A 115,343-nucleotide genomic window follows, 5' to 3' on the forward strand; every position below is an offset into this window, starting at 1 on the left:
CATTCTATGTCCCGGCCGCATCGGCCCGCTGATAACATCTTTATTGAGACCTTTTGGCAGACGATGAAAGTGGAGATGGGAAAGATATCCGCCTTCACCAAAAACCAAGTGGATATGATGTTCGATTATTACTTTTATTACTACAATCATCTACGTCCCCACTCCTCGATTGGATACAAGACGCCGATGGAAGAATGGAATGAACGTCACTAAAAGTTGGAAAAGTTTGTCCAAAACATTGTACCAATTAAAGGGGCGACAGCCCCGCGTCGAAGGATCTCTTTCGCTAGAAAAGGGTAAGCGACGATGCCGATGCAGAAACGCGCGACGTTTGACTTTTTCTTTACAGGCAACAATACACGCAATAGGCATCGCGCAAACCTTCGACCCGCAATAGCTTACGAAGATCCGTTCGACTCCGCTGCGCTCCGCTCAGGGTGACAAAGTTAGGGTTTCGCAATAGCCCGTGCCGGAACGCATTACCGCCCCCATTGTCATCCTGAGCAAGGGGCGACAGCCCCGCATCGAAGGATCTCTTTCGCTAGAAAAGGGTAAGCGACGATGCCGATGCAGAAACGCGCGACGATCTCTTTTGCTCCGGACACGCCCTTCCCCGCTACTCCACATACGCGCGTATCGCGCTCCACGCTTTCTCCAGGTCATCCAGTCGATACCGCGCATTGGCGGGGCTGGTAGAGGGGAGTTTTACGCCGGGGATGCCGCTTTTGTCGGCATGGTATTTTTTGTAATATTTGTACGATGTTGCGCCGTTACAAAATACCCGGCGGATGTCGGCGGTCTCGAAGATCGGTTTTAGATCGGACGGCACGACGTTTTTGATGCTCGCATCTCCCGAGCCGATGATGTCGCATTGGTATATGGAATCGAAGACGGCGATATGGTGCGCGAGCAAGAATGCGCGCCGCTCGGCGATTTCTGTGCTGAGTCGCTCGTAGAAGAGTGCCTCCATCAGCGGCCAGAACCGGTTTTGAGGATGGCCGTAGAAGAATCCGTATTCCCGCGTTTTTACCGAGGGGAAGGAGCCGAGGATGAGGATTTTTGAATCCTCGCGATACAAGGGTTCCAAAGGATGAACGATGGTTTCGTGTCTGTTTTCTGTGGATTTGGCCATGTTTTACTCCTGTACTTAAAATCTTTCTTCTATTATATATCTATATAAATGTTCATAGTATTATGCCCGCCAAAAGGGCACCGAGGACGATCAGGGGCGCGGGCACTTTTTTGGAAAATAGCAAGGCGGCACTCGCGACGACGGCGAGATAGAGGTCGATTTTTACGGGAAGGGCGGCGATTTGGGTGATGGCGGTCATGGCGATGAGGCTCGCGGCGGTGATGCTTACGCCTTCTAGGAAGTGGCGTACGCGGGTGAGTTCTCGGAGGGCGCGCCACAGGGGGAAGATGAAGAACACGAGTAGGATGCCCGGCAAGAAGATGCCGAAGCCGCCCAAAAGTCCCGCCAAGAAGGCGAAGTCGCTCCCTTCCATGGCGCGGGCGGATACAAAGGCGGCAAAGCTAAACAGCGGCCCGGGCACCGCTTGGTCGATGGCATAGCCCGAAAGGAAGTCCGCCAGCGAGATGGCGGATTGAGAATGCACCAAATCTTGAATCATAAGGGGGATGACGATTTGTCCGCCGCCGATGACGGAATAGCCGTAGCGATAAAAGGAGGTGTAGAGCATAACCCAGGGCGATTGGACCTGCGCCCGCAGCACCTCATTGACGAGGGCGATGGCTACCACCGCCGCCAAAATCCACCACTTGGGCCGGTAGCGAATGCGCTCGCCCGCGCCCTCTTTGCGGTATTCCCACAAGATGGCGAGACCGCCCGCGATCAAAAGAAGGGGCACGACCCACATGGATCGGCCCACCAAAAGGAGACTTAAGGCGAGCATCACGGCAAAGAGCGCGAAGTCGCGCCGGGTTTTGAGCACCTTTCGCGACAGGGTGACGGCGGCATATACGATAAAGGCCACCGCCACCGCGGGCAGATAGGTGAGGAGGGGCTTCAGGTCGCCGCTTCCGTCGATATGGGTAAAGAACACGCCGACGCCGCCCATAATGAGGATCGCCGGCAGCGCCCATACCAAGAAGGTGAGAAGCGCCAAGATCGGCCCGCCCATATAATAGCCCACCGCGGTGATGGTCTGCGTGCTACCGGGACCCGGCACCAGGGCAAACAATCCGATCATTTCGGTGAGTTCTTCCTCGGTGATGTATTTCTTTTGCTCTACCAATCGCGACGAAAATACGCCGTAATGCGCCTCGGGACCGCCGTAGGACCCTAAGGCGCAGATAAACACATCTTTCAAAAACGTGCTCCACTTGACCGCTTTCATTGCTTCTCCTTTGCCGTTGGTTTGTAGAATGGGCCTTCCTGTAAAGCATACCCCTTTTGTGGGAATACACGCCTACAAAGCGCGCATTCAACAAAAACAGCCCCTCAGCGGGGCCGTTTGTACGATGCATTAGGAGCGTTCTCTTTTGCGTTGTAACAATTCTTGAAATTCTCGCTCCAGTTCTTCGCGCTCCCCCTTCGGCGGGTTCGAAGAGAGGGCGGCGTTGATGGCACTCAGCCGAAAATCGATCCGCATCCTTTCTTCGTCCTCCGATGCCTTTCGATCGGATCGATGGCGATAGTCGCTGAAATTTCCTTGAAACGCGCGGATCTTTCGGTCTTCTATAAGAAGCAGCGCATCGGCCACGGCGTCGATAAACGAAACGTCGTGGGTGATCATAAGAAGCGGGCGGTCGTAGGCGATCAACAGCTGTTCCAGCGCCTCTATGGTCGCAATGTCCAAAAAGTTGGTCGGCTCGTCGAGTATCAGAAAATGAAACTCCGAAGTCATGAGCTTTGCGAGTTTTGTCTTTGCCTGCTCGCCGTCGCTCAAACGCTCTACGGTTTTGTGCACATCGGCGCCTTCGAGTCCCAGGCGCGCCAAGACGATCCGCGTCATGCTCTCGTCGTATATCGAGGTGGGCACGACGTTGTCGAGTATGCTTTCCTCTTCCGTAAGAATTTCCCCCATTTGGCTGTAATAGCCGATTTTCAGTTTCGGATGTACCCATGTCCCTTCCCCGCGCAGGATCATGCTTACCAAGGTGGTCTTGCCCGCGCCGTTGTCGCCCAACAAGGCGGCTTTGGTGCCGTTTTCTATGGTAAATTCGGCATCTTGAAAGAGGACGCAGTCTTCGAACTGCTTGTTCAAATGCTCTGCGCGGATCAGAATTTTGCTGTGGATTTTTTCCGATGCGGGCGCCGACAAGCGAATCTCGGCTGCCTCTTTCGGCTTTTCCTTTTTCTCCAAGTGCTCGATTCTGGATTGAACCGATTTTACCTGTCGGTCCAGCTTTTTCTTGTTGCCCTGCCCGCCCATTTTGTGGAGGCGCGCCTCGGAATTTCCCATGCGCTTGGGCGTAGACCGCACCCTACCGGACTGCTTTTTGAGTCGCTCGCCGACGCCCAGTAGCCGCTTCTTTTCTTTTACATAGTTGTTGTATTCCCGCTGTGCAAACTTTTTGCGCCTCTCCCTTTCTTCTACATAAAATCGGTACCCGCCATTGTAGACTTCGACGGTCGTATCGTCGAGTTCGAAGATACAGTCACAGGTGCGTTCAATAAAGTCCCGGTCGTGGGAAACCACCATATAGCCGCCCTCTCGTCGGCACAGACTCTCTTCGAGGGCCTGAATTTGGCGGATGTCCAAATGCGATGTGGGTTCGTCGATAAGCAAAAATGTGTCATTTTGTGCCAAAAATTCCTCGAGCCGCGCCCTTTGTCGCTGGCCGGGGCTCCGGGGATCGCGTGTGTTCGTTCGGGACCCGTCGCCTTTTCCCACGGCGGGCATGTACAACACCGGAAGCGTCGCTTGTATTTCGCCGGCAAAGTCGTCGTCCCGGCCGGCGAGCAGCTTTAAGAAGGTGGTCTTGCCGGCGCCATTGTCTCCGATCAGACCGATGCGCCGGTTTTCGTCGATTGTCAAATGGTCGATTTGTAGGATGGTTTGTGTGCCTATGGTTTTCACAAGATGATCGATTCGTATCATATATCCTCCATTCTGCCAGAGGACTTCGCCTCTTTATGCGCCTGTCGGTATTGGATTTAGAATCATTTCACACCTCCTTCTTCCTATCGACCACTCGAAAAAAAAGGAACTAATATAGTAGTGTGGCCTTATTTATGGGACGTAATGATTATGTCCCATCTTTGTAGCTATATTAATTAAACTGTCATATTTTTGTTAAGGGAAAAATTCTATAGCTGACTTTACCCACTACATTCTTAAAAGGAACTTCTCCAAAAGTCCTACTGTCAACACTTTCTCCAGGATACCTATTATCGCCAACTACAAAAAGTTCACCTTCCAAAATGGTATGCGGCTTAGCTGAATAAATTGGGTCAGTGTATAAACCATTTTCTATGTATGGTTCATTTAAAAGTTCACCATTAATGTATATCTTACCTCCTTCTATACTTATCTTGTCGCCTAGCAAACCTATAACTCTTTTTATATACATTTTTTATTATTTTTTATTGGGGGAGAAAAAATTATAATATCTCCCCTGGTGTATTTTTGGGGGTTGATGATATTCTCATATTTGTTGACTATTAATAAGTCCCCGTCTTCAAAGGTGGGATACATGGAACTTCCTTCAACATAAGAAGTCTGAAAAATAAAAGTTCTTATAAATAGGGCCAACAAGAAAGCTACTCCTATACTCAAAACCCACTCCCTTATATTTCTTGCTTTATTGGTATTTTTAGTGATATGAAACATTTTATTTTTAGCCTCCCTGCTATAGATATTTGATATTTATTATATATCAATCTACATAAAGCATGTTATAAAGTCAAACCCATTTGTAATATAGCTTTCTTTATTTTTAACTGTCAAGAAATGTGTAGACTAACAGAGGTCATTAGAACCTTAGTATATTATCATTTTCAAGTTGTTCAATTATTTTCCTTAACTCAATAAATTCCTTCTCTTAGTTTGTCATATTACCTTTTTTAGCTTACCATCTTATTTTCCTTGACATCAATACTATCGTCTCTCACAGTCGCTTGTTCCATCACATTCACTTCGTTCGCACTCTTGGATAGACTTTACACGAACCCCACTGTTTTCCCCCTATTTCGCCAACAATGCTATCGCTTCGGCGTGTACGGTGCGCGGAAACTGGTCGACGGCCTCCAGGTGTTCGACGGCATAACCCGCCGCGGCGAAGATGTCGATGTCGCGCTTTTGGGTGACGGGGTTGCAGCTGATGTAGAGGATGCGGGGGGCGTCGAGTTGTTTGAGTTTTTCGATGGCTTTGGGGTGTATGCCGTCGCGAGGCGAATCCACGACGAGGAGATCGGGGCGCGTGGTAAGCGTATCGATCAGCTCCAACACATCTCCTGCAAGGAAGCGGGCGTTTTCGATGCCGTTGGCCTTGGCGGCCCGATTGGCGTCTTCCACGGCGGATTCCACGATTTCGATGCCGATGACTTCCTTCGCCTCTTGGGCCAGGATCTGACCGATGGTCCCCGTTCCGAATATAAATCGTAGACCACGCCTTTTTCCCGTCCTGCCAGAGCGCGAGCTTTTTCATAGATCAAGGTCGCCGTATCGGGATTGGGCTGGAAGAAGGAAAAGGGCGCGATTTGAAAATTCAAATCCAACAGACGCTCTTCTAAATACTCGTTCCCCGCCAGGTGGACGATTTTCTCCGGCTTAATGGCGTCAGCCCAATCATCTGATATCGTGTAGTAAATACTCGCCACGGTGCCCTTAAGGTCCAAATTTTGCAGAAGCTCTACAAATGCTTCTTCATCGATGGGATCCGACGAGGTCACTAAGTTCACCAAGTAAGAATCCGTAGCGCGAGCGTGGCGCACCACGAGATAACGCAAAGTGCCTTCGTGGCGCATGCGATGATAAAACGGGGTGTTCAGTTTGCGGAAATAAGCTTCCACTTCGGCGCGGATGGTTTCCATGTCCTCGGGCACCAAGAGGCATCCCGTAGTGGAGACGATGTCGTAAAAACCCCTCTTATGATGCAGACCTAGAGTTAAAGGACCGCCCTTTTCCTCGTCGCCGAAGGTGTATTCCATTTTGTTGCGGTAATGGTAGGTTTGAGGCGCCATGGTATAGGGCACCTCCCGGCCGTAAAGATCCTCGAGCATTTTCTTTTTAAGTGCCGACTCCTGCTCATAGCTTATGGTCTGGTACATACAACCGCCGCAAATGGGAGCGTGAGGGCAGTCGAGAGCGGTCTCCATGGGAGAGGGCGCCAAAGTTTCCAGGATCTTGCCCTTTTTATTATGGGCCCGATTGCGGGTAATGCGCACGCCCACTTTTTTCCCGGGCAAGCCGCCCTTTACATGAATCTCCGTGCCGTCTTCCGTTTTCACCACGGAACGATTCGGAAAATGACGCTCTACAATCTAGCCTTCTCTATATTTCTTAGCCATACTGCCTCCTTTTCTATTGCTCATATTATACCATGACGATTTCCCCCTTTCGAAAGGACACCATGCAAAAAGCTACCGAGTGAACGGTAGCTTTTTTGTTTACAAATCTTTACTTGTCGTAGACAAAGGTCGTGTCGTTGATTTCAAACCATGTTTCCTCATTAACACCAGCTTTGCGCTCGTAGCCGTGACCGTTGGTAGCTTCGACCACGGGATAATAAGACCACATACCCTTCATCATGTCTTTATAGGGTATCGTCTCGTTTTGATGAGTGTCGACATATGCCTCATCGGCGTAGCGATTCAGCATGCGATTCGTGATCGATACCACTTCCGCGCGGGTAATGGGTTGGTCGGGCTTAAAGCTCCCGTCGGGGTAACCTGAAATCCATCCGGCTTCGGCGGCCTTTTGAATCACATCGTATGCCCAGTGGTCCTTGGGTACGTCGGTAAAGGTTTTGCTTCCTTCCGTAATATTGGCAAAGCGCGTAGCCATGGCGGCAAATTCAGCGCGCGTAATATCGGCACGGGGCATAAAGTTTCCGTCGGGATAGCCCTTTACCATGCCCAGCTTGCTCATGTAGCTGATGGCCGTTACGGACCAAAGATCGTCGGGAATGTCTTTGTAATCTCGACTGTAAATCACGCCTTTTTGCGGACGCTCGTTTAAAAGTCGGGAGAACATGACCGTAACCTCCTGACGGGACATGGGATTGTCCGGTTTAAAGGTTTCGTCCTTGTATCCGATCATGTATTGTGCATGATCTCGCCTGTTTAGTAAAGGCGTATCCACCGGCGTCAAATCGATCCAATCTTTCGGTTTTTTAGGAACAATCGGCTTTTCAGGGTTGTCAGGAGTATCCGGTTTTTTAGGATCGGCTTCCCATTGAGCGTAGAGGGTGATGTCGTCTTCTATGACGGTGTCGGCGGTAAAGCCTGTTCCCTTCCCGTCTTTTTGCGTATTCCATCCCTTGAATTTATAGCCTTCTCTAACGGGATCCTTGGGGAAATCTTCCCCTAATTTGCTCTTTTCCAGTACGAGGAACGCGTCGTGAATCGGATTTTCCGTTTCATAATTCTTGTGGAAGATCACATTCTTGAACACGATTAAATTCACATCGTCGTTGTTCAAGGGATGGTCGTATTTCGTGCCCGGGTGAGATGTGGATGTGTACAGCAGTTTCACAAAGTCATCCTTTGTGCTGGGCGGTGTAAAGGTTTGGAAGGCCTTATTGTTTTTAAAGACCGTCGTTTTATCCGTGTTGATGTTGTAGTAATAATACTCTGCCGTGGGCGGTTGTACCAAATCGCCTGTGGAGCCGTCGTCGTATTCCGGCATGTAAGCGTGAAGATTACTATAAATGGCACCGCCGTGACCTGATTTGCCGGTGGCTTGGTTGCCGTCAAAGACCGTGTTGTTGACGACCTTAAGCAGGCCATGAGTTTCGTCCACGGAAATAGCACCGCCGGATTTGTCCGCCTTGTTCTTGGTGAATGTGCAGTTGTCTACGGTGACGACGCCGTCTTTGGCCAATCTGGTATTTACATAAATAGCGCCGCCATGACCTAAGTTTTCAGGATTGCCTTCGGAATCTACAGGTTCATCGGATTTAACGGCCTCATTACCTGTAAAGGTTGTTCCTTTAACGGTCATGGGCATGCTCGTCCAAATGCCGCCGCCATAATAGGCTTTGTTTTCATTAAATTCAGAATTGTTGAAATTCAACGTTCCGCCGCTCGGCAAGCACACCCCGCCTCCGGATCTTGCTTCGTTCTTATACAATTTCGCGCCGTCGATGGTGAGAGCTTCATCAGCAGGTAATTTGGAATAAATCCCGCCGCCAAAGTTTGCGACGTTCTCTTGAATCACGACGTCGCTTATTGTCGCATTCGGCGAGGTAAGATAGATGCCGCCGCCATAATAGGCTGCTTCATTCTCTTGAATAATGACGCCGCCTATATTTGTATTATTTGAGTTGACACGGATGCCTCCTCCGGTTTTAGCTTGGTTTTTTTTAATGGTTCCGGATTTAAGATCACATGCAGGTGTTTTTCCCCAAAGGTATATTCCTCCTCCTGAAGAAGGTGCTACATTTTCTGAGATAGTGCCGCGACCTTCCATGACGAATTTACCGTTTAATGTTACTCCTACACCGCCGCCAAATTTCCCTTGATTCTTAGATATTTTACCGCCGGTAAACTTCACAACCGAGTTACTTGCACAGTAAATTCCACCGCCGACATTCTTCGCGATGTTTCCACTGATTTCGCCGCCGGTGATTTCCAAGTTTGCATTCTTTCCGGTAGTGATCCCGCCGCCATTTTGGGCCGAGTTATCGGATATTTTTCCACCGGTAATTTTACCCTTTCCTTGTAAATAAATTCCACCACCGTTTCCGTCAGGTTGAACTTTATTGCCGGAAATCTCTCCGCCGTTGATGGTCAAGGTTCCCTTGCCGATATAGCCAATGGCGCCGCCGTAATCAAAGGCTTCGTTGTCTTTTATGATGCCGCCGTTGATGGTGACATCACCTACTTTTTGACAGAAAATAGCGCCGCCTGGTTTGGTTTCATCACTTGCTTCCACCTTGCCATTTTGCAAGACGGCGCCGTCATTGATCGTCAGCTCGGCAGGGCGTCCTTCAGTAGATTCCACCCAAAAAAGGCGCTTTTCATGATTGCCGTCGATAATAATATTTTCTACGGTTAAGTGCGCTCCGTTGACTACGCCGAGCATCATATGATGATCCTGAACATTCGCTTTAATGGTGCTCGGATTTTTCGGGTCCTTGCTCGTAAGGGTAACTTCGCCGTAGGGCCGGCCGAACTGACTGTATTCGGTCAGTTCAATATCCTTATTTACTTGGACGACAAAATTAGGTTTTGACCCATCTTTCGTAAGTTCGTACATTTGGTCAGTAACTTGATTTATGGTGTCGTAGTCACCAATTTTTTCTCTCTCTTTAAAAAGGGTAATAGCCTTTTCTTCCTCTCCTAAACTCGCGGCAAAAGTCTGCTTTGAGCTCCCCGAAAAAGCGATGAAAAAGGCGAGAAGCATAGCTGCTAAAACCTTGAACTGTCTTTTTCTACCTGAGTTCATTTTTTTACCTCCTGTTATATTCCTCTCTACAAATCACTGCAACACAAACTGCTGGCGTAAGGCATTACCTTCGCCAATGATCATTTTTCAACTCACGCCAAGTTTTATTTTATATAATTATTATACCATATTTAATTATATTTTTGTTTAATTTGATAATCAATGATTATAGTGCAATCAATTCAATAGACACCAAAAATCTTTTCGTCTGCAGCATGACTCTAAGTGTCGCCTCTATTTATATCTCGATTTATGTCTCGATGGGTAGCAAGCATTCTTTCCGGGTAAGTACTTCATGGTGATATTATGTTTAATTTTGAAAATTCTTACGAAAGGCTGCCTAGTGCTTTTTTCCGCAAGGTGAATCCGACGTCGGTAGCGCAGCCTTCTTTTTTTATAACCAATCCCTCTCTTGCCGAGGAGCTCGGCTTAAATCCCGATGAGATTTTCTCAGAGGAGGGTTTAGATGTTTTGAGCGGTAATAAGGTGCCGGAGGGGGCATCGTCCATCGCCATGGCCTATATGGGCCACCAATTCGGCTACCCGGCGATTTTAGGCGACGGCCGCGCCATTTTAATCGGCGAGCAGATTACGCCCGAGGGCGAGCGGCGAGATATTCAGCTGAAGGGCGCCGGCCGCACGGAGTTTTCCCGTGGCGGCGACGGACGTGCCTCTCTCGGGCCCATGATCCGCGAATATATTATGAGCGAGGCCATGTACGCTTTGGGCGTTCCCACGACCCGTGCCCTCGCCGTGGTGAAGACGGGTCAACCCGTCTATCGGAGCAGCGAGGAGGAGGGCGCCATTTTGACCCGGGTGGCCTCGAGCCATTTGCGGGTGGGCACTTTCGAATGGATTGCGAATATGGAGGGCGGCGATGTGGAAGCCCTTTTGGATTACGCCATCCACAGGCACGATCCCGATCTCGCCGACTCTCCCGACAAAGCCTACGACTTTTTATGTCGGGTCGCCGAGCGCCAGGGCCGCCTCATCGCCCAATGGATGACTTTGGGTTTTGTTCACGGCGTCATGAATACGGACAATATGGCTTGAGTGGTCAGTATGAATAAAATTTAATATTTCTCAAAAGCCTCGTATGTGGGAATATATCCATAAGTATATTTTTTATGTTTTATATTATCCCTATATCTAAATTTACTTATAATATATAGTTATTACTTGTATATCTAAAATACCATAAATATAGTAGACGAGATTTATCGAAATTTATTTATTATTTTTGGTTTTGCTAATACATAGTCTTTTGAGTATTCTTAAAATATAACTTCTTCTTTCTTGTTCAGTCTTTCTATTCGCATAATTTACCTGCCATATCACAGGTAAGAATTTAACATTTACTTTTAACATCCTACACAATTATTGCTTTTCATACCCCTAGGGACAGATATGAGAATTTAATGTAAATAAAAAAGACCTACTAAAGATTTCCCTTAATAGGTCTAAAATATAAAAATAGATTATTAACTTGCAATTAGGGAAATGAGATAATTAATCGTTCCATTTTCAATCAATATATAGAGACCGAGTCCAATAAACACGACTGGTACAATTATTTTTTCGTACTTTTCTACGATCTCTCCGATAGCAGAAATTGAGGCGAGATTGTGAGATAATTTGCATAGTATCAAAATTCCTAACGCAAATATAACTAAAGTTATACCAATCTCAATCAAACTCTTTCCTGTAAAATAGGGAATATAAATTCCTAAATTATCTCCACCCATTGCCACTGTTAAACTTGTAAATGCTAAAATTTTTGATCCATCTCCGGTAATCTTTCCCTCGATGTCTTCCTCATCAATATCTTCATCCACAAAAATTGCTTTTATACCAAGACCTAGTGGAATTAGACCAAGGAGTCCGATAATCCAATCTTGTGGAATAAAATTTAAAAAGTAAGCGGCAATAAGACTAACCAGAACAAGCAGTCCTGTACCTAAATACTGTCCTGCATAAATTGATTTCAAACCTTCCTTGCCTTGACTGGCGAATAAAATAGTCAAAACAACTAAGTAGTCAATTGATGTAGAGACAAAAACTAATAAAGCGGATACTATTGTTTCCATTATTTCTCCTTTCAAAATGTTTAATTTTTATAACCAATCAAAAATTGACTGCAAACACATTGTGCCTTGGCAGTTGCCAAAGGAGACAATTGAAGAAATAACTTCACAATTTTCCCACCTTTTCTTTTAATATTAGCTAAAGTATACTAAAATAGTCGGATTTTGTCAAGTATGCTGATAGATATCCACGCAAACTATAGAGATTGAAATTATATAAAATTAGATATACCAAACATTATTTATCTAATATTTAATCATCTCATTCACTCTTTTCTGAACTGTGTACTAATCATTTCCATCTTGTAGATTAAGTCCATGACCTGCAGATTCTGGATGGGTAATGGGTACAGGAATTTTACCTTGATTCCATTCTTTAAAGTCTTCATTTGTTTTAAGTTCTCTTACATCAAATTTATCTTTTATTCTTCTTAAATATGACTTATACCAATAAGCTATCAGAACAGGTTTTCCATTGGCACCTTCTATTAAATCTTCTAAAGCATCAAGTTTAATATCATGGATACGAATCATATCTTTATCTTCATCTTAAACAAAACTGTATGCCATTTGAAGTAACTTATTAGAAAAGGTTGCAGCATTAACTGCATCTATATACTTATCCTTAATACTAACTACCAAAACTTTTTTAAGGTCTCATAGATATCTCTTTCTTTATCTGATAGACTTACAAAGACTTCAATGTTTACCTTCTCTGGCATTTTTATGTAATCTTCAGCTTTCATAAAAGCTGCGATATCTAATATTTTACTGATTATTTCACTTGTCAAGTCCTGGTTCATCCTGTTCACTCCCCCCTAAAACATCTATAGTGCCAACATACTCTGTTATAATCTACACTCAAACTGTTCCCACAAGGTATTTTTTAAATGGAAAAATGGCTTTTAAGATTTTTTAAATCCTAAAAGCCACTTGTTTCAACAGTCTTATAACCTCTTATCTCATTTTCTTGACATCAATACTACAGTCTCGACATTGTCTTTATTGTCCAAACTAAAGTCAATGTCATAATCTATGAGCGGAAGCTTGAAAACAACCGATTTTATCCAAGTTCCATTTTTAGGTTTTTCATCATAAATCTGAATTTCTTCTATCAATTCATTGAGCAATCTCTTCTTGTCGATATCTGAAAGGACTGTATAAAGGCTATTAAAATTAACAAGGATTTTATAAATATTATCAGAAGTTATTTTTTCTTCAAGGATCGCCTCTTTCCTTTTTCTGCTATCATTTAACTGCATTTCTGCATATTCTAACTGATCATATATTGCATCAAGTCTGAGATTTAAATCAGTATATTTTCTATCATAATGTTTATCTTCAAAATTTAAAGAGTCTATTTGATTAATTAGTGATGCTTTTGTACCTGTTAATTGCCTAATCTTCGCTAAGCGCTTATTAATAACTTCATCAATTTCTTTTGTATCTATTTGAATATTGATTTTTTCTTCAATTTTTTTGGCAAAAGTAGGATTACTAACTATTTGAGTAATTATTGTTTCAACTTCTTTTTCAATTAATTCAGCTCTAATTTGTTTATTAAAAGTACATTTATGTCCATTCATCATTAGTCTATGTTTACAACCGTAATAGTAATAATCTTTGTAATGCTCTCCTTCTTTGTTTTTATTACGCTTACGGCTTTTATTTCCATATAAACCAGCACTACAATATGGACATTTTATTAGATTTGATAAGATATGAACTCTCTCACCTTTTCCTCTATTTATCTTCTCATACTTTTTAGCTTGATATTTTCTTTTTTCCTGAACTGTATTCCATAACTCATCGTCAATTAAAGGTTCATGATTTCCTTGAGCTATAATATAATGATCAGATTTTTCTAATTTAATTTTACCAGTATTTTTATCTTTAATCGTTTTTCTTCTTCCATATGCAATTTTCCCATTATATACAGGATTGTCCAATATTTGTCTTATTAAACTAGCTGAAAAATATGGATTTTTGCCATTTTGTCTTATAGGTTTATTAATACCTAAAGAAACTAAATACTTAGATACTCCATTGGCTCCCATATCTGAATTAGCATATAAATCAAAAATCATCCTTACTGCTTTAGCTTCATCTTCATTAACAACTAATTCTCCATTATCTAAGGAATAGCCAATTGGAGCAAAACCACCATTCCATTTACCTTCTCTAGCCTTTTGTTTTCGACCTTCCATAGTTTGAGAAAGTATATTTTCACGTTCCATTTCTGCTACTGCTGAAAGAATTGTTATAACAAGTTTTCCAGAATCTTTAGAACTATCTAAACTATCATCAACACAAATCAGATTTACATTATGATTTTCCATGACTTGTAATGACTGCAACACATCCGCCGCATTTCTTCCAAATCTAGATAATTTAAAAACCATTACATAATCAACTTTATCTTTTTCAGCTGCTATATCATTAAGCATAGCTATAAATTCATTTCTACCTGAAATAGATGTTCCTGATTTTCCAGCATCTTTATAGGTTTTTATTATTTCTATATCATAAGCTTTTGCATACTGTTTTATTCTTTCTTCCTGAGCATCAAGTGAGTAACCATCAATTTGGATAGATGTTGACACTCTTGTATATACATACGCTTTTTTCTTTTTCATTTTTCCCGCCTTTAGTTTGGACATATTTTCACGTTATAGTTATACCTATATTTTACATAAGTCTTAATATAAAAGTCAATGCAGTAGCCTAATCCGACGAATTAATATTATCCTCATTTTTATTTTTTTCTGAAAGTCTTGGCGGTACTTCCAATTTTTCAAAGTCTATTTGATCTACATACTTTTCTATTAATTCTTGAAGAAGCACAGCCAAAGAATCTAATTGATTATTTTTATTTGACATATTATCCAAGTTAGAATCCTCCGATATTTTAATTTCAACTTGTATATGTCAGAAATTTTTTTAGAACTTACCTAATAATCTAATTTCCAAAAAAATACTATTAATTTATTTTACTCACAAAAAATCTGTTTATACGCTCCATTTATGGACGTATAAACAGATTTATGGTATTTATCAAGGATAAGTTTTTAAACTCTTTTGTTATTATGGACCCTTTCTGACAAATTATAGATAGAAAATTGATGGCATGGAGAAAACAAAAAAGGAAGTGATAAAAAATGAGGAAACAAAGAAAGGAAGTTGCAAAATATGGAGTAAGGAAAAAAATAAAAAAGATTTATAGAGCAAAAATTTTAAGCAGGTAAAAAATGTAAGAGTGCCTCTACACTCTTACAAAATTAATAGCAAACCAAGCTATCAATCTAGAAATATGTACTTTAGAGCAAGCCAAGCTCTTTAAAAAATGTGTTTTGTCTTAGATTAGACAACTTAGAAGCTTCTACGGACTCGGTAGTATAAAAAGCTTAGTCTTAACAATTAGAGTAGCAAACAAGGCTCTAAATTCTTTTTTAAGAGCTTTAATTTTAAAAAGATAGTTAATATTCGAAAGGAGCATTTTATGTCATTTAATATCACAAACGAAGCTTTTAACAAAGCATTTGGAATAATAGATGAAGAAAAGAAAAAAACTAAAAAATGGGATAAAAGAAAGCAGAAATATATTTTAAAAAATCAGATTTATGGTAGATTAACAAGAATGTTAAATGATGGTATGAGTACATCAAGAAATGATGATAAGCACGATTCATCAGCTACTTCAAACAATAAAATTTATAGCGTTACAACTTATAAGACATACAAAAAACAATGTTATAAATTTGCAGAATTTTTAAAAGAAAATTATCCTGAAATAAAGAAAATACAACAAGTTAAAACAGAACATGTAAATGAATATCTGAAAAACTTAACTAATCAAGGCTTATCTGCTTACTCAATTAGCACAGCCAAATCAGCTATAGCAAAGGTTTTAAGAACATCATCTACAAACTTCATAGCGACACCACCAAGGACAAGAAAATCAATCAAAAGAAGTCGATATGAAGCTAATAGAGATAAACACATATCAGAAGAGCTAGAAAGAAAATTTTCTAAAATAACAAGCTCTACAGGATTAAGAAAAAAAGAAATGGAAGTTGTAAGAGGGGTTGATTTAAAAGAAATCAACGGGAAATATTATGTAAAAGTTAGACAAGGAAAGGGTGGGAAAAAACGCTTAGCTTTAATCATGGGCAAAGATAAAGAAGAAACAGATGAGATAATAAATATTTTTAAAGAAGCTGGAGAACTTAAAATAGCACCAAAATTACCTTCTCATTATGACAACCACCACTACCGAGCTGTATACGCCAAGAGAATTTATAATCATTATGCAAGACCAATAGATAAAATACCTGGTGGTTTAATTTCAGAAGGCGGAGAAAGATACATCATGAGAAATGATAGAGCTGGAGAAATATTAGATCGAAAAGCTATGTTAATAACCAGCAAATACTTAGGACATAATCGTATTGATGTAATCGCTCAATCTTATCTGTACTAAAATAAATAGATGTAAATATAAAATATAAGTTTATAAATAGTAGTTTAAAGTAAACTTACTATAACATAAGTATGTTGCTAAGGCATCAGTAAAGTACCCCTGTAATAGGGGATTTTTTTACCACCTATGTTTCATTAAAGATATCTAATAAAAACGAAGTTTTAAAAATTATCTGACATATACCTTTTAAGAAATTAAAAGGAGCGTTTTATGTCAGATAATGAAATTAGAGATAAACTTTTAGATCTTCTTTATCCAAAGAATAATGAGAAAAGAATTGTATACATGAGGATAAAAAGTAGAAAGCATGCAGTTAAATTTATAGAGCTTGAAAAACTTCAATATTATAACAGAAAAAATATTTATATTTCAGTTGCTGAAAGATTCCCTTCATTTAATAACACAACAAACAAAGCAATTATTGATTTAGATACTATAAAGCGTGTTTCTTACATTGTTGTTGACCTAGATTACTGCAGATCTTCTGAATGAAGCCATGAAAAAGCAGAGCAAGTTTATAACGCATTAAAAACATTTAATGTCTTTGATGATGTCCTTTGCCCTCATATAATACTTAATTCAGGTAGAGGGTTACATCTGTTTTATTTAATAGAACCCGTATATTTTTATAAAGACAAAATAAAAAAAGAACAACAGATTAGTTTGTACCAGGATTGTGCAGCATATATAAAAGAAAGCTTGTATGAAAAAATCTCTGAATTAAAAGATGCAGATGTCTATGCATTAAAAAACATTGATTTAGATAAAAACGTTGGATCTAATATATTACAAATTATAAGATTACCCTTATCCTATAATAAATCAGCTAAAGCAAGGGGTACTCTAATAGATATTAACGATTTTCCTAGATATTATCTCGGCTTGTGGATAAATGAATTAAAGCCAGAGAAAGATACAAATAATAACAATTATGTCCATAAAGCAAACATTGAAAAACTAAGCTTAAAAAGAATTGCTGATTATAAAACATTAATTAAGATAAGGAAAGAAAATTATACACTTGTTGGTCGTAGAGATAAAATAATGATTCAAGCAGCTTGGACAATTATTAATGGAGACCTATCTAAAGATATTTTATATGAAATCGGAAGTTTAATTGGAGGAGGATTCGAAAAAGAGAGGTATATAGAGTCAAAATGGAGGAGTGCTAAAAGGAATGTATCTTCTAAATACAAGAAATTATCAAACAAAAAAAATCATGGAATGGTTAGATATTTCAGAAGAAGAAAGTCAGTTTATGTCATGTCTCAAACCTTATACTGAAAAAGAGACTATAGCTAAACAAAAAAGAGAAGAAAAAGAAAAATTAATTTCAGATGTCAAAAAATATTATAGTGAAAGTGGTAATATATCTAAAACTGCTAGGAAATTTAACTTATCAAGGAATACCGTTAGGAAATACATTAATTTCGAATTGAACTAAATTTAAATACTATAAAATCTTCATACTTTACAATAAAAAAGAACACCCTTATGCAAGAGTATTCTTCGAATAAAGAGCTATCTTTTAATCTTGGTGAGCATTGAAAAACTATGAAAATTATTATGGGAAAGAGGTGGAGAGGTAGACTCTAATCAATTTCTAAAGTCTTTAAAATTGTAGCTGCTAAATTTTTTGATAGCTTTGGTGGCACGGCATTTCCAATTTGAATAAAGGCAGATGTCCTAGAAGATTCAAAATAATAATTATCTGGAAAACCTTGTATTCTCGCTGCCTCTCTTACACTTATAGATCTATTTTGGGAGCTATCTGGATGTATATAGTAATGCCCATCTTTTGAAATATGAGCGACAACTGTATGTGAGACTGAATTACTATCAATAGCCTTGTATCTGTCTAAAAAAGATTTAGTATTTGTATGTGTAATTAACTCTTCTGGTAGTTCGTTATATTTTAGATTTAATCCTTCTTTCTTCGCATCCGAAACTAATTTATAAATTTTTAAATCATTCTCGTTATTTGACCTACTAATATGCTGTGTTAATACATCCGTCAAAGCATCTCGATATTCTTGAGAGACTTCAGATTCATCAATAGATTTCGAATATTCATTTTTAAACTCACCTGCTTTTAAGTTCGGCAAATCAGAAAATAATTCTTTTATTGTAGGTGCCTTAGATTGATAGGTTTTTAATATCTCGAAGAAATTTTTCTTTACTTTAATATTTTTTCTAAAACCTACTAAAAACAGTCTCTCTCGTCTTTGACAAACTCCATAATCTTCAGCATTTATAATTTCATATCTAACTTCATAGCCCGCTGAATCAAATGCTTCTATAATCATTGGTAGCAAAGGATTATCTTTATAATCTTTAAACGAAAGCAATCCTTTAACATTTTCAAACACAAAGAACTTTGGTTTATACTTATCTAAAAACTGAACATAATATTCATATAAATAAATTCTTTCATCTGTTTCTTTTTTATGCTTATTATTAAACCTTCCAATTGTAGAATAAGCTTGACATGGAGGCCCTCCAATGATGCCATCCAAAAGTTCTCCATTGAGACTTTTATCTATAAAATCGAAAATATCTAAAATAGTTTCTTCATTAATCTCCAAGTTCAACACATCTTCTAAAATATAGTTAGGGATAACTTCAATGAGTTCTTGAAAATTTATTTCTTTCTTTAAATATTTGTTATATAACTCTAAATTATCAAGTTCCTTTAAATAATAATAGATATTTCTTAACTTAAGAGTGGAGCATGCAGATGCTTCTTTTTCAATATGGCAAATAAACTGGAATTCATCTATTCTAAATCCCTCACTTAATCCTCCACCACCTGAAAAAATATCAATGATTTTCATTGTCAACCTCCTTTCTAAATATATATAATGTTAATTAGTCTTCCAATAGTTTATTTAAGATACTCTCTGTGTTAAATGATGGTTGTCCTTGCCTATGATAATAAGAACTAAATCTTGCAATTATATCTCTTTTAAAAACGTCTGTAATAACTCCTAATTTTTTTAAATTTCTATCCTTAAACTGATTCTTTTCATAATCATACTCTAAAGTTATCAAAGAACGAAAATCAATAAATCCACCCTCAAAAAAACTAACTTTAGGTAAGAAATGATACCTCATAGATCTTTGATCAGAGTTTCTTGACCATTGTGCAATCTTATTTTTGTTCTTATTAGATATTTCATTCCCGTCTTTATTTAAGCATTTTTCTAATATATCACTAAAGTCTTGAACTTCATCATACTTTTTAATTTTAGCAAAAAGAATCTCATTTGTTTTTGAATTTGCCAAGTCACACGCTGGAGTCAATACTAAAAACTTTTGTTTGGTATCACAATCTTCATAAATATCACAACTGCAAACCTGTGTGATAGGGTTTGGGAACATATACATTTCTATAGGTTCGACATCTAAATATTTTTCATTGAACATAAATCTGTTACTTAACCAACTAGAGATATAACGAATCAATACAAATTCTTGCGTTTCTTTATTCAGTTCCATTAATTCTTCTTTTTTATTAGTGAAACACTCTGGTATAATTTCCCAAAAAAATTCTTTTATATTATTATTTACTTTACCTCTAGATCCTAGCAAACGGAAAATAGAGTCTTCATAGTAATTAATTAATTCACTTATTACATCTTCAAATGAGCTTTCATCTTTTGACTGAACTTTTATAATATTTGTATCAACATATTCACTGATTTTTTGGCTAAAACCAGTTCTTACAATAATTGGAATAATTTCTCTATCAATAATATTCTTTAATAAAATATTACCTGATATTTGTTCATCATCTTTTCCTGTATCTTTTTGCGGTACTAGCATTAAATCTACTATAACAGCCTCAAAATTATTCTGAAACAGTGCAATGGCAGCTTCTTCAGGTGTCGTGGCAACTTCAAAAGAAATTTCAATTTTATTTAATATATCAAATTCATCACTTATTTTACCATCTTCTTGTAGTTTTTTATATACCGCATCTTTGTTTTCAAGCATCATCAACTTAGAAATATATTTTTCATCGTCGATAACACTTCTATTTCTAAGCTCTTCTATAAATAACTTTTTATTATAATTGTCAATAGTTTCCTGCAATTGTTCTCTTTGTTCATAATCATCATCTACCAGTAATATCTTAAAATCGTCCATATCTTAGCTCCTATCCAATGTTATTCGAAAGCAAGCTCCGTTGGTTGCATCAATTACTTCCAATTTACCATTATTCCTTTGAACAGCTTCTCCTGCTATAGCTAATCCTAGTCCAGTACCGTTATCTTCAATGACTCTTTTTTTAGCAGAATATCCAGGAGTAAAAATAATATCATCTACTAAATCATCAGTTGAAACTCCTATTCCATTATCTGATATTTCAATAAATACTTTATCATCTTTATCAAAAATTGAAACATCAATATTCATAGTATCTTCATCTGTATACTTAACCCAAAATATTGCGTTTTCAATAATATTTGTTAAAGCCATATATAAATCTTCTTGTATTATATTAATGTAGAATTCATCAGATGATGCAAATTTCATTTTAATTCCTTGCTCGTCTGATACTTCTTGGAAAAGTTCTAATACATTCTTGATTATATTATTCAAGCTTGTTTTTTTACGTCTTCCTCTCTTATTAGATGAAAGCGGATCTAAGCGATTAAAAAACACACTTAGTCTTTTCGCTTCTGCACTTAATTTTTGCATATCTTTCGATAGTTTTTCATAGCTATATTTTCCTAACTCATCACTTTGATATGAATTTTTTAAATACTCCTCTATTGATGGAATTTTATTAGTATACCAAGATAAAGGCTTTCTGCCCTCATGTAAAACTACACTAATGACATTCCCTAGAGTAGTGTGTTTTTGATAAATAGCAATCGATTCTTTTACTTCTAAAAAATCTTCTTCTTTTTCTTTTTCTAAATTTATAATTTCTTGGCTTACTTCTTTATTTAATACTTTAAAAATTTCTTCTTGCTTCTCTGGACTTTTCTTCAATTCTTTTCTTGTTTTTTCAATTGATTTCTCTACATTTAACTTTACATTGCTAAAATCAAACAGTTTTTCCAAGGGTTTATCTTTCTTTTTAGGCTTTTTATCTCGCCTATACTTAAATCTTTCTTTTTCTAAAATGCTTAATGCAAAATTAGCAATTTTTTGTAATGTCCAATAACTATCATTTTCATAAAGTCCATCTCTTGCACTTTTTTCTTTTAACCCAGACTTTTCTTCATCTTCAATGCTGATTCGCCCATTAATCTGTTCTGAACCTATTGACAAAGTAGGATTTTGAACACGCTGAGCGTCTAAGTTTAACCAATCATATCCTTGGTCTCCATATGGTCTGATTCTAAAACCATTCCTATAGATACTTATACCGGATTGTTCCTTTAAAATATTTCTTATGTCTGTTTTTGTGTATCTTGCATCATGTGTATTATTAATGAAGTTAGTAATTATTTCTATTCCTTGTGGATCCTTATCATAAACCCTATAATCAATCATAATTTTACCACATTTTGTTAAATCTTCCTTCGTAAATATATCAATTTGTCCATTAATCATTTTTTCTTTGTCTGAATAGTAATTACAATATTTTAATTCATAAGAAAAGTCTTCATTAATACAACCAAATAGCCTATAATGGCATGTATCATAAAATTCAACTGGCTCTATAAACTTACATATGTTTTTACTTGTGTCACCAAAAAAATTTTCATAGCAAACTTCTATACTGAAATCTGTTTTATCGTATAAAAGTCGTGAAAGTTCTATTTCAATTTTTTTTGTATCTTCATCTGATATCCTTTCAGATAAATCATTCCCAATATCATTTGTAATATACAAAGTTGTTCCTGATACTTCATTAGTTTTTTCAGTTTCAATATCAACAGGAATATCAGACAACTTTTTATTAGTATTAAAGTCACTCCAGTTAAAAAAAGCAAGAGTCTTAAATCCATCATGTATAGTTGATAATTTTAATTTGTTACCTAATAAGGAAACAGCATATCGTCCTATGCCTTTCCTCCCCTGATATATTCTTCCTTTTGGACTTGTTTTGTTTTTTAATTTGTAATCAGTGGATGGTACCATCCATGCTCCTAGAACCGTGTCTTTTGACATCCCATGACCATCATCTTTTACAATTATTTCAACTGAATCTTTATTTTTTTTAAATATCATTTGTACATTTGTTGCATCAGCATCATATGAATTTTTCACTAATTCGACAATAGCCGCCGGTAAATCTTTAATCAAATCTTTGCCAATAGACATAATTAGTCTTCCAGTTGGTTCAAAATAACTCTTCATTTTTATCACCTCAAATAAATAACTAAACTCTATAATCACTTTGATCTTCTGCAGCAAATTTAACATAACTGTAGTCACTAAAATCTCCTACATATATCTCATCATTATCATACATCGTAAATGAATCAACATAAGATAGCCTTCCCGATTTCAATTCTTCTGCAAAATACAATAGATTTTCCACATTTATAGCTCCGCCACTTACACCAGCTCTATTGGCTATATGTTTTAAATTATTTTTAAAGTTTCCCTTAAAAAAAGAGGATACAAATAAATAGTTGAAATCCTTAACTTTTTCATCAAAGCTTTCCCACCATTTATTTGAATTTATTTTTTCATCTCTAGTTTGATTTTCTTCGATATATCTTATCATTTCATCTGCTTGATTAATTGGTAGATTATATCCAGTAGAATAAGCCTTATTATCTATAATTACGCCATTAATATCATAAGATATAATTCCATCTGGTTTCCTGCTTTCTCCAAGACGCACGCCCTTAAATTTGAGTTCATTAATTAAAAGATCGATTGTCTGAATTTCAAAATCTCTATTTGCTGTTCCATCATAAGCTAAATCAATTAGTGCTAAATATCTGTGGTCAACATATCTTAATTTATCTCTTACTCTATCCTTTAATTCTAGTACATTTGTCTTAGATATCTTAGTTCTAGGTATTTCTAATTTTATAATGTTATCATCAATTACATAGCCATTCCTACTATGTTTAAGTGATAGACCCATTGCTTCAATAACTTTTAGTTCGTCTTCTATAGTTATAATGCTTTCATCAATATTATTTTCTAATAAATAAGACTTAATATTTTCTAAATTTCTTTCTCTTTTATTTATAGCTTTAATTATATGTCCACGCCTATTTCTAATATAATCTCTATCTTTACCCTTGGTTGCTAGCATTTGCCAATAAACAATTTTATCAGTCTTTGGATATGATGATAATCCCCTTGCTCTTTTAAGTTCTCTTATACCATTCAAAGTAATCCTAAAGGAATGACCTATATTTACCTTGTATTCAACATTTCCAATTTTTGTTGAAACTTCTTTTTCAACTCTTTGAACTAAACCAACCTTAGATAACCAGCCCGAAATCATTCTTGCATATTTATCAGCTGACCCTTCTGTGTTTGAGCGAATACTTGCTTTATCTGTTTCAGAAGCAAGTTCTATCGCTTGAATATATAAATCTTGAGGAATTGATGTAAAACCAGCTTCTCCAAGTCCTCCTAATTGCTTACCAAGTTCATATTTTGTTAAATGGTCTCCATTTTCCAGTAAAGTTAAAATTCTTACAGCTGGTGGGTATGACAAAAAGGCTGAAATTAATATTTCTTTATCTGAATCTTCAGAATTAGATTTTACAAATTTTTCTCCTAGTTTTGTTATAGAGACTGTATCATTTTCTGTATCATAATCTAGAAGTCCTATGGATATTCCCCATCTTAAAAATCCATCTGCAGTCCAATCGTCTGTATAAGCTCTACCACCTTGTGTTGTAATGGTAGCTTGAACAATACCACTACACTCTGCATCGGCTCTTTTCTGACCTGATTTTATACCATGACCTTTTAATAAAACATAATCCATTTCAAGTGGATCTTTTTTCATTTCTGAAATAAGTTTATTTTGTAAATCTAAATCTTTTACTAATTTAGGAAGTTTAGTATTTAAGATTTCCTTATACATTTCAGTGTTTTTATCAAAAACAGAAACTACATTTTTTAAATTTTCAAAACTTGATGGATTTTGTATCCAACCCAATGTTCTTTCTGCCATATTTCCTCCTAGTAATTTGTAATCAAAACTTCTTTGGTTTCGCCTAGTTTATTACGTTGATAATTACTGTTTGCGTAATTTATCTTTAACAAGTGAACTTTATATTTTCCACTCCACTCTTGTAACTCTTTATTAGCTAATCCATTATTAAAAAACACATTTGATAATGCAAATTTAATTTTTCTATCATTTAATTCATCTAATATCTCAAATAAAGTTAGATCATCATCAAGAGTCCAGCCTTCAAATCCTCTTTTACCATCATTATAAGAACCTACAGAGCTTCTATAAGGCGGATCACAATATACAAAGTCTGAACTTTTAATTTTAGAGAAATCAAATTCTTTGAAATTCTTATTGCTAAATTCTATATTGAAAAGTTTATCTCTAAAAGAAGTAAGTCTATTTTTCATATTTTCATTAAAACTACTCCTATTAGTTCCAGCAGGGTTATTATAGTCATGATTTGAATTAAACCTAAACTGATAATTAAAGGAATAACACATCAAAACATATAGCAAAAGAGGGTCTTTATTTTTATTGTAATATTCTCTAAATTCATAATATGATTCTTTGTCTTCTTTAGATAGATTAAATCTACTTATTACATTATCAATATTCCTTAACAGCTCCTTGCTATCAGTCTTTTTAAACATTTCTAAAATTTCAATTACAAAATAATTTATATCATTAGCTATTTTCCTGTCCGCTTTAACATTAACAGAAACATCTAGTCCACCACAAAACACGTCATAAAAAGTATCTATATTATGAGGAAATAGAGGCAATACCTGAGCTAATAATCTATGCTTATTTCCAATGTAATTAAATGGTGATTTTATATAATTTTCGCTCATAACTACTCCTTTTCTACAAAATATAAGATTTCTTTTAAGTTTTTATTTTTATTTGTCTGTGCGTTCTTATATCTTTTATAATCTATAAATTTATAGTCCACAGTACTTTTCTTTCCATATTTTTCTAAAATACCAATGATTTCATCATGGGATAATAACCCTTCTGTATTATAGCTAAGAATAATATATCTCGAATTAGTTTTTTTGATTAAATCTTCAAAAGTATTGAAAACTGAATCTTTTCTGCAATAATCACTTTTTTGCTCAGAGTAATCTCTTAATCCGGTTACTCCTTTTATTCTAGGATTATCATATTTAGCTATTGTTTCTAATACATGATAATTGGGCAAGTACTGTCTTTGATTATATGGTGGATCAAAGTAAGCTAAATCTGTTTTTATATTCTCTATTAACTTATTAGAATCTTCATTATATGATTGTCCTACTGAATTATTAATTGATAAACCTACATTTTTTAATTTTAAATTATTTAATGCTCTTTTATCCCAGTGCTTTAAATAAGCTCCATATACACCAGTTATATTGCTTACAAATGGAACTGCTTCTATTAGACATGTAAGTAAATAAAAATATTCGTCTTCATTGATAAGAGAATTCTTATACCAGTTTTCAATTTGAGTCCTAACTAAATCAACTTTTAAAGCATTTTCTTCTGTGAAATACATTCTTCCACCTTTGGGACTGTAGTTTTGATAAACAAAGCAATTTTTTAGATTATTATCTATACTTTCTAAATTAATATTGTTTAAATATTCTATTGGATTTGATATATTAAGATTCTGAAATTCTAATTTAGAATTTATCCCAACTGTTCCTCTTAATAGCACATAAGAAAAATACATCAAATCGTTAGATATAACATCATATCCCATATTCTTAAATTCACGAGAAACTACTCCTGAACCAGCAAACACATCTGATATACTTTTAATATTTTTTGTCTTTTTTTCAATCAATTCTAATATATATGGTATAATCAGCGTTTTGCCACCAATAAATCTCATTTGATTTCCTCTTCATTCTTTCTTCTGTATTCAATGATCTCTCCAATATCACATTGAAAATACTCACAGATCTTACCTAATGTTTCTAAACTTACATTTTCATCTCTTCCCATTTTTGCTATTGTCTTGGGTGTAGTTGCGATTGCACATTGTAAGTCTGTTTTTTTCATATTTTTATCTATTAATAACTTCCATAATTTATTATATGAAAATCCCATATCATTCTCCAATTCTATATTTTACCTTTCTAAATGTATAGATTAACTACCTAATTATAGCATATAAAACAGATTCTTTACAATTATACGATTTACTGCTTTAAAACGAGCAAAAAATAACCTCAGAATCTAATCTGAGGCATTATTTTTTTAAATCATTCCAAAATACTCTAAAGCATTTTCTATTGCTTTTTCTTTTTCTTCTGGACAATTTGGTACTCTTTGATTTTCTTTCTTGCTAATATTGTAGTTTTCTCTTTCTATTAGACCGTGTTTCCTTTTTACTTGTGCAATATATAGGCATGATACTTTTAACCCGTATTTATCTAACACATACTTTTTAATTTCTCCATAAGTTGCCTCTTTTGAAAAGTCAATTTCAGATAATTCATCTTCCCCTATTTCTATATCTAAATGATGTTCTGTGTTTAGTTTGGACAATAGAGCTACCGTCTCCACATGTACGGTGCGCGGAAACTGATCGACGGCCTCCAGGTGTTCGACGGCATAACCCGCCGCGGCGAAGATGTCGATGTCGCGCTTTTGGGTGACGGGGTTGCAGCTGATGTAGAGGATGCGGGGGGCGTCGAGTTGTTTGAGTTTTTCGATGGCTTTGGGGTGTATGCCGTCGCGGGGCGGATCGACGACGAGGAGATCGGGCCGATCGGATAGGGTGTCGACGAGGGCGAGGACGTCGCCGGCGAGGAATTGCGCGTTGTCGATGCCGTTTTCTTTAGCCGAACAATTGGCGTCGTCGACGGCTTCGGGTACGAGTTCGATGCCGATGACTTTTTTCGCCTCTTTGGCGAGGATTTGGCCGATGGTGCCGGTGCCGGAATAGAGGTCGTAGACGACGCCCTTTTCCCGGCCTGCCAGTTCGCGCGCCTTTTGGTAAAGGATGGCGGCGGTATCGGGATTGGGTTGAAAGAAGGAAAAGGGGCCGATCTGAAAGTCCAAATCGAGCATGCGCTCGCGAATGCTCGTATCGCCGTAGAGATGGCGCACGACTTCGGGTTTTATGGCATCTGCCCAATCGTCGGATATGGTGTGGTAGATGCTTTTGATTTCGCCCTGCAAGGGCAGATGCAGGAGCATGTCGACAAAGGCGTCTTCGTCGACGGCTTCGGATGTGGTGACGAGGTTTACGAGATAGCTGTCCGTATGTCTTGCGTGGCGCACGACGAGAAAGCGCAGGGTGCCTTCGTGGCGCATGCGGTGGTATTTGTCGACGCCCAGGGCGCGGAAGTGAGCTTCGGTTGCGGCGCGAATTTTTTCCATATCTGCGGGCACCAAAAGACAACCGTCGGTGGAGACGATGTCGTAAAATCCGCGCTTGTGGTGCAGACCCAGGGTGAGGGGGCCGTCTTTTTCTTCGTCGCCGAAGGTGTACTCCATTTTGTTGCGGTAGTGGTAGGTACGGGGCGACGGGGTGTAGGGAACGGCGCGGCCGTAGAGTGTTTCGAGCATGGACTGTTTCATGCGGGATTCCTCTTCGTAGGAGAGGGTCTGGTAGGTGCAACCGCCGCAGACGGGCGCGTGGGGACAATCCGGCGCCTGTTCCACGGGGGCGAGGGCGAGGACGTCTGTGATTTTTCCTTTTTTGTGATCTCTGCGATTTCGGGTGATGCGCACGGCGACTTTCTGCCCGGGGATGCCGCCTTTAACGAGGGCGACGGTGCCGTCTTCGAGCCGCACTTTGCCGCGATTGGGGAATGTTCTTTCTTCTACGATGCCTTGTGTGTTCTTTTTTGCCATGGGTCTCCTCCTCCTTGAAAGGGTATTATACCATTAAAGACAGCCATTTTTTCCGAGAAACGGACGGTGCAATATGAACTTTCATTTCGACAATAGTTACGAACGACTGCCCTCGGATTTTTATAGAACGGTGGCGCCCACCCCCGCTCCGGCGCCCGCGCTTTTGATCGGAAATCGCGATTTGGCGCGGGATCTGGGCCTTTCGGATGCGCTTTTTTCGGACGAGGGGATCCGCTATCTTTCGGGCAATGCCATGCCTGTGGGGGCGTCTTCGATCGCGATGGCGTATATGGGCCACCAGTTCGGCTACCAGACGATGCTCGGCGACGGGCGGGCGCTCCTTTTGGGCGAGCAGATTACGCCGTCCGGGGATCGCTACGATTTGCAGCTCAAGGGCGCGGGCAAGACGCCCTTTTCGCGCGGCGGCGACGGGCGCGCGGCGCTGGGGCCGATGCTACGGGAATATATTTTGGGAGAGGGGATGCACGGGCTCGGCATTCCCACCACCCGGGCGCTGGCGGTGGTGACGACGGGGCAGTATATTCAGCGCACCCGCCGGGAAGACGGGGCGGTGCTTACGCGCGTGGCAAAGAGCCATTTGCGGGTGGGTACCTTTGAATGGGCGGCGTCGCGGGACGCTCAGCACGTAGAAACGCTGTGGCGCTACGCGGCTCTGCGCCACGATCCCGATTTGGCCGATGCTGAGGACGGCCCCGCCCGGTGGCTGGTGCGGGTATGCGAGCGCCAGGCGAGGCTGATCGCGAAGTGGATGGCGGCGGGCTTTGTGCACGGGGTGATGAACACCGACAATATGACGATCTCGGGCGAGACAATCGACTACGGGCCCTGCGCCTTTCTCGACGTGTTCGACCCGGCGGCGAAGTTCAGCTCGATCGACCACTTCGGCCGCTATCGCTACGAAAACCAGGGGCAGATCGGGGTCTATAATCTCGATATTTTGGGCGATGCCGTCGCCCCGCTCTTGGACGACGATCCGGAGGCGGCAAAGGAAAAGAAGACCCGCGCGCTCGAAGCCTATGCCCACGGCTTTCAAGCGGCGTATTACGAGGAGATGGCGAAGAAGCTCGGTTTTCAGGAAGACACCGATACGGCGCGAAAGTATGTGTCGGATTTTCTCGCCCTCTTGCAGCGAGAAACCATGGACTACGGCGAGGCGTTTTTGCGGCTCACCCACAACGACCGCCGAGACCTCTCCTCCGAGGCCTTTCTCGCCTTGGCCGATGCGATCTTTGCCGAAACGGGTGCCGAGGGCGAGGCGATACGCCGGCGCCACAACCCGGCGATTTGGCCGCGCAACTATTTGGTGGAGCGGGCGATTCGCGAGGCGGAGATCGGCGATACGGATTTTCTCTTCGAATTCGTCGAACTCTTACAAGACCCCTATGCCCATAGCGAAGCGCAGTTGGCGTACCGAGACGCGCCGACGATCCCGGGGTATACGACATTTTGCGGCACCTGATGCCGATCCTCCCTGCGGGAGGATTTTTTTGTGCCGATTTTCGAAGGGCGAATCGTTTTCTCATTTTAAGATATTTAATCTTTTCCGCGGCAATAGGGGCGGTGCGCCGCTATATTTTTTACAGAACCCCTGCTTTGTTTGCAATTTTTATTATCCAACCGCAATCGGTGCCCCGGAAGGGGAAAATTTCACCACTCAAAAATTACCATCTTCTAAAATTTAGAACGACAATGTCGTTATTTTGGTTTACTAAAGTAATGTATTATATTATAATATGAAGCAGTATACACGGGTTTGTAAAATCTGTGTATAGACAATATTGCCAGGCAATATTAGAAGGAGGAGAATATGAGAAATCACAAAGTACGTTTACTGTCTATTGTCCTTGCAAGCGTTTTATTGCTCGCTGCTTGTGGCGGCGGCGGAAAGAATGCGACCGCAAACAATACAGGAAACACCAAAACCACCGAAGGTGCATCGTCCGCCGGCGGCGAAAAGATTTTGCGCACCAACAATAAATCGGAACCCGGCAGCTTAGACCCGGCCATCGCCAAGGGTACGCACGAATCGTTTGTGCTGCAACACGCGTTCTCGGGCCTGATGCGCTACAACGAAAAGGACGAATTGGTCCCCGCGCAGGCGGAATCCTATGACATCAGCGAAGACGGCAAGACGATCACCTTTACCTTAAAGGACGGCCTCAAATGGTCTAACGGCGATCCTTTAACCGCCAAGGATTTCGAATTCGCCTGGAAGCGCGTCATCGACCCCGAACTGGCTTCGGACTATTCCTTCCAAATTACTACTTATGTAAAGGGTGCGGAAGAATACTTTAACGGCGAAGGCTCTATCGACGATGTCGGCATTAAGGCATTGGACGACAAGACCCTGCAAGTGGAACTGAAGAGCCCCACCCCCTATTTCTTGGACATTACCGCGTTCTACACCCTCTACCCCGTAAACGAAAAGGTCGTCTCCGAAAATCCCGACTGGGCAAAGAACCCCCAAGGTACGGAATTCGTCTCCAACGGCGCCTTTAAGATTACCGAGTGGAACCACAACGAAAACATTCAGCTCGTCAAGAACGAAAACTTCTTCGACGCGGACAATGTAAAGCTCGACGGCATTTACTTCGACATCCTCGAAGACGACAACACCGCTTACTCCAAATACGAAGGCGGCGAGTACGACGTATTGATCAAACCCGCGCCCGCAGTCACCGCCAAAGCGGTACAGGGCAAGGATCCCGAACTACAACTCGCCAAGGAAATCGGGCTCTACTACTACGAATTCAACACGACCAAAAAACCCTTCAACAACCCCAATATCCGCAAGGCGCTTTCCCTCGCACTGGACAGAAAGACCCTCGTCGAAAACATCACCCAAGGCGGCGAGATTCCCGCAGAAGGCATTGTGCCCTTCGGCTTGGACGACGATGCGGGCAAGGACTTCCGCGAAGCCAACGGCAATCTGATTACGGAAGATGTGGCTAAGGCAAAGGAACTCCTCGAAAAGGGTCTGAAGGAAGAAAATATGACGGTCGAGGACCTAAAGAACGTCACCCTTTCCTACAATACGGACGAAGGTCACAAGAAGATCGCCCAAGCCGTACAGGCCATGTGGAAGAAGAATCTCGGCGTAGAGATCAATGTGGAAAATATGGAGTTCCAAGTTCTGTTGGACAACCGTTCTTCCGGCAACTTCGAGATCGCACGTGCCGGTTGGTCGGGAGACTACAAGGACCCGAACACCATGCTCGATACCTTTGTTTCGGACAATCCCCAAAACGACTCCAAATACGCCAACACCGAATTCGATGAAAATCTGAAGAAGGCGGCGGAAACCGGAGACCAAAAGGTGCGCATGGACAGCATGAAGGCGGCCGAAAAGATTATGGTCGAAGACATGCCGATCATCCCCATCTACTTCTACACGCAACCCAGATTGCAAAAGGCCAATGTCACCGGCGTCTATAAGCCGATCCTCTTCTACCCCATCTTTACCTACGCGGATATCGAGGCGAAGTAAGAGGCATGGAAATTGCATGACAGGCATATACAAATAGAGAGAGCCGCAGGGCGGTTCTCTCTATTCTGTGTATCGGCCCCAATTCGTTCGATTAGAAAGGACAGAACATGAAAAAGTTTGTGTTGCGGAGATTGCTCATGGCCATCGCCACCATGTGGGTAATCATCACCATCACCTTTGTAATGATGCACTCGATCCCGGGCGATCCCTTTGCCAAAGAGGGCAAAATGCCCGAGCGGGTGTATGAAAACCTGCGCGCACAGTACGGCTTGGACAAGCCTCTGGCGGAGCAATACGTCATTTATCTGAAAAATATCGTCCGCGGGGACTTCGGCCAGTCCATGAAATCCCAGGCGGAAACCGTCAACCAAATGATTCGAAGAGGCGCACCGGTATCGGCGCAAATCGGGCTGCAGGCCTTTGTCGTCGCCATGATTTTGGGCCCGGCCCTCGGGAGCATCGCCGCCTTGTACCAGAACAAGTGGCCCGACTATGTCACTATGATTATCGCGATTATCGGGATTTCGGTGCCGAGCTTTATCTTTGCGACGCTGCTGGTGCAGTTTGTGGCGAAAAACGTCGCCTGGCTTCCCATTAGCGGGTGGGGAGAATTTCGCCACAGCATTCTGCCTTCCCTGGCCTTGGCGCTGATGCCCATGGCATCTAGCGCGCGGCTGATGCGCTCTTCGATGCTCGAGGTGCTGGGCCAGGACTACATTCGCACAGCGCGCTCCAAGGGATTGTCGCAATTTAAGGTGATTATGAATCACGCGGTGCGAAACGCCATTCTGCCGGTGGTCTCGACCTTGGGCACCACCCTTTCGGGGCTGTTGACGGGCTCGTTTGTCATCGAAAAGATCTTCGGCGTGCCCGGTTTGGGCAGTTTCCTAATCTCCTCCATCACCAATCGGGACTATACGCTGATTATGGGGACAACGATCTTTTACTCGGCGGTGTTGATCGTGCTGCTCTTGATCGTCGACATTCTGTATGTGGTCATTGACCCGCGGATCCAATTGACGGGAGGGAAACGATGATGCAAAAAGACAACTTCAACCGCACCGCCGTCGACCCCTCTTTGTTTGCGCCGGCGGTCAAAGATGAAAACAGGGAGCGCATTACCCGCCCGGTGATCGGCTACTGGGCCGACGTGTTCCGTCGCCTGCGCCAAAACAAACTCGCCATGGTGGGGCTGATTACCATCCTCCTCCTCTTGATCCTCGCCTTTGTCGGCCCCGCCATCGTGGGCTACGACTACGCGTCCCAAGACTATACCAAGATTAATATGGCCCCCAGTGCCGAAAACCTCTTCGGCACCGACGAATTGGGCCGCGACCTCTTTACCCGGGTGTGCTACGGGATTCGCTATTCCCTCTTGATCGGGATTTTGGCGGCGGCGATGGACTTTGTCGTCGGCGTGACCTACGGCGGGATCGCCGGTATGGCGAGCGCGCGCGTGGACAATATCATGATGCGGATCGCCGAGGTGGTCTATGCCATTCCCTACTTGCTGATCGTCATCTTAATTTCCGTCATGTTTTCCAGCGAACAGGGCGCGAGCCTCTTTACCCTGGTCCTCGCCATGAGTATCACCGGCTGGGTGCCGATGGCGATTATGGTGCGGGGGCAGGTGCTCCAGCTTCGGGAAAATGAGTATGTAACGGCATCGCGTTCCTTGGGCGCGGACAACGGCTATATTCTAAAAAATCACATTATCCCCAATACATTGGGCCCCATCCTCGTCAACATTACCCTTACCGTGCCCCGGGCGATCTTTTCGGAGGCGACCCTGAGCTTTATGAGTTTGGGACTGCAACCGCCCCAACCGTCTTTGGGCGTGCTCTCCAACGACGGGCTCGGCGTTATGGGCATCGGGTTATTCTATCAGATCTTTTTCCCGGCGCTGATGATTTCTCTCATTATGTTCTCCTTTAATGTGTTGGGCGACGGTCTGCGGGACGCACTCGACCCGAGACTTAGAAAGTAGGTAGGCAAGTGACTCAAAATATACTGGAAATACAGGAACTTTCCGTATCCTTCGCGACCTTCTTCGGCGAAGTCGAGGCCGTGCGCGATGTCTCCTTTAATGTGGAGCGCGGCAAAACCCTCGCCATCGTCGGCGAAAGCGGCTGCGGAAAGAGCGTCACGGCAAACTCGATTATGCGGCTTTTGCCCCAGCCCCCCGCGCTCTATAAATCGGGCAAGGTCCTCTTTAACGGCGAAGACCTCTTGCAAAAAACCGAAGAAGAGATGACCGGCGTGCGCGGCAACCAAATCTCGATGGTCTTTCAAGACCCGATGACCAGCTTAAACCCCACCATGAAAGTGGGCGATCAGATCGTCGAAGGGGTAAAGCGCCACAAAAATATTTCGAAGGAAGAGGGCCGCGAACTCGCCATCGATATGCTAAAGAAGGTGTCGGTCCCCAATCCCGAAAAGCGCGTCGACCAATACCCCCACGAATTCAGCGGCGGTATGCGTCAGCGGGTAATGATCGCCATCGCCATGGCTTCCCGACCGCAACTGTTGATCGCGGACGAGCCCACCACGGCGCTGGACGTCACCGTACAGGCGCAGATCCTAAAGCTGATGAAAAAACTCAAAGACGATATGGATACCTCCATCATTATGATCACTCACGACCTGGGCGTCGTGGCCGATATGGCGGATGACGTCATCGTGATGTATGCGGGACAGGTGATCGAGCGGGGCAACGTGGACGAGATCTTTCAGGCGCCCCAGCACCCCTATACCGTCCGGTTGTTGGGCGCGGTGCCGCAACTGACCATGGACCGCGAAGAGACCTTGCACGCCATAGAAGGCACGCCGCCGGATCTCTACAAGCCGCCCATGGGCTGCGGTTTCTTCGACCGCTGTTCCGAGGCCATGCGCATCTGCGAAGAGCATATGCCCGCATTTTATCACCACGGCGGCGACCACAGCTGCCGTTGCTGGAAGTACCATCCTTCCTACCCGAAGGCGAAGGAGGTTAGCCATGAATGAACCCCTACTCCAAATCCGCAACCTTTCGAAACACTTTCGGGTCGAAGGCGGCTACCTACAAGCTGTCGACGGCCTGAACTTCGACATCTATAAGGGCGAGACCTTCGGCCTGGTGGGCGAAAGCGGCTGCGGAAAATCCACCGCCGGCCGCACCATACTGCGGCTCTATACCCCCACCGCGGGCGAGGCGATCTTCGAAGGCGAAGACATCTTCCAATACGACGACAAAAAGATGAAGGCCCTCCGCAAAGATATGCAGATGATCTTTCAGGACCCCTACGCCTCCTTGGACCCGCGCATGACCGTCGAGGAAATCGTGTCGGAACCCCTCGTCATCTACGGCATCGGAAACCGCAAAGAGCGCAGAGCGCGCGTGGTGGAACTCTTGGAACTCGTCGGGCTGAGCGCGGAACACACCCAGCGCTTTCCCCACGAATTTAGCGGCGGGCAAAGACAGCGGATCGGCATCGCCCGTTCCCTGGCCCTGCGCCCCAAATTCATCATTTGCGACGAACCCATCTCCGCGCTCGATGTGTCCATACAGGCGCAGGTCGTCAATCTCTTAAAGGACGTGCAAAAAGAGCTGGGCCTCACCCTCCTCTTTATCGCCCACGACCTCTCGATGGTGCGCTATATCTCCGACCGCGTGGCGGTAATGTATCTGGGCCACCTTATGGAAGTGGGGACGACCGAAGAATTTTACAGCCGTCCCCTGCATCCCTACACCAAGGCGCTTCTTTCCGCCATTCCCATCGCGGATCCCGAAGAACAGCGCAAGCGGGTGCAGATCGAACTCGAAGGCGACGTACCCAGCCCCATCAATATGCAGCCGGGTTGCCGCTTCGTGGACCGCTGCCCCTACGGCGACGACAGTTGCCGCGGCCGAGACCCCGATATGGAAGAAGTGCTGCCGGGACAATATGTCGCCTGCTTCAAAGTGCGGGAGATCAACAAAGATATACTGGGATAAAAAAAACAAAGAAAGCAAGGGCACCGCAGCCCTTGCTTTTTGTATGGGCGCAACCGCCCCGCGTCGAAAGATCTCTTTCCCTATATAAAGTCCGCAAAGAAGCCGATGCAGAAACGCACGACCACCCCCATTGTCATTCTGAGCGAGGAATTTTAATTCCGAGTCGAAGAATCTCTTTCCCTAGAAAAAATGAACGGAGAGGCCGGTGCCGATACGCATGACACGCCCCTTCTTTTGCCTCAAACACTAAGACACGCAATAGGCACCATGCAACCCGTCGACCCGCAATAGCAAGCTCGAGATCCGTTCGACTCGAAGCACAGCTTCTCGCTCAGGATGACAAGTAAAAATTAGCAATAGCAGTGTGGGCAGCATGCCTCGGCGCGACTCTCCCCCACCTGTCATCTTGAGCAAGGGGCGAAGCCCCGCGTCGAAAGATCTCTTTCCCTACATATTGCCCCAAGCAACACATCACGCAGTAGGCACCATACAACCCGTCGACCCGCAATAGCTTACGGAGATCCATTCATGACCTAACAGAAATCTTCGATTTCGTCGTAGGTCAGAAGCCGCGCAGTCCAAATCTTCGATTTGGCTAACGTAGCGGCCCGGCTCGAAGCATAGCTTCTCGCTCAGGATGACAAGGAAGAATTTCTCAATAGCCCTTGCCGGAACGCGTGACCTCCCCCTCTTGTCATTCCGAGTCGAAGCATCTCTTTCCCTGGAGATGACAATGTACCCCCCTATATCCCATGGCTCCACGGCATAAATTCACTTTCGGCATGGGTGCTCAGTGCCATGCAGGAGGCGCCGCAATAGCCCACGGCGTCTTTCCCCCAGCGGGCGCGGATGCTATGGAGGGCGCGATCGAGATTTTCCTCGTTCCGCCGTAGTTCCCAGCAGGAAAAGAAGTCGGTCTGCAGGGCCTCGGTCTCGGGCGAAAGGTCGATGGCGCGCAGGGTAAGGGCGCGCACGGGCTTGTCCCATTCGTATTTTTTCTGAAAGAGGGCGTAGGCGCCGTCGGAAAGGAGCGCCGCCGCTTGCCCGGGGTAGGGAAGCGGCCCCTGAAAGCTGCGGCTTAAAAGGGCGTTGTCGCGTACGTGCACTTCCACGCTTCGGGCGCGGAGTCCGTATTCCCGCAGGCGGCGGGAGACGCTCGTGGAAAGGATCTGAAAGATGCGCCGCACTTCCACCGGCCGCACAAGATCCGCCGGTAGGGTGCTCCCCTTTCCCACACTTTTTACGGGCACGCGCGCATCCCGATCCGCCACCGCCGCATCCTCGAGGCCCGATGCCTTTTTCCAGAGGGCGACGCCGACGATGCCCAGGCGCTTTTGGAGAATATGGGGCGAGGTGTCGGCGAGATCGCCCAGGGTAAAGATGCCGATGCGGTTTAATTTCTCTTTGGTCTTTCTGCCGATCCCGATCATGGCATCGACCGCGAGCGGCCGCACGGTAAGGGGATAGTTGATGCGGCTGATGACGGTGACGGCGTCGGGCTTTTTGAGATCGCTCCCGAGTTTGGCGAAGGTCTTGGTAAAGCTCACCCCCACCGATACGGTGATCCCCATTTCGCGCTTGATGCGCTTTCGAATGGTGTGGGCGATCTCTTCGCCCGTGCCGAAAAGATGCTGAGATCCGGTGACGTCGAGCCAGCACTCGTCGAGACCGAAGGGCTCCACCTGATTGGTGTAGTCGTAGTAGATCGCCCGCGCCTTTCGGGAGGCGTCGAGATACCATTCGTAGTGGGGCGCTACGACGATTAGATTGGGGCACTTCTGCCGCGCCTGCCACAGCGCCTCGCCGGTCTTTACGCCGAATGCCTTCGCCTCCTGGGATTTGGCGAGGACGATGCCCTGGCGCTGTGCCTCGCTCCCGCCCACGACGATGGGCTTGCCTTTCAGCGAGGGGTCGTGCATGGCTTCGATCGAGGCGTAGCAGTTATTCATATCCGAATGAAGAATGACGCGTTCCATAACCCTTCCTTTCTTGACAAAATGCGCAATCAGCGGTACGATTTACGCACCTGAGTTTCGTGTTACTCTTATAATACGCAATCTAATTTCCTGTTTCAAGGATTTTATACAGAAATACGCAATTTAATTTCATAAGGGAGGGATCTATGATCTTCGGAGAAAAATTAAAGGCCCTGCGGGCGGAACGAAATATGACCCAAAAGGAGTTGGCGAAGGCGCTGGGGGTGTCTTTGCGCACGGTGTCGAATTACGAAACCGGCGGATTGCGCCCGCGCTATGCGTCGGTCTACGACGATTTGGCGCGGATTTTCGAGGTGCCGAAGAATTATCTCCTCACCGACGAGGACGCCTTTGTGTTGGAGGCGCGCTCTCGCCACGGAAATAAGGGCGCCCGGGAGGCGCAGGAGCTGGTAGAAGGGGTGGTGGGGCTCTTTGCTGGGGGCCGTCTCGACGAAGCGGACAAGCAGGCGGTGTTCGAGACGATCCAAGAGGCGTATTTTCGGGCAAAGCTCGAAAACAAAAAATACACCCCGAAGGCCTATCGAAAGGACGACGAGGTGTAATATGTCGATGTATAGACGCCTCTACGAGGATGCGACGGCGCTTCGGGCGCGCTACGGCGCCGATCCCCGCAGAATTCTCGAGGAACGGGGCGTAACGCTTCTTCCGATGCGCACCTCGACGAAGGTCTTGGGTATGTATAAGGTGATTCTTCGAAATGCTTTCGTATTTTACAACGACGCCGTGGACGAATCGATCCTGCGCATGGTCTTCGCCCACGAGTTGGGCCACCACTTGTACCACCGGGACTACGCCGCCCGGGCGGAACTGGTCGAGTACACGCTCTTTCACCTCACCGGCGAGATGGAGCTCGAGGCGAATATTTTTTCCGCCCATCTGCTCCTCGAAGACGAGAAGGTCTACGAGATGGCGAAGCGCGGCTATTCCTACGGGGATATGGCGCGCGCCTGTTTTGTCGACGTGAATCTGATGATCTTTAAGCTGAACGAAATGCAGCGCATGGGCTACGATCTGCCCTTCGACGAAATCGCCGACGCGGGGTTTTTTTCGAAGATCGACGGGCGGGATGCGCAAAACGCCCGGACGGATATATAGGCGCAACGAACAAGAAAGCGAGGCAATGATGGAACGAATTTTACGCAATTCTCTGGTGGCGGCGATCCTCCTCTGCGTGCTCTGTTTGCCGCAGGCAGCGCAGGCGGCTTCTGTCACCGAAAAGGGGCGCGCCGAGGTCTCTCCCGGTGTCACGCGCCTGGAGATGGAGGCGAAGGTGGGCGGACGCCGCCATATCGTCGACGTGCTGCGGGTGGATCTCGCCAATCCCTATGCGGATCTCGAGGTGCTCACCGGCCCCGGCGGCTATACCCGGCGCGACAGTGTATCCGGCATGGCGGATCGGTCGGACGCTTACGGCGCCATCAACGGCGACTTCTTCAATATGTCGAAGCAGGGCGCGCCCTTCGGCCCCTCGGTGATCGGCGGTAAGCTGCAGTCCTCGCCGCTGGAATCGATCGGCCTGTTCGGCTTCGGCGTGGACGCGAACCGCAAGGGGCATATCGAATCCTTTACCTTCTCGGGCGGGGCCTATGCCGAAGACGGGGCGAGCTATCCCATTAGCGGCCTGAACAAGACCGACTATATCATCAACCACACGCAGGTGCCGTCGCACAAGGACAGCATTCAGCTCTACAACGACTTTTGGACCTCGGTTTCTCGCGGACTGGCGGGAAGCGGCGAGGTAATGGTGTCCGAAGATTTTGTGGTAGAGAAGATTTCGCTGGATCGCCCCCTTGCCATGGCGGTGCCCAAGGGCAAATACATACTGCAGGTAAACGGTAGGGCCAAGGAATTTGTCCGCAAGCACGTGCGCACGGGTCGCCGCCTCAAGCTGGATTACCGCCTGTCGCCGGATCGCAACTGGCGCTTTTTGATCGGCGGCCACGCCATGCTCGTAAAAAACGGCACGCCTTTGGTCTACACCTTAGATGCCGCCGCCATCGACGGGCGCCGCGCCCGCAGTGCGGCGGGGATCTCAGCCGACGGAAAGACCGTCTGGCTCTTTGCCACCGAAGGCCGAAGCGCCAAGACGCCGGGCATGCGCCTGGCGGAATGGGCGGCCACCGCGGCGGCATTGGGCTGTGATCGGGCGATCAATCTCGACGGCGGCGGTTCCACCACCATGGTGGCGCGGGGCCACGGCGACTTTCAAAATACCGTGATCGCCCGGCCGGAAAAGGGCGACGCACAGAGAAAGATCACCAATGCAATCGGCGTCATGAACCGCGCCCCCGCCGGTCCTCTGGCGGGCGCCGAGATCTCGGGTCCGCGCCATGTGGTGCGGGGCGAGGTGGCGACCTACGGCCTCGCCAAGGCGTGGGACAGCTACTTCCACCCCGTCGACCCGAACCATGTGGGCTATAGCCTCACCGATACCGCCTTTGGCCCCGGTGCCTGGGTATACAGCCGCTTCCTCTCGCCCCAAGAAGGCAATACGGAGGTCGTACTCACCACCGAATCGGGCGTAGAAGCGCGCCTCGCGGTAGACGTACAGAGTCCCCATGCCCTCGCCGGATTTACGGCGAAACACGAACGACGCGGCGACCGGCTCGTCGTCTTCCCCGCCGGCAAGACCAAGGCGGGACGGCAGATCGCCCTGGATCCCGCACAGATCGAGTGGACGGCGGAAAATATCGACGTAACTGTAGACACGGATTCCTGGAAGCTGCCCGGCGCCGGCGTACAGCCCCCCGCCGCCGTATTCGACGTATCGGATCTGGCGGGCCGCGCCTACGGCGCCGTAACGGCCACCTTCGGCAAACACAGGGCGCAGGTGCTCCTCGAAAGCCCCGGCTACCGCAAGGTGAAGATGGTACCCGGCAAGAATCGCTACATCGTAGACGGCGAGGCGAAGACGATGGATGCCGTGCCCGTCATTAAGCACGACCGCACCATGGTGCCCCTGCGCTTTGTGATGGAATCCTTTGGCGCAGAGGTCGATTGGAACCAAGAAAGCCGCATCGCGACGGTCTTTTACAAGGGACGCCGCATCACGCTTCCCACCGACGGTACGGCACCCGCCATCGACGGCAATCCCGTCACCTGGGATGTGGGCGCCTATATCGCCACCGACCGCACCATGATTCCCCTGCGCTTTGTGACCGAAGGGCTGGGCATGGAAGTCTACTACGATCCCGTAGAACGCTCGGTCTCGATTTACGACCGCCCGTAAAAGAAGACACGAAAAAACTCGGCTTGCGCCGAGTTTTTTATTGCCTCTCGAAAGTCATAAGGAGCGCTTCCAAGGGAGTTTGTATTTCACGAGGCAATGCTGCACTTCGTCTGTACTCATAGTATTTTCCGTGTTTGTAGTCCAACAAAAAGCCTTCCGTCGACCGGATTTCGGGGGCGTCTGCGATTACAATCTCGCCGCCATAGCGACCGTCGATATAGATGTCGATGCCGCCCTTCCCCTTGCGAAATTGGATCCGCTCGATCAAAGATCGTTCGCCGAAGAGCGAAAAGCGAAATCCGCGGTGGTAGTAGTTGTGTTTGACGGGCGTCTTCGTCTCTTCGACGAGAATCACCCGCGCATCCGGATCCCACTCTACCCGATCGCCAAAGATCTCGGCGATCGCCCGCACCGGCAGATACACCTTACCCGCTTCGATGCGGGCGCCGACCTTACGGTCCAGAAGCACACCGTTTACGCTGCCCCCCGTACCCGATGTGGGCAGGCTGATCATGGTGTCCTTTCCGGTAAGTACCACACGGCCTTCCTCCATCCGCAACTTGGCGGAGTAGGCCTTTTCGATCACATGGCTCGCCACATAGCCGATGTCGTCGCGCAGGAGGATATTTTCCTCCCCACGGTAGGGCACCCGGTGCATATAGCCCGAGACCGCGCCGTTCGCATCGGCGGCATGGACCTTGCCCGCGAGGGCAAACAGAAGGAGCAGGACCAGTACTATTCTCTTCATACCATTCCTCCTCAAATGTATTTTACCAAAGCCGCTGCAAAAGGTGATGACATAGCGGTAACAATCCGAAAGCATTTTGATGACAGGATATACAAAACGGTTATATTTGCCACAAGAAGCCATTTGTGCCGCAAAACGCCGCGTCACGCTACTCGGCTACCATGCAATCACAGAATGCCCCGTGCCTCGCGCCCATCCAAAAAGCCCGCGACATATGTCGCGGGCTTTTTGATCTCTACAAATCGACACAAAAAAAGAGGCCGCAGCCTCTTTTTTTGTTTTCGACTTAGATTACACCTTGTGCCATCATAGCGTCTGCCAAGCGAACGAATCCGGCGATGTTGGCACCTGCAACGAGGTTGTAGCCCAAACCGTATTCTTCGGCAGCGTCTACGGACATTTGATAGATGTTGTCGATGATTTGTTTCAGTTGTTTGTCGACTTCTTCTGCTTGCCAGCTCAGACGTAAGCTGTTTTGGCTCATTTCCAATGCGGAACCGGCAACGCCGCCTGCGTTAACAGCCTTGGAAGGAGCGACGACCTTGACGTTTTCCATCAGGTAGTTCAAAGCTTCGTTGGTGGTAGGCATGTTTGCTACTTCGATGTAGTATTCCAATCCCTTTTCTACCATGGCTTTGGCTTCTTCGATAGTGATTTCGTTTTGGTAAGCAGCCGGCATAGCGATGTCGTATTCTGCGTTGATCCAGGGTTTTTCTCCCGGGAAGAATTCTACGCCGAATTTGTCTGCGTAATCTTGTACCTTGTCGCGACCGGAAGCACGCATTTCGAGCATGTATTCCACTTTTTCTTCGGTGCTGATTCCGTCGGGATCGTAGATGTATCCGTCGGGACCTGCGAGGGTTACGACCTTACCGCCGAGTTGTTGTACCTTCTTGCAGAGACCCCAAGCGACGTTACCGAAACCGGAGATAGCGATCTTCTTGTCCTTGATGTCTTCGCCGAAGTGGTCGAGTACGTTCAAGAGGTAGTAAACGGCACCGTAACCGGTTGCTTCGGGACGAACGCGGGATCCACCGTAGGAGAAGCCCTTACCGGTGAATACGCCGTTTTCGAATTTACCTCTGAGGCGACGGTATTGACCGTACATAAAGCCTACTTCTCTTGCGCCTACGCCCATGTCCCCTGCCGGAACGTCGGTGTCGGGACCGATGTAGCGATAGAGTGCGGAGATAAAGCTTTGGCAGAAACGCATGATTTCGTCGTCGCTCTTTCCGCGGGGGTCGAAGTCACTGCCGCCCTTGCCGCCGCCGATGGGCAGACCGGTCATGGAGTTCTTGAAGCATTGTTCAAAACCGAGGAATTTAACGACGGATTGGTTTACGGTCGGGTGGAAGCGGATACCGCCCTTGTACGGCCCAAGTGCGCCGTTAAATTGTACGCGGTAGCCGATGTTGGTGTGGTATTGGCCTTCATCATCTTGCCATACCACGCGGAAGCTGAACATACGGTCCGGTTCAACCATGCGTCCGAGAAGGTCGACCTTTTCGTATTCAGGGTGTTGGTCGATAACCGGTTTCAAAGAACCGAGTACTTCTTCGACGGTTTGTACGAATTCCGGTTCGCTACCGTGTCTTTCTTTTACTCTTTCGATTACACTATCGAGATAGCTCATGCATATTCCTCCTTAAAGAAAATAAGTAGACTCTAAAAGTCTTCGTAAGCGGAGCAAAGGATTTCCTGCGAGCGAAAAATTATAGGGCAGCCAAAACTGCATAATTTTTGCCGGCATCCTCTTCCCCGGCGAATCCATCATAACACAAAGGAAATGATATTTCCATGAAGATTTTCTTTTTTCCTACCCATCTTATACGGCTGAATTTCGGTGTTTGAGGGGCGCATCGGCGTTTTGCGTTAAAATGCACCGTTTTCCCGCCCCTGCGTTTTCATTCTTTGCGTCCATACAAAAAGACGCTGAAAAAAAGCGTCTTTTTGTCCGATAAAGCGGGGAATTCTATGCATTTTTTCAAAATTCGTGAAAGCCTTTCGATCCACTTTTCCTACCCGTCGCGGCGAATGACAAAGCGCGTTTTGCCCCGCTTCTTTGCGAGATACCCCGTCACGAGAACATACAATAGCGTAAGCACGGGGAGCGCGCCCACGAGCACAGGACCCTTTGGCCGGATGGCAAAGATCGCATAGGAGAGGGCAATGGTAAAGTTGAAGAGGACGCGATAGGAGGTGCGCCGTGTCTTCCCGCTTTCGGTAAAGGGCTGAAAATACAGATAGCTAAAGAGCAGGTGCCGCACAAAGAACAGGAGCACGAGCGCGGGCACCACCAGGGCGAAGAGATAGGCATCGATGGAAAGGCGCCAGCGGACGGCGATGGAACACAGCCCCGCCCAGAGGGCGATCAGGACCGGCAGGTTTTCGAGCAAAAGCGATCGCTCGCGCCCGCGAAAGACGGCCCGTAAGAGATCGCCCTCTTTATACATGCCGTAGTACAAGAGGGGCAGGTCGCAACCCGAAAAGCAGGCCCGCAAAAAGTCCTCGTCGAAGAAAAACATCGCACCGAAAAACGGCACTAAGCAAATCGCTCCATAGAGCAGTTCATACCCCACGGGAAAGCGCGAAAATATCGCCGGCGCCGCGTGCACAAACAGTGTCGCCGCCAGCAGAAAGACCAATGCCGCGCGCACGCGTTTTCTGCGCTTCTTGCCGTGGCGCAAAAAGAACAAGCGGTTGAGCTCCGCCCCGCCGAAGGCCCCGCTCACGGGCACATCCCGCACATCGTCCGCCCGGGCGGATTCTCGAAATGCTGCCCGCTCTATATTCTCCGCATCGAACACTTCCTGCCAGTCCTTATCCAGCCAGGGCAGATACTTGCTATACCGAGAAAACTTCAGGAGATAAGCGGTAGACAGGGCGAGGGCGATCGCCGCGACCACGGCCCCGGTCTTGAAAAAGCCCGCGGGAAGCGTAAGCCCCACCGCATAATGCGTCCACAAAATGCCCGCCAAAAGAGAGAGCTCGAGGAGCACTGGCGCCATACTTCGTGGTTTTTTTCGAAATACCAAGAGCGAACACGCCTCGCCCGTCTGCATGGCGGCCGCGAGCATGAGCGCAAAGGCAGCGCCCGACGGCCCGTCGTTAAAGGCGATCTTTCCCGCAATTGTCGCCACCACGGCATCCCCACAAAATAGAAGGATTGTCTCGGCGATATAGACCGATCGCATGCGCCGCTTGGGCGAGATGCGGAAGTAATTGGAGAGCGCGTAGAGTTCGTCGCCCATCCCCATAAAGCGCGAGCGGAAAAAGCGCACGACGAGATACAGCCACACCACCGCGGGGAGGAGAAACGCCGGCGTAATTTGCCGCTTCAGAAAATAAGCGGGTAAGGCGGCGAAGATGGTGACCCATCCCCAGGCGAAGATCCGCCGAATGAACGCCCACAAGATTTCGAAGGGAACGCCGAGGAACAAGAGCACCCGTTTTATGTCGCCGTAGCCATAGCGGTTCTTTTTGCTGCCGAGGAGGGGGAGATCCCGCAGTTTGTAGAGGATCGTATTCACCCGCTCCAACACCCGCCGGCGGTAGAGGAATACGAGCAGGCGGAACATCATGACAACCGCTTCGCCAAGAGGCGCTCGCCGGCGGATGCGCGCAAAAAGTCCGAATCCGTCTCGACCAGCTTTTTCCCTTGGATCAAAACCGCTTCGTCGCACAAATCCTTTGCCAGGGCGACGATATGGGTGGAAAATAGGACCACTCGATCGCGTTTTAGATCCTTAAGGACCTCTTTGATCTTTTGCTGAATCACCACGTCGAGACTCGTCAAAGGCTCGTCCATCAGAATCACCCGGGGCGCGGTCAACAAAAACATCAGCATCTGCAGTTTGTTCTTGGTGCCCAGCGAATAGTGCTGAATCAGCATATCCCGATTCTTTTCGTCGATTTCCGCGTAGTCAAAGAGCGCATCCGCATCCTCCCGCCGGCCGTAGAGGTCGAGATATAAGCGGATAAATTCCCGCCCGGTTAAAAAGTTCGGAAATTGCGGATCCGCCACCATATAAAACACGTCTCCGTCTACGATTTCGCGCCGCTTTCCGTCTTCTTCTATGGAAATGCCGCCCGCGTCATAAGGCTTTTTGCCGCTGATCAGGTCGAATAACGTCGTCTTTCCCGCCCCGTTTCTGCCCAGGATGCCGTAAATCTTTCCCGCCGAAAACCGCGCGCTCGCGCCTCGGAGCACCTGGTTGTCTCCGAAGGATTTGTCGATTGCGTCGATGATCAGTTCCATATTGCGCCTCCGTTTCGTTCCTTTTGCAAATCAATCTCTTCTTGATTTCATTTTTTTATTGTAACGAAAAGCGCGGCGAGATTCAAATGACCCGCCCGTTTGATACAATAAGGCGTATGACAAATAAGGAGGAAACCATGACCCATACCCCCTGGACACAAAATATCGAGGCCGCCTGCACAAAAAAAGCGGCCCTCTTCTCTGAAAGTCCCCTGCGCTATTTGACGCGATCGGCCTTTGCCGGCGCCTTTTTGACCCTTACCACCTTGGCGGGCTTTGTGACCGGCGATCTACTCGCCGCCATCCACCCCGCCCTGAGCCGCCTCGCCTTTCCCCTCGTCTTTTGCTGGGGGCTGATCTATATCTTATTTCTAAACGGCGAACTCGTCACCTCCAATATGATGTATCTGACGGCGGGACTCTATCGCCGCGCCGTGTCTCTGCCCCACGCCCTCGGCATCCTCTCGCTGTGCACCGCCGGAAATCTCGCGGGGGCCATTCTCGTGGGCACCCTCGCCGCACAGACATCGGTGCTCGCGTCCTTTTCAGCGCCCGATGCCATGGCGGGTGCGGTCGTGGCGGCAAAACTCGCGAAACCGAGCGCAGAGCTCTTCTTTTCGGGCGTCCTCGCCAATGTCTTCGTCAATATCTCCATTCTCTCGTGGCTTTCGGTAAAAAACGAGGCGGCGCGCATCCTCTGCGTCGCCACCCCGATCATAATGTTTGTGCTTTTGGGACTGGAGCACGTCGTCGCTAACTTCGGCTCCTTTTCGCTCGTATACTTTTCCGGCGCGGGCGCGGCGGGACTGAGCGCGGCGAATACCGCCCGCCAATGGCTCTTCGCCTGGCTCGGCAACTACATCGGCGGCGGCGTACTGATCGGCCTCGCCTATGCCTGGCTGAACGGCGGCTGTAAATCCTATAGGGATTAGCTCCGCTTATTCCCCTATTTGATACACTTCCATATCGACCACCCCATCGGCGACAATGTTCAAAAAATCGATATCGTGGGAGACTACAAAAACAATCCGCTCGGAAGATGCCGCCCAGGCGATGCTCTCCGCAATCCTAAGCATATTCTCATAATCCATTCCCGAGGTAGGCTCGTCGAAAAAAAGCAACGGAACGTCTCGGTATAGTGCCGTTGCGACGGCTACGCGTTGTTTTTCGCCGCCGGATAGACTATGCGGGTGTCTCAGGCGAAGCGGCTCGAGGTCGAGTTCTCCTAAAATCCGATCGAGTCGTTGTTTCTCGTAGGCACCGCCCAATGTGATTTCCTTTTCTACCGTCTCGGCAAACAATTGTCTGTGCACATCCTGCATTACGAGGCCCGACATCGCAATCCGCTCCGTCTTGGTAAGGCGTTTGTTTTCATAAAAAATCTCGTCCTTCAAAGTGCGCTCTACGCCAATCAATGCCCGCAAAAATGTAGACTTGCCGCAACCATTTCTGCCGACGATGCCATAGACCCTTCCCTTTTCAAAGAACATATTGCGCATATCGATGCCGCGTCTCTTTCCCAGCGAAATTTTAAGCTGCCGTATATGGAGCGCGCCACGCTCCGGCAGTTTTTTACATGCGAGTACAGGCCGTTTTCGGCTTCGTATGCCCTTTGCGCCGAGCACATCCTCGTCCAAAGCCCAAAAACGATCTCGGTCCAAAACCGCATCGACGCGCCCGTCCTCTAAAAGCAGCACGCGATCCGCGAGGGCTGCTACATCGTGCATTCGATGCTCTGCGAGTATCAGCGTGACGTTTTGTTCTTTAAGCTGCCGGAGCATCTCCACCAACACTCTTGTATAGTCCGCGTCTAAATTGGCCGTGGGTTCGTCGAACACGATGACCTCGGTGCCTGCGATGTATGCGGCGGCAACACATAGGATTTGCTTTTCACCGCCGGAGAGCTTGAAGATATCGCGGTCCATCAAATGCCGAATCGGAAATAGAGCGAGCATATCCGCAAGCCTTTTTCGCATATCGTCGCGGGAAAGTCCTATGTTTTCTAGAAAAAATACGAGTTCTAAGGTGGTGTCTACGTTAAAAAAATGGGTCTTGGGATTTTGAAATACGCTGGATACGATCTGCCCGACTTCGTAGATCGGCATCTCTTGGATATCTCTCGTGCCGATTTGCACACTGCCCTCTATTTTTGCGCCCAAAAATTCTGCCGCCAACCCATTACATACATGAATCAAAGACGATTTTCCCGATCCGCTCTTTCCCGCAATCAATAGACATTCCCCTTTTCTTACCGAAAGAGAAATGTCGGAGAGAACAGGGGTTTTGGGGGCATATGCGAGCGAAAGATTTTCGATTTCTACCATAACCACCCTCCTACGGTAAATAAAACGATAGGCAGTAAATACAATAGATCCGCCGCGCCGATGGCGACTTTTGTATAGCGCGTCTTGGCCACGGGATTGGCGATACATTTTGCCTCTGCCGCCATGGCAATGTCATCGGCGATCTCGGAAGAAGCGATCAATAGCGGCACCGCCACATATTCCGGATACCGCCACGGGGCGCCCTGCAAAACGCCCCGAATCCGCATCGCCGTTCGGATATTTCTTCTCTCTTCCCGAAAAGCGGGGAAAAATCGAAAGATTACCGCAATGGGGATAGAGACCGAAGCGGGAATCCGCAGCGCGTCCATCGACGAAAGAATGCTCCCCACATCGGAAGTGCGAATCAAAAACTTTCCAGCCGCAAAAGGCAAAAAAAATAGGCGAATCACCATCAGGAGGGATAGGAGCATCTTTACGACAAAAGGCGCGCGGTATAACGCAAAAAGCCCCGGCAGACCGAATAGGACCGCGTACAGCAAGAGTTGCCGAAAGGCGGTGCGCTTTTGGCCATTTAAAAAAAGAAACAGAGAGATCACCGACAAAACGCCCCACGCACAGACATCGGGCAGGGAACGCACAACGGTGGTGCCCAAAAGAATCACGGCGATGATTTTGCTGATGGGGTTCGGATTGCATCCCCGTCGAAGTCGCGTCGTCATTCGACAATGCCCGCACGACGGAAGTGCTTTTTCAAAAATGCACGTCCGATATAGGCGCCGACGATGCCACCGCAAAATGCACCGAGATAGACCAATGCCATATGGGGGTAGGTGATGAGCCGCTCGAGCATCTCCACATATTCTTTGCCCATCATCATGGACATCTCTATATATTGCTCTTTTGCGAGGAGCATCTGCATCAGCGAACCGCAAATCCAAGTGGAAAATACCGCATAGGAAAGCATATTATAGCGAAAAGAGCGGTACAATCCGATGCGGCGAATGCCTTCCGCCAAAGTGACGACCACCAGTGACAGTATGGGGAGTACAAAAGTGTGTCCCATGGCAAACATTACGAGAGGCGTAATCATGCCGAAGATCCATAGTGCCCCGGGCTTTTGGATTTTTGCCATCAAAAGCATGACGACGACGCCCGCCGCCACAGCGAGGACAGCGGGATAGATCAGAAACAAAATCGGTACCATACCCATCATACCGATGCCGAACATAAGCACAAAGTAGACCACGCTAAAGACGCCGATGGTTACCAAATTCTTTACGGACAATTTTTCTTCAGCACGCATTTTTTCCTCCTTGTTCTTCTCGTCCCATGTGGACGAGGGCAGTATATTGCATCCATAGGCCCGCTACGATCACCACGGCGTCCACCGCTGGTTCTGCCCACCATACGGCGCTCGGCCCGAATACTTTGGGCAGAATCAACATGGCGGGCACAAAGCCGATAAGTTGTCGCAATAGGACCAAGATCCCCGCCTTTTTGCCGTCCCCTATTGCTTGGAAAAACGTGATTGTCATCACCATCACGCCATATAAAGGAAACACACTATAAAACATGCGAAAATTCTGTGCGCCCGTCGCGCGCAAAGCGGTTTGCACATTGAAGGCGGATAGGATTTGCGGCGCAAAAACTTGCGCGGGGATCCAAAACGCCAAGGCGAGCAAAAGACCGCCCCAGCAAAATACTTTCATGAGTTTTCGTACGCGCTCGAATTGTTTGGCGCCGTAATTGGCCCCCGCCGCCGGTTGTAGACCTTGGCTCATTCCCCAAAGCGGTATAAACGAAAACGCATAGATTCGAAGTGTAGCGGCCATCACCGTTCCGTAAGCGTCTCCTCCATAAGCAAAAGCCTGTTTATACAATAGGGTCTGTTGGATCATAAACAGGAGTTGCATAACCATCGCCGATGCGCCCACCGCAAACATTTCGCGGGCAATCGCGGCATTTCTGCGAATGCCTAGGATCTGCACAGTCTCGCTTTTATGGAGGAAATAATAAAGAGTGATTGTGGCTTGCACGACTTGGGCGATTACCGTCGCAAGCGCCGCCCCTTCCACGGCATGGTCTCCCATCGCCGTCATCAGGATCGGGTCCAGGGCGATATTGATGATAGCGCCCAATGCCATAATGCCCATAGCGCGCTTCATAAGACCCTCGCCGCGCATCACCATATTGGCGGACTGGGTAAAGTTTACGAATACAGACCCCAAAAATAGCACCCGCAGATAGCGGATCCCCATCTGCTTGATCGCCCCGCTCGCGCCCACTGCTTCGAGAAATAGGGGTGCGAACAGTGCGCCGCCGAGTGTGATCAGCGCGGAAAACAGAAGCACCCAAAAAATAAGATTCCCCATAATGCCGTCGATCGTCTCCTGATCCTTCTTTCCCAGTGCGCGAGAAAGGATCGAAGCACTCCCTACACCCAAAAGCGTAGAGATGCCGCTATTGACAAAGGTCATGGGCAAGGCAATACCGCAAGCCGTCATGGCTTCTTCCCCTATAATATGGCCCGCGAAAATGCCGTCCATCAGCGGGTATAGGCCGATCACCAACATGCCGATTACAGCGGGAATCGACAGACGAAATAGGAGAGAAATCGGAGAGTCGACCAACAGTCTTTCTTTCATCGTTTTTTCCATATGCGCCCTCCTAATACACAAAGGCTTCCGACATGGCGGACTTTTCGATCAAGTTCTCGTACACCGGAGATTCGGAACGTAGCGTTTCGTGCCGGCCTACACTTTGTACCTCCCCGTCGTCCAAGACCACGATCGAATCCGCATTTTCTATCGACTTCATGCGATGAGAAACGACGATCACCGTCTTATCGCCGATCAATGTACGCAGACTTTCTTGAATCTTTCGTTCGTTTTCCACATCCAAGCTCGCAGAAATCTCGTCTAACAACAGAATCGGCGCATCTTTCAAAAAGGCGCGAGCGATGGAAAGACGTTGTCGTTCGCCGCCGGAGAGTTCGGCCCCATTTTCTCCGATGAGCGTGTCAAAGCCTTGGGGCAATCGCTCGATAAATTCAGTACAGTGGGCGAGGCGCGCCGCCCGCATCACTTCCGCATCGGTGGCGTCCTTTCGACCGATACGGATATTTTCGAGAATCGAACCGTTAAAGAGTGTCACGTCCTGAAATACGACGGAAATATATGCAAAGAGTGAATCCGTGTGGATCTCACGAATATCGTTTCCGCCGATTCGAATGCTCCCCTCGTCGTAGTCGTATAGGCGAGAAATCAGCTTCAGAATCGTCGACTTTCCGCAGCCCGAAGGACCGACCAGCGCCGTGACTTCTCCCTGTTTTGCCGTAAAACCGACACCGCGGAGCACAGGCGTATCTTTGTAAGAAAAACCGACATTTTCCAGTTCGATGTCGAATCTTTCGAGTTGTACCTGCCTTCCCCGCTGCACCTCTGCCTCTTTGATCTCCCGTATGCGCGCGACGCGGGGCGCAATATAACAGATTTCCAGAGAAAGTTCCGAAGACACATCCACAAGATCCTTAAGTTTTATGGCCGAAAGGATGTATCCCAAGAGATACAATAGCGAGATTTCGCCATTCGCCATCAGATGCGTGCCCACCACCAAGACGACGCCGAGACCGACGAAGGAAAACAGTCCCGAAAGGGCGACGGTCAGTAAGGTGGCGCCTTCGGTCTTGATATGGACGGCTTCGCTATGGTCCATCTGCGAATATAGACTGCCGCGTGTGGCATCTGCCAACTGAAAGTCCCGAATTTCTCGGTACATCTCGATCGCCTCTTGAAAGCGCTCGGAATTTTCGCGCAATACCTTGTGGTAGCGATCGTTATGCGCCGTCGATCGATCCCAAAATAGCGCTAAAACGAGGTAGCGGCACAAAATTGGAACGATCACCGCAAGACCCAATTTGAGATTGCCCCACAGTAGCAACACGCCCAATATCGGAAGAAATAAGTATAGTGCATAAACCTTGGGGATGGCATGCGACATAGCGTGTTCCACCGCCTCCACATCGGCCATCACGGATTGAGCGAGATCCGATAAATCGTGCTTGGAAAAATAAGAAAGAGGCAGCTGTGCCAGGCGCTCGGAGATATCGATTCGGAGTGCCGCACTTTCCTTATAGGTGGCGCTGTAAAGCCGATCGTATTCTACCGAAAGAGCGAGGTATAACGCCGCACATACGGCGATGGACGCACCCGCATACAATAGCGGATCGCGAATCTGCCCTACAAACATTTTCTCGGCAAAAAATAGTAAGAGAAATACCGGCCCCATCGTAACGATATACACGACAAGACTCGCCAAGGTCGCCCTCCAAAGGCCCTTTGCCCCCAATGCGGATATGGCGAATTTTCGCTCAAACCACTTTTGCATCGTTCAACCTCCATTCTTCGGCGCTATGGTAGAGTTCGACCAACTGCTTGTAGCGCCCCTTTGCGCGCATCAGCGTCCTATGATCTCCCCGCTCGACAATGCGCCCCTTTTCGAGGACGAGGATTTCGTCGACATTTTGGATGCTCGAGAGCCGGTGCGCGATCATAATGACGGTCTTGTTTTTCATCAGATTTTGAAATGCCTGCTTGAGTGCATACTCGTTGTCGACGTCGATCGCCGCACTCGCCTCGTCCATAATGACGATGGGCGCATCCTTCAGAATGGCGCGAGCGATGGCGATGCGTTGTCGTTCGCCGCCCGAGAGGTGCACGCCTTTTGTTCCGATTACCGTCTCCTCTCGAAGGGGGAACTTCTCGAGGATTTCATCACAACCTGCGAGGCGAAGCGCTTCCATCACCTCGCTTTGCGTGGCGTCTCGATCGGCCAATGCCACGTTTTCATAAATTGAAGACTGAAACAGCTTGGGGTCCTGAAATACAAAGGCGATCGCTTTGCTAAGCGCCTCTTCCGTATACGCTTCTGTCGGCTTTTTGCCGATGGCAATGTGTCCGACGTCTACGGCATAAAATCCGCTCAAGAGTTTTGCCAAGGTCGACTTACCCGATCCCGAGTTTCCCACCAAAGCATAGGTCCTGCCTGCGGGTAGAGAGACCGAAAAATTGCGAAAGACCTCGTGATCGCCGTAAGAAAAATCGACGCCGCAAACATCGATGTCGTATGCCGTGACCTGCGCCTCTTCGCCGAAGGCCGGGCGGCTTTTAAGCATGTCTCTATATAGAGATTCCAGATTGTCCAAGGCATAATTTGCCTGAAATAGGTACATTCCCGCATACATAATGCGCATAAAGGCTACAAAAACAATGCCACTTAAAAACAAAAGCATCATCAGTTCTGCGGCGAGCGCTTTGGGATCTCCGATGCGTCCCATCACAAACGATAGTAAAAGAATCAATAGCGCGACAATGCCGTAAAACAGCCATTGATAAAGCACATAAGGTCTTTTACAACGCAAGGCATATTGGTACGCATAATGCGCGTAATCGCGAATGGCATCGTAGAGAGCACGGAAGGATCGAACATCGGCTTTGAAGATTTTTACGACCTGTATGCCCCGTATGTATTCCACCGTTTCACCGCTCAGTTTTTTTAACGCGTCCTGATACACTTGCATAAATGTACTTTCTCCGCCGGCCATCGCTTTGAGCAACAATCCGCCCAAAGCAACCACACCGAGGAGCACAGCCCCCAGACGTATGTCGATCAGAAACCCGATTGCAAGCGCCAAGATCGGCGTCAAAATCGCCTGCCCCGTGTCGGGAATCATATGTGCTACGGCGGAATGGGTCTGGGCGGCATTGTCGTCGACAATTTTGCGCACGACGCCGCTCTGATGCAGGTCGAAAAATCGAAAACCCGCCTTTAGGATTCCGTCAATGCCTTTCTTGCGAAGATTGGTCTCGAGCCGAAATCCCAGTTTGTGCGAAAAAAGACCCGAAAGATAATAGGCAATGCCGCCGGCGGTGAGCAGGACGACGGTCTTTGTCGCCAATTGTAATGCGCCGGATGCATCGCCTGCGATGGCCAGGCGCTCGAGGATTCGGCAGACGAGAAAATAGCCGTAGGCGGTCATCAAGACCGACGAGATCGACAAGCACAGTGATACAATGCCATCACTTTTTCCCTCGGGTACATATCCGAATATGCGTTGATACGTCTTCACGTCTTCCCCCTTTATGGATAACAATTATCAATGGTGCGTAAAATTTTTCGGCCCTCTCGAGCCGATTCCCACTTACTTCTCTAAAATTTGTTCGATCATTTGGACGAGGTGTGTCTTATGCCGCACAAAATTTTCCCTCGCCCCCAACGTATTGGCACCGATGATCATGCTGTTAATCACGTCGGTCAAAAGATCAAAGCGCTCCCCTTTCAGCATATCTTCCGTAAAAAAGTCTTCCATGGCCAATAACTCTACGCGTGTCTGCTCTTTTAGGGCGGTAAATAACCGGTCCAGTTCCGGATCTTCTTCTTTTACCAAGAGAAACTCGACATAAATTTCCATCAGCGGATTTTCGTCTACAATTTTTTCGACAATGCGTTCAGCAATAAAACTCGCCTCGCACCCTTTTTGTAGATCTTCTTCATAGGAAGCGATCACGCGATTGCGATATTTAATCCCCATAACCATAAGATCTTTGAGAATTTCTGTGGTATTCCCGTAATAATGGTAAAGCCCGCCCTTCGAAAGATTCGAGGCGATGGCGATATCCTCCATGGTCGTATTGCGAAAGCCCTTTTTGCGAAAAAGATCTGCCGCGGCTTCGGTAATTAATCTTTTTCGCTCCTCCGGACGAAGTCGTTTTCCGGCACACATACTTTCCCTCCTTACCGACGATACCGTCGGTAATTGAATCTTATGATAGTTTCTACGTATTGTCAATACTTTCATGGATTTTATTTGCCACAAAAAAAAGACCCCCGCGGGCGATTTTCGCCATGGGGGTCTTTGTATATTTGCTTACCGCATGCGGTGTTTGTCGGTGATGTAATCTTTTACATTGACTACGCGGCCGTCGTCCAGGTAAATGTAGAATTCCCAGCGACTCAAGATGCCGATGCCCACGCCCATCAGTGCGGCCACCGGTGCGATGACGGTCCAGATGGCGCCCAGGTTCATGGATACGTTCAGGATGACTTCGTCGCGTTCGTCCATAATGACGAGTTTGGTGGCATTGCCTTTTTCCCAGAAGTCGCGAACGGCGTCAATGATTTCCGATCCGAAGTTCGAGATGGAATCGGACATATCTTCCATTTTGGTGCGCTTGGCGTTTTTGAAGTCGTAGGATTGTTCATTTTGTTCTTTTTCCGCGTCGTCTTCGCCCATGATCATGCGAATGGCACGATCTACATCGCCGTCACAGGATAAGAGCGCTTCGCGCACTTTGCCGTATTCGGCGCCGGTGACGGAAATCACGTAGTCGATTTTTTCCATGGTAATCATTGTGCATTCCTCCTATATCGGTAGTAACCTTTTGCTACTGTTATTGTACCCGATAAATTGCTGTGCGCACGGAAAAAGCGGTTCTTTTTACCTTTCTTTACCTTTCTTTAAGATTTAGCCGAAGATCCGCTTGCAGATGGCGTGGGCGGTGGGCGTGCCGGCGAGGCCGCCGATGCCGGTTTCGCGCAGGGCGGCGGGCATGGCGTTTCCGACTTCGTTCATGGCCTGGCAGACTTCGTCGAAGGGAATGACGCTGGTGGTGCCGGCGAGGGCCATATCGGCGCTGATGCGGGCGTTGGATACGCCGGAGGCGTTGCGGAAGGTACAGGGATATTGTACCAGGCCGCCCAAGGGGTCGCATACGAGGCCGAGGATGTTGACGATGGCGATGGAAGCGGCGTGGAGACATTCTTCCACGGTGCCGCCGTAGAGCTGCACGAGGGCGGCCGCCGCCATAGAGGAGGCGGATCCGCATTCCGCCTGGCATCCGCCTTCGGCGCCGGCAAAGGTGGCATAGCCCGCGATAAATTCGCCGATGCCCATGGCGGTAAAGAGCGCCGCCACGAGGTCGTCATCGCTGCAGTCGAGGTTTTCCTGTGCGGTCACCAAGGCCGCCGGTACGATGCCGCAGGAGCCGGCGGTGGGCGCCGCTACGACGACTTGCATGCCACTGTTGGATTCGAAGGTCGCAAATGCCCGTGCCATGGCGCGCAGGGTATCGGGATCGGTGACGTGTTTGCGGTCGCTGTTGGCGTATTCCCAGGTCTTTTTGCCGAAATCGTCGATCATGCCGTGGGGCAGTCCGCTCCCCTTTTCGAGGGTACGACCGGTGGCTTCTTTCATGACGCGGAGCATTTCGCACGCTTCTTTTAAGATTTCTTCTTTTTGGGCGGGATCTCCGTGGGATTCCTCTTCCAACACATAGTCGGAGATCTTCCAGTTGTTTTTCTCACAAATTTCGATAAGCTCTTTTGCCGTATTCAGCATACTAGGCCTCCTTCTTTTTGATGTCGATGTATTTTGCGAAGTCGAATCGCTCTTGGGCGAGGATGGGCTCCATGATTTCCGGTTTGACGGATTCGGTGGTTTCGATGACCAAAGTCACCGTATCGTCGATCTTTTTGGTGACGGCGGTTTCGATATTGTAGTCGTTGTCCGAAAGAATCGAGGATACGTACGAAATCACGCCCTTTTGTTCGGGATATTGCAGAATGAGCGTGGGGAACTCGTTCTTAAACTCTACTTCTATGTCGTTGATGGCGACGATCACCATATTGCCCCCGCCGATGGAAGAGCCGATGACCGACAGATGGCCGCCATTGTCGTAGTGGAAAATAATTTCCACGGAGTTGGGGTGCCGATCGCCCAGGTCCGCCTTTTCGAAGCTATACTCGAGACCGCGTTCTTTGGCGATGGCGAAGCTGTCGCGCAGGCGCTCATCGTGGGGCAAAATGCCCAAAACGCCCGCTACGAGCGCCATATCGGTGCCGTGTCCTATATAGGTCGATGCGAAGGAGCCGTGCAGACGGAATTGTACCTTGTGAAAGGGATCGCCCCCGCTGATCGCCAGGGCCGCGTTTCCGATTCTGCAGGCGCCGGCGGTGTGTGAACTGGAGGGCCCGACCATAATCGGCCCTACGACGTCAAATGCCTTAAACTTTTTCATTCTCCACCTCTATCTTGTAGTTTCAGATATACTGTGAAATAATACCTTCCAGTAGTACATTTTAACACAATTTGGTAATTTTTAAACAGGAGGAATGCCGTGGGAAAAATATGCATCGAGAATGTGCAAATTGTCGATCCATTTTACAGTAGCGTGAAAAAGCAGGACATCGAAATCGACACCGAGACCCCCGATACCGTCGAAATCGACGGGACGGGCAAATATGTCTTTCCCGCCTTTGTCGACGTACACATCCACCTGCGCCACCCCGGCTACCCGGAAAAGGAAACCCTCGAAAGCGGGGCGCAGGCGGCGCTCCACGGCGGCTTTGCCCACGTGATCGCCATGGCGAATACGAAACCGGTGATGGCCGGCGAAGAGATCAGCGCCTTTTACGAGGCGGCAAATTCGCTCCCGATTCACGCCTATACGGTGAGCGCGCTCACCGAAGGGCTCAGGGGCAAGCGGCTCGTCGACATGGCTGATGCAGCACGCCGTGGCGCGGTGGGCTTTTCCGACGACGGCTTTCCCGTGGCCGATGCGGCGCTTTTGGAGGCGGCGATGGAAAAGGCGGCGGCGCTCGATTTGCCCATCAGCCTCCACGAGGAGCACCCCGACTTTGTGCACCAGGCGGGGATCGACAGCCGCTACGCGGACCTATACGCCCGCGAGGGCGCGGAAGTCTACGGCGAGTACGCCCTGGCGGCGCGGGATTTGGCGCTCGCCAAAAAGACCGGCGCGAAGCTCGACATTCAGCACATTTCGGCGGAGATCACCGCACGGCTGGTGGCCGCCTTCGGCGCATCGGGCGCCCGCGTACTCGGGGAGCTTACGCCCCACCATATGACGATGACGGCGGCGGATGTGCGGGCGCACGGGCCCATGGCGAAGATGAACCCGCCCCTTCGCACCGCCTTCGACCGCGACGAACTGGCGAAGCTGCTCAAAGATCCGCATCTCTGTGTCGCCACCGACCACGCGCCCCATACAAAAGAAGAAAAGGCGCGTCCCTTTCCCAAGGCGCCATCGGGGATTGTGGGGCTCGAGACCGCCTTTTGTCTGCTCTACACCGAACTGGTGCAAAAAGATGTGCTCTCTCTTTACGACCTCGTCGACGCCATGACGCGGATCCCCGCCCGCTTCTACCGGCTGCCGCACAAGGGCATCCTGGGCGGCGAATTCGTATTGTTCGACCCCGCGGGCACGACCGAGGTCACCGAGGACTTCTTCTGGGGGAAGGGCAGCAATTCGCCCTTGCTCGGACAAACGCTGAACGGCCGCATCGAAGGGGTGATGGCAAAGGGCGTCTACCACGCCTTTTGACGCGCATGTTTCTTTTGCGGGCGTATTCGAAAAATGTATTTGCACACCAAAAAAGCCGCCGTATCGGGCGGCTCTTTGTGTGTCTTTATTTCCAGTCGGCGGGCTTTTCTTCCACCACCATGTCCTCCGCCTTGGCGCTGTCGCCGTAGGTGGGGGCGAGGGTTTCTTCGTAGGCTTTTGTAAAGAATTTTTCGCCGTAGAGTTTTTCTACGAGGCCGTTTACGAATTCGAGCATTTCGGCATTGCCCTTTCGCACCGCCGGGGCGATATAGTCCACATCGCCCAAGGAGGTGACGCCGACGTCGAATCCGGGGTTTTCTACCGCCCACGCCAGTACCTCGGTGTTGTCGGTACTCATGGCGTCGCCGCGGCCGTCTAAGAGCGCGCCGTAGGCTTCGGCGTATTGGTCGTATTTTTGCAGTTTGACTTCGGGGTGGTTCTTGGTGAAGTAGGTCTCTGCCGTGGTGCCCTTGCTGATAATCAGGATCTTATCGGCGAGCTGCGCTACATCGGTGATTTCGCCATTGGGGGAAACAATGCCCAAGGCGACCTTCATATAGGGCAGGGCGAAGTCCACTTGTTCGCGGCGCTCGTCGGTGACGGTAAAGTTGGCGAGCAAGAGGTCGATCTTGTTGGCGTTTAGGTATTCCACGCGGCTTGCGGCCTCGACGGGCACGTATTTCGCCGTAACGCCCAATTCCTTCGCCACGGCATCGCCCAGGGCGATGTCATAGCCTTGGAATTCGCCCTTTTCGTCCATATAGCCGAAGGGCTTTTTGTCGCCGAATACGCCGATGACGATTTCGCCGGATTTCTTGATTTCTTCGATACTGCGGGTGGCGCCGCCCCCCGTGGTTTCTGCGCCTTCTTCGGCGACGCCGCCGCAGGCGACGAGTCCCAGGGCGAGGACGGCGAGGAAAAATAGGCTTGCGATTTTTTTGAGTTTCATAGGAATGTCCTTTCTGTGGGTTTTATACATCTTCGTAGCAAAAGCCCGCGAGGAAGCGGCGCGCCCGCTCCGTCTCGGGATGTTCGAAGAAGCGGATCGGATCCGCATCTTCGACGATCGTTCCCTTTTCCAAAAACAATATGCGATCGGCGACGTGCTTAGCGAATTCCATCTCGTGGGTGACGATGAGCATGGTCTTCCCCTCGCGCGCCAGCTCGCCCACCAGGGCGAGGACTTCTTTGACCATCTCGGGGTCTAAGGCGGCGGTGACCTCGTCGAAGAGATAGATCTCCGGCTCCATCAACATGGCGCGCAGGATCGCCACCCGCTGCTTCTGTCCGCCCGAAAGGCTTCTGGGATACACCGCCGCCTTTTCGGCGAGGCCCACCCGGGCGAGGAGCGCCATCGCCTTTTCTTCGGCCACGGCTTTCTCCTCGCCCTTGGCCTTTACGGGCCCCAGGGTCAGATTGTCCAGCACCGTCATATGGCCGAAGAGCTCGTAGGACTGAAACACCATCCCGATTTTTTTGCGCACTTCGTGCATATGGCGCTCGTCTTTGACGATGCTCTCGCCGTTTAGGCGAATGTCGCCCGCCTGAATGCTCTCCAGGCCGTTGATACATCGAAGCAGCGTACTCTTTCCGCAGCCCGAAGGGCCGAGGACGGCGAGGACCTGTCCCCGCTCTACGTCGAGGGAAAAGTTGTCCAGCACCTTTCCGTCGCCGTAGTCTTTGGTTAAATTGCGTATCTCTAAAATCGCCATTATGCCTCCTTCCATTTCTGTTCCAGCCGCGACGCCCACTTGGACAAGGGGTAGCAGACCGCAAAATACAACACCATTACGCCGAAGTAGATCCAAAGCGCCGCGGTGGGCACCGTAAGGCGCGTGGCCTCGATAATCTGTTGGCCCGTCTTAATGACTTCGATCACCCCGATCAGAGCGATGAGCGAAGTGGTCTTGATCATGCGGGTCACCAAATTCATCGCCTGGGGCAAGAGCCTGCGCATCGCCTGGGGCGAAATCACATAGCGGAGGATCTGCCGCCGGGTGAGGCCGATGGCCTTTGCCGATTCGTACTGGTGCCTGGGAATCGAAGATAGGGCCGCCCGCACCAAATCCCCCATTTCGGCCGTGCCCCATAGGGTAAAGACGATAACCGCCGAGTGAAAGCCCGAGATATGGACTCCCAGTGCCCGGGCGAGGCCGAAGTAGACGACGAAGAGGAGCACCAACTGGGGCAAGAGCCGCATGGCTTCGAGGTAAAACTTCGAGACGATGCGGATCGCCTTGGACGGTTTTGTCATCAGCCAGCCGAAGAGAATGCCGAAGACGACCGAAAGCGCCACCGACAAAAACGAGACCAGAAGGGTTACCGAAAGCCCCGTAAGGAGCCTCTTTACGGTAAAGGGGTTAATGAGCAGTGCCAAGCCCGATTCCACGGCGCAGCCTCCTTTCCAAGAGCGTAAAGATCCCCGCCACCGGCAAAAGGATCAAGAGATAACTCACGACCAGCATCAACAGCGCTTCATCGGTCTCGTAATAGAGGCCGATGAGATCTTTGGCGACAAACATCAAGTCGGCGAGCGCCACGGCACTGAACACCGAGGTCTCTTTTAAGAGAAAGATCGTATTTGCGCCGATTGAAGGGATCGCCACCGCCATAGCGTGGGGCAGAATCACATAGCGCAGGCGCTGCATCTTGGTCAGGCCGATCGCCTTTGCCGCCTCGATCTGCCCGGTCTCCACCGCCTCGAGACCCGAGCGAATGCTCTCCGCCATATAGCTCGCACCGAGAAAGATCAGCCCGATTACCGCACAGGCCTCGGACGAGAGCACGATGCCGAGCTTGGGCAGGCCGAAGTACAGAAAAAACAATTGGATCAACAGCGGCGTATTGCGCGAGACCTCTATGTAGGCCTTACAAATGCCGTTTAGGATCGGCACCTTTTCGGCGCGGATAAAGGCAATCAAAAGACCCGCCACAAATGAGCCGAGTACGCCGATCAATCCGATGCGCACGGTGAGGATGCCCGCCTCGACGTAGTGGGGCCACATGGTGGCGATAAACTCCCCGTTCATGGAAACTCCTTTCCGGTAACAAAAAAAGCGGGCCGCAGCCCGCTTTTACAGAAAATCGATTCTCCTCGCGTAATCCTATCCCGTGGGTAGAACGACGCCGCGGAGGCACATCTGCGCAGGCAAAAATCCCGTATCGCAACAACAGATACAGGTACAGTCGCAGATGCAGATGGCAACCATAGAATCGATCATGATAACTCCTCGTAATTTCTTTTTTTACAGAATACCACGGCGCCCCGCGCTTGTCAAACCAAATTGGTAGGAATTCCCCCTCCGCCGAAACGCCGTTTCTATAAGGACCGCAGCAATTCGCCGAAGCCGTCGATCTCTTCTTTCGTGGTCCGGTAGGTCGTCACCAGCCGCACCAGCGACGGATCGCCCTCGGCGAATACCTCGAATTGCCCTTCTGCGTCTAGCCGTTGAACCACATCGGCGGGAAGCTCGACGAAGACCTGATTGCTTTCGACCTTGCGATACGGCGGAAAACCCGCTTCGTGGAGCACTTCTTCGAGGTAGAAGGCCATTTCGTTTGCCTTTCGGCCGATCTCGAAAAACAGATCGTCGGTAAATAAGGTCTCGAACTGCACCCCGAGGGTAAAGCCCTTGGCGAGGAGCAGGGAGCGCTGTTTTTGAAAGTAGATAAATTCGTCGGCGAGGCGCTTGTTGCTAAAGACCAGCGCTTCGCCGAAGAGGGCGCCGTTTTTGGTGCCGCCGATCGAAAAGATGTCCGCAAATTCCGGATATTCGGAGAGTTCCACATCGCTCATCGGCGAGGTCAGCGCCGATGCCATGCGGGCCCCGTCGATATAGACCGAAACGCCGTGTTCGTCGGCGATCTCTTTGATGCGCCGCAGTTCGTCTTTGGTGTATACGAGTCCGGTCTCGGTGGCATTGGAAAGGTAGATCATGCCCGGCAGCACATTGTGAAAATTGCCGAAGCTCTCGAGCGTCGCCTGAAGGCGCGCGGGGTCGAACTTGCCGTCTTCGGTCTCGACGGTGATGATCTTGTGGCCGCCCGCCTCGATCGCGCCCACCTCGTCGCCTACGATATGGCCGCTGTCGGCGCTGATGACCGCCTCGTGGGGCCGGAGTACAAAGCCAATGGCGAGCGTGTTTGCCGCCGTTCCGCCGGGGACGAAGTGGACCGGATACGATGCGCCCAGCGCCGCAGAAATCTTCTCGCGCGCGGCCTCGGAGTGGGCGTCGTAGCCGTATCCCTCGCACCCCTCGTCCTGCACGCGAAGAAGCGCCCGCCAGATCTCGGGGTGGCATAGGTCGTGATAATCGTTTCTGAAATTGAACATCGTAGCTTTCCCTCCTTATTGTCATTTGATTTGTGTAATTATATCATAGTGGTGTAAAGAAGGAGGCATCATGAAAAAGAATCGACACGGGGCGGATCTCTACGCCCTGGAACGCCGTTATAAGTGGAAGCCCGAGGAAGTCTTGGACTTCTCTTCGAATATAAATCCCCTGGGCCCCTCGCCCCGGGCCTTGGAAGTGCCCGCAAAAAACGCCGGCGCCGCCGCGCGCTATCCCGATCCCGAATACCGAAAACTCAAAGCGGCGATCAGCCGCTACGCCAATGTGGCGCCGCAGCATATCCTCTTGGGAAGCGGCACCTCGCAGCTGATTCAGGAATACATCGCCTATATTCATCCCGCCCGCGCGCTCCTCAACAGCCCCTGTTATAGCGAATACGGCAAGGAATTGGAGAAGGTCGGGGCGAAGATCGTCGAATTTCCCCTGGACTACCACGAAAACTTTATGCTCGATGTCGACCGCATCATCGAGACCATTCGACGAGAAAAGATCGACCTCTATGTACTCACCAATCCCAACAATCCCACCGGCACCGTGCTTACCCGGGTAGAGATTCAGCGCATCCTCGACGAGACCGGCGTCCGCATGCTCGTCGACGAGACCTATATCGAATTTACCGACCGCGGCGTCTACTCCGTCTGCGCCCTCGCCGCAGGACGCGACGATCTGTTCGTGGTGCGGGGCACCAGCAAGTTTTTTGCCACGCCGGGCATCCGCCTGGGCTACGGCATCACCGCCGATGGGGCCGCTGTGGAGGCCATGTCGGAAAAACTTTCCCTCTGGGGTATCAATATCTATGCCGACCTGATGGGCCGCGAAATGTTTTCGGACGAGGCCTATAAGGCGAAGACCTATCATCTGATCCAGAGCGAAAAAGAGCGCATGTGCGCCCGCCTGGAAGCCATCGACGCATTGAAGGTGTTTCCCTCTTACGGGAATTTCGTGCTGGTAAAAATTCAGGACCGCTCCCACACCGCCGCCGAGCTCCGAGAGGCTCTTTTGGAGAAAAAAATGGTCATCCGGGATTGTTCGAGCTTTCGCAATCTCGACGAGCGCTTCTTCCGCTTCTGCATTTTGAAAGAGGCGGCGAACGAAATGCTCGTCACAGAAATCGAGGCCTTCTTTCAAAAATAGCGCCGTCGCAACCGAAAGAACCCCGTGTTTTCAACGATGCAACCGGCGGTTGACAAAGTTCCACCCCCGCTGTATAGTTCGCAACCGGATTTTTTCGTATGATTTTCTCAGAACGAAAGCCCCCCTGACGAAAGGAGATTCCTATGATCCTCGCAGAAAAAATTATCCGATTACGAAAAAAGCACAATCTGTCCCAGGAGGAATTGGCGGAGCGGTTGAATGTGTCGCGGCAGTCCGTCTCGAAGTGGGAGGGCGCTAAGGCGATCCCCGAGATGGCAAAAATCGTCGAGATGTCGAAGGTATTTCACGTCTCCACCGACTATCTCCTCCGAGACGACATCGAAGAAGAAGACGCCGCAAGCGGCCCCGTCTACGACGAACCGCGAGAACCCGTGCGGCGTGTCGATATGGAAGCGGCGAATCGGTTTTTGGATACCAATGCCCGCCAAGCGCCGAAACTCGGCGCGGGCGTGGCGACCTTTATCCTCTCGCCCTTGGGCGTGATGTTGATCGGCGTGTATTTGGCAACCCGCACCGCAGACGAAAACTTCTATATCTTCGGGGTGATCGCCACCCTCGTCGTGGTGGCCTTGGGCATTATGCAGATGATCCGCCTAGGCAGTATAATGGAGCCCTTTGAATATTTGGAAAAAGAATATATCGAGACCGCCTACGGCGTAGACGGCATGGTGCGAAAGCACCAAGAGGACTTCCGCCCCCGCTACACGCGGGAATTGAGCGCGGGTATCGGCCTGCTCGTCCTCGCCGCGATGCCGATCCTGTTGCTGTCCCTTTCGGGGAACGATCTCTATGTGGGCCCCGCCGTGAGTCTCACCCTGCTTTTCGTCGCCGTCGGCGTCTATTTGATCGTCCACGCCTCCGCCATTCAGGGCGGGTTTCAAATGCTTCTCGAGGAAGGCGATTACAGCCGAAGCGCCAAGCGCTTTGCCAAAAAATCCGCCCATCTCACCACCGCGTATTTTCTGGCCCTGACGGCGATCTATCTCGCTTGGTCCTTTATGACCAACCGCTGGGAAATCAGCTGGGTCGTCTGGCCCATAGGCGCCATCCTCTACGCCGTCATTATGGCGCTGTATCGCCAGTCCCTCGACGACGAATAACGCAAAGAAAAAAGATCTGCTTCGTGCAGATCTTTTTTGATGGTTGGATCTAGCGGCGATTGGCACCAAAAACGCCCCGTTTCTTTGAAACGGATCGTTTTTCCTTACCAGCTATGTTCAATGGCACTTTCTACACTAAATGCTTTATGCTTTCGGTTTCTCTAGCAGTTTGCGAATTACTAATATCAAAACGATCAGTAACGCAATCCTCGTCAAGCTATCTATGCCCGCAAATATTACAGAAAATAACTCTAACGCATCAAATGTATGCATATCTCCTCCTGTATATTCTCGACTTAATATGTGCTAAGCTCCGTCCACACTTTTTCACTGTTCACATGGGCTTTCACCCAAACTCGTTTCGATCCTATATCACCTGGCGCTTTATAGTAGATAGCATACCACGCATTCGGTTGTTTTTTCCAACCCTTTACAAAACCGATAGTATCCTCAGTAAAACTGCCTCCATAGATCTTGATTTCTTTGTTGTATTGGGAATCAATGATCGCCAACTTTTTTGTAGTATCTCTTCTAGCATTGATACAAAACGACATTTTCATGGCAAAACCATTTAATTCCGCCTTATATTTTTTTACCGATTTAATCGCTCTCAAGGATGCTTCAGGGCGAATCTCATGGCACCGCAGTACCATCATAGAACCGTCCGGATAGGTGGTTTTACTATACCCTTCTTCAACGATTTGGGGTTTCAAATTGTTGTATTTCGGGTTAAACGAGTCCCACACTTCTCCTCGTTCTAATTTACCTATTAAGTGAGAGATAGTCTCCTCGGTGGCCCCCTCTGCTCTTAATTCCTTCTCGATGGCATCGCTGCTGAGCGTTTCTTTTTGGATTTCTGGTTCTTCCGTTGAGGTGGCAAAGGCAGTGATCGGCAAAGATACAAATGTCAATACAAAAGCGAGTAATAAAGCCATGTTAAATACTTTTTTTCTCATCGTCATTTCCCTCATAGTCATCTCATTAATAATAAATGGCATTTTCATAACCGATTTAATAATATCCATATATACTTTACCTCTTCAATGAATCTGTAGTCTATTGTAAAAGAATATAATTCTAATTATATATTTAGAATCTCTATTCTAAGCAAAACGCCCCGTTTTTTTGAAACGGAGCGTTTTGGGTATCTTCTCAGCTCGTGCGCTTTACGGTCTTTACGGTCTTTAGGATCTCCATAAAGGCGTCTTTGGAGGTTTCATAGGAATTTACGAGGTGTATATCGGCCGGATCTTCTACCCGCACGCCCTCGGCGTAGGTGAATACCAGATAGCCGCCGGGGACGGTGCCCAAGACGACCACGGGGCCTTTGACCGCCCGGGGGTCTTCGAGTTTACAGAGTTCCCCGATGCGCCCCATGCGCTTGGTGACGTCGTAATTCGCCTTGTCGAAGACGACGACCTCTCCGCCCGTGTCCTCGACGACGAAATTGTGCTTATACATATCCGGCCGGGCGAAGGAGTAGCCTTCCTTGGTGGTCAGGCGCGGCGCTTCCGGAAACACGCCAGCATCGTAGTAGTCGCCGATCAGGGCGATGCGATGCGCCTCGTCCCAGTGGACGGGGAGGTCGAAGGCCTCGGCCGCAAAGCGCAGGGGCACCCAGATTACGCCCGCGTCGGCAAAGGGGGCGGCGTCCATAAAAAAACGCTCTTCGCCCTTTGCGTATCGGTCTTCATCAACGACCATCTTGACCGTCTCGCCGCCCTTTGTGAGGCGAAGGGTATGCGCGCCCTCGTCCCAATCCGCCGTAATTTCGCCCAATGCCGCCAGGGTATTGAGGGGCAGATACAGGCGATTGCCGGCGATGCACGGCGTCACCTCGGCACCCGCGAGTTCGCTCGATTCTATGCCATTCACGTAGATCGTAGCCGCTCGACTTTCCTCCGCTCGCGCCCAACCGGGAATCATGAGCAGGACAAAGAGCAATACGGCCAGTTTTTTCATAAAAGCCTCCTTTCCGCGGGCTGCGCCCGACGTATACATTGCACGATTTCGCCACGAAAATCGCGCAGAACGACGAATGCTGCAATCGCCGTCACGGTAGAAATTGCAACGCCTTCGGGGGTATTTTCTTCTATCTCGAGCATACACCGCGGGCGCCAATAAAACAAGGGGTTTTTCGACTTTTATGAAATTATTTTTCGTCTATGGTCGAAAATTCAATAAATGATGAAATGAATGCGCGCCGAGTTTTTATAAATTGCTTTCAATATACAGTTTTTCTTTATTTTTTGCGACTCCGCCGCCGTTTTTTCTGAAAAACAAAAAAATTGTGCGCAAAAAAAGAAAACGCCGAAGCGTTTCCTATCCCAGGGCGATATCCAATGTCATCATTAACGTGAAGCCCGCTGCAAAGGCGAGGACGCCGATGTTGGAGTGGGTACCCTCGGCGGTTTCGGGGATGAGTTCTTCGACGACGACATAGACCATGACGCCGGCGGCAAAGCTCAGAGAATACGCCATAAACGGAAGCACCCGGCTCGCGAGAACCATGGTGATGACGGTGGCGACGGGCTCCACGACGCCCGAGAGGAAGCCGTTTATAAACGCCTTTTCGCGTTTCATGCCCCGGGCGTGCATGGGCAGGGAGACAATGGCGCCCTCCGGAAAGTTCTGAATGGCGAGACCCACCGCCAAGGCGAGCGCCGCCCCTTCGGAGATGGAGACGCCGCCGGAGAGCCAGCCGGCGATGACGACGCCCAGCGCCATGCCCTCGGGGATGTTGTGGATGGTAACCGCGAGCAGGAGCATGGTAGAGCGATCCAGCCCCGTTTCCGGTCCTTCTTCGCTTTTGCCGTGGAGATGGGGCACCATGCGGTCCAAGGCGAGCATAAACAAAGTGCCCAGCCAAAAGCCCGCCACGACGGGAAAGAACGCGAATTTTCCCATGCTCGTCGTGCGGTCCAGGGCGGGAATCAAAAGACTCCAGACCGATGCCGCCACCATGACGCCGGCGGCGAAGCCGTTCATGGCGCGTTCTGCGCGCTTGTCGATTCGCTCGTGAAAGAACAGCACCGACGCGGCGCCCAAGGTGGTGCCCAACAGGGGCGTAAAGATGGTTCGTAGTATGGATAACTCCAAAATTCCTCCTCCGTTATTTCAGCTTTCTGCGGAGGGTTTCGAGTTTCCTCCTATTGCGCTCGTCCAGGGCGCCGCCCATGCGCTCCCTGGTGACCATGTGTTTTGCCTGCTGCCGGGTGCGGTTTTTTGCCGCAGAGACGACGATTTCAAGCTCTCGGGCGCTGATCCGCTTGCCGCCCCGGGCGAGGATGATCTGCTGCTCCACATAGTCGCTGGTGGCGACGACGACTTCGCGCACGCGGCCCATCGAGGCGATCTGCGCTTCGATATAGTGATCCGCCGTCTCGAGTTCCTTGGTAAAGACGATGTCCATGCCCTTTCGCTGTAAAAAGGAGCCGGGGTTTCCCTTTACGCGGTAGGCGTCGAAGACGAGGATGACGTAGATATGTTCGGTGGCGGCAAATTCCTCTAAGATTTCGATCAGGCGTTCCCGCGCCTCCTCGAGCCGATCTTCTACCAAGGGCTTGAGCGCCTCCCAGTCGTTGATGATATTGTAGCCGTCGACAAAGAGGTAGCGCCCCTGGCGCTTATACCTTCTTTTGTTTTCCATCTCTCTGCCTCAGGGTCTCGTACAGAAAAATCGACGCCGCCACCGAAGCGTTTAAGGACTCGAAGCCGCCGGGCATGGGAATCGAAAGCAAGACATCGGTATGTTCTTTGGTCTTTTCGGCGATGCCGTCGCCTTCGTTTCCGACGACGATGGCGATGGGCCCGGTGAGGTCGGCGGTATAGAGGGGGGCTTGTCCCGCGTCGGCGCCGTAGACCCAAATGTTTTTCTGTTTCAATTCCTCGATGGTGCGATTGAGATTGGTGACCTTGGCGACGAGCATCTCGTCCACCGCCCCGGCGGAGGTCTTATACACCGTGGCGTTTACCGACGCGGCGCGGTGCTTGGGGATGATGACGCCGTGGGCGCCCATGGCGAGGGCGCTTCGGATGACGGCGCCGAGATTGTGGGGATCGTGCACGGAATCGAGGAGGACTAGGAGGGGATCTTCGCCCCGCGCCTCTGCCAGGGCGAGCATCTCGTCGATTTCCGCATAGCGAAAGTCCGATACAAAGCAGACCACGCCCTGGTGGTTGGCGCCGGCGGTCATTTCGTCGAGGCGAGATTTTTCCCGCTCCTGCACGAAGATGCCGAGTTCTTTTGCCACGCGGCGGATCTTTCCGATGGATCCGTCTTTGGCGCCCTTTTGAATGTAGAGTTTATCGACTTTGGGCCCCAGCGCTTCGAGCACCGGATGCCTGCCGTAGATCATTGCCGTTTCCATATTTCCTCCCTATACATTTTTCTGACGGAATCGATCTTTCCGCAGGTCATCTTCCCCTCGGGGCAGGGACCTTGAACACAGGGCGGCCCGGCCTTTTGAGAGAGGGCGGGGGCCGTGGACAGCACCGCTTTTAACATGGCGAGCGCCACTTCGCGGATCTCCCACTGCGCCCGAAGGCACAGCCGGGTCTCGAAGAAATGAAGCAGGGTGCGGGCGTTCATGGTGACGACGATTTTGGTCTCGCAGGCATTGGGAAGCACGTAGCGGGCGTCTTCGATGGCGCGCTTTTCGGCCTTACGGGCAGCCGCCTTCTCGTCTTCCCCCGCTTCTGTCAGCGCGCGCTCGTAGCGGCCGCGCAATCGATCCGTCAGTTCCCGATACGCCGATTCCGCCTCTTGCATGGCCCGCTGAAAGCGCGCCGCGGCCTCGGCGTCGTCTCGAATGGCGGGGGGCGTGATGTATTCCATGGCGTCGAGGCGCACATACCGCTGGGACTGCTGGGAATAGCTGGCGATGCGGTGGCGCACCAGTTGGTGGGTCATTACCCGGCTGACCCCTTCTACGGCGAAGGTGAAGCTCGCGTGTTCCAAGGGCGACAGATGGGAGAGGCCGGCGAGCATGCCGACAAAGCGCTCGGTCTCCTCGTCGTCGAGTTTCGCCTCGATTTCGTCGACCCCCACCGGGGAATAGCAGAGTTTCGCCGCCTTGGCGATCAGTTCCTGGGCGTCGGGGGTGTGGCCGATCAATTTAACCTTCATCCTTCCAGATCCTTTCTATTTCCGTAAAATAGGCCCGCAGCCGCTCGCTCTTTCCGGCGCCGTAGAGATAGCCGATCAAGCACTCGAAGCCGGTGGCGTTTCTGTATTCGGCGACGGTGGCGTTTTTTGCCATGGTCTTTTGGTGGGTGTTTCGGCCGCGCAGAAAGATCTTTTCTTCCTCTTCGGTAAAAAAGTCCGAAAGCGCCGCCGCGAGTTCCGCCTGTGCCCGCGCCTTCACCCGATCGGCGGAGGCCTTATGGAGGGCCGATACCTTTTCGTTTCGGGCGAGCACATCGCTCCGTACAAAGAGTTCGAAGACCGCATCGCCTATATACGCAAGAACGAGGGGATTTTGGCCCCTCGCCTCGCGTTCCGTCCACAGCGGGGCGGAAAAATATCTTCTTAGATTCTCTTCCATAGGGTCCCTTCCCGGGTGTCCTCGATGACGATGCCCATATCGTGGAGCGCATCGCGGATCTCGTCGGCACGGGCGAAGTCCTTATCGGCCCGGGCCTCGTTTCGCTCTGCGATCAGCGCCTCGATCTCCGAAGCGTCCCCGTCGTCTCGGCGGTAGAGGATGCCCAGCACCTCGGCGAGTTCCATATAGACCGTATAGGCCTTTTGAAGCGCCTCGCGCTTTGCGCCCTTGGCGATATAGCTGTTGATCTCCCGCGCCAGGGTAAAGAGGATGCCCACCGCCTTGGCGGTATTCAGGTCGTCTTCCATGGCCGCGACAAATGCCTTGCGCTCCGCTTCCACCGAGGCGATAAACGCGTCGTCGTCGCCTTTGGGCAGTTCGCCCTTTAAGAGCTGTTCCATATGGTCGCGCACGCCGTAGAGGCGTTCTAGGCCCGCCTTGGTCTGTTCCATGGCGTCATAGGAATAGTTGATGGGACTGCGGTAGTGGGCACTCAGGAGGAAGAAGCGGAGCACTTCCAGATCGAATACGCCCGCCACTTCGCGCACGGTAAAGAAATTTCCCAAAGACTTGCTCATCTTGGTGCCGTCGACGGTGATCATGCCGTTGTGGAGCCAGTAGTTGGCGAAGGGCTTTTCGGTGAGGGTCTCGGACTGGGCGATCTCGTTTTCGTGGTGGGGAAACTGCAGGTCTTCCCCGCCAGAGTGGATGTCGATGGTATCGCCCAAAATGGTCTTCGCCATTACCGAGCATTCGATATGCCAGCCCGGCCGGCCTTCGCCCCAGGGGCTTTCCCAGAAGGGTTCGCCTTCCTTTTTGCCCTTCCAGAGCACGAAGTCGCCGGGGTTTTTCTTTACGCTACTGACCTCGATCCGCGCGCCGCTCTGCAATTCGTCGATGTTTTTTCCCGAGAGCTTGCCGTAGTCCTTCGCCTTGGTGATGTCGAAGTAGACATCCCCGCCGGCGGGGTAGGCGACGTCTTTGTCGACCAGACCCTGAATAAAGTGTATGATCGGCTCGATATATTCGGTGGCGCGGGGATTGATGGTCTCGTAGGTATAGAGGTTCAGTCCCTTGGCGTCTTTCTTAAACTCTTCGATATAGGTGTCGGCGATTTCCGAAACGGTGCGCCCTTCTTCTTTGGCCCGGTTGATCAGCTTGTCGTCGATGTCGGTAAAGTTTACGACAAACTGTACGTCCATGCCCTTATAGATAAAAAAGCGGCGCAGGGTGTCAAAGACCACCAGGGGGCGGGCGTTTCCGACGTGGATAAAGTTATAGACCGTGGGTCCGCAGTTATACATGCGAACGGCATTCTCCTCCAATGGCACGAATTCTTCTTTAGTTCTCGTCAGGGAATTGAATAATTTCACGGTATCGTCCTTTCTTGCCTCTAGCGGTAGTAATAGCTTCCGTTTTCTAATTTGTCGCGAATGGCCGAGAAGATGCTCCCCAAGTCCTTGTCCTTGACAAAGAGCACTTCCAGATCGCGCTTTTTGACGCCGTCGCGAATCCGCGCCACATCCGAGGGGCGCACGGCATCGAGATATACCAGCACCAGATCCGCCCCGTCCATGTTGCGCTCTACGCTTCTCGGCTGGGTCAAATCCTCCACGTGGATCACATCTCCGCCCGCATCGAGCATGGCCTTTACGTGGCGGGAGATCTCTTCGCCGCCGCCGAATACGGTGATCTGCGCGTTTCGTATAAAGCCCGCGTCCTCTTGGTCCAAGGGCTCGTTGTTGTCGAATTCGGTGAGCACATTGTCACTGTCCAGATTATGTTTCCAAATTACCTTGCCGTTTAAGGGGTCCTTCTTCCAATAGGCGTAGTCGACGATATCCCCTTCGGACACATTCAAATTGCCGAGCAGATCGTGCTCGAGGTCGATCCGCATTTCGCCGTCTTCCCCTTCGCCCAAAATATACAGGCCCGGGTAGCCGTAGTCGTATTGCACTTGGGCGTAGCGGATGACGCGGCGCTCTGTATCGGCATCGCCGTCGAATTTGCGTACGAGTTCGTAGTTGTAGATGGTCTTTGTACGGCCGTTAGAAAACAGCTTTCTCGCCACGGTGGCGCACACCTCGTCGCCTTCGCCGATATTTTGCAGGCGCAGGATCTTTTCGGGAATAAAGACCTTTCTTTCGCCCACGACGCCGCCGCCCAGCCGCAGGTGGACGCTGCCTTGGTAGGAATCACCCTCTTCGGATTCTTCTTTACGGGGTTCTTCCGTCTCCCAGGGGGAGGGGGCGAAACTTTCGTCGATTTCGTAGAGGAGCTCCAAGAGCTCGAAGTATTTTTCCCAGCGATTGCGGAATTCGTAGAGATTTTCCGCCTCCAGGGCGTCGATACAGGCTTTCATGTCTTTTTTAATTTCATTAACGATATATTTTTTATTCATAGTATCTCCTATTCTTTTCGCCTATCTTTGTTCATTCTATCACTTTTTACCCCTTTCGACTACATGATAAGAGCCTGCATTCTCTGTATAAAAAAAGAGCGGATCGCTCCGCTCTTTTTCTTTCTTGTTTTACATCATGCCCATGCCGCCGCCCATGCCGGCTGCCGCGCCCAGATCGGGCATGTCTTCTTTGATATTGGCGATGGCCGCCTCGGTGGTGAGGAGCATCGAGGAGACGCTGGCTGCGTTTTGCAGCGCGCTTCGGGTAACCTTGGTGGGGTCTACGATGCCCGCTTCGATCATATCCACGTATTCGGCCTTGTAGGCGTCGTAGCCGATGCCGTCGCGTTCGCCCTTGACGCGATCGACGATGACGGATCCTTCTACGCCGGCGTTTTCCGCGATTTGACGCAGGGGTTCTTCCAATGCGCGTAGGATAATCGTCATGCCGGTCTTTTCGTCGCCTTCGGCGTCTTCTGCCAAGGCTTCTACGCCCTTGATGCAGTCGACGAGGACGACCCCGCCGCCGGGGACGATGCCTTCTTCGACCGCCGCGCGGGTGGCCGCCAAGGCGTCTTCAATGCGGAGCTTGCGCTCTTTCAGTTCCACTTCGGTGGCCGCACCCACTTGGATCACGGCGACGCCGCCGGACAGTTTTGCCAAGCGCTCTTGCAGTTTTTCGCGGTCGAATTCGCTTTCGGTCTCTGCGATTTGTGCGCGAATTTCTTCGACGCGTCCGTCGATGGCCGCCTTTTCGCCGGCGCCGCTGACGATGACGGTCTTGTCCTTTTCGACGCGAACCTTTTGTGCGCGTCCCAGCATATCGACGGTGGCTTCCTTGAGGTCATAGCCCAAATCTTCGGTGATGACCGTGCCGCCGGTTAGGATGGCGATGTCTTGCAGCATGTCCTTTCTGCGGTCGCCGTAGCCGGGCGCCTTGACGCCGACGACATTTAAGGTGCCGCGGAGTTTGTTTACGACCAAGGTCGCCATGGCTTCGCCTTCGATGTCGTCTGCGATTAAGAGGACGGGACGGGATTCTTGAAGGATTTGTTCCAATACGGGGAGGAGGTCTTGAATATTGGAGATCTTCTTATCCGTAATGAGAATATAGGGATCGTCGAGTTCCGCCACGCGCTTTTCGGTGTCGGTGACCATATAGGGGCTTACATAGCCGCGGTCGAATTGCATCCCTTCGACGACGTCGAGTTTGGTGCCCATGGAACGGCTTTCTTCGACGGTGATGACGCCGTCTTTTCCGACCTTTTCCATGGCTTCGGCGATCAGCTTGCCGATGGTCTCATCGGCCGCGGAGATGGCGGCGACATTGGCGATGGCCGCGGAATTGTCCACGGGAACGGAGAACTTCTTCAAGTCTTCGACAATGGTTTCTACCGCCTTTTGGATGCCTTTTTGGAGCACCATGGGATTGGCGCCGGCGGCGAGGTTCTTCAAGCCTTCGCGGATGATCGCCTGTGCCAGTACCGTCGCGGTGGTGGTGCCGTCGCCGGCCACGTCGTTGGTCTTGGTGGCGACTTCTTTGACCAGTTGTGCCCCCATGTTTTCGAAGCGGTCTTCGAATTCCACTTCGCGGGCGATGGTCACGCCGTCATTGGTGATCAAAGGCGCGCCGAATTCCTTGTCCAAAACGACGTTTCTGCCCTTGGGCCCCAAGGTGACTTTTACGGTGTCGGCGAGTTTATTGATGCCCGATACGAGATTTTGTCTCGCTTCGGAACCGAACTGAATATCTTTAGCCATAATTCCTCCTGTATTTGTGCTCGTTTGTCGCTGTGTCTTTCGATCCGATTAGCTTAAAGAAGCCAACAGATCCTGATATTTAATGACGATGACGCTTTCGCCGTCGATTTCTACTTCGTTGCCGGCGTATTTGCTGTAAATGACCTTATCGCCTTCCTTCAAATCGCAGTGGATTTCTTCGGAATTTTTCAGCTCTTCGCTGACGGCGATAACGGTGGCCACATTGGATTCTTCCTTTGCGGAATCCGGCAATACGATGCCGCCGGCGGTCACGTTTTCTTTTTCTATTTTTTGAATGACGACGCGCTCGCCTAAGGGTTTAATGTTCATACAGACCTCCTGAAAATCTTATTAGCACTTGCAGTCATGGAGTGCTAGCCTTCTCCTATATAATACCACATTTTTGTTGCTTGTAAACCGCTCCTCGGGCAAAAAAATTTGTCCCGCTAGAAAGCGCCGCCTGTGGCGGATCGCGGGCCGATGGATACAACTATGTATGTGTTTTGCCGCCTTCCATGCTTTATTGTTCCCCTTTCCTCCTATATACTAGGGGTACTTGTCCCCTCCCCGGGACGAGTTCTGTTTACACCGTCCGCGGCCCTCAACACCCGCGGGCATTCCGGATATAGTGATCGGAACGCAATCTGCCTCTGAATCATACCGGAAAGGAAGTTTTATAGATGCGCAATCTGACCATCGTAAAACGAGACGGTCGCATCACCGGATTCGACCGCGAAAAAATCGTCGTCGCCATCGAAAAGGCCATGCACTCCCCCACGGGGTACTTTGTGCCGGGCCAGGGCGAGGACATTGCAAGAGAAATCGAAGACGAGATTCTGGACGGAAATTTGGAATCCACCGTCTATCAGGTGGAACGACGGGTCTTCGAAAAGCTAATCGAAAAATCCAATATCACCACGGCAAAAGCGTACGAGAGCTACCGCTCGGTACAGTCCTTTAAGCGCGAAACCAACTCGACGGACCGCTCGATCATCGGGCTGTTGACCTATTCCGAAAAGGACATTATGGACGAAAACTCCAACAAAAACGCCGTGGTGGTCTCCACCCAACGGGATCTGATCGCAGGCGAGGTGTCCAAGGACATCACCCGGCGTAGGATCCTGCCCGCGGACATCGTCACCGCCCACGATTCCGGGGCCATTCACGTCCACGATATGGACTATTTTATTCAGCCCATGTTCAACTGCTGTCTGATCAATCTGCGGGATATGCTGAAAAACGGCACCGTCGTGAACGGCAAAATGATCGAATCCCCCAAGAGCTTTCAGACCGCCTGTACCATCACCACCCAAATCATCGCCCAGGTGGCATCGGGCCAATTCGGCGGCCAGTCCATCAACGGAATCGACCGCATCCTCGCGCCCTATGTGCGCCGTTCTTTCGAGAAGTATTTGCGCGCGGCGATCGAGGAACAGACGGAGATCTACGGCATGGACGCGCCGGATGTCGAAAAGGCGGAGGCGGTGGCGTGGCGCCGCACCAAGCGCGAGATCAAAAGCGGGGTACAGACCATTCAGTACCAGATCAACACGCTGATGACCACCAACGGCCAGGCGCCCTTTGTGACCTTGTTTATGTACTGTAAGCCCGAGGACGAATACGCCTACGAGGCCGCTTTGATTACCGAAGAGATCCTGCGCCAGCGGATCGAGGGCATCAAAAACAAGGACGGGGTACACGTCACCCCCGCCTTCCCCAAGCTGATCTATGTCTTGGACGAACACAATATGTACGAAGACAGCCCCTACTACTACCTTACCCGCCTGGCGGCGGAGTGTACGGCAAAGCGCATGTATCCGGACTATATTTCCGCCAAAAAGATGCAGGAAATCTACGAAGGCAATGTGTTTTCGCCCATGGGCTGCCGCTCGTTCCTCTCTCCCTGGAAGAACGCAGACGGCGAATACGTCTTCGACGGTCGCTTCAATATGGGCGTGGTCAGTTTGAATCTGGCACAGATCGGCATTCTCGCCGCAGGGGATGAAGACGCGTATTTTCGGATTCTCGAAAAGCGCTTAGACATCGCGAAAAAGGCGCTTATGCACCGCTACGACCTCTTAAAGGACGTCACCAGCGACGTATCGCCCATCCACTGGCAAGACGGCGCCATCGCCCGCCTCGCCCCCGGCGAAAAGATCACCCATCTGTTAGAGGGCGGCTACTCCACGCTCTCTTTGGGCTATATCGGCCTATACGAGGCGTCGAAATGCGTCACCCATAAGAGCCACACCACCCCCGAGGGCCGTGCCTTTGCGATGAAGGTAATGCACACCCTTCGCGATGCGGTGGACGGCTGGAAGGAAGAGACCGGACTGGGCTTTGCCCTCTACGGCACGCCGGCGGAGTCGCTGACCCACCGCTTCTGTTCCATCGACCGGGCGACCTACGGCGAGATCGAAGATATTACCGACAAGGGATTTTATACCAACAGCTATCACGTAGACGTGCGCGAAGAGATCGACGTGTTCTCGAAATTCGACTTCGAAAGCGAGTTCCAAAAGATCTCCACCGGCGGCTGCATCAGCTACGCGGAGATCCCCAATATGGCGAACAATATCGAGGCGATCCTCACCATGATGCGCTACATTTACGATCACATTTCCTATGCGGAGTTTAACACCAAGTCGGACTACTGCCACAAATGCGGCTTCGACGGCGAGATCCTCGTCAACGAAGCCGGCGACTGGTACTGTCCCCAGTGCCACAACGACGACCGCAACGCCCTTACGGTGATTCGCCGCACCTGCGGCTATTTGGGCGAAAACTTCTGGAACGAAGGACGCACCAAGGAAATCGACGCCCGCGTCCTCCACATTTAGCGCCATGACCAAATTCGGACGCTGCGCGCAAATTCGGACGCTGGATGTGGCAAACGGCGAGGGCATTCGCGTGTCAGTCTTCGTGACCGGCTGCTCCCACGGCTGCAAGGGTTGCTTTAACGCCGCCTACCAAGATCCCGCCTATGGCGATCGGTGGACCGATGCACAAACAGAGGCGCTGATCGCGGCCCTCGCGCGGCCGCAGATCGCGGGGCTTACCCTCTTGGGGGGCGAGCCCATGGAAAATCTGTGGCTCGTCCCGGTGCTGGAGGCGGTGCGAGAACAAGTGGATACGAATATCTGGATCTACTCGGGCTATACCTTTGAGGAGATCCTCCGGGATCCCGCCAAGCGCGCCCTGCTTGCTTTGACCGACGTGCTGGTGGACGGCCCCTTTGTGGAGGCCGAAAAGGACTTGCGCCTCGCCTTTCGGGGGAGCGCCAACCAAAGGATCCTGGATGTAAAAGAGAGTTTGAAGACAAAATCCCCCGTCTTCAGAGCCTAAAAGACGCCTCCCCGGCCATGCCGCGAGAGGCGTTTTTTGTCGTAAAATTTAGGTTTTTAGAAAAATCCCATCATCCAGCGGATCAGAATGGGCAAGAAGAACGAAGGCAGCATATTGGCGATGCGCACGTCTTTGATCTCCGAAAGGCCCAGGCCGATGGCAAAGATCATAATGCCGCCGACCGCTGTGAGATCGGCCATCAGCGCCTCGCCGATCAAGGGCGCAAGCGTCGTCGCCATCAGCGTGATCGCGCCTTGATAGATAAGGACGGGAATCGCCGAAAGGGCGACGCCGAAGCCCATGGTGGAGGCAAAGACCACCGAGGTGAGCCCGTCGAGGGCGGCCTTTACCAAAAGCACCTCGTTGTCGCCGTTCATACCCGCCTGCAGGCTTCCCACGATCGCCATCGAGCCGACGCAAAAGAGGATGCTCGCCTGTACCCCGGCAGACACCGGCCCCATAGCGCCTTTGTCGGTTTCGCTTCTTCGAAACTTGGCGTCTACGGTCTCGCCGAAGCGGCGAAAGGCGGCGTCGATGTCTAAGGCGGTGCCGATCGCCGTGCCCACGGCCATCGAGACGATCACGATCAAAAATTCGTCCGCCCCCATTCCCATCTGGGCGCCCATCACCATCACGCAGAGGGCGAGGGCGATCATAATCTGTTTTTGTACCCGCTCGGGGATGCGATTTCCGATCAATGTGCCGAGGCCCGCGCACAATACGATGGCGACGGCGTTTGCAATGACTCCGATCACGGCTTCCTTCCTTTCTCTCTTTCCGACACAAATAACAACTGCTGCACATAGCCCGCATAGGGGCCGAATCGCCGCACGCCGTAGCGGCACATCGCCTCGCGGGAAGGAAATTCCCCGAAGCGCGCCATCGCCTTGGCGATCCAGGTATCCACGGGAAAGGCGTCGAGCTTGCCGTAGCCGAAGAGCAAAATACAATCGGCGACCTTGGGTCCCACGCCCGAAAGCGTCTTCAAATACGCCTTCGCCTCGGCATAGGACAGGTCGTACGGGGCGTTTATATCGAATGCGCCCGATGCGACCTTCTCGGCCGTCTCGACGAGATAGCGGTCGCGGTAGCCCGCCCCCAGCGCCCGCAGATGCGCCGGATCCAGGGCCGCCGTCGCTGCGGGAGAGGGCAGGGCGAATGCCGCCCTCCCTTCGTATTCCGCCAGTTGCTCGCCATAGGTCTCGGCCAGGGCGAGGACGGTGTTTTGAATCCGCCCGAAGTGGTTGTTCGCCGAGAGGATAAAGGCGACGATCGCCTCCCAGGGATCTTGCCGCAGAATTCGAAGGGATAGGTAGGCGCGAAGATCACGGAGATCCTCCGCTTCTAAAATATGCCGGCGGATCGGGCCGTAATTTCGCCCGGCGTCGACAAAGCGGCGAAAGCGGTCCCGATCTCCCACCAGACCCTCTTTCGTGAGGAAAAAGGCGTCCGCGCCGTTTGCCATGGCGACGACGCCATTTTCTTCTTTCCAATGGAAGTACTGCCCGCTGTTTAGCAGACTCTGTAAGGCTTTGTTCACGTCGATCCGCTCGTTTCTAAGTAAATCGGTATAAAAATAAGGGCGTGGTCGTACCACCCGCCCCTGTTATCGATCCTGTTCCGTCAGATAATAGCTCAATGTCAAAAGGCTGTCCGTCAGACGAATGTTCTCGACGATCACATCTTCCGGCGCCTCCAGATCCTCCGGCGCGAAGTTCCAGATGCCGCGAATCCCCGCCGCCACCAGGCGATCGGCGACGGCCTGTGCCCCGATCTTCGGCAAGGTCAAGATGGCGACGCTGACTTCGGGATGTTTCTTCAAAAACTCCTCGAGCCGCGCGACGGATTTTACCTTGTGCTCGCCGATATGGGTGCCGACCACGCGCTCGTCGCGGTCGAACATGGCGACGATCTCGAATCCGCTCTCCAAAAATCCGCGGTAGTTGCTGATGACGCTCCCCAAACGCCCCGACCCGATAATTACGGTCTTATAGACAGTCGAGATGCCCAATATATTTTCCAGTTCGGATTTGAGTACGGTTACCTTATAGCCGTAGCCCTGTTGCCCGAATCCCCCGAAGTTGTTCAGGTCCTGGCGAATCTGCGAGGCGGTAAAGCCGGTTAAGTCGCTCAGTTCCTGCGAAGAGATGCGGTCTTCTCCTTTTTCGTGGAGTTCGCTTAAATATCTATGGTATTTCGGCAACCGACGGATGACGGTTTCCGATACTTTATTCTTTGTATTTTCTGCCACTTCTATCACCTTTCAACGTACTGTCGGAGGCATGAACCTAATTCCCTCTCATTATAGTATACAGAAGTCCATCTCGTTTGAAAAGACTTTCACATATAAATCACAGGCGCTTTTTCTGCCGCCCGTTTTCTGCTATGATACCTGTAGATTAGGGAGGAATACAATGGCAATCGTATCGGCGCGCAATTTGACAAAGACCTTTTACATAGAGCCCATTTTCGAGGGCATCGGCTTTCGAATCGAAGAGGGCGAAAAGATCGGACTGATCGGCAACAACGGCAGCGGAAAGACGACCTTGATGGAGATTTTGGCGGGCACACTGAGCCCCGACGAAGGGGAACTCGCTTTCGCCAAGGACCTGCACATCGGCTATCTGTCGCAGCACGTCGCCGTCACCCCCGGAGCGAGCATATACGAGGAGTGTATGGCGTCGTTTCGCGCGGTGATCGAGATCGAACACGAAATGCGCCGCATGGAAGAGGAGATGGCGCATTTGGAAGGAGACGCGCTCGAGTCGCTGATCCACCGCTACCAAAATGCGCGCGATCTCTACGAAGAGAGCGGCGGCTACGCCCGCGAAAGCGCCGTATTGGGAGCGCTGCGGGGGCTGGGCTTTTCGGAAGCGGAAATGCAGATGGACGCCTCTACCCTATCCGGCGGCCAAAAATCCCGCCTCGCCCTCGCCAAGCTGCTCTTGCACCGTCCCGATCTCCTGTTGCTGGACGAGCCCACCAACCACCTGGATATGGAGTCGATCGCCTGGCTCGAAAAATTCCTGAAGGCCTTTGGCGGCGCCGTGGTGGTCATCAGCCACGACCGCTACTTTCTCGACAATGTGGCGGATCACATCTTGTTTTTACACGACAAGCGCCTCGACGGCTATCGGGGGAATTACACCAACTTTGTGCGCCGCCGTCGCGAAGAAGTGGCGCGGCAAAAACACGCCTATGAAATGCAGCAGCGGGAAATCAAGCGCCAGGAAGAAATCATAAAGCGCTACAGTTCCTGGAACCGGGAGAGGAGCGTAAAGGCCGCCCGCAGCCGGCAAAAACAGTTGGATAAGGTAGAGCGGCTCGAAGACGTCACCGCAAGCCGCACCATGACCCTCGCCTTCGAAACCGAAAAAGAGAGCGGAAAAGACGTCCTCCTCCTGGAAGAGGCGGGAAAGGCATTCGGCGAAAAGACGCTATTCTCGCACGTGTCCTTTCCCGTCTATAAGGGCGAGCGCGTGGGGCTGATCGGCCCCAACGGAATCGGAAAGAGTACGCTCTTTAAGATGATCCTCAAAGAGACCGACACCACCGAAGGCACCGTGCACCTCGGCAAGGGCGTCGAGATCGCCTATTTCGACCAGGAGATGGCGACCTTGGACGATGCCAAGACGGTGGCCGAGGAGCTCTGGGATCGCAATCCGAAGCTCGACCGGTTTCAGATCCGCTCGTATTTGGCGCGCTTTCTCTTTACCGGCGACGACTTGGAAAAACAGGTGGGGGACCTTTCCGGCGGGGAAAAGGGACGGCTTTCGCTGTTGATCGTCATGCTGAGCGGCGCGAATTTTCTCTTGCTGGACGAGCCCACCAACCACCTGGATATCGACAGCAAGGAAGCGCTGGAAGATGCCCTCAAGGACTACACGGGCACGGTGCTTACCATCAGCCACGACCGCTATTTCTTAAACAGCGTCACCGACAAGACCGTCTGCCTGCTAAAAGACGGGGTCTTTCTCGTCGAGGGCAATTACGATTACTTCCTCGAAAAGTGGGAGGCCGCCCACGAAGAACCGGAAGAGGAGGAGGCGGTCTCCAAGACGCAGATCGCTAAGGAAAAGAAAAAAAACCGCGCGCGCCAAAAAAACGAGCGCAAGCGCCGGGCGGCGGTGCGCAAGCTGGAGGAGGAAATCGCAACCCTCGAGGCGGATCTGCAAGCGCTGGATGCGGCGCTCGCAGAACCCGAAACCTATGCGGATCACGAGCGCGCCCTTTCCCTTGCCGCCGATCGCGAGCGACTGCAAGAGGCGCTCGATCAAAAATACGAAGAATGGATGGAATCTTCCGAAGCGTAGTGCGCTTCGGATTTTTTTGTGCGCCGTTTACACGCCCTTAAAGCGGGCTTTGTAAGGGAAAAGGCCTTCCAAATTTCTAAGTTGCACTTTTTTCCCTTATCTTCCCCATTCTCAATGCTCTTTGCCATTTCCGCGGACGGCGAGAAATTCCGCAATCCACATCTTTCCCACAGTATGCACAGAGTTATGCACATCTCCACCGTGGATTTCTCGACATTCCACAGAGTTATCCACTTTATCCACAGACTTATACACGAATTACCCACAGTTTTCACACGACATTGTGCCCGTCATATTTTTCTCGAAGAGAGCGGAGCATTCTGCGATTTTCCCGCAACCTTGCACTATTTTTCCCTTGCGCCCGTTGATTCTCAATATCGATGCGTAAAATTTCGGTAAAATTGCGCCTGCCGATTCTCTAGGAAAAATGCCCACAAAAAAAGCGGGGTGTCCCGCTTTGTATCAATCTAAGCCCAGATTGGGATCGGCAAAGATCGGACTGTCTTCTCCCTTTTTGTAGCTGTAATAGCCCACGGAGGCGATCATGGCGCCGTTGTCGGTGCACAACACGGGGTCGGGATAGTAGATCGAGATTCCCTGTCGCGCGCCCCGCGCTTCCATGGCGCGACGCAGACCCGAGTTGGCGCTCACGCCGCCGGCGAGGACGATAGTCTTCTCGCCCAGCGCTTCGGCGAGGCGGAAGGTCTTTTCCACCAGCACGTCCACCACCGCCTGCTGAAAAGAGGCGGCCATATTTTCTATCACAATCTCTTCGCCCTTTTGTCTGTGTTTGTTGATTTCGTTTAAGACGGCGGTCTTGAGCCCCGAGAAGCTGAAATCGTAGCTGTCCGCCTCCAACATCACCCGGGGCAGATCGTAGGTCTCTTCGCCCTTTTGGGCGAGTCGGTCGATCACCGGTCCGCCGGGATAGCCGATCTCCATCGCCCGGGCGACTTTGTCGAAGGCCTCCCCGGCGGCATCGTCGCGCGTCTTTCCGTAGAGGGTAAAGTCGATATAGTCGTGTACGTGGATCAGATAACTGTGCCCGCCCGATACGATCAGCCCCACAAAGGGCGGCTCGAGATCCGCATGGGTCAGGTAGTTGGCGCAGATATGCCCGCGGATGTGGTTGACCCCCACAAAGGGTTTGTTCGTCGCCAAGGCGAGGCCGCGCCCGGCGGTAAGGCCCACCAAAAGCGCGCCAATAAGCCCCGGACCCCGGGTGGCGGCGATCACGTCGATATCGGCGAGATCCACCCCCGCTTCTTCCAAGGCGAGATCGAGCATGGGCAAAATGGCGGAGACGTGCTTTCGCGAAGCGATCTCGGGCACCACGCCGCCGAAGAGGCGATGGATCTCGATTTGCGAGGAGATCATATTCGACAGAATCTTGCGCCCGTCTTCCACCACCGCGACGGAGGTCTCGTCGCAGGAGGATTCGATTCCCAAAGTCAACATATTACCACCTCTTCCAATAGATCAAGCCGTCGCGTTTTACGTCGGCGTAGTAGTTCTTGCGCACGCCCTCCACCCGAAAGCCCAAAGATTCGTAGAGGACGATGGCGGGGTAGTTGTCGTCGCGCACCTCGAGGGTGGCGCTCGTCATCTCTTTTTCATACAGGGAAAACAGATAGTGGTTCATCATATAGCGCCCGTAGCCGTTGTTGCGGAACTCTTCTCGAATGGCGACATTGCCGATATGTGCCTCGTCGCCCAAGAGAAAGGCGCCCACATAGCCGATCACCACGTCGTGATAGAGGAGCACCTCGTAATAGGCGAGGGGATTTTCCAGTTCGCGCTTCCAACCCCCTTCGGTCCAGGGATTGGTAAAGCTCTCCTGCTCGATGGCGATAATCTCGTCGAGATCCGCCTCATTCGCTTGTCGCATTGTCAGATTGTCCATGTTTCCTCCTGTATTCCCGCATCGCCTGGGACGGCCGCAGATAATTGGGCTCCAGGGCATAGGGATTGTCCGGCCCCTTTTCGCGGTAGCGCGCCTCGGCGAGATAGGCGATGTATTCCGCCCGCACCTTTCCCAAGGGGTCGGGATAGAGCACGAAATCCGGACGCGCCGCGGCGAAGTCGTCGCGATACGACAAGAGCCCGTCGCCCAAGAGCACCGCGCCCTCGCTCGCCGCTTCCGCCACCGCCTCTACCGAGCGGGCGTTGTCTTCGCTGATGCGCAACAGCCGTCCGCCCGCGCCGCGCCGAAAGCGGCTGCAGTAGACGCGATTTCGGCGGGCGTCGAGTACGGGGATAATCTCCTCCCCTTCCGCCGCCTGCGACGCAAGCGCCTCGAGGGTCGATACCCCCACCAGGGGAATGTTCGAAGCGCGGGAGAGGATTTTGGCGAGTACCACCGAAATCCGAAGGCCCGTAAACGAGCCGGGCCCCGTCCCCGTCGCGATCAGATCCATATCGGCGATCTTCAGGTCCAAACCGTTTAACATTCCCTCGATCATGCCGATTAGGGTCTCGGAGTGAGACAGCGTACTGTTGATCGCGGATTGGGCGAGCTTTTTTCCGTCTTCGACGACGGCACAGGTCGCCTCCATCGTGGCGGTATCAAAGGCGAGTGTCTTCATACTTCGCCACCTCCTGTTCCAATTCCTTGCCCCGCGGCCCCACGCCCTTTGCGGTGATTTCTCGGGTGGTTTCGTCGATCCGCCGAAATTCGAGGACCAAATAATTTTCGGGCAGGCTCTCTTCGATCAAATTCGCCCACTCGATGGCCGACACCGCGGCATCGCCCAACAAATCCTCGCCGCCCACCTGAAAGAAATCCTCCTCGTCGCGGAGGCGGTACGCGTCGAAATGGTAAAGCGGCGGATCGCCCTTATAAATATTTACGATGGCAAAGGTGGCGCTGGTCACATCGCCGTGAAAGCCCATGCCCTCCGCGAGCGCCTTGACGAAGGTGGTCTTTCCCGTGCCCAAATCGCCGATGAGGGCGAGAATATCATAAGCCTTGACCCGCTCTCCCAAATAGCGGCCCAATGCTTCGGTTTTGTCTTGTCCGTTGAGTATCATAGCTTCCCTCCTAAACTGTAATTATATCCAATTTTGGCGACAGAAAAAAGCGGCGACAGGCTTTTGGCATCTGTCTCGAGGATTCGGGGCGAATTCGGGTATCTTTTGAACGATCTATAAAGGAGGTAGCTATGCAAACACTGACCGTACGACTCTATGTCGACGACCCCGATGCCGCATCGTACTTTTATCTCGACCTGTTTCGCGCATCGATCGTCCATCGATTCGAATACGAGGGAAGGGCCGATCGGATCGAGATGGAAATCGAAGGCGTGCCCTTTACGCTGATTTGCTATCCGGGTCCCAAAATCCCCGCGAACTGCCTGGAATTTCAAATGGCAGTCGAAAAGGACCGGCTCGCTTCCCTCTATGCGGATGCCCTGGAACGGGACGCCGTCGCCATAGAAGCGCCCGCCACGTGCACCGAAGTGTGGGAGACGACGGCGTGCTTCGACGATCCCTTCGGTTTTCGCTGGAATCTCTATCACAAAGACGACGAGATATAAAAAACGCCCTCCGAGAGGAGGGCCCTTTTACTGTCCGAATCGCTCGTCGTGGCGGGGACTGTCCGCGCGCTCTTTTCGGGCGGTCGGCGTCTCGGCGGGATGGCCCACGGCAAGAACGCAGCCGACATAATATCTATCCGGCACATCCAGGAGCTTGCGCACATACTCGGCGCTTTCGATCCCATCTTGGGTGCGGGCGCCGTCGACATGGATCCAGCAGGAACCCAGACCCAGATCCGCCGCGGCATACTGCATAGTGATCGCGGCGATGGCGGCATCGTGGACATAGGTGCCCTTGCCATTTTCGGTATCGGCGAGTACCGCTATGGCGAGCGCCGCCCCGGCAAGTGGCGCACTGCCCACCGGCTTCAGCTCCGACAAAAGCGCGAGCGTCTTGGGATCGCGTACCATTACAAACTCCACAGGTCGGCGGTTCATCGCGGAGGGCGCATTCAATGCCGCCTCGGCGATCAGATCCATATCTTTGATATCCACCGGCTCGTCGGTGAATTTTCGAATACTTCTGCGCCTTTCGGCCAAATCCAAAAACATAGTATCACCTCGTATATTTTATACCCGAAAGTCGATCGGTTCTCCCGTTTGTACCGTCGAACGCCGCATTTCTATGTCTCTTTATGTAATATATGGGTAAGTTTTCGGTAATATAGGTGTTTTGCAGGCAAATCACTTGAATGTACCGCCGCCCGAGAGTGTACTATTAGACACCGGAATCACAATTACAGGAATTGTTTCTAATTATTTTCCGATTCGTTGCCGGCGTACGAGTAGTTTTATATATTCAGACGCCCGATCCTTAGGACGTTTGTCAAAGGAGGATGATGATGAAGAACAAAAAGAAAATTTTGTCCGTCGCACTGGCCGCTTCCCTCGCCCTGCAGATGAATGTGCCGGTAATCGCACATGCCGCCGAAGCCGATGCGCCGAAGCGCCCTGCCATCGGCAGCCGCCTTTCTGCGGGGATTTTGGACCTGTCCAATCAAACCATTGTCGGCAAATTGATCGCACGGCTCAAGGCCTACCAAGCGGAAACCACCGGCCCCCGCTACGAATTGGCAACGACGGCGATCGAAAGCACCACGATTGCGACGCGGGATCTGCGCATGAAGCCCGAGACGGTACACCGCCGCATCGGATTTGAAATCACCCGTGCGGTCGGCTATCTGGCAGACGTCTTCGCATCGAAAGACGCCATTCAAAAAGAAACCGAACGCCTACAAGCCGTCACCCAAGAAGGGATCGATTCCCCCGATCTGACCGCCGACGACTACGCCACGATGTATATAAAAGAGGATTCCCTGCGGGTGGACATCCGCCAAGCGCGCAAATACCGCAGCCAAGAATTGGCCGGCCCCCTGAAAAAAGAACTCCGCCAAAAGCTCACCGAATATATCCACGATGCGGATCGTCTGTTGGCGAAAAACCGCATTACCACCGGCGAAGTTTGGGAATACGCGCTCCTCTTCCAACAACAGTTCCAAGAAATCAAGACCGCCAATGAAGGAATTTCCGCAGAAATCGCAGAAATCGACGCGGCCAAAGAAATCTTGGCAGAGGCCATCGAAAAGGGCACCGCACTCCGCAAAGAAGCCACCGGCACAGAACACGCAGAACTGCGCCGCGCATTGGGCAAGGCACTGGCCGAAGCACGCGCCGTAAAAAACGATGCTAGCGCCTCTAAGGAAGCCGTAGACGCACAAATCGAAGCCTTGGATGCGCTTTTAGAAACGGCAACCGATGCGCTCGCCACCGAATCTCCCGAAGAAGTCGCTGAAGACGCCGAAGAAGCCGTCGACGCGGAAGACAATGGCGAAGACGCGGCTATAGAAGGCGAAGAAACCGGAGAAGCCGAAGATAACGGCGAAGACGCAGCTGTAGAAGCCGAAGAAACCGGCGAAGACGCAGCCGCAAACAAAGAGACCGACGCGGAAGTCGAAGAAGCCGAAGTCGCACCCGACGTCGAAAAAGTGCCCGCCGAATAAAACAAGGCAAAGCGCGCAACAAAAAAAGGCCGCATGGCCTTTTTTTGTTGCCTTTTGTATGCATTACCGCTTATCCCAAGGGCGGGAAAAATCCCCGTCGCTTTCTGCTGTTTTCGGTGGGCGCCTGCGGAGCCTGGTAGTCGGTAAAGGTGAGGTCGACGACGAGTTCTTTGCCGTCTCGCATCAATGTGAGCTTCACCGCATCGCCCGGCTTGTACTTATAGAGTTCGCTGCGCAGCTGCGCCATGGATTCGATCTCCCGGTCGCCCATTTTTAGGATAATGTCGTTGACCTGCAGTCCCGCCGCCGCGGCCGGGCTGTCGGCCTGTACGCCGCCGACGAGGACGCCCTTACCGTCGGTTCCCAAATCGTAGCCGCTTCGCTCTACGGCGCTTACGCTATAGCCGCCGATCCCCACAGAGACGGAGCGGAAGTCGCCGGTCTTGATGACCTGCTCGATAATGGGCTTGGCGGTGTTTACGGGAATGGAAAAGCCCAGTCCCTCTGCCGTGGCGATCTTGACCGAGTTGATCCCCACGACCTCCCCTTCGCTGTTTAAGAGGGGGCCGCCCGAATTGCCCTGGTTGATGGAGGCATCGGTTTGAATCAAGCCGTCCATATAATTGCCCTGCACTTCGCCGATGCTCCGGTTCAGACCCGAAATCACCCCTGCCGTTACCGAACGCTGAAAGTCTAGCCCCAGCGGGTTTCCGATGGCGACGGCGATCTCGCCGATATTGATGCTGTCGCTGTCGCCCATTTTCAAGGGGCTCAGACCCGTGCGGTCTACCTTGACGAGCCCCAAATCCATCGTGGTATCGGACCAGACGACCTTGCCCTCGGTTTCGGAGCCGTCGTTAAACAACACTTTTACGGTGTTGTCCGCCGCCCCCACCACGTGGGCGTTGGAGAGGATATAGCCGTCCTCGGCAATCACAAATCCACTGCCGCTTCCCTCTACGGCCATGGGGCCCATCGGCGTGTTTTGCGTCATCGAGGTGGTGATCCCCACCACCGAAGGCATAGCGGCCTCCGCCACCGATTCTACGATACCCGCCTGATGATCGCGGTCCTGTTTTTTCACGTTCTTTTCTTGCTTGCCTTGTGCCGGCGACGCCATAATGCCCTCGGACACACGCGGCGTATCCATCATGCGGTAGGTTACGAATCCTCCCGCCACGCCGCCCAATAGGGCAAAGATCAGCGCCCAAAGAATCCAGACCCCCGCGCCGCGCCGCTTGGGTTTTGTGTTGTATTCGTAAGTATAGCGTCTTGTATCTCTATTTTCGTTTTCGTTCGGTTCCATCGTACGCTCCTTTCTTACACTGTATGCTAACTATACCCCCGTCATTTGATTATTTGGTGAAACCTTTACTAAGATTTGTATTTGGGTATATAGATCTGGAGGAGGGATCTATGAAGGTTCAGTTTATTCATCACAGCTCGTATCGCATCGAAACCGCCGACCGCGTATTGGTCTTCGACTACACCGAAGGGCCGCTCGATCTGCCCACGGACAAGGCGATCTATTTTGTCGCCACCCACGGCCACGGCGACCACTTCAACCCCGAGATCTATCGCCATAGGGACCGGGCGCAGTATATCCTGTCCTTCGACATCGATGATCCCATCGAGGACGCGCATATTTTGCATACGGACGAAGCCATCGAGGTCGACGGCATGGTCTTTCACGGCTTCGGCTCCACCGACGAGGGCCTGAGCATTCTCGTAGAAATCGACGGCAAGACAATCTACCATTCCGGCGATTTGAACTTTTGGCTCTGGCCCCGCTACTCGGCCGAAGACATCGAGGCCATGGCACAGGATTTTATGCGCGAAGCGGACAAGGCCGCGGCGTTTGCCCCCATCGACGTGGTGATGGGCATCGTCGATCCCCGTATGAAGGATTTTTATTATCTCAGCAGCGAATACTTTTTGCGTAAGCTCAAACCCCGCCACTTTTTTCCCCTGCATTTGTGGGGCGACTTTCCGTTGTCGCAGGCCTTTCGCGACAAATTCGAAGAGGCCTATGCGACGGAAATTCACAGTCTGAAAGAAGATGGCGAGGTCTTTGACATAAATATTCAATAAGGAGGCAGTTATGGAACTGAAAGAACGAATCTTAAAGCGCCGGGCGGTACGCAAATACGTCCCCGGGGAAACCATGGATCGCGACACTTTGCTCGAGGTGTTGATGTATGCGTCGATGGGCCCCAGCAAGGGCAATGCCCACCCGGTGGAATTCCTATTGGTGGAAGACGAGGAAAAGAAGCGCAAGCTGGCGGCGATCAAGCGCTACGGCACCAAATACCTATCCGATGCGCCCCAAATCCTGATCGTCATGGGCAACACCAGCGTCGACTCCACCTGGGTGGAAGAGGCGAGCATCGCGGCGAGCTACTTGGGCCTGCTCTTAGAAGAAGAGGGCTTCGGCTCCAGTTGGGTGAACATCCGCGACCAAAAGACCCAAGAGGGCGAAGACGCCGAGGCGGCGGTCAAGAAGTTGTTTAACATTCCACCGGAATACGGCGTGCTGGCGCTGATCCCCTTCGGCAAGCAAGACGAACGCCTGCCCAAGAGAAAGCCCTTCGACGCGTCGGAAAAACTCCATACGGATTCTTTCTAATCCGCAAAATCCCCGGGAGACCGGGGATTTTTTCTGCCTCTTGCCTCTTACTATAGACAGCAAAAAGAGCGACCCCTGCGGTCGCTCTTTTGTCTGTGCATTGCGGGAGAAGGAATTTCTTCTTATTTGCTGTAATCGAAGAAACCTTGACCGGATTTGCGGCCCAGCTTGCCGCCGCGAACCATCTTTCTGAGGAGGATGTGTGCGCGGTATTTGCTGTCGCCGAATTCATTGTAGAGTACGTCCATAATCGCGAGGACGACGTCGAGGCCTACCAAGTCGCCCAGTGCCAAGGGTCCCATGGGGTGGTTGGCGCCGAGTTTCATGGCGGTGTCGATGTCTTCGGCAGAGGCGATGCCTTCTGCGTAGATGCCGATGGCTTCGTTGATCATCGGGATCAGGATGCGGTTCACTACGAAGCCGGGGGCTTCGTCGACTTCGACCGGGGTCTTGCCGATGGCTTCGGAGAGCTCGATGATGGCCTTCTTGGTTTCTTCACTGGTGTTGATGCCGCAGATGACTTCGATGAGTTTCATCATGGGAACCGGGTTGAAGAAGTGCATGCCGATGACTTTGTCGGGGCGGTTGGTTACCGCTGCGATGTCGGTGATGCTCAAAGAAGAGGTGTTGGTTGCGAGGATGGTCTTTTCGTCGCAGAGCTCGTCACATTGTTTGAAGTAGTCTTTTTTGATTTCCGGATCTTCGGAAGCGGCTTCGATGATGAGATCGCAGTCGGAAAGGTCTTTGAAGTCTTCGACGATGGAGATGCGCTTCATAGCGGCGTCCATGTCTTCTTGGGTCATTCTTTCCTTGCTTACGTTTTTGGCGTAGGCTTTTTCTACCTTCCCGGTGATCTTGTCGATCTTTTCTTGGGTGAGATTTCTACTCTTGATCACCACTTCGTGTCCCGTAGCCGTAACTTGTACGATGCCCAGTCCCATAGTACCGGAACCGATAACTCCGATTTTCATGAATGTCCTCCTATTCCAATCAATTAACGATTACTTTCCTTGAAATTCAGGGGCTCGTTTGCCCAAGAATGCCGCCATGCCTTCCTTTTGGTCGTCGGTGGCGAAACACAAAGCAAAGGCGGATTTTTCGATGTCCATACCCGTGTGGATGTCCGCTTGTATGCCGTCTACGATGGCGGCCTTTGCGTAGGAAACGGACTTGGATCCCTTAGATGCGATGGTATCGGCCATGCGCTTGGCTTCGTCCATCAGCTCTTCGGGCGCGACGACGGCGTTGACCAGGCCGATTTCATAGGCGCGATCGGCCTTGATGTTTTTCGCCGTATAGATCAATTCCTTGGCGATGCCCACGCCGACCGTTCTCGGCAGTCTTTGGGTGCCGCCGAATCCCGGGGTGATGCCCAGGCCCACTTCGGGTTGGCCGAATACGGCCTTTTCGGAGGCAATGCGGATATCACAGGCCAAAGACAGCTCGCAGCCGCCGCCCAGGGCGAATCCGTTGACCGCGGCGATAACGGGTTTGGAGAGATGCTCGATCAACATAAAGGTGTCCATGCCCAGCTTTGCAAAGGCGTGTGCTTCGGCCGCGTTTAAGGGTTGCATTTCCGAAATGTCCGCACCGGCGACGAAGGCCTTGCCTTCGCCGGTGAGGATGATCACTTTGATTTCGTCGTCCCCGTCGAGTTCCTGAAAGCAACGGTTGAGTTCCGTCAATACGTCGGAATTCAGCGCGTTTAAGCTCTTGGGTTTGTTAATGGTGACGGTGGCGACGGCGTCTTCTCGTTCGACGATTAGATATTGAAAGTCCATATAGGCACTCCTTTTCTGTCCGCAGTTTTATCTTTCTACGGTCATTGCGGTACCCATACCTCCACCGATACAGAGGGTAGCAAGACCCTTCTTGGCGTCGCGTCTCTTCATTTCATACAACAAGGTGGTGAGGATTCTCGTACCGGATGCACCGATGGGGTGACCGATTGCGATGGCACCGCCGTTGACATTGGTCTTTTCCGGATCGAGGCCGAGGGTCTTGGAAACGGCGCCTGCTTGTGCGGCAAAGGCTTCGTTGGCTTCGACCAGGTCGAGTTCGGAGAATTCCCAGCCGGCTTTTTCCAATGCCTTGGTGGAAGAGGGGATCGGGCCGGTACCCATAACCTTGGGATCTACCCCGGCGGATGCGTAGCTGATGATCTTTGCCATGGGTTCCAAGCCGAGTTCTTTCGCCTTGTCTTCGCTCATTACGATAACCATCGCCGCACCGTCGTTAATACCCGATGCGTTGGCGGCGGTAACGGTACCGTCTTTAATAAATGCGGGCTTCATGCCGCTGATGCCTTCTTTGGTTACGCCGTCGCGGATGTACTCGTCTTTGTCGACTACGGTGACCTTGCCCTTACGGCCCTTTACTTCTACGGCGACGATTTCTTCGTCGAAGGTACCGTCTTCGCGCGCCTTGCTGGCTCTTTGTTGGCTGACGGCGGCGATTTCGTCTTGTTGGTCTCTGCTAATGTCGTATTCTTTTGCTACGTTTTCTGCGGTAACGCCCATGTGGTAGTCGTTAAAGGCATCCCACAGACCGTCTTTGATCATTTCGTCGACGAGCTTCTTTTCGCCCATGCGAGCGCCCCAACGCGCGTCGTTTAAGATAAACGGAGCACCGGACATGGATTCTGTACCGCCCGCCAATACGATGTCCGCGTCGCCGGCTTTGATGATTTGTGCCGCGAGGGAAACCGCGCGCAGACCAGAACCGCAGACCTTGTTTAGGGTCATGGCCGGGGTAGTTTCGGGCAGACCTGCGTGTAAAATGATTTGGCGTGCCACGTTTTGGCCGAGACCGGCTTGCAGAACGTTACCGATAACGGCTTCTTCTACGTCTTCGGGCTTGATGCCTGCGCGTTCGATCGCCGCTTTTGCCGCCACGACGCCGAGGTCCACGGCACTTACGTTTTTGAATGCGCCGCCGAAAGAGCCGACCGGCGTTCTTGCTGCACTTACGATTACAACATTTTTCATTATATAGCCTCCCTTATTTTCTACGAAGATCTCGTGGACCTTCTGAAAGTGTTTTCCAGCTTCTATCTGCATTATAAATTGTAAAAGCAGCTTCGTCAATAGATTTGGGTAAAATTTGTTAATTTTTTTTCAAGAGAAACGGCGTTTCAAACCGCATGGTTTTGGGATAATTATTTTTTACACAAAGTCGAAATCGCTAAAACGGCGTCAATTTTCCCAATTCGCTATATATTTAACACCCCCTTTATCTTATAGGAAAAGGATTTGCAAAATTTTCACCTGATTTTACAGTCCCATAAAAAAAGAAGACGAGTGCAAATTCGTCTTCGTCTTCATTATATATCTGTCGTATTTTCGGCGCGTGCCGCCTCGCCCTTTTGCATGCCCGCCAAGGTCATCGCCAAGAGCACATCGATCTCCATGCCCAAAAGGGCCGCCCCGCGCTCGATCAGATCGCGGTCGCAGCCGGCCGCAAATTTGCGGTCCTTAAATTTTTTCTTTACGCTCTTCAAATTCATGTCCAAAGTCGACCGGCTGGGGCGCATCTGTTTGGCGGCAAAAATAATGCCCGTCAATTCGTCGGTCGCATAGAGCACGCGGTCCATCTCGTTTTCGGGCTCGTGAGGCGTACCGGTCATGGCCCAACCATGGCTCATGGCGGAGCGGATCATCTCCTCCTCTACCCCCTCGGCGCGGAGGATCTCCTCGCCGGCGATACAGTGCCGATCGGGGTGCAGCTCGTAGTCGACATCGTGGAGAATCCCCACCGCCCGCCAATACTCGATGCGATCGGGATCGATGGTCTCGGCAAAATGCGCCAAGACATCGCCCACCGCCCGGGCGTGCTCGATATGGTAGGTGTCCTTATTGTATTTTTTGACCAGCGCCATGGCCTCTGTTGCATTCACGGAAATTCCCTCCAGACTTGACAGCAATTTTCGCGAGGAGTAAAATATTCGTCATACACGCGGGTGTAGCTCAGTGGCAGAGCCTCGGCTTCCCAAGCCGATCGCGAGGGTTCGATTCCCTTCACCCGCTCCAAGGACCCACGGGGTCCTTTTTTTATTTAGTAGTGCAGTACGCTCTCTACCGGACGCGCGATGCGGCTGCGCCCGTTCAATGCGTCGAGTTCGATCAAAAATACGAATGCCTCCACCTCGCCGCCCAAGGATTCTACCAGCTGCTGGGCAGCGAGGCTCGTGCCGCCGGTGGCCAAGAGATCGTCGACGATCAGCACCTTTTCTTTTGGCGCGATCGCATCTTCGTGGATCTCTATGCCGTCGTTTCCGTATTCCAGATCATAGGTGACGCTGCGTTTTTTGTATGGGAGCTTGCCGGGTTTTCGGATGGGTACAAAACCCACGCCCAGTTCCAAAGCGAGGGGCGTGCCCAACAAAAAGCCCCGGGCCTCGATGCCCACGACTTTGTCGACCTCGTAGCGGCGCGCCGCCTCGGCCATGCGCCGAATGGCTTCTCGAAAGGCGTCTTTGTCCTTTAAGAGGGTGGTGATGTCCCGAAAGGTGACGCCTTTTTGGGGATAGTCTTCGATGCTTCTGATTGATTCTTTTAAATCCATGTGCCCTTCCTTTCTCCCCTTCAGTATAGCATTTTTTCAGGTTCCGAGAAACGGGTATAAGAAAACGGGAGGGATCTGCATGCAAAACATCGACGCATCCAATATGAAATACTACCGCCTTTTGGCGAAACAATACCCGGACCGCAAGCAGGCGCTGGGGGAAGCCGTCCTGAGCGAAGGGGCGCTCCTTTTGCCCAAGCCCACCGAACACTTCGTAAGCGATCTGCACGGGGAATTTCGCCCCTTTGCCCACGTGATCCGAAATGCATCGGGGGTGCTGCGCCGCTATATCGACGAACTGTTTCCCCAAAAATCCGAAGAAGAAAAACGGCGCCTCGCCACCATTCTCTACTATCCCAAGGCGAAACTTCGGGCGCTGGAGGGGGAGATGGAGCGGAGCGCCTATGAAGCGCTGCTCTTAGAGACCCTCGGGGATATGATTCTCGTGGCGAAGCGGGTGGCGGCTAAATACGATCACCGAAAGATCGCCCGCGCCTTTCGCCCGAACCGCGCCGAGGTGCTCGACATTCTTCTCCTGGAGGAGCCGAGCTTTCGCCACAAGGAACAATACGTACATAGGGTGTATGAGTATATCGTGCGAACCGGCGAGGCGGAGGGCTATATCCGCGCGCTGGCAGATCTTTGCGTGCGCTTTGCCATCGAAACGCTCCACGTGATCGGCGACATTTACGACCGGGGCGAGGGAGCGGAAAAGATCGTCGACACCCTGATGCACCACCCCAATGTCGATATCCAATGGGGCAATCACGACATCGCCTGGATCGGCGCGGCGGCGGGAAACTTTCCCCTCCTCGCCAATGTGGTGCGCATCGCCCTGCGCTACAATGTGCTCTCTACCCTCGAAGACGGCTACGGCATCAATCTGCTGCCGCTCTTCAACTACGCCAAACAATACGCGCCCACCGCGCCCTTTTACCCCCGCAATCCCGCGCCGGAGGCGGAGCGAAACGAGACGATTGCGCGCCTTCACAAGGCGATATCGGTGCTGCAGTTTAAGGCGGAGGGCCGGTTGATCCGAAGGCATCCCGAGTACGAAATGGACGATATGCTCCACCTACACCGCATGGACCTTAAGAAGAAGACCGTGACCGTGGGCGATGTGACCTATCCCCTGCGCGACGATGACTTCCCCACCGTCGATCCCGCCGATCCCTACGCCTTTACCCGAGAAGAAGAGGAAGTGGTAGAACGGCTGCGGGCGAGCTTTATGGGGAGCGAAAAGCTGAAGCGGCATATCCGCTTTATCGTCGATCGGGGCGGCATGTATAAAATCTGTAACGGCAATCTGCTGTTTCATGGCTGCATTCCCCTCGACGAAGCGGGCAATTTTCGAATGACCCGCTTTATGGGTCGGCCCCTGGCGGGAAAGGCGCTGCTCGATGCCCTCGACGATGCGGTGCGGATCGGCGTATTCGGCCACGGCGCGGCGCAGCAAGAAGCGGCGGATCTGATGCTCTATCTATGGTGCGGCACCGACTCGCCGCTTTTCGGCAAGAACGGCATCACCACCTTCGAGCGCTATTTTATCGAAGATCCCGAAACCCATTACGAAAAGAAGAACCCCTACTTCCGCCTGCGGGAAGACGCCGATACGGCAGAAAAGATCCTACACGCCTTCGGCCTCGACGATCCCCGCGCCAAGATCATCAACGGCCACACCCCGGTAAAGCGCGCCAAGGGCGAACATCCGGTCAAGGCAAACGGCAAGGTCATCGTCATCGACGGCGGCTTTGCCCGGGCGTACCAAAAGACGACGGGCACCTCGGGCTATACGCTGATCTCCAATTCCTACGGCATCCTCCTCGCCGCCCACGCGCCCCTGGCGAATGAGGCGGATCTAATCGAAGAAAATGTGGACATCACCTCGTCGATGGAGTTCGTCCTCGAATACGACGAGCGCCGCCTGCTGGAGGATTCCGACGCGGGCGATGCGCTCAAGGAAAAGATCCGCGATCTGTATACCTTGGCGGAACTGTACCGCACGGGCAAGCTCCGCGAAAGGCGATAAAGAAAATATGAGCATAAAAAAATCCGGCAAATGCCGGATTTTTTGTGTGCCGTTTATCTGTGGGCCAATTTTCCGTCGAGGATATAGAGGCCGCCCCAGTTTTCTTTGATACGTTCCAATTCCTGTACGAGATCGCGGAAGGTCTCTTCTTCTTCGCGTTGCTCTTCGATAAATTTGTTCAGAAATTGTTGGGTGTCCAAGCATCCCACTTCGATGGCGAGCTTGTAGATCTCTTTGATTCTACGGGTTACTTCTTTTTCGTGGTCCAAAGCGGCGCGGAAGGTGTCCTCGAAGTTGCCGTATTCTTTTTCGGGCTTCGGAATGCCTTCGTATACCGGCGTTTCGTCCATTTCGGAAATAAAGTCGTAGAACGCGCGGGCGTGTTCCATTTCTTCCTTGGCTTGTTCCACAAAGAAGTGGTTGAAGCCCTTCATGCCCAGGTCGTCTACATAGGCGGCCATGGCCATATAGATATAAGCGGATTCAATTTCGAAGTTAAACTGCTCGTTTAACTTTTGTGTCAATTCGTTAGACATACTTCCTCCTTAGAAAAAAAGTCTATACATTCTATACATACGGTTCATACACGCTATAAACTTTCATGCCGGACTGTACGAGACAGCGAACGACTTCCGGGATCTCTTCTACGGAAAGAAGCATACGGATCCCGTTATAGCGGAACGAACATCTGCCGTAATAGGGACTTTCGGTACGGTTCAGGAGATCCATAAGGGTATCCCGATTCTCATCCATATCCCCGATGTGAAAGAATACGTTCCGTTGACCCGGTTCTTTCACATTAATATTTTTAATTAAAAGCGTATCGTGCATGAACTCAACCCCCGAACTCCTGTTCGTAGATTTTATACCCGCGAAAGCATAGTTTAATCAGACTTTTTTTCTGTCGTGCGGATTCGGTCGATCTGCATTTCTCCCCGGGACTCGATGACGATTTTTGTAAGCGCCCCGAGCGAAAAGGCGGGGTTTTGGGCCCGCATCTCCTCGGCGCCGAAGGCGATCGTCTCGAGCGCCGTTTTGTATTCCCATATATCGGCGAGGTGCTGCCATTTGAGAAAGCCCGCGGAAAGGCTTGCGTGAAGCGTTCTCGCATCGGAAGGAAAGGACACCCGCTCGCCCGCCGCGTCTTCCAGGATGAGGGTAAAATCGGGCGCGCCCCGCTTCGCCGCCACATCCATAACGAGATCTGTGCCGCCGCCGGCGGGAAGGGCGATTTCTACCCTGCCGCTAAAGGTGAGGACGCGGTTTTCGCCGCCCCGTCCGGATGGCGAAAAGGCGCCTTCGCGCCAGATAGCGGCGTCTTTGCCGTCGATGCGCACGCCCTCGGCGGTTCCGGTGGTGAGATCGGCGTCCTCTTCAAAGTCGGCGAGGACCTTCGACGGGCTGTCGCGGCGAAGCGCGTAGCCCCCATCGGGGAGGTAGGCGGCAAGATCCTCGAAGATCGTCTCGTCTGCGACAAAGGCGTAGGCGAGCAATTCGAGATACGCTCGCTGTACGCGCGCTTCCAATATATCGGCCGTGTTCAAATAGAGCGCCGAAAGCCCCTCCCGGTCCAATCGCCCCCAGTTTTCGTTAAACTGCGTATGGTTGGCGTAGTCGATCAAAATCTGCCGCCGATCGGCACTCGTCCGCTCGTACTGGTTCATGCCCTCCATCGATGCCACGTCCTGGTCGTGGGTGCCCTGAATCAAAAAATAGGGCACATTCAGTTCCACCGGCGCATCGCCCGGGCGAAACTGGCCGTCGGTGGGCGCCACCGAAAGCACGCCCGCCACGGGGATTTCGGGCGTCTTTTTCCCCGTATCGGGGTCGTAGGGCAGATCGGAAAGCGCCGCCGCAATGGCCGCCGCCTCGCCGCCCCGGCTGTGGCCGCCCAGATAGATCCGCTCGGGATCTATGCGGTCTTTCAGGGCGCTTTCGTGCAGAATCTTGTCCACATGGTCCAACAAGAAGAGCGCGCGGGCGTCGTTTTCTGCCCGGAGCCCCTTGCCCAAATAGGCGTTAAAATGCGACTCTTCCACCGAGACAAAGCCGATGCCCCGCGCCGCCAAATACCGCCCCAAATAGCCGTATCCCTCCATATTGTCCTCGATCATATTGTGGTTGCCGTGTACGAAAAACAGCACCGGCACCTTCTCCTCGGTGCGGGGTATGTAGATTTCGCCTTCAAAGGGGATCGACTGCAGATCGTAGCCGTTTTGCCACAGGCGAAATTTCTCCTGCCGCGCGGGCACCCGGGCGTAGGCGGAGTAGTCCGCCGTGCCGAAGTCGATCGTATGATCGGGGCCGTAGACCACTTTTTCCCAGGGGTAGCGCGCAGGGATCGTGCGATCGGCCGGCGCCTTCGGCGGCTGTTTGCCGCCGCCGGGGAGGCCGTAAAAAAGCACGACGGGCAGGAGCCACAAGGCCCCCGCCGCGATGCGAAAAGGGCACGCTTTTTTACTCGAAAGCCGATCGACGGCAAACCATATACAGAGCACGGTGACGACGGCGATGCCGTAAAAATATAGGTCGTTCGCGGGCCCCAAGCCGCGCACCTGCCGCTCCTCTTCCAGTACGCCGTAAATCGCGGCCGCAAGAAGCACCGCCTCTACCGCCGCGGGCGACATATGCCGCCCGAAGAATCGGCGAAAGGCGCGCAGGCCGAGGTGCAGTAGGCAAAAATATATCCCCCACACGGCCGCCGCCGCGACGATGTGAGGGATGCGGGTCTGAAAGTAAAACCCGGGAAAGGCGTCGACGCCCATAAGGGCGATAAGGGCCATCAGCCCCGACATGCGCGCCGACGGGGTACCGATAAGAAGCTGTAGCCTAGGCTTCATGGCGACATCCTCCCCCGCAGCCTTTTTGGCCGCACGCGGCCTCTCGCTCTAGTTCGTCCGCCGGAAACACATGGTACTCGAAGCCATCGTCGCCGTGGATTTTGACCTTGACCAACGCGCGCAAAGTCGAGGTCTCTACCACTACGCCCCGGCCTTCGGGGGTGACGACTTTTTTGCCCGGGCGGGGCAGGCGCTTCAGGTTTTCTTCGTAGCCTTCCTGCTCGTAGCGCAGACAGCACAGCAGGCGACCGCAAACGCCGCTGATGGCGTCGGGATTCAACGAAAGTCCCTGGTCCTTCGCCATATGGATCCCCACCGACGAAAATTCCGTCAAGTACGACGAACAGCAGCATTCCCGGCCGCAACCGCCGATTCCGCCGATCATCTTCGCCTCGTCGCGCACCCCGATTTGGCGCAACTCGATCCGCGTGCGAAAAATGGCGGCGAGATCGCGCACCAGGCGTCGAAAGTCCACCCGCTCGTCGGCGGTAAAGTAGAATAGGAGCTTGGAGTTGTCGAAGGTGTACTCGGAGGAGATAAGGTGCATGTCGAGCCCGTGTTCCGCGACCTTTTTTTCGCAGATCAACAACGCTTCGCGGGCAAGATTGCGATTGGCGATATACCGGTCCCGATCCGCCTCGGTGGCGATTCGGAGCACGGGCTTTAAATCGCCGATCACATTGTCGTCGGCCACGGTCTTATGCGCAATCGCGACATACCCGTATTCAATCCCCCGGGCGGTCTCTACGATAACGGCATCGCCCACCGCAAGCGCCTCGCCGTGCGGCGCAAAGTAGTAGATTTTTCCGCGTTCCTTAAAGCGAACGCCCACTACGTCTTTCATCCTATCCCCCAAATTCTAACAGCATCCATTCGATCGCAAAGCCGCGATTCACATTGTGTTCCTTTAAGTCGTAGACCGTATAGAGCGCCTCGATCATGTCGTAGACGCGGGGCCCTGCCTTTTCGGCATCGGCCGCGATCTGCGTCCGAAACTCGCCGTTGTAGAGCCGATTTTCATCTTTCGTCTCGAGCCATACCGCCATATCCCGCAGATAGCTTTCGATACAAGCGAACAGCGGATCGATGTCGTCCTTCTTCTCCTCCACCAACTTCCGCGCGAGAAATGCCTCTTCCCGCCGCGCAAATAGGCGGTGGAGCATGGCAAATGTTTCTCGTTTGAGGACGGGGTCGGTCTCCGCTTCTTCTACGCGGAGTTCGTAATAGCCCGAGCGCGACCGAACCGTCGGCAGAATGCGGTCGGGATGGGCGCTCAGCAAGAGAAACGACGTCTTAGCCGGCGGCTCTTCCAACAGTTTTAACAGCGCATTTTGGCCCTCGACGGTGGTCTTTTCGAATTCCGAAAACAAAAACACCTTGCCGCCCCCCAAATACGAGGTCATGGACGCCTCTTCGATGACGTCTTCCACCATCTCTTTTTTGATGGAGGCATTTCGCGTCTTTTTGCTGGGCAGGATCTCGAAATAGTCGGGGTGGTTTTTGCCGTCCCCCGCCCCCGATACAAATTGGCGGCACGAAGCACAATGCCCGCAAGGGGCGTCCCCTTCCGGGCAGAGTAGAGCCATGGCAAATTCCCGCCCCCGACGGAGCGCACCCTCACCCGATCCCTTGAGGATGTAGCTGTGCAGCCCGCCTGCGGGAAAGCTCTGTGTATGTTTCATTATATCTGCATGCCCTTTTCCAAATTGACGGAAAACACATGGGCGCCGGCGTGGGGATCTTCGGGATCGTGGCGATCGCCGATAATGCGCTGAAAGATATCTTTTAAGCGCGCCTCCTGCTCCGCCCGAATGCCGATGACCACGGTGGTGTTTCCCTCTTTTAGAAAGCCGCCGGTGGACGCCATCTCGGTAACGGATATGCCCTCTTCCATCAATTCGTCGATAAAGTCGCCGATAAAGCGGTCGGCGATTATGGCAAAGACCATCTTTTCCATGACGGCCCCCTTAATAGCGGCTGTATTCCGCCACGTCGAGGATAAAGATCGTGGCGCCGCCCACCCGCACATTGAGCGGATAGGGCAGGAAGGATTCTCCCGGCGCGGTCATGGCGACCATAGAGGCGGGCTCGTCGCGTACCGAGCAGTTTTCCTCCATAATCGTCAAGAGTTCGTCCATATCTTCTTCCTCTACGCCCATCAAGAGGGTGGTGTTTCCGGATTTCAAAAAGCCGCCGGAAGAAGACAGTTTCGTCACGCGGAATCTCTTTTCGGTCAGGACGTCGATCAAGCCGGAGGCGTCTTGGTCCTGCACGATGGCAAATATCAGTTTCATCGTTGATTGCGCTCCTTTTCTATGCTTTCGATACAACGGGCCAGGACCTCCTCCTGCGGCAAAAAGGCGTCGATCCGCACCAGGCGGTCGTCCCATTTGCGGGAGAGGATGCGGTAATTTTCCTCTACGGATCCCAAAATGCCCTCGTCCGATTCCAGCCGATCCGCCTTTCGATCCCCGATGCGGGAAAGCGAGGAGTGCTCGGCGCTGTCTAAATAGATGGTGATGTCGGCCGAAAGGCCCGCGGTGGCGAATTCGTTGATCGCCTCGATCGCCGAAAGCCCCAGTTGCCGGCACAGGCCCTGGTAGACGAGGCTCGAGAAGACGAACCGCTCACAGATCACCAGCTGCCCCGCCTCGAGGGCGGGAATAATGCGCTCTTCCACGTGTTGGGCGCGGCTCGCCGCATACAAGAGCGCCTCGGTGCGGGGGTGCATCTCCTTGTTCTCGGGCGAGAGCAGAATATCGCGGATTTCCTCGGAGATCGCGGTACCCCCCGGCTCCCGGGTGCTGATGACGTCTACCCCTCGAAGGCGATAGTACGATTCGATGCCCCGCGCCACGGTGCTCTTTCCAGATCCGTCGGGCCCTTCGATTACGACAAATATGCCTTTCATGGAAATCCCCCCTTCTTTTTATTATTATACCACACGCACCCTATGCGAAAATCACGCGCGCGCAATCGCCGCCTCGAAGGTCTCGAGAAATCGGGTATCGGCCATGCCCGCCTCGCCAAAGACTTCGTCTAAAACCGTAAAGAGCGCGCGGAAGTTCTCTTCGGAGATGTTCGACCCCATATGTCCGATGCGGATCAGCCCATCGTGGAGTTCCCCCACGCCCTTGGAGATCATGACGCCCTTTTCTCGGCAGCGGTCTAAGATCTCGGTGGCGGTCATGCCATCGGGCACGCAGACGGCGGTTACCGTATCGGAAAAGGCGTCCTTCGGATACAGGGTAAAACCGCTGTCGACGAAGGCCTTTCTCGTAATCTCGCCGTATTGTCTATGTAGGGCGATCGAATCGCGTTCTTGCCACAGGTCCAGCGCCTCGTTTAAGGCATAGGTCAGGTGTTCGCTCATGGTGTAGGGAAAGGCGAAATCTTCGCTCACGTCGAGATAGTTTAAGAGATTCATATAGTAGCTGGGAATCCGCGTCTTGCGATTTCGCATTTTTTGTTCCGCCGCTTCGCTTAGGGTCAAAATCGAAAGACCCGTCGGCGCACTCAGACACTTTTGGGTGCCGCCGAGAAGAATGTCCATGCCGCTTTCGTCGAAGTCGATGTCTTCGCCGCCGAAGGACGAGACACAGTCGACGATCGAGAGGATACTGTATTCCTTTAAGAGTTTGCAGATGGCGGCGGCGTCGTTGGTGATGCCCGAGGGGGTTTCGCAGTGCACCATGGTCGCCAGGGCGAAGTCCGAATCCTTTTCTAAAAACGCCCGCAGCGCGTCGACGTCGAGTCCGTGGCGAAAATCGCCTTCAAACAGCACCGCTTCGCCGCCGAAAAAGTCGACGAATTCCGAAAAACCCGCGCCGAAAAAGCCGTTGGAAAGCACCAATACGCGCTCGCCCGGTTCCATCAAAGAGCACACGCTCCCTTCCAAGGCGAGCATGCCTTCGGCCAACATAATGATCGAAGGGCGGTCGGTATGTACCACGCGGGAAAGCTTTTTCTCCACATTGCGGTGGAACTTTTCATATTCCGGATCCAGGTCGGGATTGGTAACAATCCCTTGCATGGCTTTTTCTACACGCGGATCGATGGTCGTAGGGCCTGCGCACAAAATTTTCATAGTTACCTCCTATTGAAACGATTGCATACGGTATCAGTATATCACGAAGCGGTCGTGTTGAAAACGCCGAAAAAGTGGAGTATGATGGAGGTATACCGTTATGATTTCGATCACAGGAGGTAGACAATGACATTAAAAGGCAGCAAAACCGCCGTCAACCTGCTCACTTCGTTTGCCGGAGAGAGCCAGGCGAATATGCGCTACACCATGTACGCCAAACAGGCGGAAAAAGACGCATCCATTCAAATTCGCAATATCTTTGAGGAAACCGCTCGCAACGAAAGAGAGCACGCCAAGCGCTTCTATAAATTCCTCACCGCGGAAATGACCCACGAAGAACTGAATGTGGACTGGAACTTCCCCGTTACTTATGCCGATACCGCCGCCAATCTGGAAGCGGCCATCGCCGGCGAAAACGACGAAGCGACGGATATGTATCCGACCTTCGCCAAAATCGCCAAAGAAGAGGGTTTCGACGAAGTCGCCGAGGCATTTACCGAAATCTCTGAAGTAGAAGAAAAGCACCGGGACCGCTACAAAAAGCTCCTGGACAATGTCAAAAACGACCGCCTCTTCGAACGCGACGAAGTCGTCCTCTGGAAGTGCAACAACTGCGGCTACATCCACGAAGGCAAGACCGCGCCGGATGTTTGCCCCGCCTGCGTGCACCCCCAAAAGTGGTTCGAACTCTTTAAAGAAACGTATTAAACAGCGCGGAAGGGGCCGGTTCGCCGGCCCCTTTCTTTGTCCCTTCGGGGACGGAAAGTGAGGCATTTATGCAACAAAAAATTCCGGGCATGCTCCTCGCCGCCGTGATTGCCTTGGCGGCGACCTTCTTGGGCAAGTCCTTTCCCATCGTAGGCGGCGCCGTCTTCGCCATTTTGATCGGCATGATTCTGGCACGGTTCTCGTTTCCCCGCACGGCGTTGGATCCGGGCATTTCCTTTACCGCGAAATACATACTGCAGCTCGCGGTGGTGCTCTTGGGATTCGGCATGAATCTCTTCGAAGTGCTGCGCGTCGGCGCCCAGTCCCTGCCCATCATCATCTCCACCATCGCCACGGCGTTGATTGTGTCGTACCTTTTGCAAAAAAAGCTCGACATCACCCCCGTCTCGGCGACGCTGGTGGGCGTGGGCTCTTCGATCTGCGGCGGCAGTGCCATTGCCGCCACCGCGCCGGTCGTCGAAGCGCGGGAAGAAGAGATCGCCAAGGCGATTTCTGTCATCTTCTTCTACAATGTGCTGGCGGCCCTCCTCTTTCCCACCCTGGGCGGCATATTGGGACTTACCAATGAGGGCTTCGGGATCTTTGCCGGCACCGCCATCAACGACACCTCGTCGGTGACGGCGGCGGCGAGCACTTGGGATGCGATGCACGCCTCCAATGCGCTCGACATCGCCACCACGGTAAAGCTCACCCGCACCCTGGCCATCCTCCCCATCACCTTGTTCCTCGCCTACCGAAAAACCAAGGCGGGAGGAGGCGCGGTCTCGATAAAAAACGTGCTCCCTTACTTCGTCTTTTTGTTTTTGGCGGCATCGATCTTAACCACCGTACTTACCGGCATCGGCATAGACGGCGCGTTTTTTGCTCCCTTAAAGACCCTCTCGAAATTCTGCATCACCATGGCAATGGCGGCCATCGGGCTGAACACCGACATCGTAAAGCTCGTAAAAACCGGCGGAAGCGCCCTCGCCTTGGGCGGCATCTGCTGGGTCTCGATCGCCGTCGTAAGCCTTTTGATGCAACATCTTATGGGCATTTGGTAATCGAAGAAAAAGAGCAGGTTCAAAAGAACCTGCTCTTTTTTTGCGCTGTAATTTATCGGAGCGCCGAAAGAATCTCGTCGACATCGGGCCGCTCGTCTTGTTCGTATTGTTTGCACCAAATCACCGCGTCATCCTCGTAGACCACGACGGCGCGTCCGCTGATGCCAGCCTTGTCGATATAGACCCCGCACTGCTTGGCGAGGTCGCCCTTGGGCTCGAAGTCGGCGAGGATCTTGAGTTTTCCGAGACCGATGCTCTTTGCCCACACGCCCTTTGACGGATGGGCATCCACGCTGATGCCGAAGGGGGTCACGCCCAGCTTTTCGAAATCCTCATAGGCGTTTTCGAGATCGCGCATTTGGTCGGTACACAGAGAGGTAAAGGCCAGCGGGTGAAAGGCCAAAAGCACCTTTCCCTTTAGATCCTTCGAGTCGACCTTCTCGCCGGTTTGATCCCGAAGTACGAATTTCGGCGCGCTGTCGCCTTTTTTTACAATCGTCATCATTTTCTCCCTTCAGGTATCAGTGTTTGCGTACGTCCGCATAGGAGGCATCGGTATCGAATACGCGCTTGGCGTAGGGACATAGGGGAATAATCTTTACCCCGCGCTTTCTCGCCTCGCCCGCCAGGGCCACCACCAGCTCGCCGCCGATGCCGCGCCCCTTGTTCGGCTCGTCCACGCAGGTACAGTCCAATACCCAAATGTCCTCTGCTTCCCGATAGATCGCCTCCCCGACTTCCTTTGCGTCCTCGTAGGCGGCGACCCGGTGATTGTCGGGTTCGTATCGAATGTCCATGGGACTCCTCCTTACTGTCTTCTTACTGTGTCGGTTCGCATCCGAACCTCATCGATATATGTGTATATACCCAAAACCGCAAAGAAATCGTCAATTTCTGCGACAAAAAAAGGTCCCCGAAGGGACCTCTTCTTATACGGTATTTATACAGCAATTTCGTCCGTGTCTTCTTCTTCGTCTTCGATATTCGGCTTGGGACGCTTGACGATATGGTCGTAGTAGATTTTTTCTACGATCATAGAAATCGCGTTGTCGCCGGCTACGTTGGCCGCCGTACCGAAAGAGTCCTGAGTCAGATAGAGGGAGACGAGGATGGCCGCGATGGGAGAATCCGTCGCGATGCCGACCACCGGCAAGAAGGGCAGGGCACTCATTACCGCGCCGCCCGGTGCGCCGGGAGCCGCCACCATAGCCACGCCCAATACGGCGATAAATTGAATCAACAGGCCATAGCCGTGGGGCATATTATACATATACAGCAAAGTATATACACAGGCCGTAATGGTGATCATAGAACCGGGCAAGTGTACCGTCGCCGACAAGGGGATGACGAATTCGCGGATCTGTCGGGTAACCCCGATTTGACGGTTACATTCCACATTGACGGGAATGGAAGCCGCCGAAGATTGGGTACCCACAGCGGTGAGATAGCCCGGAATCATCTTGATAAAAGATTGAACCGGATTTCTCTTGGTGTAGGTGCCCGCCACGAGGAACATCGCAAAGACGTAGAGCACGTGGAGAATCAGGATGCAGACGAAGATGCGGATAAAGATGGAAAGGATTGCAAATACACTGCCGGAGTAGGCCATATTTGCGAAGTTCCCGAAGATAAAGAAAGGAAGTAAGGGAATAATGACATTGGCCAAAACCATCTTAATCATTTCGTTAAATTCGTCTACCAAGGTGTAGAAGCCGTCGCCGGTGCCCCGTTGTCTCAATATGGAAACGCACAGACCCACCATAAAGGCGAGGACCAAAGCCCCGGTAACGTCGATCGCCGGTTCGAGGGGAATCTCGAAGTACGCTTCGACGGTCTTTTCGGTGGCGCCTTGAATTTCTGCGACCATTTCCTTGGAGATAAAGCTCGGGAAAATATTGCTCGCCATGATATAGGACAAAGAGCCCCCGATCAAGGTGGAGCAATACGCCAGGCCAACCGTAGCCAAGAGCAGCTTACCGGCACCCTCGGAGAGGTCGGCGATACCTTTGCTGACAAATGCGATAATCATCAGGGGGATGATGAAGTTCAAGAACTTACCGAAGTTCGCAGAAAATGTCACTGCGATTTTGGTGACGACTTCGGGTAAGTAACTTCCTACCAGCACCCCTAAGAGGATCGCGATGATCAGTCGGGGAATCAGTCCCAGACTGAATTTTTTCTTTTCACTCATTGTGAACCTCCTAGTTTTTGACTATGTATAATACCATGACTCCATTATAACAAACTTAAGGAATTCCGCATCCGATTTCTAAAAATACTCTAAAAGTATACAATCATTTATCAAAGTCCTTTGATAAAGGAATCCGAGGCCGACGACGCTTTATCGGGTATACGGGTATATAGGAAATAGGAGGAAACGATGAAGCGATTATACACATGCAAAGACCGCGGCTACCGCGAAGCCCAGGGGGGCCAAGAGGCCTTTTGGATCGAACTCAGAAGTCCCGACGAACGCGAGATCAAAGAAATCACGCGGGCCTACGAACTCCCTAGAGACTATCTGACTGGGGTGGCCGATCCCTACGAAGTCCCCCGCAACGAAGGCGAGGACGATCCCAAGCCGGATCTGTTTATCCTACGCTATCCCATCAAAAACACCGACGGCTCTTACGATACCCGCCCTGTGGCGCTGATCCTTACAAAAAAGGCGGTAATTACCGTCCACTACGACGGCAGTGATTTTTTTCGCGCCTTCAAAGAAGGCAAGGGCCCCAAGCTCTCCAAGGAAAACACCTCGCCGGTGGAGGATATGATTATCAACTTCGCCTACTATATTTCGAAGAGCTATGTCGCCGCCATTCGGGAGATCAACGAAGAGATTATGGGCTTGGAGCAGGACATCAAGCGCTCTACCAAGAGCGGCTATATCGAAAAAACATCATTCTTTCCCGCAGTCTGATCCAGTTTAAGAGCGCCACAAGAGAAAACGAGCCGGTTCTCGAGGCGATCTTTCGCCTGCGTCGATTGGACGAAGACCCCGACCACGACGAACTCCTTCACGACGTGCAAGTAGAAAGCAAGCAGGCGCGCCTAAGGCAGAAGACGCCTCCCAGGTGATGGAAAAACTGGGCGATCTGTATTCCAATGTCATCAACAACAATCTAAACGAGGTCATGAAAACCCTCACCTCCATCACCATTCTTATGACCGTACCCACCATCGTCGGCGGCTACTGGGGCATGAACACGGAGCTGCCCATACAAAAGGCGCCCTTCGCCTTTTGGTGGCTGATCCTCTTGAGCGTCGTAGTGATTCTGCTTTTGACCTGGTATCTGAAGAAGAAGGACTATCTGTAAGATCTCGCTTTTCGAGGGCGGCTCGGAAAGCGTGCTATTTTTTTGTATGGGCTCTTTTCAGTATTTTCCTTTTGTGATACACTTTTCACATGCAAACGTATCTCTCTATTGACTGGAGGAAATGATGAAAAAGAACAATTACATAACGCCGATCAGTTTTGGCGTTGCGACGGTGTGGTTTTCCACCCACTGCGGGGCGGGCTTCGCCTCGGGTACACAGGAACTGCAGTTTTTCGCCAACCACGGCTGGTTCGGCGTACTCATGCCCATTCTGACCTTTGTCCTGATCGCCCTGACCTACTATGTGGGCCTGGAGACCGCACGCCAAACCGATCGTTGGAGCTATGACGCCTGGTCCAAAGAGGCCTACGGCAAGTACAGCAAGGTCCTCACCCCCGCCATGGACGTGAGCATTGTCATTACCACCGTGGCCGCATCAGCCGCCACCATCGCCACCGGCGGGCTGTTGGTGAACGAATATCTGGGTCTGCCGGTGATCGTCGGCTCCCTTTTGATGGTCGTCATCGTCACCCTGCTCGTCATCTTCGGAGAAGAAGTCGTCCGCAAAAACGCCACCATTATGACTATCGCAATTTTGGCCATTATCTCTATCGTTATCGTGGCGGGCCTGATCAAATTCGGGCCGGATATCGCGCGCTTGTTCTCCGAAGGCTATGTGAATCCCCAAGCCACCAAATGGGGCATTAGCGCATCCGATGAGACCGTGCCGGGCAATCTCTTGAACTCGCTGTTGTGGGCGCTTACCTATGCGGGATTCCAAATTAGCGCCATCGGCGGCATCACCTCCTCTTTTAAGGGCGGTGAAACCAAAGAAGAATCCAAGGGCGCGATGATCGCCGGCGCGGTGATGAACATCCTGATGCTCGTCGGCATCTGCCTGTTGATCTTCTCGCAAATGCCCGACATCTACCTGAACGAAACCACCCGGGCGCTTCCCACCATCGCCGTGGTCAACCAGCTTCACATCCCGATCCTGGAGGTGCTCTACCCAATTCTCCTATTTTTGGCGCTGATCACCACCGCCGTCGGCTTTATCTTCGGCATGGTACAACGGATCGAGCCCCATATCATGAAGCAAGAGACGAATATCGTCAAGAAAAAGGCGATCATCGCCGTGGCATCGCTGGTGGTCTGCTATCTGGTGTCCCGCTTGGGCCTGATGTGGATCGTACAAAACGCCTACAAGTACCTGGGAATCTTCAACTGGATCTTTATCATCCTGCCCCTGTGGTTCTTGGGCTATAAGGCGATCGCCCGCAGGGATCGCTTTCTGAAAGAAAAATAAACCATCGATCGCAAAACGTCGCCGCATTCGGCGGCGTTTTTTATTTTCCCGAAAGAAATGCGAAAATCCGCCCTTTTTTTGGCACAGGAAGTGCATTTATTCTCATTTGTGCTATACTGAAAAAGAGTCGTTTTTACGACCGTTTTTTACATAAGGAGATGTTTACGTGCACAAGCATATACGCGCCTTTACGGGGATACGCGCCGTCGCCCTGTGGGGCGTGATCCTGTATCACCTATACCCCCACGTCGTACGCGGGGGCTATTTGGGCGTGGTGGTTTTCTTCGTCTTGTCCGGCTATTTGCTCATGCGCCAATTTCTCGACAAGCCGACCGAGCCCATACACAAATTCATCGACCGCTACAAGCGGCTCACCCCGCCCCTGTTGTTTGTCGTCGCGGTGACGACGTTTTTTGCCGCGGTATTTTTCCGCGACGATTTTTCGGCGGTATTCGCCTCCGGCCTCGCCGCGCTCTTTGGCGTAAACAACTGGCAGCAGATCCTCCACGGCTTTTCGTACTTCGATCTGCACGGGCGCTTCTTGCCCTTTACCCATATGTGGGCGCTCTCCGCACAGATGCAGTTTTATCTGGTCTGGGCGATTCTTCAAAAGCGATTCGGCAAGAAAAAGCCCGCCTTTGTCCTCTCCCTCGCCGTGATGCTCATCGTCTCGTTTCTTCTGATGATGGGCATGACGCCCTTTCACGAGGACCATACCCGCATCTATTACGGCACCGATACGCGCTTTTTCTCCTTTGCCATGGGCGCGCTCTTCGCCGTACTGGGCAAGCAGGGGATCTTCCGAAAACCCCAGCGCGACAAGAGCCTCCACGTGCTCGCCCTTACGGCCGTCACGCTGCTCTTATTCTTCTTCTTTGTCGAAGGGAAATTTCTCTATTACGGGGGCATGTTTCTCTTTACCCTGCTGATCTGCTTTCTCTTGGTATTTGTCGCCAAAGACGACAACGCCGCGGCGCGCGCCTTCGATACGCCCCTACTGCGCTATTTCGGCAGCCGCAGCTATGAGCTCTACCTGTGGCAATACCCCTTGATGCTGCTCTTTCAACAGTTTTTTGCCCACCACGCCATCTCGTATACGATGGTGGTGCTCTTGCAGCTGCCGGTGCTACTCCTCGCGGCAGAAGGCACCTATCGCCTATTCCGCGCCCCTAAGCGCAAAAAACTCGTACCCGCCCTGCTCCTCGTCTTCCTCCTCTCTTCGGGGGCGGGATTCCTCTTGCCCGAGTCCCCGGCGGCCGAGGCCGACCCCGTCCAAACCGAAGAAGCGCATGCCGAAGGCGATGTGCCCCAAGGGGTGAGCGCCGTCAATGCAGAGTGGCCCGCCCTCGCCCTCACCGAAGCCGATCTCGAGACGCTTTCGGAAATGCGGGGGTTGATGATCGGCGACAGCATTACCGAGATGGTCGCTCCCTATGTGGAAGACCTTATGCCCCGTATGACCGTAAACGGCAAAGTCAACCGCCAACTCGTCCACGCCAAAGACGTCCTCTCCGAGTACGATTTGGAAAACCTGGACACGGACGTCCCCGTGGTATACCAGCTGGGCACCAATTCCGACTTTCATTCCGACACCTTAAAGGACCTCCTCGACCGCACGGGGGATCGGCCTATTTATCTGATCAACACCGCCATGCCCGACCCCTGGGAGGCGAGCGTCAACGAAAAATTTGCCGAAGCTGCAAAGCGGCCGAATGTGCACCTGATCGACTGGTATTCCATCGCCAAAGAACGGGAAGACATCTTTATCGAGGACCACACCCACCCCAAGGGAATCGGACGCAATCTGTTCGCCCAAATGGTCGCCAAGGCACTCCTCGCCGGCGAAACCGACGCAGAATAGCCGCACGCACAACCGGAGAGATCTCCGGTTGTTTTTGTATCTTTTTTCGTACGCAATATTCTTCTTTTTACACCCTTGTCCGCCAAAGGCTTTCATAGTATAGTACCAACAAATACAGTGCCCGGAAGACGCGAAGGCGCCCCGGGCAGGGAGGTTGATTCGTATATGTTTTTGCCCGCATACAGCGTATCCCGCGGAGGCTATGACGACCTTGCCGCGGTTATAGATCGCGCACACTATACGCGCGTCGCCCTCATCGGCGGAGAGCGCGCCTTGGCCGCGGCCGCCCCGAAGATTCGAGAAGCCGTCCGTGCCTCCGGTGCCGATGTGGTGGCCGAGGTCGTCTACGGCACCGAATGTAGCCAAGAAAATATAGACCGCCTGGCGAACGACGACGCCGTGCGCGCGGCCGATGTCCTCTTTGCGGTGGGCGGCGGCAAGGCCATCGACACCGTAAAGGTGCTGTCCCTCGCGCTCGATCTGCCCGTATTCGCCTTTCCCACCATCTGCTCCAACTGCGCGGCCATGACCGCCATCGCCGTAGTCTACCATCCCGACGGCAGCCTGTCGCACTACGCCTTTCCGCATGCGCCCCGCCACGTCTTTATCGACCTCGAGACCATCGCCAATGCCCCCGACATCTACTTTTGGGCGGGAATCGGCGACGGCATCAGCAAACAGGCGGAGGTCACCTTTGCCGCTCGCGGCGAAGCTCTCGACCACACCGCCCGGCTGGGCCTCGGCATCGCACAGACCTGCGAAGCGCCGCTGATCGAATACGCAGAGGCGGGACTCCAAGACGTAAAGGCGCATCGCGTAAGCCGCGCGGTCGAAGAAGTCGCACTCGATATTTTGGTCTCTACCGGCTATGTATCCAATCTCACCAATCAGGACGCATACTACTACAACTCGTCTTTGGCACACGTCTTCTTCGATACCTCCTGCTCGGTCGTCCGCGAAGGCAGCTACCTACACGGCGAAGTGGTCGCCTTTGGCGTCATGGTGCTTCACGCCTACGACGACAACGCGACGGAACTCGAAAAAATCGCCCGCTTTAACCGCTCCCTGGGCCTTCCCGTCACCCTGGCGGAAATCGGCCTTTCCGAATCCGATCTCGACGGCATGATGGCACTCGCGCCCGAAACCATCGAGTTTCAGCGCGCCCGCACGCCCTTATCGGCGGATCGGCTCAAAGAAGCCGCCATTCGGGCAGACGCCTTCGGACGGACTTTGTTATAATAGAATCACGATCGATCGAGGGTCCTTCGGGGCCCTCTTTCTTTCGCCGCACGCTTTATCCCTTTATAGCGAAGTCTTACATATATACCAACTTCGCCGAGAATTCGATAGGAGATGAGGATGAAACGAAAAATTTTGGCCGCCGCACTGCTGCTCCTGCTGCTCTTTTCGGGCACGAGCCTTGCACAAGGCGACATTCGCCTGTGGATTTACGGCGACTACATCGAAAGTGATGTGGCGCCCTATATCAAAAACGACCGCACCATGGTCCCCCTTCGAGTCATCTCGGAGGAGCTGGACAAAGATGTGATATGGGTGCCCGAGTACCTGTCGGTCGTGATCGGAAATACCTATAACGACTTCGAAGACGCCGTCATCTTTCGGATCGGCGACCGAAATTTGTACCATGCCGACGGCTATATCATGGCCAAACTCGACGCCCCGCCCGAAATTCGCGGCGACCGCACCTTCGTGCCCCTGCGCGCCGTGGCGGAAGCTTTGCAGATGGAGATCGGTTGGGACGGCGCCCACCGCACGGTGTATATCGGTTCCGACTATCGGCCGCCGAAATACGACCGCCGGCAGATGCATCTGCGGATAGAGGGCAAGGACTACCCCATTCCCGTGCAGTATCAGGGAGAGGAACTCTATGGGGAGCTCACTGCGGTCGCCGACGCATTTGGGTACCGACTTACTTATGAAACGGCACCCTATGGCGGGGAAGGCACGGCCGGCTATTTGACACAGCCAAACGGTAGGAAGATTCTTGCCTGGTATTCAGTTAGGGTAGATGGAATTGACTTCTCAAATAATCCTGAAACTAGATCGCTCATTAAACTCCATGGCCGCGACTTTATATCCATGTCTATACTGGCTGATGCACTACACATGTACTATGCAGAAGATTCAGAAGCCGGAATTATCACATTAACGCCGGATACACGAAATGAAGAATACCCCATTATTTTCCACGATCCAGCTGACACATCCTCCGATTACGTAAAAACACCCGCTTCTTCTATCAAAATCCGTTATCAAAATGGTCGTTATGAACTCATCGGGATGGAAGAATATGGGGTTCATACAATAAAAGAGTTTCAAAATTCTTTTTATTTTGATGAATCTGGGAATTTCACACTCGATAAAATGAACAAATTCAAGGGAGAAGCGAGGCTCTTATTTGATCACAACTACTATCTTTTATCTCGGAACGAGGGGTACGTCTTCTCTAATGCTTCCGGTTGATTTATGCAAAAGAAAAACGGACTACATGATTTGCTGTAGTCCGTTTTTCTTATAGGGATCGCGTTTATTGTTCGTGTTTCATTACTTCTTCTTTGCGACCGCCGGCAATTTTGTTGACGATGAAGAAGTAGAGCACAGCTCCTACGGCGCCGATGATATAGGCGACGGTCATCGGCAAGCGCAGGCCGATATCGGCACTGGCGATATAGCTTACGACGACGAAAGCGTAGAACAGCCCGGGGATCAAGGTGAGCCAGTAGGGCTTGTTGTGCATCTTCAGGTAGATGGAGATCAGCGCCAAGGCGAATACGGCCACCAGTTGGTTGGTAAAGCCGAAGTATCTCCAGAGGATTTGGAATCCTTCGCCGTTGGATTTTGCAAAGAACAGAATCAGCACCGCGGGAATAAAGAGCACCAAGGAAAGGAGCACGCGGTTTTTCGGCGTGGATT

At 51.1% G+C, this 115,343-nt stretch carries 113 protein-coding genes and 1 tRNA gene (1 of these 114 running past the window's edge); 35 read left to right on the forward strand and 79 right to left on the reverse strand.

Going from position 1 to position 115,343, the window contains the following annotated elements:
* Positions 1–213, forward strand: a 213-nt coding sequence (locus tag QO008_RS03470; protein ID WP_307384430.1) for an integrase core domain-containing protein, incomplete at its 5' end; no start/stop codon positions are given.
* A 403-nt stretch (positions 214–616) separates the two neighbouring features.
* On the opposite strand, the gene QO008_RS03475 is transcribed toward QO008_RS03470, so the two are convergent.
* The 8 genes from QO008_RS03475 to QO008_RS03505 all read right to left on the reverse strand — a co-directional run bounded on the left by QO008_RS03475 (position 617) and on the right by QO008_RS03505 (position 9,575).
* The gene (locus tag QO008_RS03475; protein WP_307384432.1) at positions 617–1,132 is read right to left on the reverse strand and encodes a DNA-deoxyinosine glycosylase; all 516 of its coding nucleotides are present in this window, start codon (positions 1,130–1,132) and stop codon (positions 617–619) included.
* Positions 1,133–1,184: 52 nt separating this feature from the next.
* A complete protein-coding gene (gene chrA / locus QO008_RS03480; protein ID WP_126466128.1) occupies positions 1,185–2,357 on the reverse strand; it encodes a chromate efflux transporter in 1,173 nt (390 codons plus the stop codon).
* Positions 2,358–2,486: 129 nt separating this feature from the next.
* Entirely contained in the window at positions 2,487–4,064 is a 1,578-nt protein-coding gene (abc-f, locus tag QO008_RS03485; RefSeq protein WP_307384435.1) for a ribosomal protection-like ABC-F family protein, read from the reverse strand.
* A gap of 184 nt (positions 4,065–4,248) precedes the next feature.
* Entirely contained in the window at positions 4,249–4,536 is a 288-nt protein-coding gene (gene lepB, locus QO008_RS03490; RefSeq protein WP_307384438.1) for a signal peptidase I, read from the reverse strand.
* On the reverse strand, positions 4,527–4,796 hold the full coding sequence (lepB, locus tag QO008_RS08050; protein ID WP_126466131.1) for a signal peptidase I: 270 nt from the start codon (positions 4,794–4,796) through the stop codon (positions 4,527–4,529). Before lepB (QO008_RS08050) ends, lepB (QO008_RS03490) begins: the two co-directional genes overlap by 10 nt.
* A 354-nt stretch (positions 4,797–5,150) precedes the next feature.
* Positions 5,151–5,507 carry a methyltransferase domain-containing protein gene (locus QO008_RS03495; protein ID WP_307384684.1) on the reverse strand — a complete coding sequence of 119 codons (357 nt, stop codon included), beginning with the start codon at positions 5,505–5,507 and terminating at the stop codon, positions 5,151–5,153.
* Entirely contained in the window at positions 5,402–6,418 is a 1,017-nt protein-coding gene (locus QO008_RS03500) for a class I SAM-dependent RNA methyltransferase (protein ID WP_307384441.1), read from the reverse strand. The genes QO008_RS03495 and QO008_RS03500 overlap by 106 nt, the downstream gene beginning before the upstream one ends.
* A gap of 166 nt (positions 6,419–6,584) precedes the next feature.
* Positions 6,585–9,575 carry an S-layer homology domain-containing protein gene (locus QO008_RS03505; protein WP_307384444.1) on the reverse strand — a complete coding sequence of 997 codons (2,991 nt, stop codon included), beginning with the start codon at positions 9,573–9,575 and terminating at the stop codon, positions 6,585–6,587.
* Positions 9,576–9,881: 306 nt separating this feature from the next.
* Between QO008_RS03505 and QO008_RS03510 the strand changes: the two genes are divergently transcribed.
* Positions 9,882–10,628 (forward strand): protein adenylyltransferase SelO family protein, encoded by a 747-nt coding sequence (locus tag QO008_RS03510; protein WP_307384447.1) that lies wholly within the window; start codon positions 9,882–9,884, stop codon positions 10,626–10,628.
* 428 nt (positions 10,629–11,056) lie between these two features.
* Here the strand turns inward: QO008_RS03510 and QO008_RS03515 are convergent, their stop codons facing one another.
* The 5 genes from QO008_RS03515 to QO008_RS03535 form a co-directional block, all read right to left on the reverse strand.
* Positions 11,057–11,662, reverse strand: a complete 606-nt coding sequence (locus QO008_RS03515; protein ID WP_307384451.1) for a CadD family cadmium resistance transporter — start codon at positions 11,660–11,662, stop codon at positions 11,057–11,059.
* A gap of 285 nt (positions 11,663–11,947) precedes the next feature.
* Positions 11,948–12,193 carry a hypothetical protein gene (locus QO008_RS03520; protein WP_232006471.1) on the reverse strand — a complete coding sequence of 82 codons (246 nt, stop codon included), beginning with the start codon at positions 12,191–12,193 and terminating at the stop codon, positions 11,948–11,950.
* 101 nt (positions 12,194–12,294) lie between these two features.
* The gene (locus tag QO008_RS03525) at positions 12,295–12,462 is read right to left on the reverse strand and encodes a hypothetical protein (RefSeq protein ID WP_307384455.1); all 168 of its coding nucleotides are present in this window, start codon (positions 12,460–12,462) and stop codon (positions 12,295–12,297) included.
* 159 nt (positions 12,463–12,621) lie between these two features.
* Positions 12,622–14,295 carry a recombinase family protein gene (locus tag QO008_RS03530; protein WP_307384458.1) on the reverse strand — a complete coding sequence of 558 codons (1,674 nt, stop codon included), beginning with the start codon at positions 14,293–14,295 and terminating at the stop codon, positions 12,622–12,624.
* A gap of 88 nt (positions 14,296–14,383) precedes the next feature.
* On the reverse strand, positions 14,384–14,548 hold the full coding sequence (locus QO008_RS03535) for a hypothetical protein (protein WP_438362043.1): 165 nt from the start codon (positions 14,546–14,548) through the stop codon (positions 14,384–14,386).
* A gap of 610 nt (positions 14,549–15,158) precedes the next feature.
* Here QO008_RS03535 and QO008_RS03540 point away from each other — a divergent pair.
* From QO008_RS03540 to QO008_RS03550, 3 genes are all read left to right on the forward strand, one after another.
* Positions 15,159–16,139 (forward strand): site-specific integrase, encoded by a 981-nt coding sequence (locus tag QO008_RS03540; RefSeq protein WP_307384459.1) that lies wholly within the window; start codon positions 15,159–15,161, stop codon positions 16,137–16,139.
* 210 nt (positions 16,140–16,349) lie between these two features.
* Positions 16,350–16,631: a hypothetical protein gene (locus QO008_RS03545; protein ID WP_307384462.1), complete on the forward strand. Its 282-nt coding sequence runs from the start codon at positions 16,350–16,352 to the stop codon at positions 16,629–16,631.
* A 207-nt stretch (positions 16,632–16,838) separates the two neighbouring features.
* A complete protein-coding gene (locus QO008_RS03550) occupies positions 16,839–17,423 on the forward strand; it encodes a hypothetical protein (RefSeq protein ID WP_307384468.1) in 585 nt (194 codons plus the stop codon).
* 308 nt (positions 17,424–17,731) lie between these two features.
* Here QO008_RS03550 and QO008_RS03555 read toward each other — a convergent pair whose 3' ends face one another.
* From QO008_RS03555 to rlmD, 8 genes are all read right to left on the reverse strand, one after another.
* Entirely contained in the window at positions 17,732–18,973 is a 1,242-nt protein-coding gene (locus QO008_RS03555) for a DNA cytosine methyltransferase (RefSeq protein WP_307384471.1), read from the reverse strand.
* Positions 18,974–19,007: 34 nt separating this feature from the next.
* Positions 19,008–20,288: a hypothetical protein gene (locus QO008_RS03560; RefSeq protein ID WP_307384474.1), complete on the reverse strand. Its 1,281-nt coding sequence runs from the start codon at positions 20,286–20,288 to the stop codon at positions 19,008–19,010.
* A 3-nt stretch (positions 20,289–20,291) separates the two neighbouring features.
* Entirely contained in the window at positions 20,292–22,535 is a 2,244-nt protein-coding gene (locus QO008_RS03565; RefSeq protein WP_307384477.1) for a sensor histidine kinase, read from the reverse strand.
* A complete protein-coding gene (locus tag QO008_RS03570; RefSeq protein WP_307384480.1) occupies positions 22,480–24,249 on the reverse strand; it encodes a restriction endonuclease FokI C-terminal domain-containing protein in 1,770 nt (589 codons plus the stop codon). Before QO008_RS03570 ends, QO008_RS03565 begins: the two co-directional genes overlap by 56 nt.
* A gap of 8 nt (positions 24,250–24,257) precedes the next feature.
* Positions 24,258–25,106, reverse strand: coding sequence for a DNA adenine methylase (locus QO008_RS03575; protein WP_307384483.1), 849 nt, complete (start codon positions 25,104–25,106; stop codon positions 24,258–24,260).
* A gap of 2 nt (positions 25,107–25,108) precedes the next feature.
* A complete protein-coding gene (locus QO008_RS03580; RefSeq protein ID WP_307384486.1) occupies positions 25,109–26,131 on the reverse strand; it encodes a DNA adenine methylase in 1,023 nt (340 codons plus the stop codon).
* Positions 26,128–26,349, reverse strand: a complete 222-nt coding sequence (locus tag QO008_RS03585; protein ID WP_307384488.1) for a helix-turn-helix domain-containing protein — start codon at positions 26,347–26,349, stop codon at positions 26,128–26,130. Before QO008_RS03585 ends, QO008_RS03580 begins: the two co-directional genes overlap by 4 nt.
* Before the next feature lie 150 nt (positions 26,350–26,499).
* Positions 26,500–28,104, reverse strand: coding sequence for a 23S rRNA (uracil(1939)-C(5))-methyltransferase RlmD (rlmD, locus tag QO008_RS03590; RefSeq protein ID WP_307384491.1), 1,605 nt, complete (start codon positions 28,102–28,104; stop codon positions 26,500–26,502).
* 73 nt (positions 28,105–28,177) lie between these two features.
* Between rlmD and QO008_RS03595 the strand changes: the two genes are divergently transcribed.
* From QO008_RS03595 to QO008_RS03620, 6 genes are all read left to right on the forward strand, one after another.
* Entirely contained in the window at positions 28,178–29,584 is a 1,407-nt protein-coding gene (locus tag QO008_RS03595; protein WP_307384494.1) for a protein adenylyltransferase SelO, read from the forward strand.
* A 348-nt stretch (positions 29,585–29,932) separates the two neighbouring features.
* Entirely contained in the window at positions 29,933–31,612 is a 1,680-nt protein-coding gene (locus QO008_RS03600) for a peptide ABC transporter substrate-binding protein (protein ID WP_307384496.1), read from the forward strand.
* Positions 31,613–31,719: 107 nt separating this feature from the next.
* Positions 31,720–32,649 carry an ABC transporter permease gene (locus QO008_RS03605; RefSeq protein ID WP_126466138.1) on the forward strand — a complete coding sequence of 310 codons (930 nt, stop codon included), beginning with the start codon at positions 31,720–31,722 and terminating at the stop codon, positions 32,647–32,649.
* Complete coding sequence (locus tag QO008_RS03610; RefSeq protein ID WP_126466139.1) at positions 32,646–33,599, forward strand: ABC transporter permease; 954 nt, start codon at positions 32,646–32,648, stop codon at positions 33,597–33,599. The genes QO008_RS03605 and QO008_RS03610 overlap by 4 nt, the downstream gene beginning before the upstream one ends.
* A gap of 8 nt (positions 33,600–33,607) precedes the next feature.
* Positions 33,608–34,615, forward strand: coding sequence for an ABC transporter ATP-binding protein (locus tag QO008_RS03615; protein ID WP_307384500.1), 1,008 nt, complete (start codon positions 33,608–33,610; stop codon positions 34,613–34,615).
* Positions 34,608–35,585 (forward strand): ABC transporter ATP-binding protein, encoded by a 978-nt coding sequence (locus QO008_RS03620; protein ID WP_126466141.1) that lies wholly within the window; start codon positions 34,608–34,610, stop codon positions 35,583–35,585. Before QO008_RS03615 ends, QO008_RS03620 begins: the two co-directional genes overlap by 8 nt.
* 743 nt (positions 35,586–36,328) lie before the next feature.
* On the opposite strand, the gene QO008_RS03625 is transcribed toward QO008_RS03620, so the two are convergent.
* On the reverse strand, positions 36,329–37,561 hold the full coding sequence (locus tag QO008_RS03625; protein WP_307384504.1) for a DNA polymerase Y family protein: 1,233 nt from the start codon (positions 37,559–37,561) through the stop codon (positions 36,329–36,331).
* A 146-nt stretch (positions 37,562–37,707) separates the two neighbouring features.
* Between QO008_RS03625 and QO008_RS03630 the strand changes: the two genes are divergently transcribed.
* Genes QO008_RS03630 through QO008_RS03640 form a run of 3 tightly spaced genes read left to right on the forward strand, consistent with a single transcriptional unit; the run spans position 37,708 to position 40,811 of the window.
* Positions 37,708–38,124, forward strand: coding sequence for a helix-turn-helix domain-containing protein (locus QO008_RS03630; RefSeq protein ID WP_126466143.1), 417 nt, complete (start codon positions 37,708–37,710; stop codon positions 38,122–38,124).
* A gap of 1 nt (position 38,125) precedes the next feature.
* Positions 38,126–38,677 carry an ImmA/IrrE family metallo-endopeptidase gene (locus tag QO008_RS03635; protein ID WP_126466144.1) on the forward strand — a complete coding sequence of 184 codons (552 nt, stop codon included), beginning with the start codon at positions 38,126–38,128 and terminating at the stop codon, positions 38,675–38,677.
* Positions 38,678–38,705: 28 nt separating this feature from the next.
* Entirely contained in the window at positions 38,706–40,811 is a 2,106-nt protein-coding gene (locus QO008_RS03640) for a stalk domain-containing protein (RefSeq protein ID WP_307384510.1), read from the forward strand.
* A gap of 37 nt (positions 40,812–40,848) precedes the next feature.
* Here the strand turns inward: QO008_RS03640 and QO008_RS03645 are convergent, their stop codons facing one another.
* The 4 genes from QO008_RS03645 to QO008_RS03660 form a co-directional block, all read right to left on the reverse strand.
* A complete protein-coding gene (locus tag QO008_RS03645; protein WP_164715258.1) occupies positions 40,849–41,559 on the reverse strand; it encodes a stalk domain-containing protein in 711 nt (236 codons plus the stop codon).
* Between the two features lie 286 nt (positions 41,560–41,845).
* Positions 41,846–43,192, reverse strand: coding sequence for an NADP-specific glutamate dehydrogenase (gene gdhA / locus QO008_RS03650; protein WP_126466147.1), 1,347 nt, complete (start codon positions 43,190–43,192; stop codon positions 41,846–41,848).
* 385 nt (positions 43,193–43,577) lie between these two features.
* Positions 43,578–45,140, reverse strand: a complete 1,563-nt coding sequence (locus QO008_RS03655; RefSeq protein ID WP_307384514.1) for a hypothetical protein — start codon at positions 45,138–45,140, stop codon at positions 43,578–43,580.
* The gene (locus QO008_RS03660; RefSeq protein WP_126466149.1) at positions 45,137–45,817 is read right to left on the reverse strand and encodes an ATP-binding cassette domain-containing protein; all 681 of its coding nucleotides are present in this window, start codon (positions 45,815–45,817) and stop codon (positions 45,137–45,139) included. The genes QO008_RS03655 and QO008_RS03660 overlap by 4 nt, the downstream gene beginning before the upstream one ends.
* A gap of 137 nt (positions 45,818–45,954) precedes the next feature.
* Here QO008_RS03660 and QO008_RS03665 point away from each other — a divergent pair, with 137 nt between their 5' ends.
* Positions 45,955–46,749 carry a formate/nitrite transporter family protein gene (locus tag QO008_RS03665; RefSeq protein WP_126466150.1) on the forward strand — a complete coding sequence of 265 codons (795 nt, stop codon included), beginning with the start codon at positions 45,955–45,957 and terminating at the stop codon, positions 46,747–46,749.
* Between the two features lie 6 nt (positions 46,750–46,755).
* Here QO008_RS03665 and QO008_RS03670 read toward each other — a convergent pair whose 3' ends face one another.
* The 10 genes from QO008_RS03670 to sdaAB all read right to left on the reverse strand — a co-directional run bounded on the left by QO008_RS03670 (position 46,756) and on the right by sdaAB (position 57,176).
* Positions 46,756–48,141, reverse strand: coding sequence for an ABC transporter ATP-binding protein (locus QO008_RS03670; protein WP_307384518.1), 1,386 nt, complete (start codon positions 48,139–48,141; stop codon positions 46,756–46,758).
* Entirely contained in the window at positions 48,135–48,821 is a 687-nt protein-coding gene (locus tag QO008_RS03675; protein WP_126466152.1) for an energy-coupling factor transporter transmembrane component T, read from the reverse strand. Before QO008_RS03675 ends, QO008_RS03670 begins: the two co-directional genes overlap by 7 nt.
* Entirely contained in the window at positions 48,818–49,405 is a 588-nt protein-coding gene (locus tag QO008_RS03680) for an MptD family putative ECF transporter S component (RefSeq protein WP_126466153.1), read from the reverse strand. The genes QO008_RS03675 and QO008_RS03680 overlap by 4 nt, the downstream gene beginning before the upstream one ends.
* The gene (locus QO008_RS03685) at positions 49,395–50,759 is read right to left on the reverse strand and encodes an MATE family efflux transporter (RefSeq protein WP_126466154.1); all 1,365 of its coding nucleotides are present in this window, start codon (positions 50,757–50,759) and stop codon (positions 49,395–49,397) included. The genes QO008_RS03680 and QO008_RS03685 overlap by 11 nt, the downstream gene beginning before the upstream one ends.
* Before the next feature lie 10 nt (positions 50,760–50,769).
* Positions 50,770–52,488, reverse strand: coding sequence for an ABC transporter ATP-binding protein (locus tag QO008_RS03690; protein ID WP_126466155.1), 1,719 nt, complete (start codon positions 52,486–52,488; stop codon positions 50,770–50,772).
* Positions 52,472–54,229: an ABC transporter ATP-binding protein gene (locus tag QO008_RS03695; protein WP_307384524.1), complete on the reverse strand. Its 1,758-nt coding sequence runs from the start codon at positions 54,227–54,229 to the stop codon at positions 52,472–52,474. Before QO008_RS03695 ends, QO008_RS03690 begins: the two co-directional genes overlap by 17 nt.
* A gap of 72 nt (positions 54,230–54,301) precedes the next feature.
* Positions 54,302–54,883, reverse strand: coding sequence for a TetR/AcrR family transcriptional regulator (locus QO008_RS03700; RefSeq protein WP_307384526.1), 582 nt, complete (start codon positions 54,881–54,883; stop codon positions 54,302–54,304).
* A gap of 144 nt (positions 54,884–55,027) precedes the next feature.
* Positions 55,028–55,510, reverse strand: coding sequence for a DUF4342 domain-containing protein (locus tag QO008_RS03705; RefSeq protein ID WP_307384528.1), 483 nt, complete (start codon positions 55,508–55,510; stop codon positions 55,028–55,030).
* A gap of 114 nt (positions 55,511–55,624) precedes the next feature.
* A complete protein-coding gene (gene sdaAA, locus QO008_RS03710; RefSeq protein WP_307384531.1) occupies positions 55,625–56,497 on the reverse strand; it encodes an L-serine ammonia-lyase, iron-sulfur-dependent, subunit alpha in 873 nt (290 codons plus the stop codon).
* Position 56,498: 1 nt separating this feature from the next.
* Positions 56,499–57,176 (reverse strand): L-serine ammonia-lyase, iron-sulfur-dependent subunit beta, encoded by a 678-nt coding sequence (gene sdaAB, locus QO008_RS03715; RefSeq protein WP_126466160.1) that lies wholly within the window; start codon positions 57,174–57,176, stop codon positions 56,499–56,501.
* A gap of 99 nt (positions 57,177–57,275) precedes the next feature.
* Here sdaAB and QO008_RS03720 point away from each other — a divergent pair, with 99 nt between their 5' ends.
* Complete coding sequence (locus QO008_RS03720) at positions 57,276–58,499, forward strand: dihydroorotase (RefSeq protein ID WP_307384534.1); 1,224 nt, start codon at positions 57,276–57,278, stop codon at positions 58,497–58,499.
* Between the two features lie 85 nt (positions 58,500–58,584).
* Here the strand turns inward: QO008_RS03720 and QO008_RS03725 are convergent, their stop codons facing one another.
* The 5 genes from QO008_RS03725 to QO008_RS03745 form a co-directional block, all read right to left on the reverse strand.
* Entirely contained in the window at positions 58,585–59,448 is an 864-nt protein-coding gene (locus tag QO008_RS03725; protein ID WP_307384536.1) for a cysteine ABC transporter substrate-binding protein, read from the reverse strand.
* Between the two features lie 22 nt (positions 59,449–59,470).
* The gene (locus QO008_RS03730; RefSeq protein ID WP_307384538.1) at positions 59,471–60,211 is read right to left on the reverse strand and encodes an amino acid ABC transporter ATP-binding protein; all 741 of its coding nucleotides are present in this window, start codon (positions 60,209–60,211) and stop codon (positions 59,471–59,473) included.
* Positions 60,211–60,888, reverse strand: a complete 678-nt coding sequence (locus QO008_RS03735; protein WP_126466164.1) for an amino acid ABC transporter permease — start codon at positions 60,886–60,888, stop codon at positions 60,211–60,213. The genes QO008_RS03730 and QO008_RS03735 overlap by 1 nt, the downstream gene beginning before the upstream one ends.
* The gene (locus QO008_RS03740; protein WP_126466165.1) at positions 60,860–61,528 is read right to left on the reverse strand and encodes an amino acid ABC transporter permease; all 669 of its coding nucleotides are present in this window, start codon (positions 61,526–61,528) and stop codon (positions 60,860–60,862) included. Before QO008_RS03740 ends, QO008_RS03735 begins: the two co-directional genes overlap by 29 nt.
* Before the next feature lie 290 nt (positions 61,529–61,818).
* Positions 61,819–62,832 (reverse strand): threonine aldolase family protein, encoded by a 1,014-nt coding sequence (locus QO008_RS03745; RefSeq protein ID WP_307384542.1) that lies wholly within the window; start codon positions 62,830–62,832, stop codon positions 61,819–61,821.
* Between the two features lie 70 nt (positions 62,833–62,902).
* On the opposite strand from QO008_RS03745, the gene QO008_RS03750 reads away from it, so the two are divergent.
* Both QO008_RS03750 and QO008_RS03755 read left to right on the forward strand, forming a co-directional pair.
* Complete coding sequence (locus QO008_RS03750) at positions 62,903–63,985, forward strand: pyridoxal phosphate-dependent aminotransferase (protein ID WP_307384544.1); 1,083 nt, start codon at positions 62,903–62,905, stop codon at positions 63,983–63,985.
* A gap of 143 nt (positions 63,986–64,128) precedes the next feature.
* Positions 64,129–65,106, forward strand: a complete 978-nt coding sequence (locus QO008_RS03755) for a helix-turn-helix domain-containing protein (protein WP_307384546.1) — start codon at positions 64,129–64,131, stop codon at positions 65,104–65,106.
* Positions 65,107–65,402: 296 nt separating this feature from the next.
* Here QO008_RS03755 and QO008_RS03760 read toward each other — a convergent pair whose 3' ends face one another.
* From QO008_RS03760 to QO008_RS03810, 11 genes are all read right to left on the reverse strand, one after another.
* Positions 65,403–66,131, reverse strand: a complete 729-nt coding sequence (locus tag QO008_RS03760; RefSeq protein ID WP_307384548.1) for a hypothetical protein — start codon at positions 66,129–66,131, stop codon at positions 65,403–65,405.
* 127 nt (positions 66,132–66,258) lie between these two features.
* Positions 66,259–67,068 carry a copper amine oxidase N-terminal domain-containing protein gene (locus QO008_RS03765; protein ID WP_307384550.1) on the reverse strand — a complete coding sequence of 270 codons (810 nt, stop codon included), beginning with the start codon at positions 67,066–67,068 and terminating at the stop codon, positions 66,259–66,261.
* Between the two features lie 360 nt (positions 67,069–67,428).
* Positions 67,429–68,205 carry a ZIP family metal transporter gene (locus QO008_RS03770; RefSeq protein ID WP_232006472.1) on the reverse strand — a complete coding sequence of 259 codons (777 nt, stop codon included), beginning with the start codon at positions 68,203–68,205 and terminating at the stop codon, positions 67,429–67,431.
* A 13-nt stretch (positions 68,206–68,218) separates the two neighbouring features.
* Positions 68,219–68,755 (reverse strand): NYN domain-containing protein, encoded by a 537-nt coding sequence (locus QO008_RS03775; RefSeq protein WP_126466171.1) that lies wholly within the window; start codon positions 68,753–68,755, stop codon positions 68,219–68,221.
* Positions 68,733–69,476: a 23S rRNA (guanosine(2251)-2'-O)-methyltransferase RlmB gene (rlmB, locus tag QO008_RS03780; protein ID WP_307384553.1), complete on the reverse strand. Its 744-nt coding sequence runs from the start codon at positions 69,474–69,476 to the stop codon at positions 68,733–68,735. The genes QO008_RS03775 and rlmB overlap by 23 nt, the downstream gene beginning before the upstream one ends.
* On the reverse strand, positions 69,461–70,234 hold the full coding sequence (gene thyX, locus QO008_RS03785) for an FAD-dependent thymidylate synthase (protein ID WP_307384555.1): 774 nt from the start codon (positions 70,232–70,234) through the stop codon (positions 69,461–69,463). Before thyX ends, rlmB begins: the two co-directional genes overlap by 16 nt.
* Positions 70,224–70,652, reverse strand: a complete 429-nt coding sequence (locus tag QO008_RS03790) for a Mini-ribonuclease 3 (RefSeq protein WP_126466174.1) — start codon at positions 70,650–70,652, stop codon at positions 70,224–70,226. The genes thyX and QO008_RS03790 overlap by 11 nt, the downstream gene beginning before the upstream one ends.
* Positions 70,637–72,025, reverse strand: coding sequence for a cysteine--tRNA ligase (gene cysS / locus QO008_RS03795; protein ID WP_126466175.1), 1,389 nt, complete (start codon positions 72,023–72,025; stop codon positions 70,637–70,639). Before cysS ends, QO008_RS03790 begins: the two co-directional genes overlap by 16 nt.
* A gap of 20 nt (positions 72,026–72,045) precedes the next feature.
* The gene (locus QO008_RS03800) at positions 72,046–73,053 is read right to left on the reverse strand and encodes a hypothetical protein (protein ID WP_307384557.1); all 1,008 of its coding nucleotides are present in this window, start codon (positions 73,051–73,053) and stop codon (positions 72,046–72,048) included.
* A gap of 129 nt (positions 73,054–73,182) precedes the next feature.
* Entirely contained in the window at positions 73,183–74,814 is a 1,632-nt protein-coding gene (gene groL, locus QO008_RS03805; protein WP_126466177.1) for a chaperonin GroEL, read from the reverse strand.
* A 48-nt stretch (positions 74,815–74,862) separates the two neighbouring features.
* Positions 74,863–75,144 carry a co-chaperone GroES gene (locus QO008_RS03810; RefSeq protein WP_126466178.1) on the reverse strand — a complete coding sequence of 94 codons (282 nt, stop codon included), beginning with the start codon at positions 75,142–75,144 and terminating at the stop codon, positions 74,863–74,865.
* 350 nt (positions 75,145–75,494) lie between these two features.
* Here QO008_RS03810 and nrdD point away from each other — a divergent pair, with 350 nt between their 5' ends.
* Together nrdD and nrdG are read left to right on the forward strand one after the other, a co-directional pair.
* Positions 75,495–77,654, forward strand: a complete 2,160-nt coding sequence (gene nrdD, locus QO008_RS03815) for an anaerobic ribonucleoside-triphosphate reductase (protein ID WP_307384560.1) — start codon at positions 75,495–75,497, stop codon at positions 77,652–77,654.
* A 4-nt stretch (positions 77,655–77,658) separates the two neighbouring features.
* Positions 77,659–78,159: an anaerobic ribonucleoside-triphosphate reductase activating protein gene (gene nrdG / locus QO008_RS03820; RefSeq protein ID WP_126466180.1), complete on the forward strand. Its 501-nt coding sequence runs from the start codon at positions 77,659–77,661 to the stop codon at positions 78,157–78,159.
* A gap of 56 nt (positions 78,160–78,215) precedes the next feature.
* Here nrdG and QO008_RS03825 read toward each other — a convergent pair whose 3' ends face one another.
* The 3 genes from QO008_RS03825 to QO008_RS03835 form a co-directional block, all read right to left on the reverse strand.
* Positions 78,216–78,914, reverse strand: coding sequence for a DUF554 domain-containing protein (locus tag QO008_RS03825; RefSeq protein ID WP_307384564.1), 699 nt, complete (start codon positions 78,912–78,914; stop codon positions 78,216–78,218).
* Entirely contained in the window at positions 78,911–79,699 is a 789-nt protein-coding gene (locus QO008_RS03830) for a DNA-3-methyladenine glycosylase family protein (RefSeq protein WP_126466182.1), read from the reverse strand. Before QO008_RS03830 ends, QO008_RS03825 begins: the two co-directional genes overlap by 4 nt.
* 66 nt (positions 79,700–79,765) lie before the next feature.
* Positions 79,766–80,410, reverse strand: a complete 645-nt coding sequence (locus QO008_RS03835) for a redox-sensing transcriptional repressor Rex (RefSeq protein ID WP_307384567.1) — start codon at positions 80,408–80,410, stop codon at positions 79,766–79,768.
* Between the two features lie 163 nt (positions 80,411–80,573).
* Between QO008_RS03835 and QO008_RS03840 the strand changes: the two genes are divergently transcribed.
* Complete coding sequence (locus QO008_RS03840; RefSeq protein WP_307384569.1) at positions 80,574–82,472, forward strand: ABC-F family ATP-binding cassette domain-containing protein; 1,899 nt, start codon at positions 80,574–80,576, stop codon at positions 82,470–82,472.
* Between the two features lie 462 nt (positions 82,473–82,934).
* Here the strand turns inward: QO008_RS03840 and tsaD are convergent, their stop codons facing one another.
* Genes tsaD through tsaE form a run of 4 tightly spaced genes read right to left on the reverse strand, consistent with a single transcriptional unit; the run spans position 82,935 to position 85,502 of the window.
* Complete coding sequence (gene tsaD, locus QO008_RS03845) at positions 82,935–83,930, reverse strand: tRNA (adenosine(37)-N6)-threonylcarbamoyltransferase complex transferase subunit TsaD (RefSeq protein WP_126466185.1); 996 nt, start codon at positions 83,928–83,930, stop codon at positions 82,935–82,937.
* Between the two features lies 1 nt (position 83,931).
* A complete protein-coding gene (gene rimI / locus QO008_RS03850; protein WP_164715262.1) occupies positions 83,932–84,375 on the reverse strand; it encodes a ribosomal protein S18-alanine N-acetyltransferase in 444 nt (147 codons plus the stop codon).
* The gene (tsaB, locus tag QO008_RS03855; RefSeq protein ID WP_307384571.1) at positions 84,344–85,057 is read right to left on the reverse strand and encodes a tRNA (adenosine(37)-N6)-threonylcarbamoyltransferase complex dimerization subunit type 1 TsaB; all 714 of its coding nucleotides are present in this window, start codon (positions 85,055–85,057) and stop codon (positions 84,344–84,346) included. The genes rimI and tsaB overlap by 32 nt, the downstream gene beginning before the upstream one ends.
* A complete protein-coding gene (gene tsaE / locus QO008_RS03860; RefSeq protein ID WP_307384573.1) occupies positions 85,038–85,502 on the reverse strand; it encodes a tRNA (adenosine(37)-N6)-threonylcarbamoyltransferase complex ATPase subunit type 1 TsaE in 465 nt (154 codons plus the stop codon). Before tsaE ends, tsaB begins: the two co-directional genes overlap by 20 nt.
* Positions 85,503–85,633: 131 nt before the next feature.
* Here tsaE and QO008_RS03865 point away from each other — a divergent pair, with 131 nt between their 5' ends.
* A complete protein-coding gene (locus QO008_RS03865) occupies positions 85,634–86,008 on the forward strand; it encodes a VOC family protein (protein ID WP_307384574.1) in 375 nt (124 codons plus the stop codon).
* A gap of 27 nt (positions 86,009–86,035) precedes the next feature.
* Here QO008_RS03865 and QO008_RS03870 read toward each other — a convergent pair whose 3' ends face one another.
* On the reverse strand, positions 86,036–86,560 hold the full coding sequence (locus tag QO008_RS03870) for a nitroreductase family protein (protein ID WP_307384576.1): 525 nt from the start codon (positions 86,558–86,560) through the stop codon (positions 86,036–86,038).
* Positions 86,561–86,850: 290 nt separating this feature from the next.
* On the opposite strand from QO008_RS03870, the gene QO008_RS03875 reads away from it, so the two are divergent.
* Positions 86,851–88,008 carry a CAMP factor family pore-forming toxin gene (locus tag QO008_RS03875; protein ID WP_307384577.1) on the forward strand — a complete coding sequence of 386 codons (1,158 nt, stop codon included), beginning with the start codon at positions 86,851–86,853 and terminating at the stop codon, positions 88,006–88,008.
* 70 nt (positions 88,009–88,078) lie between these two features.
* Here the strand turns inward: QO008_RS03875 and QO008_RS03880 are convergent, their stop codons facing one another.
* Positions 88,079–89,314, reverse strand: a complete 1,236-nt coding sequence (locus QO008_RS03880; RefSeq protein ID WP_307384580.1) for a S1C family serine protease — start codon at positions 89,312–89,314, stop codon at positions 88,079–88,081.
* 110 nt (positions 89,315–89,424) lie between these two features.
* Here QO008_RS03880 and QO008_RS03885 point away from each other — a divergent pair, with 110 nt between their 5' ends.
* Positions 89,425–90,099, forward strand: a complete 675-nt coding sequence (locus tag QO008_RS03885) for an MBL fold metallo-hydrolase (protein ID WP_307384581.1) — start codon at positions 89,425–89,427, stop codon at positions 90,097–90,099.
* Positions 90,100–90,109: 10 nt separating this feature from the next.
* Positions 90,110–90,634: a nitroreductase family protein gene (locus tag QO008_RS03890; RefSeq protein ID WP_126466195.1), complete on the forward strand. Its 525-nt coding sequence runs from the start codon at positions 90,110–90,112 to the stop codon at positions 90,632–90,634.
* A 122-nt stretch (positions 90,635–90,756) separates the two neighbouring features.
* Here the strand turns inward: QO008_RS03890 and QO008_RS03895 are convergent, their stop codons facing one another.
* From QO008_RS03895 to QO008_RS03910, 4 genes are all read right to left on the reverse strand, one after another.
* Complete coding sequence (locus QO008_RS03895; RefSeq protein ID WP_126466196.1) at positions 90,757–91,605, reverse strand: 3-hydroxybutyryl-CoA dehydrogenase; 849 nt, start codon at positions 91,603–91,605, stop codon at positions 90,757–90,759.
* A gap of 30 nt (positions 91,606–91,635) precedes the next feature.
* Positions 91,636–92,415 (reverse strand): enoyl-CoA hydratase-related protein, encoded by a 780-nt coding sequence (locus QO008_RS03900; protein ID WP_126466197.1) that lies wholly within the window; start codon positions 92,413–92,415, stop codon positions 91,636–91,638.
* A gap of 27 nt (positions 92,416–92,442) precedes the next feature.
* Entirely contained in the window at positions 92,443–93,624 is a 1,182-nt protein-coding gene (locus QO008_RS03905) for an acetyl-CoA C-acetyltransferase (protein WP_307384687.1), read from the reverse strand.
* Positions 93,625–93,956: 332 nt separating this feature from the next.
* The gene (locus tag QO008_RS03910) at positions 93,957–94,529 is read right to left on the reverse strand and encodes an HD domain-containing protein (RefSeq protein WP_307384585.1); all 573 of its coding nucleotides are present in this window, start codon (positions 94,527–94,529) and stop codon (positions 93,957–93,959) included.
* 59 nt (positions 94,530–94,588) lie between these two features.
* On the opposite strand from QO008_RS03910, the gene QO008_RS03915 reads away from it, so the two are divergent.
* Positions 94,589–94,662: transfer RNA gene (locus tag QO008_RS03915), tRNA-Gly, on the forward strand.
* A 25-nt stretch (positions 94,663–94,687) separates the two neighbouring features.
* Here QO008_RS03915 and QO008_RS03920 read toward each other — a convergent pair.
* The gene (locus tag QO008_RS03920) at positions 94,688–95,197 is read right to left on the reverse strand and encodes an adenine phosphoribosyltransferase (protein ID WP_126466198.1); all 510 of its coding nucleotides are present in this window, start codon (positions 95,195–95,197) and stop codon (positions 94,688–94,690) included.
* Positions 95,198–95,276: 79 nt separating this feature from the next.
* On the opposite strand from QO008_RS03920, the gene QO008_RS03925 reads away from it, so the two are divergent.
* Positions 95,277–97,226: a fructose-1,6-bisphosphatase gene (locus QO008_RS03925; protein WP_307384588.1), complete on the forward strand. Its 1,950-nt coding sequence runs from the start codon at positions 95,277–95,279 to the stop codon at positions 97,224–97,226.
* Positions 97,227–97,279: 53 nt separating this feature from the next.
* On the opposite strand, the gene QO008_RS03930 is transcribed toward QO008_RS03925, so the two are convergent.
* The 9 genes from QO008_RS03930 to QO008_RS03970 are packed head-to-tail and all read right to left on the reverse strand — an operon-like array spanning position 97,280 to position 104,153.
* Positions 97,280–97,762, reverse strand: a complete 483-nt coding sequence (locus QO008_RS03930; protein ID WP_307384590.1) for a ferritin — start codon at positions 97,760–97,762, stop codon at positions 97,280–97,282.
* Between the two features lie 31 nt (positions 97,763–97,793).
* Positions 97,794–98,057 carry a hypothetical protein gene (locus QO008_RS03935; protein WP_126466201.1) on the reverse strand — a complete coding sequence of 88 codons (264 nt, stop codon included), beginning with the start codon at positions 98,055–98,057 and terminating at the stop codon, positions 97,794–97,796.
* Positions 98,058–98,110: 53 nt separating this feature from the next.
* The gene (locus QO008_RS03940) at positions 98,111–100,066 is read right to left on the reverse strand and encodes an alpha/beta hydrolase (protein ID WP_307384593.1); all 1,956 of its coding nucleotides are present in this window, start codon (positions 100,064–100,066) and stop codon (positions 98,111–98,113) included.
* Positions 100,056–100,910 (reverse strand): PSP1 domain-containing protein, encoded by an 855-nt coding sequence (locus QO008_RS03945; RefSeq protein ID WP_307384594.1) that lies wholly within the window; start codon positions 100,908–100,910, stop codon positions 100,056–100,058. The genes QO008_RS03940 and QO008_RS03945 overlap by 11 nt, the downstream gene beginning before the upstream one ends.
* A 1-nt stretch (position 100,911) precedes the next feature.
* Positions 100,912–101,748 (reverse strand): DNA polymerase III subunit, encoded by an 837-nt coding sequence (locus tag QO008_RS03950; RefSeq protein WP_307384595.1) that lies wholly within the window; start codon positions 101,746–101,748, stop codon positions 100,912–100,914.
* Positions 101,748–102,023, reverse strand: a complete 276-nt coding sequence (locus QO008_RS03955) for a cyclic-di-AMP receptor (RefSeq protein WP_164715266.1) — start codon at positions 102,021–102,023, stop codon at positions 101,748–101,750. Before QO008_RS03955 ends, QO008_RS03950 begins: the two co-directional genes overlap by 1 nt.
* 10 nt (positions 102,024–102,033) lie before the next feature.
* Positions 102,034–102,360, reverse strand: coding sequence for a cyclic-di-AMP receptor (locus tag QO008_RS03960; protein ID WP_307384597.1), 327 nt, complete (start codon positions 102,358–102,360; stop codon positions 102,034–102,036).
* On the reverse strand, positions 102,357–102,977 hold the full coding sequence (tmk, locus tag QO008_RS03965; RefSeq protein WP_126466207.1) for a dTMP kinase: 621 nt from the start codon (positions 102,975–102,977) through the stop codon (positions 102,357–102,359). Before tmk ends, QO008_RS03960 begins: the two co-directional genes overlap by 4 nt.
* A gap of 51 nt (positions 102,978–103,028) precedes the next feature.
* Positions 103,029–104,153 (reverse strand): pyridoxal-phosphate-dependent aminotransferase family protein, encoded by a 1,125-nt coding sequence (locus QO008_RS03970; RefSeq protein ID WP_126466208.1) that lies wholly within the window; start codon positions 104,151–104,153, stop codon positions 103,029–103,031.
* A 126-nt stretch (positions 104,154–104,279) separates the two neighbouring features.
* Here QO008_RS03970 and rbr point away from each other — a divergent pair, with 126 nt between their 5' ends.
* Positions 104,280–104,861, forward strand: coding sequence for a rubrerythrin (gene rbr / locus QO008_RS03975; RefSeq protein WP_126466209.1), 582 nt, complete (start codon positions 104,280–104,282; stop codon positions 104,859–104,861).
* A 68-nt stretch (positions 104,862–104,929) separates the two neighbouring features.
* Complete coding sequence (locus QO008_RS03980) at positions 104,930–105,925, forward strand: YeiH family protein (RefSeq protein WP_307384599.1); 996 nt, start codon at positions 104,930–104,932, stop codon at positions 105,923–105,925.
* A gap of 52 nt (positions 105,926–105,977) precedes the next feature.
* Here QO008_RS03980 and QO008_RS03985 read toward each other — a convergent pair whose 3' ends face one another.
* The 3 genes from QO008_RS03985 to QO008_RS03995 all read right to left on the reverse strand — a co-directional run bounded on the left by QO008_RS03985 (position 105,978) and on the right by QO008_RS03995 (position 108,116).
* The gene (locus tag QO008_RS03985; RefSeq protein WP_126466211.1) at positions 105,978–106,427 is read right to left on the reverse strand and encodes a redoxin domain-containing protein; all 450 of its coding nucleotides are present in this window, start codon (positions 106,425–106,427) and stop codon (positions 105,978–105,980) included.
* Between the two features lie 19 nt (positions 106,428–106,446).
* Positions 106,447–106,722 carry a GNAT family N-acetyltransferase gene (locus QO008_RS03990; protein ID WP_126466212.1) on the reverse strand — a complete coding sequence of 92 codons (276 nt, stop codon included), beginning with the start codon at positions 106,720–106,722 and terminating at the stop codon, positions 106,447–106,449.
* A gap of 143 nt (positions 106,723–106,865) precedes the next feature.
* On the reverse strand, positions 106,866–108,116 hold the full coding sequence (locus tag QO008_RS03995; RefSeq protein ID WP_307384601.1) for a dicarboxylate/amino acid:cation symporter: 1,251 nt from the start codon (positions 108,114–108,116) through the stop codon (positions 106,866–106,868).
* Positions 108,117–108,305: 189 nt separating this feature from the next.
* Here QO008_RS03995 and QO008_RS04000 point away from each other — a divergent pair, with 189 nt between their 5' ends.
* The 6 genes from QO008_RS04000 to QO008_RS04025 all read left to right on the forward strand — a co-directional run bounded on the left by QO008_RS04000 (position 108,306) and on the right by QO008_RS04025 (position 114,893).
* Positions 108,306–108,845: a CorA family divalent cation transporter gene (locus QO008_RS04000; RefSeq protein ID WP_307384603.1), complete on the forward strand. Its 540-nt coding sequence runs from the start codon at positions 108,306–108,308 to the stop codon at positions 108,843–108,845.
* A gap of 64 nt (positions 108,846–108,909) precedes the next feature.
* Complete coding sequence (locus QO008_RS04005; RefSeq protein WP_307384689.1) at positions 108,910–109,242, forward strand: CorA family divalent cation transporter; 333 nt, start codon at positions 108,910–108,912, stop codon at positions 109,240–109,242.
* Positions 109,243–109,366: 124 nt separating this feature from the next.
* Positions 109,367–110,548, forward strand: a complete 1,182-nt coding sequence (locus QO008_RS04010; RefSeq protein WP_126466215.1) for a YkvI family membrane protein — start codon at positions 109,367–109,369, stop codon at positions 110,546–110,548.
* A 166-nt stretch (positions 110,549–110,714) separates the two neighbouring features.
* A complete protein-coding gene (locus tag QO008_RS04015; protein ID WP_126466216.1) occupies positions 110,715–112,409 on the forward strand; it encodes an acyltransferase family protein in 1,695 nt (564 codons plus the stop codon).
* A 165-nt stretch (positions 112,410–112,574) separates the two neighbouring features.
* Positions 112,575–113,648: an iron-containing alcohol dehydrogenase family protein gene (locus QO008_RS04020; RefSeq protein WP_307384606.1), complete on the forward strand. Its 1,074-nt coding sequence runs from the start codon at positions 112,575–112,577 to the stop codon at positions 113,646–113,648.
* A gap of 120 nt (positions 113,649–113,768) precedes the next feature.
* Positions 113,769–114,893 (forward strand): stalk domain-containing protein, encoded by a 1,125-nt coding sequence (locus tag QO008_RS04025; protein WP_307384608.1) that lies wholly within the window; start codon positions 113,769–113,771, stop codon positions 114,891–114,893.
* A 64-nt stretch (positions 114,894–114,957) separates the two neighbouring features.
* Here QO008_RS04025 and QO008_RS04030 read toward each other — a convergent pair whose 3' ends face one another.
* On the reverse strand, positions 114,958–115,343 hold the 3' portion of the coding sequence (locus tag QO008_RS04030) for a carbon starvation CstA family protein (RefSeq protein WP_126466219.1). It continues 1,063 nt past the right edge of the window; only the last 386 of its 1,449 coding nucleotides appear in the window; its start codon lies off the right edge, out of view; the stop codon is at positions 114,958–114,960.

The organism is Aedoeadaptatus ivorii (genome assembly GCF_030815095.1).
Classification (GTDB): Bacteria; Bacillota; Clostridia; order Tissierellales; family Peptoniphilaceae; genus Aedoeadaptatus; species Aedoeadaptatus ivorii.

Bases quoted from the DNA above. Each gene is read 5' to 3' on its own strand.
- QO008_RS03475 (WP_307384432.1), bottom strand. From the start codon at position 1,132: ATGGCCAAATCCACAGAAAACAGACACGAAACCATCGTTCATCCTTTG.
- chrA (WP_126466128.1), bottom strand. From the start codon at position 2,357: ATGAAAGCGGTCAAGTGGAGCACGTTTTTGAAAGATGTGTTTATCTGC.
- abc-f (WP_307384435.1), bottom strand. From the start codon at position 4,064: ATGATACGAATCGATCATCTTGTGAAAACCATAGGCACACAAACCATC.
- lepB (WP_307384438.1), bottom strand. From the start codon at position 4,536: ATGTATATAAAAAGAGTTATAGGTTTGCTAGGCGACAAGATAAGTATA.
- lepB (WP_126466131.1), bottom strand. From the start codon at position 4,796: ATGTTTCATATCACTAAAAATACCAATAAAGCAAGAAATATAAGGGAG.
- QO008_RS03505 (WP_307384444.1), bottom strand. From the start codon at position 9,575: ATGAACTCAGGTAGAAAAAGACAGTTCAAGGTTTTAGCAGCTATGCTT.
- QO008_RS03510 (WP_307384447.1), top strand. From the start codon at position 9,882: ATGTTTAATTTTGAAAATTCTTACGAAAGGCTGCCTAGTGCTTTTTTC.
- QO008_RS03515 (WP_307384451.1), bottom strand. From the start codon at position 11,662: ATGGAAACAATAGTATCCGCTTTATTAGTTTTTGTCTCTACATCAATT.
- QO008_RS03520 (WP_232006471.1), bottom strand. From the start codon at position 12,193: ATGATTCGTATCCATGATATTAAACTTGATGCTTTAGAAGATTTAATA.
- QO008_RS03525 (WP_307384455.1), bottom strand. From the start codon at position 12,462: ATGAACCAGGACTTGACAAGTGAAATAATCAGTAAAATATTAGATATC.
- QO008_RS03530 (WP_307384458.1), bottom strand. From the start codon at position 14,295: ATGAAAAAGAAAAAAGCGTATGTATATACAAGAGTGTCAACATCTATC.
- QO008_RS03540 (WP_307384459.1), top strand. From the start codon at position 15,159: ATGTCATTTAATATCACAAACGAAGCTTTTAACAAAGCATTTGGAATA.
- QO008_RS03545 (WP_307384462.1), top strand. From the start codon at position 16,350: ATGTCAGATAATGAAATTAGAGATAAACTTTTAGATCTTCTTTATCCA.
- QO008_RS03555 (WP_307384471.1), bottom strand. From the start codon at position 18,973: ATGAAAATCATTGATATTTTTTCAGGTGGTGGAGGATTAAGTGAGGGA.
- QO008_RS03560 (WP_307384474.1), bottom strand. From the start codon at position 20,288: ATGGACGATTTTAAGATATTACTGGTAGATGATGATTATGAACAAAGA.
- QO008_RS03570 (WP_307384480.1), bottom strand. From the start codon at position 24,249: ATGGCAGAAAGAACATTGGGTTGGATACAAAATCCATCAAGTTTTGAA.
- QO008_RS03575 (WP_307384483.1), bottom strand. From the start codon at position 25,106: ATGAGCGAAAATTATATAAAATCACCATTTAATTACATTGGAAATAAG.
- QO008_RS03580 (WP_307384486.1), bottom strand. From the start codon at position 26,131: ATGAGATTTATTGGTGGCAAAACGCTGATTATACCATATATATTAGAA.
- QO008_RS03585 (WP_307384488.1), bottom strand. From the start codon at position 26,349: ATGGGATTTTCATATAATAAATTATGGAAGTTATTAATAGATAAAAAT.
- rlmD (WP_307384491.1), bottom strand. From the start codon at position 28,104: ATGGCAAAAAAGAACACACAAGGCATCGTAGAAGAAAGAACATTCCCC.
- QO008_RS03595 (WP_307384494.1), top strand. From the start codon at position 28,178: ATGAACTTTCATTTCGACAATAGTTACGAACGACTGCCCTCGGATTTT.
- QO008_RS03600 (WP_307384496.1), top strand. From the start codon at position 29,933: ATGAGAAATCACAAAGTACGTTTACTGTCTATTGTCCTTGCAAGCGTT.
- QO008_RS03605 (WP_126466138.1), top strand. From the start codon at position 31,720: ATGAAAAAGTTTGTGTTGCGGAGATTGCTCATGGCCATCGCCACCATG.
- QO008_RS03610 (WP_126466139.1), top strand. From the start codon at position 32,646: ATGATGCAAAAAGACAACTTCAACCGCACCGCCGTCGACCCCTCTTTG.
- QO008_RS03620 (WP_126466141.1), top strand. From the start codon at position 34,608: ATGAATGAACCCCTACTCCAAATCCGCAACCTTTCGAAACACTTTCGG.
- QO008_RS03625 (WP_307384504.1), bottom strand. From the start codon at position 37,561: ATGGAACGCGTCATTCTTCATTCGGATATGAATAACTGCTACGCCTCG.
- QO008_RS03630 (WP_126466143.1), top strand. From the start codon at position 37,708: ATGATCTTCGGAGAAAAATTAAAGGCCCTGCGGGCGGAACGAAATATG.
- QO008_RS03635 (WP_126466144.1), top strand. From the start codon at position 38,126: ATGTCGATGTATAGACGCCTCTACGAGGATGCGACGGCGCTTCGGGCG.
- QO008_RS03640 (WP_307384510.1), top strand. From the start codon at position 38,706: ATGGAACGAATTTTACGCAATTCTCTGGTGGCGGCGATCCTCCTCTGC.
- QO008_RS03645 (WP_164715258.1), bottom strand. From the start codon at position 41,559: ATGAAGAGAATAGTACTGGTCCTGCTCCTTCTGTTTGCCCTCGCGGGC.
- gdhA (WP_126466147.1), bottom strand. From the start codon at position 43,192: ATGAGCTATCTCGATAGTGTAATCGAAAGAGTAAAAGAAAGACACGGT.
- QO008_RS03655 (WP_307384514.1), bottom strand. From the start codon at position 45,140: ATGATGTTCCGCCTGCTCGTATTCCTCTACCGCCGGCGGGTGTTGGAG.
- QO008_RS03660 (WP_126466149.1), bottom strand. From the start codon at position 45,817: ATGGAACTGATCATCGACGCAATCGACAAATCCTTCGGAGACAACCAG.
- QO008_RS03665 (WP_126466150.1), top strand. From the start codon at position 45,955: ATGACCCATACCCCCTGGACACAAAATATCGAGGCCGCCTGCACAAAA.
- QO008_RS03670 (WP_307384518.1), bottom strand. From the start codon at position 48,141: ATGGTAGAAATCGAAAATCTTTCGCTCGCATATGCCCCCAAAACCCCT.
- QO008_RS03675 (WP_126466152.1), bottom strand. From the start codon at position 48,821: ATGACGACGCGACTTCGACGGGGATGCAATCCGAACCCCATCAGCAAA.
- QO008_RS03680 (WP_126466153.1), bottom strand. From the start codon at position 49,405: ATGCGTGCTGAAGAAAAATTGTCCGTAAAGAATTTGGTAACCATCGGC.
- QO008_RS03685 (WP_126466154.1), bottom strand. From the start codon at position 50,759: ATGGAAAAAACGATGAAAGAAAGACTGTTGGTCGACTCTCCGATTTCT.
- QO008_RS03690 (WP_126466155.1), bottom strand. From the start codon at position 52,488: ATGCAAAAGTGGTTTGAGCGAAAATTCGCCATATCCGCATTGGGGGCA.
- QO008_RS03700 (WP_307384526.1), bottom strand. From the start codon at position 54,883: ATGTGTGCCGGAAAACGACTTCGTCCGGAGGAGCGAAAAAGATTAATT.
- QO008_RS03705 (WP_307384528.1), bottom strand. From the start codon at position 55,510: ATGATTACCATGGAAAAAATCGACTACGTGATTTCCGTCACCGGCGCC.
- sdaAA (WP_307384531.1), bottom strand. From the start codon at position 56,497: ATGCTGAATACGGCAAAAGAGCTTATCGAAATTTGTGAGAAAAACAAC.
- sdaAB (WP_126466160.1), bottom strand. From the start codon at position 57,176: ATGAAAAAGTTTAAGGCATTTGACGTCGTAGGGCCGATTATGGTCGGG.
- QO008_RS03725 (WP_307384536.1), bottom strand. From the start codon at position 59,448: ATGAAACTCAAAAAAATCGCAAGCCTATTTTTCCTCGCCGTCCTCGCC.
- QO008_RS03730 (WP_307384538.1), bottom strand. From the start codon at position 60,211: ATGGCGATTTTAGAGATACGCAATTTAACCAAAGACTACGGCGACGGA.
- QO008_RS03740 (WP_126466165.1), bottom strand. From the start codon at position 61,528: ATGAACGGGGAGTTTATCGCCACCATGTGGCCCCACTACGTCGAGGCG.
- QO008_RS03745 (WP_307384542.1), bottom strand. From the start codon at position 62,832: ATGTTCAATTTCAGAAACGATTATCACGACCTATGCCACCCCGAGATC.
- QO008_RS03750 (WP_307384544.1), top strand. From the start codon at position 62,903: ATGAAAAAGAATCGACACGGGGCGGATCTCTACGCCCTGGAACGCCGT.
- QO008_RS03755 (WP_307384546.1), top strand. From the start codon at position 64,129: ATGATCCTCGCAGAAAAAATTATCCGATTACGAAAAAAGCACAATCTG.
- QO008_RS03760 (WP_307384548.1), bottom strand. From the start codon at position 66,131: ATGGATATTATTAAATCGGTTATGAAAATGCCATTTATTATTAATGAG.
- QO008_RS03765 (WP_307384550.1), bottom strand. From the start codon at position 67,068: ATGAAAAAACTGGCCGTATTGCTCTTTGTCCTGCTCATGATTCCCGGT.
- QO008_RS03775 (WP_126466171.1), bottom strand. From the start codon at position 68,755: ATGGAAAACAAAAGAAGGTATAAGCGCCAGGGGCGCTACCTCTTTGTC.
- rlmB (WP_307384553.1), bottom strand. From the start codon at position 69,476: ATGGAAACGGCAATGATCTACGGCAGGCATCCGGTGCTCGAAGCGCTG.
- thyX (WP_307384555.1), bottom strand. From the start codon at position 70,234: ATGAAGGTTAAATTGATCGGCCACACCCCCGACGCCCAGGAACTGATC.
- QO008_RS03790 (WP_126466174.1), bottom strand. From the start codon at position 70,652: ATGGAAGAGAATCTAAGAAGATATTTTTCCGCCCCGCTGTGGACGGAA.
- QO008_RS03800 (WP_307384557.1), bottom strand. From the start codon at position 73,053: ATGAATAAAAAATATATCGTTAATGAAATTAAAAAAGACATGAAAGCC.
- groL (WP_126466177.1), bottom strand. From the start codon at position 74,814: ATGGCTAAAGATATTCAGTTCGGTTCCGAAGCGAGACAAAATCTCGTA.
- QO008_RS03810 (WP_126466178.1), bottom strand. From the start codon at position 75,144: ATGAACATTAAACCCTTAGGCGAGCGCGTCGTCATTCAAAAAATAGAA.
- nrdD (WP_307384560.1), top strand. From the start codon at position 75,495: ATGCGCAATCTGACCATCGTAAAACGAGACGGTCGCATCACCGGATTC.
- nrdG (WP_126466180.1), top strand. From the start codon at position 77,659: ATGACCAAATTCGGACGCTGCGCGCAAATTCGGACGCTGGATGTGGCA.
- QO008_RS03840 (WP_307384569.1), top strand. From the start codon at position 80,574: ATGGCAATCGTATCGGCGCGCAATTTGACAAAGACCTTTTACATAGAG.
- tsaD (WP_126466185.1), bottom strand. From the start codon at position 83,930: ATGTTGACTTTGGGAATCGAATCCTCCTGCGACGAGACCTCCGTCGCG.
- rimI (WP_164715262.1), bottom strand. From the start codon at position 84,375: ATGGACAATCTGACAATGCGACAAGCGAATGAGGCGGATCTCGACGAG.
- tsaB (WP_307384571.1), bottom strand. From the start codon at position 85,057: ATGAAGACACTCGCCTTTGATACCGCCACGATGGAGGCGACCTGTGCC.
- tsaE (WP_307384573.1), bottom strand. From the start codon at position 85,502: ATGATACTCAACGGACAAGACAAAACCGAAGCATTGGGCCGCTATTTG.
- QO008_RS03865 (WP_307384574.1), top strand. From the start codon at position 85,634: ATGCAAACACTGACCGTACGACTCTATGTCGACGACCCCGATGCCGCA.
- QO008_RS03870 (WP_307384576.1), bottom strand. From the start codon at position 86,560: ATGTTTTTGGATTTGGCCGAAAGGCGCAGAAGTATTCGAAAATTCACC.
- QO008_RS03875 (WP_307384577.1), top strand. From the start codon at position 86,851: ATGAAGAACAAAAAGAAAATTTTGTCCGTCGCACTGGCCGCTTCCCTC.
- QO008_RS03880 (WP_307384580.1), bottom strand. From the start codon at position 89,314: ATGGAACCGAACGAAAACGAAAATAGAGATACAAGACGCTATACTTAC.
- QO008_RS03885 (WP_307384581.1), top strand. From the start codon at position 89,425: ATGAAGGTTCAGTTTATTCATCACAGCTCGTATCGCATCGAAACCGCC.
- QO008_RS03890 (WP_126466195.1), top strand. From the start codon at position 90,110: ATGGAACTGAAAGAACGAATCTTAAAGCGCCGGGCGGTACGCAAATAC.
- QO008_RS03895 (WP_126466196.1), bottom strand. From the start codon at position 91,605: ATGAAAATCGGAGTTATCGGTTCCGGTACTATGGGACTGGGCATCGTA.
- QO008_RS03900 (WP_126466197.1), bottom strand. From the start codon at position 92,415: ATGGACTTTCAATATCTAATCGTCGAACGAGAAGACGCCGTCGCCACC.
- QO008_RS03920 (WP_126466198.1), bottom strand. From the start codon at position 95,197: ATGGATTTAAAAGAATCAATCAGAAGCATCGAAGACTATCCCCAAAAA.
- QO008_RS03925 (WP_307384588.1), top strand. From the start codon at position 95,277: ATGCAAAACATCGACGCATCCAATATGAAATACTACCGCCTTTTGGCG.
- QO008_RS03930 (WP_307384590.1), bottom strand. From the start codon at position 97,762: ATGTCTAACGAATTGACACAAAAGTTAAACGAGCAGTTTAACTTCGAA.
- QO008_RS03935 (WP_126466201.1), bottom strand. From the start codon at position 98,057: ATGCACGATACGCTTTTAATTAAAAATATTAATGTGAAAGAACCGGGT.
- QO008_RS03940 (WP_307384593.1), bottom strand. From the start codon at position 100,066: ATGAAGCCTAGGCTACAGCTTCTTATCGGTACCCCGTCGGCGCGCATG.
- QO008_RS03945 (WP_307384594.1), bottom strand. From the start codon at position 100,910: ATGAAAGACGTAGTGGGCGTTCGCTTTAAGGAACGCGGAAAAATCTAC.
- QO008_RS03950 (WP_307384595.1), bottom strand. From the start codon at position 101,748: ATGAAACATACACAGAGCTTTCCCGCAGGCGGGCTGCACAGCTACATC.
- QO008_RS03955 (WP_164715266.1), bottom strand. From the start codon at position 102,023: ATGGAAAAGATGGTCTTTGCCATAATCGCCGACCGCTTTATCGGCGAC.
- QO008_RS03960 (WP_307384597.1), bottom strand. From the start codon at position 102,360: ATGAAACTGATATTTGCCATCGTGCAGGACCAAGACGCCTCCGGCTTG.
- tmk (WP_126466207.1), bottom strand. From the start codon at position 102,977: ATGAAAGGCATATTTGTCGTAATCGAAGGGCCCGACGGATCTGGAAAG.
- QO008_RS03970 (WP_126466208.1), bottom strand. From the start codon at position 104,153: ATGAAAATTTTGTGCGCAGGCCCTACGACCATCGATCCGCGTGTAGAA.
- rbr (WP_126466209.1), top strand. From the start codon at position 104,280: ATGACATTAAAAGGCAGCAAAACCGCCGTCAACCTGCTCACTTCGTTT.
- QO008_RS03980 (WP_307384599.1), top strand. From the start codon at position 104,930: ATGCAACAAAAAATTCCGGGCATGCTCCTCGCCGCCGTGATTGCCTTG.
- QO008_RS03985 (WP_126466211.1), bottom strand. From the start codon at position 106,427: ATGACGATTGTAAAAAAAGGCGACAGCGCGCCGAAATTCGTACTTCGG.
- QO008_RS03990 (WP_126466212.1), bottom strand. From the start codon at position 106,722: ATGGACATTCGATACGAACCCGACAATCACCGGGTCGCCGCCTACGAG.
- QO008_RS03995 (WP_307384601.1), bottom strand. From the start codon at position 108,116: ATGAGTGAAAAGAAAAAATTCAGTCTGGGACTGATTCCCCGACTGATC.
- QO008_RS04000 (WP_307384603.1), top strand. From the start codon at position 108,306: ATGAAGCGATTATACACATGCAAAGACCGCGGCTACCGCGAAGCCCAG.
- QO008_RS04010 (WP_126466215.1), top strand. From the start codon at position 109,367: ATGAAAAAGAACAATTACATAACGCCGATCAGTTTTGGCGTTGCGACG.
- QO008_RS04020 (WP_307384606.1), top strand. From the start codon at position 112,575: ATGTTTTTGCCCGCATACAGCGTATCCCGCGGAGGCTATGACGACCTT.
- QO008_RS04025 (WP_307384608.1), top strand. From the start codon at position 113,769: ATGAAACGAAAAATTTTGGCCGCCGCACTGCTGCTCCTGCTGCTCTTT.